Annotated in this window: 108 protein-coding genes, 1 tRNA gene and 1 pseudogene (1 of these 110 only partly in view); 46 read left to right on the forward strand and 64 right to left on the reverse strand. The window is 59.4% G+C overall.

Annotated elements, in window-relative coordinates; genetic code table 11:
• Together DM807_RS27600 and htpX are read left to right on the forward strand one after the other, a co-directional pair.
• Nucleotides 1-391: hypothetical protein (locus tag DM807_RS27600; protein WP_218648048.1), on the forward strand; the 391-nt coding region annotated here is incomplete at its 5' end.
• An 82-nt stretch (nucleotides 392-473) separates the two neighbouring features.
• Nucleotides 474-1361 carry a protease HtpX gene (htpX, locus tag DM807_RS25040; protein ID WP_012271122.1) on the forward strand — a complete coding sequence of 296 codons (888 nt, stop codon included), beginning with the start codon at nucleotides 474-476 and terminating at the stop codon, nucleotides 1359-1361.
• A gap of 54 nt (nucleotides 1362-1415) precedes the next feature.
• Here htpX and DM807_RS25045 read toward each other — a convergent pair whose 3' ends face one another.
• Nucleotides 1416-2066 (reverse strand): thiopurine S-methyltransferase, encoded by a 651-nt coding sequence (locus DM807_RS25045; protein WP_060494489.1) that lies wholly within the window; start codon nucleotides 2064-2066, stop codon nucleotides 1416-1418.
• 101 nt (nucleotides 2067-2167) lie between these two features.
• On the opposite strand from DM807_RS25045, the gene DM807_RS25050 reads away from it, so the two are divergent.
• A complete protein-coding gene (locus tag DM807_RS25050) occupies nucleotides 2168-2935 on the forward strand; it encodes a DODA-type extradiol aromatic ring-opening family dioxygenase (RefSeq protein ID WP_179028103.1) in 768 nt (255 codons plus the stop codon).
• Nucleotides 2936-3021: 86 nt separating this feature from the next.
• On the opposite strand, the gene DM807_RS25055 is transcribed toward DM807_RS25050, so the two are convergent.
• Nucleotides 3022-4704 (reverse strand): DEAD/DEAH box helicase, encoded by a 1683-nt coding sequence (locus DM807_RS25055; protein ID WP_012271119.1) that lies wholly within the window; start codon nucleotides 4702-4704, stop codon nucleotides 3022-3024.
• A 464-nt stretch (nucleotides 4705-5168) separates the two neighbouring features.
• Nucleotides 5169-5924: a spermidine synthase gene (locus DM807_RS25060; protein WP_012271118.1), complete on the reverse strand. Its 756-nt coding sequence runs from the start codon at nucleotides 5922-5924 to the stop codon at nucleotides 5169-5171.
• A 116-nt stretch (nucleotides 5925-6040) separates the two neighbouring features.
• Between DM807_RS25060 and DM807_RS25065 the strand changes: the two genes are divergently transcribed.
• Nucleotides 6041-7387, forward strand: coding sequence for a class II 3-deoxy-7-phosphoheptulonate synthase (locus tag DM807_RS25065; protein WP_179028104.1), 1347 nt, complete (start codon nucleotides 6041-6043; stop codon nucleotides 7385-7387).
• Here DM807_RS25065 and DM807_RS25070 read toward each other — a convergent pair.
• Together DM807_RS25070 and DM807_RS25075 are read right to left on the reverse strand one after the other, a co-directional pair.
• A complete protein-coding gene (locus DM807_RS25070; protein ID WP_179028105.1) occupies nucleotides 7368-8585 on the reverse strand; it encodes a winged helix-turn-helix domain-containing protein in 1218 nt (405 codons plus the stop codon). The genes DM807_RS25065 and DM807_RS25070 overlap by 20 nt on opposite strands.
• An 83-nt stretch (nucleotides 8586-8668) precedes the next feature.
• Nucleotides 8669-8887: a DUF1127 domain-containing protein gene (locus DM807_RS25075; RefSeq protein WP_179028106.1), complete on the reverse strand. Its 219-nt coding sequence runs from the start codon at nucleotides 8885-8887 to the stop codon at nucleotides 8669-8671.
• Between the two features lie 97 nt (nucleotides 8888-8984).
• Here DM807_RS25075 and DM807_RS25080 point away from each other — a divergent pair, with 97 nt between their 5' ends.
• On the forward strand, nucleotides 8985-9836 hold the full coding sequence (locus tag DM807_RS25080) for a LysR substrate-binding domain-containing protein (protein WP_012271114.1): 852 nt from the start codon (nucleotides 8985-8987) through the stop codon (nucleotides 9834-9836).
• A 31-nt stretch (nucleotides 9837-9867) separates the two neighbouring features.
• Here DM807_RS25080 and DM807_RS25085 read toward each other — a convergent pair whose 3' ends face one another.
• Nucleotides 9868-10617: a sulfite exporter TauE/SafE family protein gene (locus DM807_RS25085; protein WP_041166652.1), complete on the reverse strand. Its 750-nt coding sequence runs from the start codon at nucleotides 10615-10617 to the stop codon at nucleotides 9868-9870.
• A gap of 113 nt (nucleotides 10618-10730) precedes the next feature.
• Here DM807_RS25085 and DM807_RS25090 point away from each other — a divergent pair, with 113 nt between their 5' ends.
• The 3 genes from DM807_RS25090 to DM807_RS25100 all read left to right on the forward strand — a co-directional run bounded on the left by DM807_RS25090 (nucleotide 10731) and on the right by DM807_RS25100 (nucleotide 12767).
• Nucleotides 10731-11684 carry a LysR family transcriptional regulator gene (locus DM807_RS25090; protein WP_012271112.1) on the forward strand — a complete coding sequence of 318 codons (954 nt, stop codon included), beginning with the start codon at nucleotides 10731-10733 and terminating at the stop codon, nucleotides 11682-11684.
• Nucleotides 11685-11742: 58 nt separating this feature from the next.
• The gene (locus DM807_RS25095; RefSeq protein WP_012271111.1) at nucleotides 11743-12198 is read left to right on the forward strand and encodes a MarR family winged helix-turn-helix transcriptional regulator; all 456 of its coding nucleotides are present in this window, start codon (nucleotides 11743-11745) and stop codon (nucleotides 12196-12198) included.
• A gap of 140 nt (nucleotides 12199-12338) precedes the next feature.
• Nucleotides 12339-12767 (forward strand): organic hydroperoxide resistance protein, encoded by a 429-nt coding sequence (locus DM807_RS25100; RefSeq protein WP_012271110.1) that lies wholly within the window; start codon nucleotides 12339-12341, stop codon nucleotides 12765-12767.
• A gap of 57 nt (nucleotides 12768-12824) precedes the next feature.
• Here the strand turns inward: DM807_RS25100 and efp are convergent, their stop codons facing one another.
• Nucleotides 12825-13394, reverse strand: coding sequence for an elongation factor P (gene efp / locus DM807_RS25105; protein WP_012271109.1), 570 nt, complete (start codon nucleotides 13392-13394; stop codon nucleotides 12825-12827).
• 48 nt (nucleotides 13395-13442) lie between these two features.
• Complete coding sequence (gene earP, locus DM807_RS25110; RefSeq protein ID WP_012271108.1) at nucleotides 13443-14576, reverse strand: elongation factor P maturation arginine rhamnosyltransferase EarP; 1134 nt, start codon at nucleotides 14574-14576, stop codon at nucleotides 13443-13445.
• A gap of 129 nt (nucleotides 14577-14705) precedes the next feature.
• Between earP and DM807_RS25115 the strand changes: the two genes are divergently transcribed.
• Nucleotides 14706-15104 carry a hypothetical protein gene (locus DM807_RS25115; RefSeq protein WP_179028107.1) on the forward strand — a complete coding sequence of 133 codons (399 nt, stop codon included), beginning with the start codon at nucleotides 14706-14708 and terminating at the stop codon, nucleotides 15102-15104.
• Between the two features lie 2 nt (nucleotides 15105-15106).
• Entirely contained in the window at nucleotides 15107-15577 is a 471-nt protein-coding gene (locus DM807_RS25120; RefSeq protein ID WP_012271106.1) for a GreA/GreB family elongation factor, read from the forward strand.
• A 71-nt stretch (nucleotides 15578-15648) separates the two neighbouring features.
• Here DM807_RS25120 and DM807_RS25125 read toward each other — a convergent pair whose 3' ends face one another.
• Nucleotides 15649-16587, reverse strand: coding sequence for a LysR family transcriptional regulator (locus DM807_RS25125; RefSeq protein WP_069942113.1), 939 nt, complete (start codon nucleotides 16585-16587; stop codon nucleotides 15649-15651).
• Between the two features lie 118 nt (nucleotides 16588-16705).
• On the opposite strand from DM807_RS25125, the gene DM807_RS25130 reads away from it, so the two are divergent.
• Nucleotides 16706-17455: a 3-oxoacyl-ACP reductase family protein gene (locus DM807_RS25130; RefSeq protein ID WP_179028108.1), complete on the forward strand. Its 750-nt coding sequence runs from the start codon at nucleotides 16706-16708 to the stop codon at nucleotides 17453-17455.
• A 40-nt stretch (nucleotides 17456-17495) separates the two neighbouring features.
• Here DM807_RS25130 and DM807_RS25135 read toward each other — a convergent pair whose 3' ends face one another.
• Nucleotides 17496-18380 (reverse strand): LysR family transcriptional regulator, encoded by an 885-nt coding sequence (locus DM807_RS25135; RefSeq protein ID WP_060494346.1) that lies wholly within the window; start codon nucleotides 18378-18380, stop codon nucleotides 17496-17498.
• Nucleotides 18381-18485: 105 nt separating this feature from the next.
• Between DM807_RS25135 and DM807_RS25140 the strand changes: the two genes are divergently transcribed.
• The 3 genes from DM807_RS25140 to DM807_RS25150 all read left to right on the forward strand — a co-directional run bounded on the left by DM807_RS25140 (nucleotide 18486) and on the right by DM807_RS25150 (nucleotide 22387).
• Nucleotides 18486-19673, forward strand: a complete 1188-nt coding sequence (locus tag DM807_RS25140) for an MFS transporter (protein WP_012271102.1) — start codon at nucleotides 18486-18488, stop codon at nucleotides 19671-19673.
• A 124-nt stretch (nucleotides 19674-19797) separates the two neighbouring features.
• Nucleotides 19798-20178 (forward strand): hypothetical protein, encoded by a 381-nt coding sequence (locus tag DM807_RS25145; RefSeq protein WP_012271101.1) that lies wholly within the window; start codon nucleotides 19798-19800, stop codon nucleotides 20176-20178.
• A gap of 76 nt (nucleotides 20179-20254) precedes the next feature.
• Nucleotides 20255-22387, forward strand: a complete 2133-nt coding sequence (locus tag DM807_RS25150) for a TonB-dependent siderophore receptor (RefSeq protein ID WP_179028109.1) — start codon at nucleotides 20255-20257, stop codon at nucleotides 22385-22387.
• A 148-nt stretch (nucleotides 22388-22535) separates the two neighbouring features.
• Here DM807_RS25150 and DM807_RS25155 read toward each other — a convergent pair.
• Nucleotides 22536-22625 (reverse strand) — tRNA-Ser (locus DM807_RS25155).
• Between the two features lie 198 nt (nucleotides 22626-22823).
• Here DM807_RS25155 and DM807_RS25160 point away from each other — a divergent pair.
• The 3 genes from DM807_RS25160 (at nucleotide 22824) to DM807_RS25170 (ending at nucleotide 25378) form a co-directional block, all read left to right on the forward strand.
• Entirely contained in the window at nucleotides 22824-23513 is a 690-nt protein-coding gene (locus DM807_RS25160; protein ID WP_012271099.1) for a crotonase/enoyl-CoA hydratase family protein, read from the forward strand.
• 111 nt (nucleotides 23514-23624) lie between these two features.
• Nucleotides 23625-24338 carry a lysophospholipid acyltransferase family protein gene (locus DM807_RS25165; protein WP_012271098.1) on the forward strand — a complete coding sequence of 238 codons (714 nt, stop codon included), beginning with the start codon at nucleotides 23625-23627 and terminating at the stop codon, nucleotides 24336-24338.
• A gap of 68 nt (nucleotides 24339-24406) precedes the next feature.
• Nucleotides 24407-25378 carry a magnesium and cobalt transport protein CorA gene (locus DM807_RS25170; protein WP_012271097.1) on the forward strand — a complete coding sequence of 324 codons (972 nt, stop codon included), beginning with the start codon at nucleotides 24407-24409 and terminating at the stop codon, nucleotides 25376-25378.
• A 33-nt stretch (nucleotides 25379-25411) separates the two neighbouring features.
• Here the strand turns inward: DM807_RS25170 and DM807_RS25175 are convergent, their stop codons facing one another.
• Nucleotides 25412-26143 (reverse strand): amidotransferase, encoded by a 732-nt coding sequence (locus tag DM807_RS25175; protein ID WP_179028110.1) that lies wholly within the window; start codon nucleotides 26141-26143, stop codon nucleotides 25412-25414.
• Between the two features lie 528 nt (nucleotides 26144-26671).
• Between DM807_RS25175 and DM807_RS25180 the strand changes: the two genes are divergently transcribed.
• Complete coding sequence (locus tag DM807_RS25180) at nucleotides 26672-27472, forward strand: cytochrome c (protein WP_069942117.1); 801 nt, start codon at nucleotides 26672-26674, stop codon at nucleotides 27470-27472.
• A 54-nt stretch (nucleotides 27473-27526) separates the two neighbouring features.
• Here DM807_RS25180 and DM807_RS25185 read toward each other — a convergent pair whose 3' ends face one another.
• The 4 genes from DM807_RS25185 to DM807_RS25200 all read right to left on the reverse strand — a co-directional run bounded on the left by DM807_RS25185 (nucleotide 27527) and on the right by DM807_RS25200 (nucleotide 30811).
• Nucleotides 27527-27859, reverse strand: a complete 333-nt coding sequence (locus DM807_RS25185) for a ribonuclease E inhibitor RraB (RefSeq protein WP_012271094.1) — start codon at nucleotides 27857-27859, stop codon at nucleotides 27527-27529.
• A 176-nt stretch (nucleotides 27860-28035) separates the two neighbouring features.
• A complete protein-coding gene (locus DM807_RS25190; protein WP_060494576.1) occupies nucleotides 28036-28272 on the reverse strand; it encodes a hypothetical protein in 237 nt (78 codons plus the stop codon).
• 124 nt (nucleotides 28273-28396) lie between these two features.
• On the reverse strand, nucleotides 28397-30454 hold the full coding sequence (locus DM807_RS25195; protein ID WP_012271092.1) for an LTA synthase family protein: 2058 nt from the start codon (nucleotides 30452-30454) through the stop codon (nucleotides 28397-28399).
• A gap of 165 nt (nucleotides 30455-30619) precedes the next feature.
• Complete coding sequence (locus DM807_RS25200) at nucleotides 30620-30811, reverse strand: PLDc N-terminal domain-containing protein (protein ID WP_012271091.1); 192 nt, start codon at nucleotides 30809-30811, stop codon at nucleotides 30620-30622.
• A gap of 126 nt (nucleotides 30812-30937) precedes the next feature.
• Here DM807_RS25200 and DM807_RS25205 point away from each other — a divergent pair, with 126 nt between their 5' ends.
• Complete coding sequence (locus DM807_RS25205; protein ID WP_012271090.1) at nucleotides 30938-31876, forward strand: ZIP family metal transporter; 939 nt, start codon at nucleotides 30938-30940, stop codon at nucleotides 31874-31876.
• 149 nt (nucleotides 31877-32025) lie between these two features.
• Here DM807_RS25205 and DM807_RS25210 read toward each other — a convergent pair whose 3' ends face one another.
• Together DM807_RS25210 and DM807_RS25215 are read right to left on the reverse strand one after the other, a co-directional pair.
• Nucleotides 32026-32556 (reverse strand): hypothetical protein, encoded by a 531-nt coding sequence (locus DM807_RS25210; protein ID WP_012271089.1) that lies wholly within the window; start codon nucleotides 32554-32556, stop codon nucleotides 32026-32028.
• 60 nt (nucleotides 32557-32616) lie between these two features.
• Nucleotides 32617-33141, reverse strand: coding sequence for an ankyrin repeat domain-containing protein (locus DM807_RS25215; RefSeq protein WP_012271088.1), 525 nt, complete (start codon nucleotides 33139-33141; stop codon nucleotides 32617-32619).
• 266 nt (nucleotides 33142-33407) lie between these two features.
• On the opposite strand from DM807_RS25215, the gene DM807_RS25220 reads away from it, so the two are divergent.
• Nucleotides 33408-33680 (forward strand): DUF3509 domain-containing protein, encoded by a 273-nt coding sequence (locus DM807_RS25220; RefSeq protein ID WP_012271087.1) that lies wholly within the window; start codon nucleotides 33408-33410, stop codon nucleotides 33678-33680.
• Between the two features lie 61 nt (nucleotides 33681-33741).
• Here DM807_RS25220 and DM807_RS25225 read toward each other — a convergent pair whose 3' ends face one another.
• The 3 genes from DM807_RS25225 to aroC form a co-directional block, all read right to left on the reverse strand.
• A complete protein-coding gene (locus DM807_RS25225) occupies nucleotides 33742-34278 on the reverse strand; it encodes an oxidase (protein ID WP_012271086.1) in 537 nt (178 codons plus the stop codon).
• Nucleotides 34278-35432: an MFS transporter gene (locus DM807_RS25230; RefSeq protein ID WP_060494578.1), complete on the reverse strand. Its 1155-nt coding sequence runs from the start codon at nucleotides 35430-35432 to the stop codon at nucleotides 34278-34280. The genes DM807_RS25225 and DM807_RS25230 overlap by 1 nt, the downstream gene beginning before the upstream one ends.
• A gap of 74 nt (nucleotides 35433-35506) precedes the next feature.
• Complete coding sequence (gene aroC / locus DM807_RS25235; protein ID WP_012271084.1) at nucleotides 35507-36598, reverse strand: chorismate synthase; 1092 nt, start codon at nucleotides 36596-36598, stop codon at nucleotides 35507-35509.
• Nucleotides 36599-36728: 130 nt separating this feature from the next.
• On the opposite strand from aroC, the gene DM807_RS25240 reads away from it, so the two are divergent.
• The gene (locus tag DM807_RS25240; protein ID WP_060494580.1) at nucleotides 36729-37691 is read left to right on the forward strand and encodes an alpha/beta hydrolase; all 963 of its coding nucleotides are present in this window, start codon (nucleotides 36729-36731) and stop codon (nucleotides 37689-37691) included.
• A gap of 65 nt (nucleotides 37692-37756) precedes the next feature.
• Nucleotides 37757-38539 (forward strand): hypothetical protein, encoded by a 783-nt coding sequence (locus DM807_RS25245; protein ID WP_012271082.1) that lies wholly within the window; start codon nucleotides 37757-37759, stop codon nucleotides 38537-38539.
• Between the two features lie 150 nt (nucleotides 38540-38689).
• Here the strand turns inward: DM807_RS25245 and prmB are convergent, their stop codons facing one another.
• Nucleotides 38690-39598 (reverse strand): 50S ribosomal protein L3 N(5)-glutamine methyltransferase, encoded by a 909-nt coding sequence (gene prmB / locus DM807_RS25250; protein ID WP_060494582.1) that lies wholly within the window; start codon nucleotides 39596-39598, stop codon nucleotides 38690-38692.
• Between the two features lie 179 nt (nucleotides 39599-39777).
• Between prmB and DM807_RS25255 the strand changes: the two genes are divergently transcribed.
• From DM807_RS25255 to DM807_RS25275, 5 genes are all read left to right on the forward strand, one after another.
• A complete protein-coding gene (locus tag DM807_RS25255; protein WP_012271080.1) occupies nucleotides 39778-40368 on the forward strand; it encodes a cysteine hydrolase family protein in 591 nt (196 codons plus the stop codon).
• Nucleotides 40369-40453: 85 nt separating this feature from the next.
• Nucleotides 40454-40774 (forward strand): hypothetical protein, encoded by a 321-nt coding sequence (locus tag DM807_RS25260; protein ID WP_012271079.1) that lies wholly within the window; start codon nucleotides 40454-40456, stop codon nucleotides 40772-40774.
• A gap of 105 nt (nucleotides 40775-40879) precedes the next feature.
• The gene (locus DM807_RS25265) at nucleotides 40880-41440 is read left to right on the forward strand and encodes a Smr/MutS family protein (RefSeq protein WP_012271078.1); all 561 of its coding nucleotides are present in this window, start codon (nucleotides 40880-40882) and stop codon (nucleotides 41438-41440) included.
• A gap of 70 nt (nucleotides 41441-41510) precedes the next feature.
• The gene (folE, locus tag DM807_RS25270; RefSeq protein ID WP_012271077.1) at nucleotides 41511-42056 is read left to right on the forward strand and encodes a GTP cyclohydrolase I FolE; all 546 of its coding nucleotides are present in this window, start codon (nucleotides 41511-41513) and stop codon (nucleotides 42054-42056) included.
• A gap of 59 nt (nucleotides 42057-42115) precedes the next feature.
• The gene (locus DM807_RS25275; protein ID WP_179028111.1) at nucleotides 42116-42487 is read left to right on the forward strand and encodes a glutaredoxin family protein; all 372 of its coding nucleotides are present in this window, start codon (nucleotides 42116-42118) and stop codon (nucleotides 42485-42487) included.
• A gap of 69 nt (nucleotides 42488-42556) precedes the next feature.
• Here DM807_RS25275 and DM807_RS25280 read toward each other — a convergent pair whose 3' ends face one another.
• Nucleotides 42557-43159: a glutathione S-transferase family protein gene (locus DM807_RS25280; protein ID WP_179028112.1), complete on the reverse strand. Its 603-nt coding sequence runs from the start codon at nucleotides 43157-43159 to the stop codon at nucleotides 42557-42559.
• Between the two features lie 145 nt (nucleotides 43160-43304).
• Between DM807_RS25280 and DM807_RS25285 the strand changes: the two genes are divergently transcribed.
• On the forward strand, nucleotides 43305-44495 hold the full coding sequence (locus DM807_RS25285) for a benzoate/H(+) symporter BenE family transporter (protein WP_012271074.1): 1191 nt from the start codon (nucleotides 43305-43307) through the stop codon (nucleotides 44493-44495).
• Nucleotides 44496-44601: 106 nt separating this feature from the next.
• Here the strand turns inward: DM807_RS25285 and DM807_RS28210 are convergent, their stop codons facing one another.
• From DM807_RS28210 to DM807_RS25295, 3 genes and pseudogenes are all read right to left on the reverse strand, one after another.
• Complete coding sequence (locus tag DM807_RS28210; RefSeq protein WP_370739278.1) at nucleotides 44602-45483, reverse strand: methyl-accepting chemotaxis protein; 882 nt, start codon at nucleotides 45481-45483, stop codon at nucleotides 44602-44604.
• Nucleotides 45484-45510: 27 nt separating this feature from the next.
• Nucleotides 45511-46542: pseudogene (locus DM807_RS28215) on the reverse strand (methyl-accepting chemotaxis protein); the annotation flags it as partial.
• A gap of 161 nt (nucleotides 46543-46703) precedes the next feature.
• Nucleotides 46704-47465, reverse strand: a complete 762-nt coding sequence (locus DM807_RS25295) for an SDR family oxidoreductase (protein ID WP_012271072.1) — start codon at nucleotides 47463-47465, stop codon at nucleotides 46704-46706.
• 177 nt (nucleotides 47466-47642) lie between these two features.
• Between DM807_RS25295 and DM807_RS25300 the strand changes: the two genes are divergently transcribed.
• Nucleotides 47643-48644, forward strand: a complete 1002-nt coding sequence (locus tag DM807_RS25300; RefSeq protein ID WP_060492563.1) for an NADP-dependent oxidoreductase — start codon at nucleotides 47643-47645, stop codon at nucleotides 48642-48644.
• 164 nt (nucleotides 48645-48808) lie between these two features.
• Nucleotides 48809-49834: an acyltransferase gene (locus tag DM807_RS25305; RefSeq protein WP_060514313.1), complete on the forward strand. Its 1026-nt coding sequence runs from the start codon at nucleotides 48809-48811 to the stop codon at nucleotides 49832-49834.
• A 100-nt stretch (nucleotides 49835-49934) separates the two neighbouring features.
• Here the strand turns inward: DM807_RS25305 and pyrF are convergent, their stop codons facing one another.
• Nucleotides 49935-50636, reverse strand: coding sequence for an orotidine-5'-phosphate decarboxylase (pyrF, locus tag DM807_RS25310; RefSeq protein ID WP_060492565.1), 702 nt, complete (start codon nucleotides 50634-50636; stop codon nucleotides 49935-49937).
• Nucleotides 50637-50817: 181 nt separating this feature from the next.
• Between pyrF and DM807_RS25315 the strand changes: the two genes are divergently transcribed.
• Nucleotides 50818-50985 carry a DUF2897 family protein gene (locus DM807_RS25315; RefSeq protein WP_012271069.1) on the forward strand — a complete coding sequence of 56 codons (168 nt, stop codon included), beginning with the start codon at nucleotides 50818-50820 and terminating at the stop codon, nucleotides 50983-50985.
• Nucleotides 50986-51234: 249 nt separating this feature from the next.
• Here the strand turns inward: DM807_RS25315 and DM807_RS25320 are convergent, their stop codons facing one another.
• The gene (locus DM807_RS25320; RefSeq protein ID WP_012271068.1) at nucleotides 51235-51570 is read right to left on the reverse strand and encodes a ComEA family DNA-binding protein; all 336 of its coding nucleotides are present in this window, start codon (nucleotides 51568-51570) and stop codon (nucleotides 51235-51237) included.
• A gap of 685 nt (nucleotides 51571-52255) precedes the next feature.
• Between DM807_RS25320 and wecB the strand changes: the two genes are divergently transcribed.
• The 9 genes from wecB (at nucleotide 52256) to DM807_RS25365 (ending at nucleotide 64843) form a co-directional block, all read left to right on the forward strand.
• Nucleotides 52256-53398 carry a non-hydrolyzing UDP-N-acetylglucosamine 2-epimerase gene (wecB, locus tag DM807_RS25325; RefSeq protein ID WP_069942122.1) on the forward strand — a complete coding sequence of 381 codons (1143 nt, stop codon included), beginning with the start codon at nucleotides 52256-52258 and terminating at the stop codon, nucleotides 53396-53398.
• Nucleotides 53395-54657: a UDP-N-acetyl-D-mannosamine dehydrogenase gene (wecC, locus tag DM807_RS25330; RefSeq protein ID WP_069942123.1), complete on the forward strand. Its 1263-nt coding sequence runs from the start codon at nucleotides 53395-53397 to the stop codon at nucleotides 54655-54657. Before wecB ends, wecC begins: the two co-directional genes overlap by 4 nt.
• A 168-nt stretch (nucleotides 54658-54825) precedes the next feature.
• A complete protein-coding gene (locus DM807_RS25335) occupies nucleotides 54826-56061 on the forward strand; it encodes a glycosyltransferase family 4 protein (protein WP_179028113.1) in 1236 nt (411 codons plus the stop codon).
• A complete protein-coding gene (locus DM807_RS25340; RefSeq protein ID WP_179028114.1) occupies nucleotides 56058-57248 on the forward strand; it encodes a glycosyltransferase family 4 protein in 1191 nt (396 codons plus the stop codon). Before DM807_RS25335 ends, DM807_RS25340 begins: the two co-directional genes overlap by 4 nt.
• Before the next feature lie 181 nt (nucleotides 57249-57429).
• A complete protein-coding gene (locus DM807_RS25345; protein WP_179028115.1) occupies nucleotides 57430-59520 on the forward strand; it encodes a CgeB family protein in 2091 nt (696 codons plus the stop codon).
• A gap of 1 nt (nucleotide 59521) precedes the next feature.
• Complete coding sequence (locus DM807_RS25350; RefSeq protein ID WP_179028116.1) at nucleotides 59522-61780, forward strand: glycosyltransferase; 2259 nt, start codon at nucleotides 59522-59524, stop codon at nucleotides 61778-61780.
• 82 nt (nucleotides 61781-61862) lie between these two features.
• Complete coding sequence (locus DM807_RS25355; RefSeq protein ID WP_179028117.1) at nucleotides 61863-62582, forward strand: alpha/beta fold hydrolase; 720 nt, start codon at nucleotides 61863-61865, stop codon at nucleotides 62580-62582.
• Nucleotides 62583-62585: 3 nt separating this feature from the next.
• The gene (locus DM807_RS25360; RefSeq protein WP_179028118.1) at nucleotides 62586-63032 is read left to right on the forward strand and encodes a hypothetical protein; all 447 of its coding nucleotides are present in this window, start codon (nucleotides 62586-62588) and stop codon (nucleotides 63030-63032) included.
• Between the two features lie 71 nt (nucleotides 63033-63103).
• The gene (locus DM807_RS25365) at nucleotides 63104-64843 is read left to right on the forward strand and encodes a hypothetical protein (RefSeq protein ID WP_179028119.1); all 1740 of its coding nucleotides are present in this window, start codon (nucleotides 63104-63106) and stop codon (nucleotides 64841-64843) included.
• A 57-nt stretch (nucleotides 64844-64900) separates the two neighbouring features.
• Here DM807_RS25365 and DM807_RS25370 read toward each other — a convergent pair whose 3' ends face one another.
• Nucleotides 64901-66004: an acyltransferase family protein gene (locus DM807_RS25370; RefSeq protein ID WP_179028120.1), complete on the reverse strand. Its 1104-nt coding sequence runs from the start codon at nucleotides 66002-66004 to the stop codon at nucleotides 64901-64903.
• A gap of 59 nt (nucleotides 66005-66063) precedes the next feature.
• On the opposite strand from DM807_RS25370, the gene DM807_RS25375 reads away from it, so the two are divergent.
• Entirely contained in the window at nucleotides 66064-66357 is a 294-nt protein-coding gene (locus DM807_RS25375) for a hypothetical protein (RefSeq protein ID WP_179028121.1), read from the forward strand.
• On the opposite strand, the gene DM807_RS28220 is transcribed toward DM807_RS25375, so the two are convergent.
• Nucleotides 66302-66568 (reverse strand): SGNH hydrolase domain-containing protein, encoded by a 267-nt coding sequence (locus DM807_RS28220; RefSeq protein ID WP_425326934.1) that lies wholly within the window; start codon nucleotides 66566-66568, stop codon nucleotides 66302-66304. The genes DM807_RS25375 and DM807_RS28220 overlap by 56 nt on opposite strands.
• Nucleotides 66569-67374: 806 nt before the next feature.
• Between DM807_RS28220 and DM807_RS25380 the strand changes: the two genes are divergently transcribed.
• Nucleotides 67375-68466: a hypothetical protein gene (locus DM807_RS25380; protein WP_179028122.1), complete on the forward strand. Its 1092-nt coding sequence runs from the start codon at nucleotides 67375-67377 to the stop codon at nucleotides 68464-68466.
• Nucleotides 68467-68586: 120 nt separating this feature from the next.
• Here DM807_RS25380 and rfbA read toward each other — a convergent pair whose 3' ends face one another.
• The 22 genes from rfbA to ihfB form a co-directional block, all read right to left on the reverse strand.
• Nucleotides 68587-69468, reverse strand: a complete 882-nt coding sequence (gene rfbA, locus DM807_RS25385) for a glucose-1-phosphate thymidylyltransferase RfbA (protein WP_179028151.1) — start codon at nucleotides 69466-69468, stop codon at nucleotides 68587-68589.
• Between the two features lie 5 nt (nucleotides 69469-69473).
• Complete coding sequence (rfbD, locus tag DM807_RS25390; protein ID WP_179028123.1) at nucleotides 69474-70370, reverse strand: dTDP-4-dehydrorhamnose reductase; 897 nt, start codon at nucleotides 70368-70370, stop codon at nucleotides 69474-69476.
• Complete coding sequence (rfbB, locus tag DM807_RS25395) at nucleotides 70367-71437, reverse strand: dTDP-glucose 4,6-dehydratase (RefSeq protein WP_179028124.1); 1071 nt, start codon at nucleotides 71435-71437, stop codon at nucleotides 70367-70369. The genes rfbD and rfbB overlap by 4 nt, the downstream gene beginning before the upstream one ends.
• Before the next feature lie 102 nt (nucleotides 71438-71539).
• Nucleotides 71540-73537, reverse strand: a complete 1998-nt coding sequence (locus DM807_RS25400) for a polysaccharide biosynthesis protein (protein ID WP_069942131.1) — start codon at nucleotides 73535-73537, stop codon at nucleotides 71540-71542.
• A gap of 58 nt (nucleotides 73538-73595) precedes the next feature.
• Entirely contained in the window at nucleotides 73596-74609 is a 1014-nt protein-coding gene (locus tag DM807_RS25405; RefSeq protein WP_069942132.1) for an MraY family glycosyltransferase, read from the reverse strand.
• On the reverse strand, nucleotides 74606-75571 hold the full coding sequence (locus DM807_RS25410; protein WP_069942133.1) for a UDP-glucose 4-epimerase family protein: 966 nt from the start codon (nucleotides 75569-75571) through the stop codon (nucleotides 74606-74608). The genes DM807_RS25405 and DM807_RS25410 overlap by 4 nt, the downstream gene beginning before the upstream one ends.
• Before the next feature lie 101 nt (nucleotides 75572-75672).
• Nucleotides 75673-76299, reverse strand: coding sequence for an acetyltransferase (locus DM807_RS25415; RefSeq protein WP_069942134.1), 627 nt, complete (start codon nucleotides 76297-76299; stop codon nucleotides 75673-75675).
• The gene (locus DM807_RS25420) at nucleotides 76296-76892 is read right to left on the reverse strand and encodes a sugar transferase (protein WP_069942135.1); all 597 of its coding nucleotides are present in this window, start codon (nucleotides 76890-76892) and stop codon (nucleotides 76296-76298) included. The genes DM807_RS25415 and DM807_RS25420 overlap by 4 nt, the downstream gene beginning before the upstream one ends.
• A 23-nt stretch (nucleotides 76893-76915) precedes the next feature.
• The gene (rfbC, locus tag DM807_RS25425; protein ID WP_081336898.1) at nucleotides 76916-77461 is read right to left on the reverse strand and encodes a dTDP-4-dehydrorhamnose 3,5-epimerase; all 546 of its coding nucleotides are present in this window, start codon (nucleotides 77459-77461) and stop codon (nucleotides 76916-76918) included.
• A gap of 91 nt (nucleotides 77462-77552) precedes the next feature.
• Nucleotides 77553-78728, reverse strand: coding sequence for a DegT/DnrJ/EryC1/StrS family aminotransferase (locus tag DM807_RS25430; protein WP_069942246.1), 1176 nt, complete (start codon nucleotides 78726-78728; stop codon nucleotides 77553-77555).
• Between the two features lie 138 nt (nucleotides 78729-78866).
• A complete protein-coding gene (locus DM807_RS25435) occupies nucleotides 78867-80027 on the reverse strand; it encodes a glycosyltransferase family 4 protein (protein ID WP_244965091.1) in 1161 nt (386 codons plus the stop codon).
• Entirely contained in the window at nucleotides 80014-81966 is a 1953-nt protein-coding gene (gene asnB, locus DM807_RS25440) for an asparagine synthase (glutamine-hydrolyzing) (protein ID WP_069942138.1), read from the reverse strand. The genes DM807_RS25435 and asnB overlap by 14 nt, the downstream gene beginning before the upstream one ends.
• Before the next feature lie 33 nt (nucleotides 81967-81999).
• Nucleotides 82000-83109, reverse strand: a complete 1110-nt coding sequence (locus tag DM807_RS25445) for a glycosyltransferase family 4 protein (protein ID WP_244965092.1) — start codon at nucleotides 83107-83109, stop codon at nucleotides 82000-82002.
• The gene (locus DM807_RS25450; RefSeq protein ID WP_069942139.1) at nucleotides 83106-84023 is read right to left on the reverse strand and encodes a glycosyltransferase family 2 protein; all 918 of its coding nucleotides are present in this window, start codon (nucleotides 84021-84023) and stop codon (nucleotides 83106-83108) included. The genes DM807_RS25445 and DM807_RS25450 overlap by 4 nt, the downstream gene beginning before the upstream one ends.
• Complete coding sequence (locus DM807_RS25455) at nucleotides 84013-85245, reverse strand: O-antigen ligase family protein (RefSeq protein ID WP_179028125.1); 1233 nt, start codon at nucleotides 85243-85245, stop codon at nucleotides 84013-84015. Before DM807_RS25455 ends, DM807_RS25450 begins: the two co-directional genes overlap by 11 nt.
• Entirely contained in the window at nucleotides 85232-86518 is a 1287-nt protein-coding gene (locus tag DM807_RS25460) for an oligosaccharide flippase family protein (RefSeq protein WP_081336899.1), read from the reverse strand. The genes DM807_RS25455 and DM807_RS25460 overlap by 14 nt, the downstream gene beginning before the upstream one ends.
• Nucleotides 86519-86616: 98 nt before the next feature.
• Nucleotides 86617-87642: an NAD-dependent epimerase/dehydratase family protein gene (locus tag DM807_RS25465; RefSeq protein WP_069942141.1), complete on the reverse strand. Its 1026-nt coding sequence runs from the start codon at nucleotides 87640-87642 to the stop codon at nucleotides 86617-86619.
• Nucleotides 87643-87689: 47 nt separating this feature from the next.
• The gene (gene tviB, locus DM807_RS25470) at nucleotides 87690-88967 is read right to left on the reverse strand and encodes a Vi polysaccharide biosynthesis UDP-N-acetylglucosamine C-6 dehydrogenase TviB (protein ID WP_069942142.1); all 1278 of its coding nucleotides are present in this window, start codon (nucleotides 88965-88967) and stop codon (nucleotides 87690-87692) included.
• Between the two features lie 110 nt (nucleotides 88968-89077).
• Nucleotides 89078-90136, reverse strand: coding sequence for an LPS O-antigen chain length determinant protein WzzB (locus DM807_RS25475; RefSeq protein WP_179028126.1), 1059 nt, complete (start codon nucleotides 90134-90136; stop codon nucleotides 89078-89080).
• A 235-nt stretch (nucleotides 90137-90371) separates the two neighbouring features.
• Complete coding sequence (locus DM807_RS25480) at nucleotides 90372-91811, reverse strand: MBL fold metallo-hydrolase (protein ID WP_069942249.1); 1440 nt, start codon at nucleotides 91809-91811, stop codon at nucleotides 90372-90374.
• 102 nt (nucleotides 91812-91913) lie between these two features.
• The gene (locus DM807_RS25485) at nucleotides 91914-92177 is read right to left on the reverse strand and encodes a lipopolysaccharide assembly protein LapA domain-containing protein (RefSeq protein WP_012271042.1); all 264 of its coding nucleotides are present in this window, start codon (nucleotides 92175-92177) and stop codon (nucleotides 91914-91916) included.
• A gap of 19 nt (nucleotides 92178-92196) precedes the next feature.
• A complete protein-coding gene (gene ihfB, locus DM807_RS25490) occupies nucleotides 92197-92493 on the reverse strand; it encodes an integration host factor subunit beta (RefSeq protein ID WP_003252675.1) in 297 nt (98 codons plus the stop codon).
• A 517-nt stretch (nucleotides 92494-93010) separates the two neighbouring features.
• Here ihfB and DM807_RS25495 point away from each other — a divergent pair.
• Nucleotides 93011-93463: an REP-associated tyrosine transposase gene (locus tag DM807_RS25495; protein ID WP_012271041.1), complete on the forward strand. Its 453-nt coding sequence runs from the start codon at nucleotides 93011-93013 to the stop codon at nucleotides 93461-93463.
• A 168-nt stretch (nucleotides 93464-93631) separates the two neighbouring features.
• On the opposite strand, the gene rpsA is transcribed toward DM807_RS25495, so the two are convergent.
• From rpsA to mtnA, 7 genes are all read right to left on the reverse strand, one after another.
• Nucleotides 93632-95308: a 30S ribosomal protein S1 gene (gene rpsA / locus DM807_RS25500; protein ID WP_003252673.1), complete on the reverse strand. Its 1677-nt coding sequence runs from the start codon at nucleotides 95306-95308 to the stop codon at nucleotides 93632-93634.
• 124 nt (nucleotides 95309-95432) lie between these two features.
• Entirely contained in the window at nucleotides 95433-96119 is a 687-nt protein-coding gene (cmk, locus tag DM807_RS25505) for a (d)CMP kinase (RefSeq protein WP_012271040.1), read from the reverse strand.
• Nucleotides 96116-98323 (reverse strand): bifunctional prephenate dehydrogenase/3-phosphoshikimate 1-carboxyvinyltransferase, encoded by a 2208-nt coding sequence (locus tag DM807_RS25510; RefSeq protein ID WP_060492614.1) that lies wholly within the window; start codon nucleotides 98321-98323, stop codon nucleotides 96116-96118. The genes cmk and DM807_RS25510 overlap by 4 nt, the downstream gene beginning before the upstream one ends.
• Nucleotides 98324-98516: 193 nt before the next feature.
• Entirely contained in the window at nucleotides 98517-99611 is a 1095-nt protein-coding gene (gene pheA, locus DM807_RS25515) for a prephenate dehydratase (RefSeq protein ID WP_012271038.1), read from the reverse strand.
• Complete coding sequence (gene serC, locus DM807_RS25520) at nucleotides 99611-100696, reverse strand: 3-phosphoserine/phosphohydroxythreonine transaminase (protein WP_069942250.1); 1086 nt, start codon at nucleotides 100694-100696, stop codon at nucleotides 99611-99613. Before serC ends, pheA begins: the two co-directional genes overlap by 1 nt.
• Before the next feature lie 98 nt (nucleotides 100697-100794).
• Complete coding sequence (gyrA, locus tag DM807_RS25525) at nucleotides 100795-103560, reverse strand: DNA gyrase subunit A (RefSeq protein WP_012271036.1); 2766 nt, start codon at nucleotides 103558-103560, stop codon at nucleotides 100795-100797.
• Nucleotides 103561-103846: 286 nt separating this feature from the next.
• Nucleotides 103847-104923 carry an S-methyl-5-thioribose-1-phosphate isomerase gene (gene mtnA / locus DM807_RS25530; protein ID WP_012271035.1) on the reverse strand — a complete coding sequence of 359 codons (1077 nt, stop codon included), beginning with the start codon at nucleotides 104921-104923 and terminating at the stop codon, nucleotides 103847-103849.
• Between the two features lie 110 nt (nucleotides 104924-105033).
• Between mtnA and ubiG the strand changes: the two genes are divergently transcribed.
• Genes ubiG through DM807_RS25545 form a run of 3 tightly spaced genes read left to right on the forward strand, consistent with a single transcriptional unit; the run spans nucleotide 105034 to nucleotide 107168 of the window.
• A complete protein-coding gene (gene ubiG, locus DM807_RS25535; RefSeq protein WP_012271034.1) occupies nucleotides 105034-105732 on the forward strand; it encodes a bifunctional 2-polyprenyl-6-hydroxyphenol methylase/3-demethylubiquinol 3-O-methyltransferase UbiG in 699 nt (232 codons plus the stop codon).
• Nucleotides 105733-105734: 2 nt separating this feature from the next.
• Entirely contained in the window at nucleotides 105735-106406 is a 672-nt protein-coding gene (gene mupP / locus DM807_RS25540; protein WP_179028127.1) for an N-acetylmuramic acid 6-phosphate phosphatase MupP, read from the forward strand.
• 21 nt (nucleotides 106407-106427) lie between these two features.
• Entirely contained in the window at nucleotides 106428-107168 is a 741-nt protein-coding gene (locus DM807_RS25545; protein WP_012271032.1) for a YciK family oxidoreductase, read from the forward strand.
• A gap of 122 nt (nucleotides 107169-107290) precedes the next feature.
• Here the strand turns inward: DM807_RS25545 and DM807_RS25550 are convergent, their stop codons facing one another.
• From DM807_RS25550 to trhO, 5 genes are all read right to left on the reverse strand, one after another.
• Nucleotides 107291-108076: an iron-containing redox enzyme family protein gene (locus DM807_RS25550; RefSeq protein ID WP_012271031.1), complete on the reverse strand. Its 786-nt coding sequence runs from the start codon at nucleotides 108074-108076 to the stop codon at nucleotides 107291-107293.
• A 30-nt stretch (nucleotides 108077-108106) separates the two neighbouring features.
• On the reverse strand, nucleotides 108107-110563 hold the full coding sequence (locus DM807_RS25555) for an EAL domain-containing protein (protein ID WP_060492589.1): 2457 nt from the start codon (nucleotides 110561-110563) through the stop codon (nucleotides 108107-108109).
• Nucleotides 110564-110687: 124 nt separating this feature from the next.
• Nucleotides 110688-112520: an ATP-binding cassette domain-containing protein gene (locus tag DM807_RS25560; protein ID WP_179028128.1), complete on the reverse strand. Its 1833-nt coding sequence runs from the start codon at nucleotides 112518-112520 to the stop codon at nucleotides 110688-110690.
• Nucleotides 112513-113145 carry a DsbA family protein gene (locus tag DM807_RS25565; RefSeq protein ID WP_012271028.1) on the reverse strand — a complete coding sequence of 211 codons (633 nt, stop codon included), beginning with the start codon at nucleotides 113143-113145 and terminating at the stop codon, nucleotides 112513-112515. Before DM807_RS25565 ends, DM807_RS25560 begins: the two co-directional genes overlap by 8 nt.
• A 3-nt stretch (nucleotides 113146-113148) precedes the next feature.
• On the reverse strand, nucleotides 113149-114021 hold the 3' portion of the coding sequence (gene trhO / locus DM807_RS25570) for an oxygen-dependent tRNA uridine(34) hydroxylase TrhO (RefSeq protein ID WP_012271027.1). The gene runs 60 nt beyond the window's last position; the window shows 873 of its 933 coding nt (coding positions 61-933); the start codon falls outside the window, past its right edge; the stop codon is at nucleotides 113149-113151.

Consider the following 114021-nt stretch of genomic DNA (forward strand, 5'->3'; position numbering starts at 1 on the left):
TGTTTCGGGCCAATTATGCCTGTGGGATTTGCGCGCGAACGCCTTGGCGCATGGCACGATATCGCGTGGTTCAAACAAGGCGGTCGCGCGCGCCTGTCACAGGCGATGTTTCGGGCCAATTATGCCTGTGGGATTTGCGCGCGAACGCCTTGGCGCATGGCGCGATATCGCGTCGTACAAACAAGGCGGTCGCGCGCGCCTGTCACAGGCGTTACTGGCCAAAAACAAACGTAGGAGCGAGCGCAGCTCGCGATGCGCCGCGCGGGCGGCGCTCGATCTCACAAGCGCCACAAACCTCAAGGCATACCTCGCTTCTTACATCCTGCAACGCTCTATCCCACAGCCCCCGCGCCATCCTCTGCCATACTCCGCCGTACACAGTTTGAAATAGTCGCCCGATTGAATCGGCACGGCAGGCCCCTTATATACCCCGCAGTAAGCGACAACTCATCCGTCAGGAGAACGTAACAACCATGATGCGCATTCTGTTGTTTGTAGCCACCAACCTTGCGGTGGTGCTGGTTGCAAGCATTACCCTGAGCCTGTTCGGTTTCAACGGGTTCATGGCCGCCAACGGGGTCGACCTGAACCTCAGCAGCCTGCTGGTGTTCTGCGCCGTGTTCGGCTTTGCCGGCTCCCTCGTCTCGCTGTTCATCTCCAAGTGGATGGCGAAGATGAGCACCGGCACCCAGATCATCAGCCAACCGCGCACCCGTCACGAACAGTGGCTGCTGCAAACGGTCGAAGAGCTGTCCCGTGAGGCGGGCATCAAAATGCCCGAAGTGGGTATTTTCCCGGCCTACGAGGCCAACGCCTTCGCCACCGGCTGGAACCGCAACGACGCGCTGGTAGCCGTGTCCCAGGGCCTGCTGGAGCGCTTCTCGCCCGATGAAGTGCGTGCGGTACTGGCCCACGAAATCGGCCACGTCGCCAACGGCGACATGGTCACCCTGGCGCTGGTGCAGGGTGTGGTGAACACCTTCGTGATGTTCTTTGCACGCATCATCGGCAACTTCGTCGACAAGGTCATCTTCAAGAACGAAGAGGGCCAGGGCATTGCCTACTATGTGGCGACCATCGTTGCCGAGCTGATCCTGGGCATCCTGGCCAGCATGATCGTGATGTGGTTCTCGCGCCGCCGCGAATACCGCGCCGACGAAGCCGGTGCGCAGCTGGCCGGCACCTCGGCCATGATCGGTGCCTTGCAGCGCCTGCGCGTGGAACAAGGCCTGCCCGTGCACATGCCCGACACCATGAAGGCCTTCGGCATCAATGGCGGCCTCAAGCACGGCCTGGCCGGGCTGCTGATGAGCCACCCGCCGCTGGAAGACCGTATCGAGGCCCTGCGCCGTCGCGGTTGATCCACCTGGCAATGCAAAAAGGGCGACTTCGGTCGCCCTTTTTGCATGCGCCGGTCAGCGCTTGACCCGGTACACCCGCTCCAACAGGCTGCAAGCCCCGGCCTGCAAAAACTTCGGGCTCTCCTGAATAAGCTCCACCACCTCCAGCTCATCCATCTGCCACCCCGCAAACCCCTGCAGCACTTCTTTATCCCCTACTGAAAACGGCGGGCCGCCCAGCAGCGACTGGTCATAATCCAGGGTCACCAGCAACCCCCTGCAGCCCGCAGGCAGCCACGCCGACAGCAACCGCATGTACGCCGCGCGCATCTGCGGCGGCAATGCGATTAGCGCCGCCCGATCATAAAGGCCCACGCAGTCGGCGATATCCTCCGCCTGCAGCGTAAAGAAATCGCCACACCACAGCTCGATTTCGCCACTGCGCCAAACCTCGAAAGCCCCATGCTGCAAAACGTCGGCATCAAGCCCATGTTCACGGAAGAAGCCCTCCACCGCCTGCCGAGACAGCTCCACACCAAGCACGCGGTACCCCTGCCCAGCCAACCAGGCCAGGTCCAGGCTCTTGCCGCACAGCGGCACCAGCACACGACTGGCCGGCGCCAGCTGCAACTGTGGCCAATACTTCTGCAGGTAGGGGTTCACCTGCGCCTGATGAAAGCCAATCTGGTTATCGGCCCACCGCTTTTGCCAGAACGCTGGCTCCATGATCACTCCCGATTTTTAGATGGTTTTCCGGTAAAACTTGGTTTGGATTTCGATGTTTATTTGATCGAAGATGATTGCATCTTAACCTTCAGGACCTTGCCATGCTGCCCAGCCTGTTCATTTCCCATGGTTCCCCCATGCTCGCGCTGCAACCCGGCGCCAGCGGGCCGGCGCTAGCCGGGTTGGCCAATGTGCTGCCACGGCCAAAAGCGGTCGTGGTGGTGTCGGCGCACTGGGAAAGCCGCGAGCTGCTGGTTACTGGCAGCGCACAACCAGAAACCTGGCATGACTTCTACGGCTTCCCACCGGCCTTGTATGCGGTGCAATACCCGGCGCCGGGCGAACCTGCCCTTGCCGGCCAGGTCAGTGAGTTGTTGAAAGCGGCGGGTCTACCCGCGCGGCTGGACGCGCAGCGGCCGTTCGACCACGGCGCCTGGGTACCGTTGTCACTGATGTACCCTGATGCGAGCATTCCAGTGGTGCAGGTTTCACTGCCCAGCCAGATGGGCCCGGCGTTGCAGGTCAAGGTGGGGCAGGCGTTGGCGGGTTTGCGCGACGAGGGCATTTTGCTGATGGGGTCGGGCAGTATCACCCATAACCTTGGGGAACTGGACTGGCATGCCGGGCCGGACGTGATCGAGCCCTGGGCGCTGGCATTCAGGGATTGGGTGGTGGACAGACTGCTGGAAGATGACCAGACATCTTTGCTGGATTACCGCAAGCAGGCGCCCTATGCGGTGCGCAACCATCCCAGTGATGAGCATTTCCTGCCGCTGTTCTTTGCCCTCGGGGCTGGGGGCAAGTTTGGGGTGGTACACCAAGGGTTTACCCTGGGGGCGCTGGGGATGGACATTTATCGGTTCGACTGAAGAGCGCAGGGCGCGCTTTGCGCCGTAAAATCCCACAGGCAAAAAAAATCCCCAGCCTAGGCCGGGGATTTTTCATTGCGCAAGGATCAATCCTCGCGGTAGCGACGCAGCTTCAGCTGCTTGCCAGCCACGCGGGTGTCCTTGAGCTTGGACAGCAGCTTCTCCAGGCCGTCTTCCGGCAGCTCGACCAGGCTGAAGCTGTCGCGTACCTGGATACGGCCAATGGCGTCACGCGCCAGGCCACCCTCGTTGAGGATCGCGCCCAACAGGTTCTTGGCAGCGATACCGTCACGGGCACCCAGGGCGGTACGGCAACGTACACGGCCTTCGGCCAGCGGCAGCGGCGCGCGGCGCTCGCGGTCACCACGGTCAGGGCGCTCGCCACGGTCAGGACGCTCGCTACGCTCGCCACGCGGGGCACCAACGCCCGGCACCAGCGGCTGCTCACGCTCTACCGCAGCCAGGTCCAGCGCCTGGCCATTGGTGGCTTTGCGCAGCAAGGCCGAAGCCAGGGCACGCGCACTGCAACCCAGGTCGCTGGTCAGGCGGTCGAACAGCTCGCCGTGGGTGGCTTCAGCTTCGGCCACCAGCGGCGCCAGGCTCGACGTCAGCTTCTTGATGCGGGCATCGAGCACGGCCTGAGCGTTCGGCAGGCGCGCTTCGGCAACCTTCTGCCCGGTTACACGCTCGATCACCTGCAGCATGCGGCGCTCACGCGGGGTGACCAGCAGCAGTGCGCGGCCATCGCGACCGGCACGGCCGGTACGGCCGATACGGTGAACGTAGGACTCCGGGTCGTACGGCATATCAACGTTGAACACGTGAGTGATGCGCGGTACGTCCAGACCACGGGCAGCGACGTCGGTAGCGACGACGATGTCCAAGCGGCCATCCTTGAGCGAGTCGATCACGCGCTCACGCTGGTTCTGGGCGATGTCGCCGTTCAGCGCGGCAGCCTTGTAGCCCTTGGCTTCCAGCGCGGCGGCCAGGTCCAGGGTGGCTTGCTTGGTGCGCACGAAGGCGATCAGTGCGTCGAACTCTTCCACTTCCAGCAGACGCAGCACAGCCGGGATCTTCTGGTCGGCGTGGACCATCAGGTGGGCCTGCTCGATCGCGGTAACGGTCTGGGTCTTGGTCTGGATCTTGACGTGCTTGGGTTCGCGCAGGTGACGCTCGGCGATCGAACGGATCGACGACGGCAGGGTAGCGGAGAACAGGACGGTCTGACGGGTAGCCGGGATTGCGTCGAAGATCACTTCGAGGTCATCCATGAAGCCCAGCTTCAGCATCTCGTCGGCTTCGTCCAGTACCAGGTACTGTACGGTCGACAGGACTTTTTCGTCACGACGCAGGTGGTCGCACAGACGGCCCGGGGTGGCCACGACGATTTGCGCGCCATTACGGATTGCGCGCAGCTGTGGGCCCATCGGGGCACCACCGTAGACGGCGACAACGTTAACGCCCGGCATCTGCTTGGCGTAGGTTTCGAAAGCGGTAGCAACTTGCAGCGCCAACTCACGGGTTGGCGCCAGGATCAGGGCTTGCGGTTCGCGCTTGCTCACATCGATCTTGTTGAGGATCGGCAGGGCGAAGGCAGCGGTTTTGCCGGTGCCAGTCTGCGCCTGGCCGATCATGTCGTGACCGGCGAGGATGATCGGGATCGATTGTTGCTGAATGGCGGACGGCTCTTCGTAGCCGGTAGCCACAACGGCAGCAACAATGTTCGGATTAAGATCGAGAGCGGCGAAGCCGCCGGTTTCCTGGGTCATGGGTCTGCCTCTAGGTGCATCCGCAAAGACCCATGCTCCAAAGCTGCACATGCCTTGAAAGACCGTCAGGTCACCCAGGCAGCTTTGGCGGCGGGGATTTGCGAAAACGATTGAAAAAGAAAACTTGGGAAGGTCCGCCTAGCGGACGTGCAGCCGAAGCTGGACTCGGAGGATTTGCACCACCTGATTTTGAGGTCCGCTAAAAGACCGGCGCGTACTATACCCGAAATAGTGGGGGACGTGAGGAATTTTTTCAGGGTGCAGGGCCACTGTCGGGCCATCAATTACTCCTCGCTGAATCGATAATGCCCTGCCCCCTGACGCGGTCAGTGTAGGAGCGGCCTTGCGTCGCGATAGGGCCGCAAAGCGGCCCCTGCAATGTACGCGGCGAAGCTGAGATCCTGGGGGCGCTTCGCACCCCTTTCGCGACGCAAGGCCGCTCCTACACTGGCCGCGTCAGGCATTCAAGTAGCTGGCCGAATCTCGCGAATCAACCCCTCCAGGCTATAACCCAGTCGCGGCGCCAGCGCCTCGGCCCGGGCCCGCAACCCCTCCAGGTCCAGCGCCTGCTCCAGGTCCGCCGGCACCAGCAAGATCACGTTGCCCTCCTTCACCGGCAACTCCCAGTAGTGCCGGTGGTACAACCCACGCAGCAACGCCGCGCCCAGCGGCTTGCCGTCGTCGGTGGCCCACTGGTTGATCACCAGCCAACCGCCCGGGTTCAGCTGCTGCTGGCAGTTCTCCAGGAAATTCCACGCCAGGTGCCCCACCCCCGGCCCATGGTCGGTGTACAAGTCGACGAACAACAGGTCGGCTTTCTCCGCCGTGGGCAGCAACTCGATGGCATCACCGATGCGCACATACAAGCGAGGGTCGTCATCCAGCCCCATGTACTCCATGGCCAGGCGCGGCACATCTGCGCGCAACTCGATGGCCTCGATGTCGTCAAGCGGCAGAAACTTCATGCACGCCTGGGTCAGCGTGCCAGCACCCAGGCCGAGAAACAACGCGCTCTCCGGCTGCTCATGGCACAGCGCGCCCACCAGCATGGCACGGGTGTAGTCGTACTCCAGCCAGCTGGGGTCGGCCGTGAACACGCAGCTTTGCTCGATGGCATCGCCGAATTCCAGAAAGCGGTAGTCGTCCACTTCGTACACGCTGATGACGCCAAAGGCATCCTCCACCCGTGCCAGCAGCCGCTCTTGCCGTTCCGCCGTCATGCTCACCACCCACCCGCGCAAAAACGCGCATTGTCCGCCAACACCCTTGATGCAACAAGCGCAGCGCCAACTGTTACCATGGCCTGAAGCCTACAACCGACAAGACCGAGCCCGAGATGAACCAACCGTGGAGCCCTGACAGCTGGCGCGCCCTGCCGATCCAGCAGCAACCGACCTACCCCGATGCCACGCACCTGCTGAAGGTTGAACAGACCTTGGCCAGCTACCCGCCGCTGGTGTTCGCGGGCGAGGCACGCGAGCTGCGCAGGCAGTTTGCCGAGGTGACCGAAGGCCGTGCGTTCCTGCTGCAGGGTGGCGATTGCGCCGAGAGCTTCGCCGAGTTCTCGGCGGCGAAAATCCGCGACACCTTCAAGGTGCTGCTGCAAATGGCCATTGTCATGACCTTTGCCGCTGGCTGCCCGGTGGTCAAGGTGGGGCGTATGGCCGGGCAGTTTGCCAAACCGCGCTCATCGGGCGATGAAACCATCGGCGACATCACCCTACCCGCCTACCGAGGCGATATCGTCAATGGCATCGGCTTTGACGCCAAAAGCCGCATCCCCGACCCGGAGCGCCTGCTGCAGGCCTATCACCAGGCCACCGCCAGCCTCAACCTGCTGCGCGCTTTCGCCCAGGGCGGGTTTGCCGACCTGCACCAGGTGCACAAGTGGAACCTCGACTTCATCGCCAACTCGGCGCTGGCCGACAAGTACCACCAGCTGGCCAACCGCATCGATGAAACCCTGGCTTTCATGCGCGCCTGTGGCCTGGACAGTGCGTCGCAGCTGCGCGAAACCAGCTTCTTCACGGCCCACGAAGCATTGTTGCTGAACTATGAAGAAGCCTTCGTGCGTCAGGACAGCCTGACGGGTGACTACTACGACTGCTCGGCGCACATGTTGTGGATCGGCGACCGCACTCGCCAGCTCGACGGCGCCCATGTGGAATTTCTGCGCGGCGTGCACAACCCGATCGGGGTCAAGGTTGGCCCAAGCATGAACCCAGAAGAGCTGATCCGCCTGATCGACACGCTCAACCCAGCCAACGACCCTGGGCGCCTGAACCTGATCGTGCGCATGGGCGCGAACAAGGTCGGCGACCACCTGCCGGGGCTGATCCGCACTGTCGAGCGCGAGGGGCGCAAGGTGTTGTGGAGCTCGGACCCGATGCACGGCAACACCATCAAGGCCAGCAGCGGCTACAAGACCCGCGATTTTGCGCAAATTCTGGATGAGGTGAAGCAGTTCTTCCAGGTGCATCAGGCCGAGGGCAGCCATGCCGGCGGCATCCATATCGAGATGACCGGGCAGAACGTCACTGAATGCATCGGCGGTGCACGGCCGATCACCGAGGACGCGTTGTCTGATCGGTACCACACCCATTGCGACCCGCGGATGAATGCCGATCAGTCGCTGGAGTTGGCGTTTTTGATTGCCGAAACGCTCAAACAGGTGCGGCGCTAAGCGCCCGGCGCAGCTGGCTGCCCTCTATGCGCGGGCAGTTCAGTTGCACCCTCTCCAGACCCAACCAGTTGGCCAGTCGCAACAAATGGCCCGCCAGCGCGTCATACCTCTCCTCGTCTAGCCCAGGTGTTTCTGCATGCACGGCGTGCACTGCCAGTTGCCCTTGGGTGCGTTCGGCACGCAGGTCTACCCGCGCGACGATCCGTTCGCGGTACAGAAACGGCAGCACGTAGTAGCCATACACCCGTTTGTGCGCCGGGGTGTAGATTTCCAGGCGGTAGCGGAAGTCGAACAAGCGCTCGGTACGGTTGCGCTCCCAGACCAGCGAATCGAACGGCGACAGTAGCGCGCTGGCTTCGATGCGCCGGGGAATGCGCGGCATACCAGCGCAATAGCCGGGTTGCTTCCACCCCTGCACCGCGACCGCTTGCAAGCGACCGTCGGCCAGCAGCTCGGCCAGCGCCGCCTTGCCCTGCGCCGGCTCCAGGCGAAAGTAGTCGCGCAGGTCACGTTCAGTGCCAACACCCAGGGCAGCGGCGGCGTGAAGCATCAAGCCCTGATGCGCCTCGGCCTCGCGGGGTAGTGTCTGGTCGAGGATCGCCTTGGGCAAAACCTTTTCCGGTACATCGTAAAGCCGCTCAAAACCACGGCGGCCCGCCACAGTCACTTCGCCTGCGGCGAACAGCCACTCCAACGCGTGCTTTTCCTCGCTCCAGTCCCACCAGGGTCCGGCGCGTTCCTCGCGGGTGGACAGGCTGCCCGCGCCCAGTGCGCCCTGTTCACGAACAGCAGCCAGTACCCGGGCGATCACGTCCTGGCGCTCGCGGCCAAACTGCGCGAGCTGGCGGTAGATACCGCGACCATCGGCAGCATGGGCCATGCGCCAGCGCAGCAGCGGGTACAGGCTCAATGGCAGCAGCGAGGCTTCGTGCCCCCAGTATTCGAACAACTGGCGCTGGCGGCCCCGGCCCCAGGCAAGCTGGTCGAGGGTGGCAGGCGAATAGTCGCCCAGCCGGGAGAAAAGCGGCAGGTAGTGGGAGCGAACCAGAGCGTTGACCGAGTCGATCTGCAGCACGCCCAGGCGTTGCAGCATGCGCTTCACTGCGGGCAGGGTTGGCGGTGCTTCCGGGTGTTTGCCGAAGCCTTGGGCAGACAGTGCCAGGCGGCGGGCCTGGTTGATGGACAGCTTGAGGGACAAGCCTGGTCTCCTTGTATTGCCTGCTCTGGCCTCTTCGCGGGTAAACCCGCGAAGAGGCCGGTAAGCCCAACGACAAACTTAGCCTATTTACGCAGCGGATCATCCCAGAAATGCCGCTCGGCCTCTTGCTGGATATCCGCCCAGCTCAACCCCAGGTCATGCAAGGTTGCATCACTGAGGCGGGCCAGTTCCTGCCGCTGGCGGTACAGCTGCAGCCAGCGCGCCGGGCGCTGCAGGGCCGCATGCCACAGGTGGTTCAGGGAAAAGGCAGGTTGCTGGATGCTGCTGACATGACCTTTCATCGTGAAGCCCTCCGTGTTGGATGGCCTCAGTTTCACGCCGGGCTTAAGATCAATCCAACGAATGTTTCTGATGCGATGCATCTCGGAGATTGATGCAATGTCCCAGTACCAGAGCCTCGATGCGGACGTGCTGCGCACCTTCGTCGCCATCGCCGAGCAAGGCGGCTTCACCCGCGCCGGTGAGGTGGTCAACCGCACCCAGTCGGCGGTAAGCATGCAGATGAAACGCCTGGAAGAAGACATCCTGCAGCGCCAACTGTTCGAGCGCGATGGCCGCCAGGTAAGGCTGACCGCCGAAGGCCAGGTGCTACTGGGCTATGCCCGGCGCATCCTCAAGCTGCACGGCGAAGTGTTCAACACCTTGCGCATGCCGCACATGGTCGGGCTGGTGCGCATCGGCACACCAGACGACTACGCCATGCGTTTCCTGCCGACCATTCTTTCGAGCTTTGCCCAGGCCTACCCGCTGGTGCAGGTGGAGGTGCACTGCGACTCCTCCAAGCAGCTGATGCTGCGCCAGGACCTGGACCTGACCATCGTCACCCGCGAGCCGGGCAACGAGGTTGGCCAACTGCTGCGTCAGGAACGCCTGGTGTGGGCTGCCGCCGAAGGCTTTTGCCCACAGGAACAGCGGCCGATGCCGGTGGCGCTGTTCAACACCGACTGTTTCTGCCGGGCCTGGACCTGCAATGCCCTGGAAGCCCAGGGCATTGATTACCGCATTGCCTACACAAGCCCCAGCTTGGCGGCGATCTTTGCCATAGTCACGGCCGGCTTGGCCGTGACGGCGCAGTTGCAAAGCCTGATTGGCGGAAACATTCGCATACTGGGTGAACAGGATGGGCTACCGCAGCTGCCAGTGGCCAATGTAATGCTGGTGCGCGGTACTCAGCACCCTTCGCCTATTACCGATTGCATGGCGGACTACATCGTCGAAGGGTTCAAGTAATTTGGGGCTGCTGCGAATGGGCCGCAAAATCTCAAAGCTCAAACCCCAGCATCACCGCACACACAACCAGAAACACACAGAACATCGCCCGCAATACCTTCTCCGGCAGCGCATGGGCCAACTTCACCCCCCAACTGATACTGAGCAAGCCACCCACCGCCAACGGGATCCCCACTCCCCAGTCAACGCTGTGGTGCACGCCATAGGTCACCAAAGTCACCAAGGTACTCGGCGCGGCAAGTGCTAGCGACAGCCCTTGCGCCACCACCTGGGTGGTACCGAACACACTGGTCAGGATCGGCGTGGCCACTACCGCCCCGCCCACGCCGAACAAGCCGCCCATGGTGCCGGCAAAGCTGCCCAGCACGCCCAGCCATGGCCAGGCATAACGCAGTTCGGCACTCGGCGGCGACACCTTCATGAACATCCGCGCCACGTTCCACACCGCCAGCGCCACCAGAAAGCCGACAAAGCCCAGGCGCATGGAATGCGCATCCAGCCCAACCGCCCAGATCGACCCCAGCCACGCGAACAAGAAGCTGCACGCCGACAGCGGCACGGCATGGCGCAACTCGATGCGGTTGCGCTGGTGATAACGCCACAGCGCCAGCAGCACGTTCGGCACCACCATCACCAGCGCCGTCCCCTGTGCCAGCTGCTGGTCCAGGCCAAACAGCACGCCAAGTGCCGGAATCGCAATCAGCCCGCCACCAATGCCGAACAAGCCACCCATGGTGCCCAGGGCTGCACCCAGCACGATATACAACAACCACTCGATCATCAGGGCCTCGCCCGCCAGTGCCAATAATGCCAGCATGCTAACGACTGCGCGCTGGCAGGGAAACGCACAGCAGCGCACAATGGCTGTGCGCTTTTCGCAAAAGCAAGGCAGCCATGAGCCCCGATACCCTGACCGACCAACTGAGCCTGTTCCTCGATGTGCTGGAAACCGGCAGCTTTTCTGCCGCCGCTCGTCGCCACCCGCTGACGCCTTCTGCGGTAGCCCGGCGCATCGACAACCTTGAAAGTGCCGTCGGCAGCCGCCTGTTCACTCGTAGCACCCACGCCGTGAGGGCCACTCCTGCCGGCAATGCATTTGCCGAGCGGGCCAGGCGCATCATCGAGGAACTGCGCCTGGCCCGAGCCGAAGCGGTGTCGCTGAGCAACGCCCCCGAAGGGCTGATCCGCATTGACGCCCCCGCCGCGTTCGGCCGCCGCCACCTGGCCCCGGCGATTGCCGACTTCCTGGTGGCCTACCCAGGCCTGGACGTGCAACTGCGCCTGATCGACAGCTTCGTCGATCTGCATGGCAGCCACCTGGGCGAGGTCGACCTGGTACTGCGCGCCGGCCCCTTGGCCGACACCCGCCTGGTCGCCACGCCGCTGGCCTACATGGTGCGTATCGCCTGTGCCAGCCCCGCCTACCTGGCCAGCCGCGGCATACCCACCTGCCCCAGCGAACTGCCAGGGCATGACGGGCTGGACTGGGACGGCCTGGCGCCGCCGTTTGCCTGGCGCTTCAGCGTGGCCGGGCAAACCCGCCTGTACCGCCCCGCACGCATGCGCATGGCCGCCAACAACGCCGAAACCCTGTTGTTCGGCGCCCTCGCCGGCTTAGGCATAGCCCACCTGCCCACCTGGCTCATCAGCGAATACCTGCTGCGCGGCGAGTTGATCCCGTTGTTTTGCGAGGGCGGCCTGCCGGAAGCCGAGAGCAGTGGTATTTACGCGCTACGCCTGGAACACGAAACGAACTCTCGCAGCCGTTTGCTGCTCGAATTCCTCAAGAGCCGCTTCAGCCCGATTCCACCCTGGGACCTGGCTTTACGCAGTGAACTGCGCGAGTAATGCGCGCACTAATGATCAGCGTGCCAGAATTTCCCATTGATTACCTTGAAGGACCTGCATGAACGCCGACACCCACGCATCCTGTGACGAGCTGCTGCTGGACAACCAGGTCTGCTTCGCCCTGCACTCCACCTCGTTGCTGATGACCAAGGTCTACAAACCGCTGCTGCAGGCGCTGGGCCTGACCTACCCGCAATACCTGGCCATGCTCGTGTTGTGGGAGCGTGACGGCCTGACCGTGGGCGAAATCAGCCAGCATCTGCTGACCGACCCAGGGTCGCTGACCCCGCTGCTCAAGCGCCTGGAAAGCGAAGGCCTGTTGCAGCGCAATCGCAGCCGCGAGGATGAACGGGTGGTGATGGTGCATCTGACCGACAAGGGCCGCGCCCTGCAACAGCAGGCCAAACAGGTCCCGCAGTGCATCCTCAAGGCCAGCGGGCGCAGCCTGGAGCAATTGCAGCAACTGCAGGCGGACCTGCTGGACCTGCGTGAGAGCCTGCAGAAAAACCTCTGAGGACTATGCTGTGCTGTGGCCGTTCGGATGAGCGGTGACGATTTATCTTGCGCACTAACTAATTGCGCGCTAACTTAAATCCCACACCAACCCGCGCCCTCCTGCAAACGGGAGCGCACAGCACATTAGCGAGGCTCAAGATGCAAAAGGTCACTCCGCTGTACATCGCAGAAGCTACCTCCACCGGTGGGCGCGACGGCAAATCCAAGTCCAGCGACGGCAAGCTGGTCGTCAGCCTGAGCACCCCCAAGGAACTGGGCGGCGCTGGCGGTGACGGCACCAACCCTGAACAGATGTTCGCCGCCGGATATTCGGCATGCTTCATCGGCGCCCTGAAATTCGTGGCCGGGCAAGAGAAGAAAGCCCTGCCGGCAGATGCCTCGATCACCGCCAAGGTGGGTATCGGGCAGATCCCGGGCGGTTTCGGCCTGGACATCGACCTGCACATCAACCTGCCGGGCCTGGCCCAGGCGGATGCCGAAGGGCTGGTGGAGAAAGCGCACAAGGTCTGCCCGTACTCCAATGCCACCCGCGGTAATGTGGATGTACGCCTGCATGTGACGGTGTAAGGCCCAGGCATAAAAAAACCCGGCCAAGGCCGGGTTTTTTGCGTCTCGCAAGAAGAATTACTTCTTGGAACGGCCTTTGAAGCTGTTGTCGCGAGTGTCGATGTCGATCCACTCGTCGATCTGGATGAAGTCGGCAACCTGGATCTCGGTGCCGTTCTTCAGTTTGGCAGGCTTCATGACCTTGCCCGAGGTGTCGCCGCGAGCAGCGTTCTCGGTGTAGACAACCTGACGGCTGATGGTGGTCGGCAGTTCAACCGATACCAGGCGGCCTTCGAAGAACACGGCTTCGCAGATGTCTTCCATGCCTTCTTCGATGTACGGCAGAACGGCGTCGATGTCTTCGGCGTTCAGTTCGTACATGGTGTAGTCGGTGGTGTCCATGAAGGTGTACGAGTCACCGCTGATGAACGACAGGGTCGCTTCTTTGCGATCCAGGATCACGTCGTCCAGCTTGTCGTCCGCACCGTATACGGTTTCGGTCTTGTAGCCGGTCAGCAGGTTCTTCAGCTTGGTCTTCATGATCGCGCTGTTACGGCCCGACTTGGTGAACTCAGCTTTTTGAACCAGCCACGGGTCGTTGTCGATCCGCAGGACGGTACCGGGTTTCAGTTCTTTACCAGTTTTCATTACGAAGTATCCGAATCTGGATGGATTTATAAAAATCGAGGCCGCGTATCATAGCGAATTTCGGTAAAAGTGTACTAGCGCTGTGGCAAGGTCCGGCTGAGCGGCCTGTCTCACCACCCAACGCCGGGCATGTTGCTGCAGTTCTGGCCAATGCTGGCGGGCCGCCTGCCAGGCCTGGCCCATGTCGAAATCCATGTTCCAGGCGCGCCACAGGCCAAGCAAGGCGGCATCGGCATCGCCTGACAAGCCACGGCGATAATGCGCCAGAAACGCTTCGAGCTTTTCCCAATGGGCATTCTCGTCCTGCACATAGATGTGCCACAGCATCGGCTGCCCCGCCCACTGCGCACGCACGAACGAATCCTCACCGCGCACAGCGTTGAAGTCGCAACTCCACAACAGCCTGTCGAAGTCGTCCTGGCTGACGAAAGGCAGCACCTGTACGGTCAGCGCCCCACGCGTGCGCACATCGCCCACCTGCAGTTGCGCCTCGCCAAGCCACTGGCTGAGCCCTGCGACGATGCGCCCTTGCGGCACCAGCAGGTGACACGGTTGCGCACCTGTAGCCAGGGCATCGAGCCAGCTGGCCAACTGTGGGTTTTCGTAGGCGAACAGCGAGACCAGCAACGCCCCCGGCACAGGGTTTACGCCAAGCCCTTGCAGGAAGGTTTGGCGCGCATCGGCGGACTGCTGGAACGCGTCACGCCGCGCCAGCAGCGAGCCCTCGCGCAGCAAGCCACCGGTTCTTTCGGTAAACCCCGGGAAGAAAAACACCTTGCGCAGGCCGTTGGCCTGCGGTGAAGGCAAGCCATGGCAACCCTCCACCCAATCCTCGGCGCTAAGGTACTCAAGGTTCAGCCACAGCGGCGGCAGCGGGCGGGCACGCATGGCTTCGACATAAGCCGCCGGTAGCTGGCAGGCGAACGCGCCGATCACCACATCGGCCGGCACCACCGGCAACCACTGCGCCGGCCAGTGGCGTACATCCACACCGTGCTGCCACTGCTGCGCAGCGGTGGCATCGGCACCGGGGCACATGGGCGCGAAGGCGTTGAGGTCATCCACCCACAGGCGCACGGCCATGCCATGCTCGGCCACCAACTGCCGGGCCAGGCGCCAGGTCACGCCGATGTCGCCGTAGTTGTCGACGACGCTGCAGAAGATGTCCCAGGTGGCGTTCATGCGCCCCTCCCGTGCTGATGCAAAAACCGCGAATTCTGCGCATAAATTGTCGACGACAAAAGCACCTGCGCGGAAAAATGCCCATGCGCATGCGACAATGCACCCCGACCACCTTGCCAGGAGGCTGCCATGCCCCGCCACCGTGAACTGAAAATCACCCTCAAGCCGTTGCAGTTGATCCTGTGCGTTGGCTTGGGCCTGTGGCTGGGCGCCGTGGCCATTGCCGTGAGCCTGTGGCTGGCCCAGCAATGGTGGCCACAGCAGGTACAACCCCTGGCCCAGGCTGCAGCACCCAACGCGTACCGCCCCGCCGCACCACCTGCGCCGGCTGCGGCCCAGGATACCCAGGCCGAAATGTTCGAGCGCTACAAGGACATCCTGCACAAGCAGGAACTGCAACAGGCCGCCGACGCCGCCCAGGGCAACCCGCGCAACCTGAACAGCCCCAAGTGCCAGTTCTGGCTGCAGCAGAACCGTACCGCGCCCACCGACAAAAGCCAGGCCAACGTGCTGGAGTTCTGTTACTGACCATGAACAAGCCCCACCTGCTGGCGCTGATCGTCGCCACCCTCGAGCATGACCTGGATGTGCTGACCCGCGCAGCGCAAACCGCCTACGAGGCCGCCACCGCCGAAGAGAACATTGCCGAGAACAAGTACGACACCCTGGGCCTGGAGGCCTCGTACCTGGCCACCGGCCAGGCCCGCCGCAGCGGGGAAATCCGCCAGGCGCTGTTGATTTACCAGCAACTGCTACTGCGTGACTACGACCCGGCGCGCGGGGTGCAGGTGAGCAACCTGGTGACGCTGGAGGATGAGCTTGGTGGGCAACGCCGGCTATTGCTCGGGCCAGAAGCCGCTGGGTTGAAAATTGGCGAGGGGGATGGGCTGGTGACAGTCATTACCCCACGCTCGCCGTTGGGGCAGCAGTTGATGGGCAAGAAGATCGATGACGAGGTGAATCTGGGCCAGCAGTTATTGTTCATTGTTGATGTTGCCTGACCCGGCCCCTTCGCGCCTGGCCTAACGCGGTCATTGCAGGAGCGCATCAACCCAGGAAAAGTGCTGCAACGTCAAAGGGCCTGCAAAGCATCGAACCGCCCCGCCAACCCCTGCTCGGCAAACTGCTCCACGACAAAATCGATGAACGCCCGGGTCTTGCCCGGCATCAGCTTGTGCTCGGCGAAATACAGGCTGATATGCCCATCATCCACGTACCAGTCCGGCAACACCCGCCGCAGCCGGCCTGCCTGAAGGTAAGGCACGGCAAACGGCAAGCTCACCAGGGCAATACCCAGCCCCTGCTCGGCCACCGCGCAAGCCGCGTCCGAATCGCTCATGGTCATCGCCTGGCGCAATTGCAGTGGCTGCTGCGCCTGCCAGCGACTGGTCAGCGGCCATGAGCGCACCCGCCCGGTCTGCGGTGAACGAATCAGAATGCCCTCATGGCGGTGCAGCACCTGCGGGTCGTCGATTGGCGCGTGCTGCTGCAGATAGGCCGGTGCCGCCACCAGCACCCGGTGCGCCGGGGTCAGCTTGCGCGCCACCACGCCTGGCGGCAGTTCGAAACCACCGCCAATCGCGGCATCGAAGCCTTGGCCAATCAGGTCGACCTGGCGGTTGTCGAAATGCCAATCCGGGGTAATCGCCGGGTAGCGGCGCAAGAATTCGCTCAGCAACGGCAGCACGTACAAACGCCCGAACACCGTGCCCATGCTCACCCGCAGCAACCCGGCCGGCTGGCCTTCGGCGCTGGCCAGGTTGGCCACGGCGTACTGGATAGTGCGGAAGCTGTCGCTGACCTCGCCAAGAAAACGCTGCCCTGCTTCAGTCAAGGTCAGCTTGCGGGTACTACGCTGGAACAACCGCACACCCAGACGCGCTTCCAGTTGGGCAACATGCTTGCCCACAGCAGCCGGGGTAATGCTCAGGCGCCTGGCCGCCTCGGCAAAACTGCCGACTTCGGCACTGCGGATGAAGCATTCCAACGCGTTGAACGATTCCACGGCCATGATTAGCAACCCAAGGTTTACTCTGCTGATAGTGATTGCCATCTTATCAGCAGGTAATCAAGCGCCGATACTTTGCCCATCCAAGGCATTTCGGCCTGGCTTCCAGCAGGAGATCAGCATGTCCAAGCAACTTTCACTCGAAGGCAAAGTGGCCCTGGTTCAGGGCGGTTCCCGCGGTATTGGTGCGGCCATCGTACGGCGCCTGGCCCGCGAAGGCGCGTACGTGGCCTTCACCTATGTCAGCTCTGCCGGCCCGGCAGAAGAACTGGCCCGCGAAATCAGCGAAAACGGTGGCAAAGCCCTGGCCCTGCGGGCCGACAGCGCCGATGCAGCGGCCGTGCAACTGGCAGTGGATGACGCCGTGAAGGCCTTCGGCAGGCTGGATATCCTGGTCAACAACGCCGGCGTGCTGGCGGTGGCCCCGCTGGCCGAATTCGACCTGGCCGACTTCGACCGCATGCTGGCGGTGAACGTACGCAGTGTGTTCGTCGCCAGCCAGGCCGCCGCACGCTACATGGGCCAGGGTGGGCGCATCATCAACATTGGCAGCACCAATGCCGAGCGCATGCCGTTTGCCGGCGGTGCGCCGTACGCCATGAGCAAGTCTGCGCTGGTTGGCCTGACCCGCGGCATGGCGCGTGACCTCGGGCCGCAGGGCATTACCGTGAACAACGTACAACCGGGGCCAGTGGACACCGACATGAACCCGGCCAGTGGCGAGTTTGCCGAGAGCCTGATCCCGTTGATGGCGATCGGCCGGTATGGCGAGCCAGAGGAAATTGCCAGCTTCGTGGCTTACCTGGCGGGGCCTGAAGCCGGGTACATCACCGGGGCCAGCCTGACGGTGGACGGTGGGTTTGCAGCCTGATTGAAGGTTTGCCTGTTCCGGCGAGAACACCGGAACAGGTTCAACCATTCCCAGCACCCAGACGCTGTTCCATCACCTCCAGAAAAGCCCGAGCAGCAGGCGTCGGGCTGCAGGACCACACGGCATACAGGTGCCGCACCGGCGCATCCACCACCCGCGCCAGCGCCACACCTTCAAAGCCCTGGGCCACGCGCTCCGGCACCAAACCCACCGCCATGCCCCGCTGCACGAACTTCTCCACCAGGCGCACATGACCGATCTCGAACTGCACCCGACGCTGCAACCCCGCCGCCTGAAACGCCTCATCGGTCTGCCGTCGCGCTCCGGTGCCTTCAGGGAAGTCCACCAGCACTTCGCCCGCCAGGTCAGCCAGCGCCAGCTGCCCCCTGCCCGCCAGCCGATGCCGCAACGGCAACAACGCCACCAGTTCCTCCCTGGCCAGCAAACGGTGCTGCACGCCCTGCACTACCTCGCCCTGCCACAGGCCTATGAAGCCCACGTCCAGGCGCCGCTCGAGCACATCGGCGATCAGCAATTCACTCTTGGCCGTCAGCCAGCGTACATCCACGTCCGGGTAACGGTCGTGGAACACCGCCAACAGGTCGACCAGGTCCAGCGCGGTGAGCGAGCTGATTTCGCCAATCGCCAACCGCCCGCGTACCTGGCCGCAGGCCGCCGCCACGTCATCGGCAATGCGCCCAGCCGCTTCCACCGCCGGTCGGGCACTGAGCACAAAGGCCTCACCCGCCGGCGTCAGGCGCACCCGTCGCGAACTACGCTCGAACAGGCTCACGCCCAGCTGTGCCTCCAGCCGCGCCACCTGATGGCTGAGGGCCGACTGCACCACATGGCAACGCTCGGCCGCGCGGGTAAAACTGCCTGTGTCGGCCACGGCAAGGGCGTATTCGAGCTGCTTGAGGTTCATCGATCTATCTGCTTTCAAGATTGATAAGTTGAAAACTATACATTGGTGTCATGACACACACTTCCTGATAATCATCCCAACACTACCGCCCGCCACGAGAACCGCATGCACACCCCCACTCTCAGCCGCGCCCTGATCCTGCTGATGGCTACTGCCACCGGCCTGGCCGTGGCCAGCAACTACTACGCCCAACCGCTGCTGCACAGCATCGCCCAGCAGTTTGGCTTGAGCACCGCCAGCGCCGGCAGCATCGTGATTGCCGCGCAGCTCAGCTATGGCGCCGGCCTGTTGCTGCTGGCACCGCTGGGCGACCTGTTCGAGCAGCGCCGGCTGATCACCGTGATGACCGTTATTTCCACCCTGGGCCTGGTCATCAGCGCCTGTGCGCCAAGCCTGCCCTGGCTGATCCTTGGCACAGCGCTGACCGGGCTGTTCTCGGTGGTGGCGCAGATCCTCGTGCCGATGGCCGCGACCCTGAGCGAGCCGCATCAGCGAGGGCGCGCGGTCGGCACGCTGATGAGCGGCCTGCTGCTGGGCATTCTGCTGGCGCGTACCGCTGCCGGCTTCATGGCCGAGTTGGGCGGCTGGCGCAGCATCTACGTGCTGGCCGCCGTGCTGATGGCGATCACCGCCGTGGCGCTGTACCGCAGCCTGCCGCAACACCACAGCCATGCCGGGCTGAAGTACCCGGCGCTGATCGGCTCGGTGTTCCGCCTGTTTCTTGAAGAGCCGGTACTGCGCCTGCGCTCGTTGCTCGGCCTGCTGTCGTTCAGCCTGTTCGCGCTGTTCTGGACACCGCTGGCATTTTTGCTGGCTAAAGGCCCCTACCATTATTCGGATGCGGTTATCGGCCTGTTCGGCCTGGCCGGCGCAGCGGGTGCGTTGTCGGCCAATTGGGCCGGGCGCCTGGCCGACCGTGGCAAGGGCTCGCTGGGCACCACCGTCGGCCTGGTGGTGTTGCTGCTGGCGTGGCTGCCGCTGGGCTTCGCCGAGCAGTCGTTGCTGGCCTTGCTGCTGGGCGTGCTGATGCTCGACCTGGCGGTGCAACTGGTGCACGTGAGCAACCAGAATGCGGTGATCGCCCTGCGGCCCGAAGCGCGCACGCGGCTCAATGCCGGGTACATCACCTGCTACTTCATTGGCGGGGCACTGGGGTCGTTGCTGGGTACACAGTTGTTCCAGCGCCAAGGCTGGATGGGCATTGTGGTCGCAGGGTTGGTCATTGGCGGGCTGGCGTTGTTGGCGTGGGGGCTGGCCGAGCGCAAGCGCAAGAAAACCCTGCCACTGGCATGAAACGTTTCAATCAGCCATGGCGACAAAGCACCGCACGACCCTCCGTCGCATGGCCGTTGACTTGCCTGCCTGGGCAGCGCTCAGTAGGCGCTGGAAAATGCCCTTTCCCTGACAGGACGACTTTATGACAAGACTCACGGTGCAATCCGGCGATTTCTTGCAAGGTGAAGGCGAGTATCGCAACGGATCGCTCACACTCAAGACGCCGCGCAGCCCCTCCCCCGGCGAGCGGATTTCCCTGGCCCGCATCAGCGACTTGCGGCTGGCCAGCCTGGAACCGAGCCGCAGCCTGGGCAGCGCCTTGGGCTGGGGCGTGGCCGGCGCCCTGGTGGCAGGGCCAGTGGGGCTGCTGGCCGGGCTGTGGCTGGGTGGCAAGGAAGAGGAAGCGACCTTCCTGGCCACCTTCAAGGATGGGCGAAAGCTCTTGGCCATCACCGATGGCAAGACCTGGTCGAAAATCGATGACAACTGGCGGCAGCACAAGCGGCCGACCGGTACAGGTTGAATTTCGCGGGGCCCCGATCGTTCTCTGTTGAAGGCGGCTGTTAAGATGCCGCCTTTTTCATGGTCGGAGCCCCCGCATGCCCTCGCGTCACCCCCGCCTGCCCCTGAGCCTGCTCAGCCTGGGCCTGGCCCTGCAGTGCCAAAATGTGCTTGCCGAAGACAGCGTGGTGCTGGCCCCACTGCAGGTCTCCGACACCTACGCCAATGACGGCTACCAGGCACGCCAGGCCGCTGTGAGCGGCTTCCAGCCTGCGCCGTTGCTCGATACACCGGCCTCTGTCAGCGTGTTCAGCCAGCCACTGCTGGAAGACCGCCAGGTGCGCATGCTCAGCGAGGTGCTGCAAAGCGACGCCTCGGTCGGCGAAAGCTATGCGCCCATCGGCTACTACGAGAACTTCAATGTACGCGGCTTCGAACTGAATGCCGCCAGCAGCTATCGCATCAATGGCCAGACCATCGCTGGCGAGCAGAACGTGGCCCTGGAGAACAAGCAACAGGTGGAGCTGCTCAAGGGCCTGTCCGGGCTGCAGAGCGGCGTTTCAGAACCGGGCGGCCTGATCAACTATGTGACCAAGCGCGCCGAAGAGGTACGCAGCCTTACGGTGTCGACCAACGAACAAGGCGAACGCTACCTGGCCACCGACCTGGGCGGTTGGTTCGGCAGCGAAAAGCAGTTCGGCCTGCGCGCCAACCTGGCCCACGAAGATATCCGCTCCTACGTCGACCACGCCGACGGCAAGCGCGACTTCGCTTCGTTGGCATTCGACTGGCAGATCAACCCAGATGCCACCCTGCAGCTGGATGCCGAGTACCAGCACCGCGAACAACGCTCGGTGCCGGGTTACCAACTGCTCGGCGGCACGCAAGTGCCCCATGGCATCGACCCGGATGATCGCCTGGCCTACCAGCACTGGGCAAAGCCTGTGCAAAGCGACTCGCTGAACCTTGGCGGGCGCTTCGAGTACCGTTTCGACGAGGCCTGGACCGGCACCTTGAGCGCCTCGCGCAGCAGGGTGGTGATCGACGACTACAGCGCGTTTGCCTGGGGCTCGAGCGAAGGCGCGTTTTTCGGCAGTAATGGTGACTATGACATCTACGACTTCCGCAGCCCCGACGACACCCGCCGCACCGACGAGGCGCAGGCCATGCTCAACGGGCGGTTCGATGCGCTGGGTGTGGGGCATGAGTTGACCATGGGTGCCAGCGCGCAGCGGCGCACACTGGATCAGCGGCCCAGCTATATGGAATGGGTAGGCACAGGCAACATCCATATCGGTGCGCCCGCCTTTGACCCCTCCGACAATCCCATCAAGTCTAGCGAGCGCCGCCTCGATAGCCGCCAGTACGGCCTGTTCATCAGCGACCGGATCAGCTTCAACGAACAATGGCAGACCGTGCTGGGCGCCCGAGAAGTGCGCCTGGATGAAAAGACCTGGGACGAAAACGGCCTTGCCGGGCGCCACACCCGTCAATACGAGCTGCTGCCCAACGCCGCGATCATCTTCAAACCGCAGCCCAATACCACGGTATATGCCAGCTACGCCAAAGGCCTGTCAGCGGGCGGTACTGCCCCCTGGTTCGCCGAGAACACGTTCGAGATCCTTGCGCCGACAACCTCCCACCAGCTGGAACTGGGCCTCAAGCACGACTGGCAGGGCCTGAGTTTCAGTGCCGCGCTGTTCCAGATCCGCCAGGCTTACCAGTACGCGCGCCCTGACGGTGCCGGCCACTTCACTTACGTGCAGCAAGGCCAGCAAAAAAACACCGGCCTGGAACTGGGCGCCAGCGGCTGGGTGACCTCGAACTTGCAGCTGCAGGCCAGCGCAGCCGCCATTCGCGCACGGGTGCAGAACAGCGGTACCGAGGCTTATGAAGGGCACCAGGCGATCAACGTGCCAAAATTCCGAGCAGCGATGCACGCGGAATATTCGCTGCCGGTTCCGGGGCTGGCGCTGTTGGGCGGGGCGCGGTACAGCGCCAGCAAGTACGCGAGCCAGGCGGGGAATGTGGAGGTTGGCGGGTATACCGTGTTCGATCTCGGCAGCCGCTACCGTACCCGCATTGGTGGGTATGACACGGTGCTGCGATTGACCGTGGATAACGTGTTCGACAAGCGCTATTGGCGCGATGTGGGGGATTATCTGGGGGATAACTACCTGTTCCAGGGCGCGCCACGTACCGCCCGGCTTTCGGCTTCGGTCAGTTTCTAAGCTTTTGGGGCTGCTTTGCGGCCCACTCTGAAATTGACGCGATCCCTGTGGGAGCGGCCTTGTGTCGCGATGGGCTGCGCAGCAGCCCTAATGGCCCTGAAAACAAAAAGCCCCCGAGCTTTTCAGCGCGGGGGCTCTTCGTAGAATGTGGCGGTGAAGAAGGGATTTGAACCCTTGATACGATTTCTCGTATACACACTTTCCAGGCGTGCTCCTTCGACCACTCGGACACTTCACCGTTTCTCTTCAAGCCGTGCGGCCCGTCGAGGTGCGCTAATTTAGTGAAAGACATTCCCTTTGGCAAGCACTTTTTTCAAATTTTTCATGTATTTGCATTTGAGGCGCGGTGAACGCTGACCGACCAGTCAGCCTTGCTGCTTTACCTGGCCTCTGGCGCTGGGTAACGTCGTCGCCACGCCAACAAAAGGACTCTGCCATGAGCGAGCTGATTACCTACCACGCCGAAGACGGCATCGCCACCCTGACCCTGAACAACGGCAAGGTCAACGCCATCTCGCCGGACGTCATCACTGCCTTCAACGCAGCGCTGGACCGCGCCACCGAAGAGCGTGCGGTGGTGATCATCACCGGGCAGCCGGGCATTCTGTCAGGCGGTTACGACCTCAAGGTGATGACCAGCGGGCCGAAAGAGGCCATCGGCCTGGTCACTGCCGGCTCCACCCTGGCCCGCCGCTTGCTGTCGCACCCGTTCCCAGTCGTGGTCGCCTGCCCAGGCAATGCCGTGGCCAAAGGTGCCTTCCTGCTGCTGTCAGCCGACTACCGCATTGGCGTGGAAGGCCCCTACAAGGTGTGCCTGAACGAAGTGCAGATCGGCATGACCATGCACCATGCTGGCATTGAACTGGCTCGCGACCGCCTGCGCCGCTCGGCCTTCCACCGCTCGGTGATCAATGCCGAAGTGTTTGACCCACAGGGTGCGGTGGATGCCGGCTTCCTCGACAAGGTCGTGCCGGCCGAGCAGTTGCAGGACGCGGCGTTGGCCGCCGCGCGGGAACTGAAGAAGCTGAACATGCTGGCGCACAAGAACACCAAGCTGAAAGTGCGCAAAGGGCTGCTGGAGGCGCTGGACAAGGCAATCGAGCTGGACCAGCACCATATGGGCTGACCGCACCGGCCCCTTTCGCGGGTAAACCCGCGAAAGGGGCCTACGCCAAGGTTTGCCCCAGCCAGTGCACATCCGTACACTCCCCGGCGACTGTCTGGTGTGAGCCGTACCATGCTTTATTCATTGCGCATGCTTTTGCTGGCGCTGCATTTTCTTGCCGTTGGCGCCGTGGGCCTGCTCATTGGCCTGTGCCGCCCGTTCAACCCCGACAACAGCCGCCTGTTCGCCCACCTCTACAGCTTGCCGGCCACCTGGCTGATGCGCATCAAGGTCAAGGCTGAGGTCGGCCCGCTGTGGGACCAACCGCCCGGCTGTGTGATCGTTGCCAACCACCAGTCCAACTTCGACCTGTTCGTACTGGGCCAGGTGGTGCCGCAACGCACCGTGGCCATCGGCAAGAAAAGCCTGGGCTGGATCCCGCTGTTCGGCCAGCTGTTCTGGCTGGGCGGCAACGTGCTGATAGACCGCAAGAATGCCTACCAGGCACGCAAGGCCATGCAGAAAACCACCCGTGTACTGCAGAACGACACCTCGATCTGGATTTTCCCCGAAGGCACCCGCAATGCCGGTGAGCGTTTGCTGGCGTTCAAGAAAGGCGCGTTTCACATGGCCATCGAGGCCGGTGTGCCGATCGTGCCGGTATGCGTCAGCCGCTATGCCGGGCGCCTGAGCCTGAACAGCTGGCACCCACGCACGGTGATCGTGCGCTCGCTGCCACCGATTGCCACGGCGGGCATGACCCTGCAGGACCTGCCGCAACTGATCGAGCAGTGTCGGGGGCAGATGCAGCAGTGCATTGACCGCATGGAAAACGAGCTGGCCTGATCCGGGTTGCTCTTGAGCCGGGTACAGACCAAGCTGTACCCGTGTTCAACCGGAATAAGCGGACAACCATGGGGCGAGTCGTGGCATCGGCGGTGTACAGCGCCGGCAGAAAGGTCACCAACATCAGCATCGACGAAGGCAGCGAGTGGGCCCGCAAGCCGGGGCATTTCGTGTGGATCGGCCTGGAAGAGCCCAACGCCGAGGAACTGGCCAACTTGCAGTGCCAGTTCAACCTGCACGAACTGGCCATCGAAGATGCCCTGGAAAAGCACAGCCGGCCCAAGCTTGAAACCTTCGGCGACGCGCTGTTCATCGTCACCTATTCGCCAGTGCGCCACGAGGGCAAGCTGGAGTTCATCGAAACCCATATCTTCGCTGGCAACGGCTATATCATCACCTGCCGCAACGGCCACTCCAAATCCTACGCCATGGTTCGCCAGCGCTGCGAGGCGCGGCCATTGCTGCTGGAGCATGGCGAAGACTTCGTGCTGTATGCCCTGCTCGACTTCGTGACCGAGAACTACCAGCCGGTCAGCGAGGCCATTCATGGCGAGATCGAAGAGCTGGAGCAAAGCGTGCTGGGTGGTTCGCTGCAAGAGGATGACATCCGTCGCCTGCACAGCCTGCGCCGCGATATCCTGCGCCTGCGCCGCTACGTGGCACCGATGGTGGAAGTGAGCGAAGAACTGCAGCGGCTGAACTTCCCATTCATCGACAAGAACATGCGCCCGTACTTCCGTGATGTGCAGATCCATGTGACGCGGCAGATGGAGGACCTGGCCGGCATCCGCGACATCGCCAGCCAGACCATCGAGATCGGCATGCTGCTGGAGTCGTCACGGCAGAGCATCGTGCAGCGCAAGTTCGCAGCCTGGGCGGCGATCCTGGCGTTCCCCACGGCCATTGCCGGGGTTTACGGAATGAACTTCCAGAATATGCCGGAGCTGAGCTGGCACTATGGGTACTTTGCGGTGCTAGGGGTGATAGCGGCGGGGTGCACAGGGTTGTATGCCAGTTTCAAGAAGTCGGGCTGGCTTTGAAATTGTCGGGGCCGCGTCGCGGCCCCTTTGCCATCATGCAGCGGTATCTTTGCTCGCCGGCTGCTGGATAAAGCGCAGCATCCACTCCCCCACCAGGTCGCCATGGTGCTCGGTGGCCAGGCTGGCCACAGCCTTGTGGTACACCTCGTCACCCAGGTAGTCCTGGCGCGCATCGAGCAGCGCGCGGGAGTAGTCATGCACGAACTCCGGGTGGCCCTGGAAGCACAGCACCTGGTCGCGAATGTGGTACGCCGCGTTCGGGCAGAAATCGCTGGAGGCAATCACCGTCGCGCCTTCCGGCAGCTCGGTCACCTGGTCCTGGTGGCTGATCAGCAAGGTCAGCTCCGACACCTCCGGGTCCATCCACGGCGCATGCGCCGCCAGCGAGTAGCGATGGATGCCCACGCCCCAGCCTTTCTCGGCCCGCTCGGCCTTGCCACCCAGGGTCAAGGCCAGCAATTGATGGCCAAAACACACACCCAGCAGCTTCTCACCGCGCTCGTACAACTTGAGCAGGTAGGCCTTGAGGGTTTGGATCCACGGGTCGGTTCCGAACGAATCGGCTTTGCTGCCCGTCACAAGGTAGGCATCGAACACTTCGTTGTCGGCGGGGTAGTCGCCGTTCATCACGTTATACACACGGAATTCGGCGGCGATCGGCTGACGCGAGAAGAGCTGCTCGAACATCCTGCCGTAGCCCTGATACTGCGCGGTCAACTCCGGTCGCAGGACATCGGTTTCAAGGATGCAGACGCGTAACGACATAGGGGTAGTCCTGAACGACATGGGTGGGAATCTGCTGTAGAGACTGACGCGAAAGGCACGTACAAGCAAGTAGGCTGCACTGACGAACGGTCACATTTCGTCGGTGCGCCGCTGGCACTTGCGCCACCGTCTAGCCAGAGCATGCCAGCCAGCTGGCACATGGCCTCATAGCAAAACGAAATCATTGAATCTGGCCATTAGAACAAAGGGTTCTCAAACATGGATGACGCACACCCTACTGTTGGTTGTATATCCACGTTCAAGAGGCAAGCAGTTCAGGCGCCACACTACGCTACTGCGATCGACCCGAAACGCGACAAGGAAGCCAACGGGTATTCAGGAATAACAACAAGAAGGCGGTCCGCCATGTTCAGACAATCGAAACTTCGCCAAGCTGGGCTTATTCTCTTCGCCACGACTTTGCTGCTGATCCTGCCGAACCTCACACGTTTGTTCGGCTGAGTGCAGCGGTGGCGGCAATGGCCAGCGCACAGGTAACCTGCTGACCTCGATGGTCGGAGATTACCCATGCGCCACTGCCTTGCCCTGTTAGCGTTGCTCCTGAGCCTGCCACTGTCGGCGGCGCAACTGCACCTTGAACTGGGCGTCACTACGCGCCAGTGGAGCAGCGCCGAACTGCTTGACCACCCGCAAGCCCGGGATATCAGTATCGAGCAGGACGTTTCCTACAAACGCCCCATGCGCTACCGGGCAGTGCCGCTGGCCACACTGTTGGAGGGCGTGAACGCCAGCGATCACCTGCAGGCCGTGGCGCTGGATGGGTTTGCCGCCGAGATGCCCGCCGCACCACTGCTGCAGCAAGGGCCGGCACAGGCCTGGCTGGCCGTGGAAGACCCCGGCAAGCCGTGGCCGCCACTGGGCCAGGGCAAGCCAAGCGCGGGGCCGTTCTACCTGGTGTGGACTGCACCAGAGGCCAGCGGCATCCGGCCGGAACAGTGGCCGTTTCAGGTGTTCACTCTGCGCAAACTGGCCCCGGTGGAACAGCGTTTTCCCGCATTGCTGCCCGACCCGAAGCTGCCAGCCGACAACCCTGTGCGTCAGGGCTTTGCGTTGTTTCAGCAGAACTGCCTGGCATGCCACCGGCTGAACGGCGCGGGGGACGCGCAGGTGGGGCCGGATTTGAATGTGCCGCACAACCCGACCGAGTATTTTCAACCCGCCTATCTACGCAAGTTGATACGTGACCCGCAGAGCCTGCGACGGTGGCCGCAGGCGAAAATGCCTGGGTTTGCCGAAAGTGTTTTGAGCGAGCAGGAGTTGGATGCGCTGTTGGCCTATTTGGGGCATATGGCTGGGCGCAGGCCCTGAAGGCGGTGCGTGCTTCTTCGCAGGCAAGCCCGCGAAGAAGGCAACACAATACGTTCAGGCAATGGGCCGCTCTTGCTTGACGCCCCAACCTTCCACCTCTCCCCCATAAGGTGTCACCAGCTGCTCGAATGCCTCTTCGAAGTCACCGATCCCACCATGGGTGGCGTACATGACCTTGCTCAGTTCCAGGTGCCAGGCACCGTCACCCAGTTCCTTCACCTGGGCATTGAGCGATTCCCCGCGAAACTGCCCAGCCGCACGGCGGGCCCCTGTTTCATCCGGGAAAACGGCGTAGAACTCGATGGGGTGGACCTGGGTGAAGTCGAAACCGCCTGCTTTCATCTGGCGCAGGACGTTGCTGCTGATATCGTCGTTCTGGCTGCTCATGAATCGTCCTCCTGAATAAAGCAATGGATAGACTTTCCGTGCACTACGCACCTGCCGGCAGCGGCCGGGCAGTTCGAGCTGATGCAAGACGCGAATTGATGCAGTGCCCACCCACAGATCAGGCAAGCACCTTCCACCAGCGTAGTGCCTGCAAGAGCACCACGCAAACGTGTGGCTCAGAGCGCTTCGTGGATGCTGGTGATGGTCACGCCGCTATGCTCCTTGAGCCAGCGGGCGGTCGGGGAAATGGTGCGGTCCTGGAAGTCGTTGAGGTCCAGCTCGTCCATCACCGGAAACAGGTGCGAACGAATGGCCCGCGCGGCGTCCTCTTCGCTGGGACAGTGCTCGGCCCGCAGCGTCATGGTGGACGGTTCGCCTTTCTGATCGGCAAAGATGACTTCCCACTCTTTCATTGAACGAGCCCTCTCAATTCAAGAACACCAGTTGGGTGATGCCTGAATAAGTGACCTTGGGGCTGAAGGAATGTTCAGTCCGCTTTAGCCGCGAATGGGCCGCATAGCGGCCCGGTTTACGGCCTTACTTAGGTGTGCCGTGCACGACACCGGCGGTGTTATCCAGCAGGCTCTTGGTCGCGGTCTGGATATACGCTTCCAGCTTCTTGAGCATTTCCGGCTGGTCTGGGCTTTCGATCAACTCGGCCTTGAACTCGCTGCCCAGCTGGTAGCGGTACATGCGCGGGGACATGTCCTTGGACTCGATCAGGATGCGGTCGCCCTGCACCAGGCCGACGATCTGTTCGCTGCCCGACGGTTTGATCATGCCAACGCCCTGGTCGCCCTCAGGCAGGTTGAGCAGGTCACGGCCCCAGCACTGATGACGGGTCTGGCCGCCCAGGCGGCCCATGATGGTCGGCACAATGTCGACCTGGGTACCCACCGTGTGGTTGACCGCACCAAACTTCTCCTGAATGCCCGGGGCAATCAGCAGCAGCGGCACGTTGAACCGGCCAAGGTCCAGCTCGGTGACCTGCTGGTGGTTGCCAAAGCCATGGTCGCCGACGATGACGAACAGGGTGTCCTTGAAGTAAGGCTCTTTACGCGCCTTCTCGAAGAACTGGCCCAGCGCCCAGTCCGAATAGCGCATGGCGGTCAAGTGCTCGTCCAGGCGGCCCTGGCCAGTCACCTTCTCTACCGGCAGGTCTTTGGGCAGCGCATAGGGCGTGTGGTTGGACAGCGTCTGCAGCAGCGCGTAGATCGGCTTCTTGCCGTCGTGCTTGGCCAGCTCCTCGTTGCCGCGGTCGAACATGTCCTGGTCAGACACACCCCAGGTCGGGTCGGAGAACACCGGGTTCACGAAGTCGTTACGGCCGATGAAGGTGGTCATGCCCTGGTTACCGAAGAAACCGGACTGGTTGTCCCAGGCAAAGTCGCCGTTGTAGACGTACACGTCGTCGTAATCACGGGCGCTGAGCAAGGCCGGCAGGCCAGACAGCTTGTGGCCGCCTTCCGGGGTCTGCATCAGGTATTCGAAACCTGGCAGGTTGGGGAAGCAGGCCATGGTGGCGAACATGCCCTGGTGGGTATGGGTGCCATTGGAGAAGAAGCGGTCGAACAGCAGGCCCTCTTTGGCCAGCTTGTCGAAGTACGGGGTAATGTTGTTGGGGCTGCCCAGCGCGCCTACCGAGTGGCCGGCGAAGCTTTCCATCAGGATCACCACCACATTCTTGATCGGCAGGGTGCGCTCAGCCGGCGGCACGAAGTCGCGGCGGATGGCTGCCTCGTCGGCATCGACCAAGGTGTCGTTGGCGGTCAGCAGTTGCTCGCGCACGCTTTGCGTGGCCACGTTCTGCTCCAGCACCGGCTTCCAGATATTGGCGCGGTCCTCGCCGAAGCGGCTCTTGGCAGCGTCGATCAGGGTCAGGGTGCCGTTCAGGCCCAGCTGGTTGACGAAGTTGGAGTCGGTGGTGAAGGCATCCCCCCAGCGCATCGGTGGGCCCTGGCGCAGGGTGCCACGGGCAGCGACCACGGCCACCAGCAAAATCACCATGAACACCGCCACGCGCTTGTACCACGGCGCCACGCGCTGCAGGCCATCGCCACGGGTCGCGCGGTCGATACCTTTGAACAGCAGGCTCAGCAGCCAAGTGCCGAAGGCCCAGGCCAGCAGGTAGCGCACCACCGGGAAACCGTACCAGAGCATGCTCATGACGGTTTTCGGGTCTTCCTTGATGTACTGGAACACCAGGCCGTTCAGGCGCTGGTGGAACTCGCGGTAGAAGTCCATTTCCATCAGGCCGAGGAACATCACCACGCTCGAGGCGAGGGTCAGCCAGAAACGGAACACGCCGCGCCGCGCCATGGCCCAAGGGCTGAGGATGGCCAGCAGCAGCGGAATGCTGATGTACACCACCACCCGCAGGTCGAAGCGCAAGCCGTTGACGAAGCCTTCGGCGACGGTCGAATAAGGGGTCTCGCCGATCATGTCGCTGTTGTAGACCAGCAGCGCCAGGCGCACGAGGCTGAGCATCAGCATGATCACCAGGCCGCTGAGCAGCGTGTAGGCCAGGTGGGATTTCAGGGTCGGCGAAAGCGACGTTCGCGCGCCCTGTTGCTTCAAGGCGTCCGTGTTAGCCATGAATGGGAAGGTCCTAGGATTGCGGTTTGCGAAGAGGCGGTGGCGCTAGACCAACGCAGCATTGTGCGGGTGCGGATTCTGTTTAAACCAATGTGAAAATTTTGTCACGGCCCCATTACCGCTTATGTCTGTTTCACCGCACCCGCAGCGAGCAACTCACATGGCTCAGATCCGCACATTCCCCCGCGGCCCGGCAATCGCCCAGATCACCAGCCCTACCACCGGCAGCAGGGCAATGAGCAGTATCCACAACACCTTGATGCCCACCTCGCTGCCACTCTTGATCACATTGAGGATGGCCCAGATGTCCAGCGCCAGAATGATCAGCCCGACCAGGCTGTTGAATGTAGACCCCATGCCTAAACTCCTGTCCAGAGGCTTTGCTGCACAGCATAGTCAGCTATCGCGCCAATAGAAGGGAATCCTTGGCGATTGGCGCAGGTCCCTGAGTAGACTGCCAGTATTCATTGATTCGAGGTTCGCATGCCCCCCGCCCATAGCCAAAGCGCCGCTCCCTCCTCACTGCTGCACGCCTGGCGCCAGCAGGTTACCAGTACCCCTTGGCTCAGCGCCGGCCTGGGGCTGAGCCTGCTGGCCGTGTGCGTGCTGCTGGCCGCCAGCTTCTGGAACGCAGTGAACGGCGACCATGCCGACAACCTGCACCTGGCCGTACTGGGCGGGCTGTCCGGTTTTGGCGCCACCGCGCTGGGCGCGGTGCTGGCGGTGGTGCTGCGCGATGTCAGCGCGCGTACCCAGGACGTGATGCTGGGCTTTGCCGCCGGCATGATGCTGGCCGCCAGCTCGTTTTCGTTGATTCTGCCGGGCCTGGACGCTGCCCGCGAGATCACCGGCAACGGCCCGGCTGCGGCGTTTACCGTCGTGTTGGGCATGGGCCTGGGGGTGCTGCTGATGCTGGGCCTGGACCGTTTCACCCCACATGAACACGAAAGCACCGGCCCGTGCGGCCCCGAAGCCGAGCGCATCAGCCGAGTCTGGTTGTTCGTGCTGGCGATTACCCTGCATAACCTGCCTGAAGGCATGGCGATTGGCGTGAGCTTTGCCAACGGCGATATGAACATCGGCCTGCCGCTGACCAGCGCCATTGCCATCCAGGACATCCCCGAGGGGCTGGCCGTGGCGTTGGCCTTGCGTGCCACGGGCCTGTCGAACCTGAAGGCCGCGCTGGTGGCGATAGGGTCGGGGCTGATGGAGCCGCTGGGGGCGGTGATCGGGCTGGGGATCTCGACCGGCTTTGCCCTCGCCTACCCCATCAGCATGGGGCTGGCGGCGGGGGCCATGATCTTTGTGGTAAGCCACGAGGTGATTCCCGAAACCCACCGCAACGGGCACCAGACAGCAGCGACCCTGGGGTTGATGGGTGGGTTTGCGGTGATGATGTTCCTGGATACCGCATTAGGCTGAGGCTAAACACCGGCCTGTAGGAGCGGCCTTGCGTCGCGATGGGGCGCGAAGCGGCCCCAGCATTTTCAGCTTCGCCGCATAAAATGCCGGGGCCGCTTCGCGGCCCTTTCGCGACACAAGGCCGCTCCTACAAGGAACCGCGCCAGGCTTTAGATGTGTACGGCGACTTTCAGGGCTTCCAAGGCCGGCTCGACCTTGATGCCCAGCTCTGCTCCCAGCTCCAGCACCCGCGCCAGGTCGTTCTGCCCCACCATCACCATCTGCAGTTCGTCGTCCAGCAGTTGGCTGAAGTTCAGCAGCACATAACCACCGGCCTCCTTGTTCAGCGCGCCCATCTGCACCTGGATGCGATTGAGCGCGGTCAGTGGCTCGGTACGGGCCAGCTGCTTGGGCTTGAGGGTAAACGGCACGCTGTTGTCGAACGAATCGCTGATCTGCTGGAACAGGTCCTGATAGCTGTCGGCCTGGAACACCACGGTGTCCGGCAGGCTGCCCAGCACCACCCATTCGCCCAGCGGGATCGGGAAGCTGTCGTCGTAATTGATATCAGGGTTGGCGGCCAGGAAGGCGACAGGGTCGGCGTAGGCCTCGGCGGCCTCGGCGGCGATGCGCTCGATGTCTGCCTCGCGCATGCAGCCGGCGCCAATGAGGCTGATGAATTCGAGCAACTGAGTTTTCATGAAAGGGGGCCTGCGACGGGTGAAAAGTCGCCAAGGATAGCCGCAAATGCCCCCAGGCGGTTAGCCGGCCAGCGCTTGCAGGCGTGCGGCGGCGTCCACCGCGCCCATGGTCTGGGCCGCCATCAGCGCCGTGGCGCCGCGTGCATCCTGGCGCGCCGGGTCGGCGCCCTGGGCCAACAAGTAGTCGATGATTTCGCTGCGGTTGAACATGGCTGCCAACATCAGCGCGGTACGCCCATCCTGCGCGGCGGCATCCACTGGCACACCGTGCTCAAGCAACAGGCGAATCATCGCCAGATCCCCCTTGAACGCTGCACCGGCAATAGGCAGTTGGCCGTTGTCGTTGGCAATCAATGGGTCGGCACCTTGCGCCAGCAACACGCGCACCGCGTCATGCTGGCCATGGTAACTGGCCAGCATCAGCAGGGTGTCGCCCTTGTGGTTACGCAGGTTGGGCGGCAGGCCACTGGCAAGCAGGCGCCCGAGCATGTCGGCGTCGCCCTGACGGGCACGTTCGAACACCTGCTCGGCGAATGCAGCGGCTTCGTCATCGTTCATGGTGGCGGGTGCGGTTTGGCTGGACATCGGGAACCTCCTGGCATATTTGATTGCCCAAGTTTTCGTCAGGCATGCCATTGCGGTCAAAGGTTCAGATTCTATAGGGCCGATAGGCAAATCCCGACCCGTGCAAAATGCACTGTGCAAAATGCACGACCATGCAGCCTGCACGATGCCGCTTCCGTAAATAACCCGTAAGAGCCTGTATTTACTGGGCTTTTCGCTAATCAGCGTTCTGGCACGGTCACTGCAACCATCAACTCACGTCTGCCCTACAACAGCCAGGAGTTGATATGGACCTCATCCAGCAAAAGTTCGTTTCGGTATTTTCGGCCTATCAGGTGAATACCCAAGCCCGCCCCGATGGCGGTGTGCTGCTTACCCTGCGCGCGGCGGATGGCAAGGTTACCCGCCGGGTGCTGACCTATGGGCAACTGCACAGTGCCGAACAGCTGTCCTGGGCGATCAGTGCCATCCGTCGCGACTTGGCCGAGCAGGCCAGTGAGTTGCCGGTGATTACCATGCTGCAGAGCCAACAGCGGTTTGCCTTGCCGACCTACCGTTGAATTTGAAACTGCCTGACATGGCCTCTTCGCGGGCTTGCCCGCAAAGAGGTCGGTAGGGCCACTACAGTTCGTCAATCCCCAAAAACGCCCGTGCAGCCACATCCCCGGTGAACCGCGCCTGCACGCCCTGCTCGCTGCCGTACAAGCGCAACGCCAGGCAAAACGGCGTGTCGCCCAGCTCAACCCAGCGGCGCGTCCCCGCCGGTATCACAAGCTGGTCACCTTTCTCGCACAGCACCGAATACACCCAGCCGCCCAACCGCAGGCCCACCTGCGCACGCCCTCCGACCACGGCAAACACCTCGTCGGCGTCATGCACATGCTCATCGCGCACATCGACCTGTACCGGGTCCTCACCGTCACGGTTCAACAGCACGAACGCCTTGCTGCCATGCCCCGTCATCAACTGGTCCAGGTATACACGGCAAGCGCCCAGCACCTCATCCTGGGCCGTACCGGGGCGCACCCGCAGGCCATGCTCGGCATGGGCAAAGCGCACTCCGTGCTCGGCCAATGTGGCAGCGATGTCATCGTGGTGAGTCAGCACCTTGTTCGGCAGTGCCGGGCTGTCGGGGTGGAAAACGCTGAGAATACTCATCAGGGGCGGGTCCTGGTCGATTGCGAACGAAGGGCAATGATAACGGCTGCGGCCAAGGCTGCGGCACTGGCCATACCAAAGGTGAAGGTGGGGCCCAACAGCTTCCAGCTGTAGCCTGAGTACAACGCCCCCAGCGCACCGCCGGTACCCGACAGCGCCGCGTACAGCGCCTGGCCCTGGCCCTGCTGACGGGCGCCGAAGCTGGCCTGCACAAAGGCAATGCTGGCGGCATGGAAGCAGCCGAAAGTGGCCGCATGCAGCAACTGGGCGAATATCAGCACGGCCGGCTCACCTGCCAGATTGCCCAGCAACAACCAGCGTATGGCCGCCAGCAGGAAGCTGGCCAGCAACACCCGCTGCACGCTGAAACGGGCGAACAGGCGGCTCATGACCATGAACATCAGCACCTCGGCCACTACCCCCAGCGCCCACAACAGGCCAATGGCACCGCGCGTGTAGCCCAGGTGCTCCAGGTGCAGGGTAAGGAACGTGTAATACGGCCCGTGGCTGAGCTGCATCAACGCCACGCAGGCGTAGAACGCCAGCACCCCCGGGGCACGCAACTGCTGCAGGAAGCCACCCGCGCCGCTGCGCTCGCCCTGCTCCAGCGGCTGGGCATTGGGTACCCACAGGCTGGCGGCGACGATGCCAGCCATGATCGTGACCAGCGCCACCGGGTAGATATCCAGGCTCAGCCATTCGAACAAGCGGCCCAGGCCAACTACCGTGAGAATGAAGCCAATCGAGCCCCACAGGCGCACCTGGCTGTAGCGCGACGTTTGCCCGTGCAGGTGGGCCAGGGTGATGACTTCGAACTGCGGCAGCACCGCATGCCAGAAGAACGCGTGCAGGGCCATCACCAGTGCCAGCCAGGCGTAGCTTTTGCCGAAGAAGATCAGGGCGAAGGTGGCCAGTGTCGACAACGCGCCCAACCGCACGATCAACAACCGCTGGCCGGTACGGTCGCCCAGCCAGCCCCACAGGTTGGGGGCGATGCAGCGCATCAGCATGGGGATGGCCACCAGCTCGCCGATGCGTGCCGGGGAAAAACCCAGGTGGTCGAAGTACAGCGCCAGGAAGGGGGCGGTGGAGCCTAGCAGGGCGAAGTAGAACAGGTAGAAGCTGGACAAGCGCCAGTAGGGGATGGGCTGCATGAGATAGCCTTGTGGCGACCTGCATCGGCCTCTTCGCGGCGGTTAGACGCCGCGAGGAGGCCGGCACGGGTGGATCAGAGCTGGCCCAGCACCGGGGTATTCACCTTCACATCGGCATTTTGCGCGCGGTGGCGCAGCAGGTGGTCCATCAGCGCGATGGCCATCATCGCCTCGGCGATCGGCGTGGCACGGATGCCCACGCACGGGTCGTGGCGGCCTTTGGTGATGACGTCCACCGGGTTGCCGTCGATATCGATCGAGCGGCCTGGGGTGGTGATGCTGGAAGTGGGTTTCAACGCCAGGTGGGCAACGATCGGCTGGCCCGAGGAGATGCCACCCAGGATGCCGCCAGCGTTGTTGCTGAGGAAGCCTTGCGGGGTCAGCTCGTCACGGTGTTCGGTGCCGCGCTGGGCAACGCTGGCGAAACCGGCGCCGATTTCCACACCTTTGACCGCGTTGATGCTCATCAGTGCATGGGCCAGTTCCGCGTCCAGGCGGTCGAAGATCGGCTCACCCAGGCCAGGCATGACACCTTCGGCGACCACGGTGATCTTGGCGCCCACCGAGTCCTGGTCACGGCGCAACTGGTCCATGTAGGCCTCAAGCTCTGGCACTTTGTCCGGGTCGGGGCTGAAGAAGGCGTTCTGCTCCACCGATTCCCAGGTTTTGAACGGGATTTCGATCGGGCCCAGCTGGCTCATGTAGCCGCGCACGGTGATGCCCTGGCTGGCCAGGTACTTCTTGGCGATAGCACCGGCCGCCACGCGCATGGCGGTTTCACGGGCCGAGCTGCGGCCACCGCCACGGTAGTCGCGAACGCCGTACTTGTGATGGTAGGTGTAGTCGGCGTGGGCCGGGCGGAACAGGTCCTTGATGGCCGAGTAGTCCTTGGACTTCTGGTCGGTGTTGCGGATCAGCAGGCCGATCGAGCAGCCGGTGGTGCGGCCTTCGAACACGCCGGAGAGGATTTCCACCTCGTCGGCTTCCTGGCGCTGGGTGGTGTGACGGCTGGTGCCGGGCTTGCGCCGGTCGAGGTCGTGCTGCAGGTCGGCGAGGGAAATTTCCAGGCCCGGTGGGCATCCATCGACAATGGCGACCAACGCCGGACCATGGCTCTCGCCAGCGGTGGTGACAGTGAACAGCTTGCCGTAGGTATTGCCGGACATGGACGCTCCGCGAGATCTGCCTGAAATGGACGAAAAGCAGGCAGTATACAGATGGATGGGTTGTCTGTGCTGGCCTTCGAACCTTCCCGCAAACATTGGGTCAAAGCACCATCTCCCCATGTAGTACCGCATGATGCCGCGCCTCGTCGCTTTCCTCTTCCTGCTGTGCACCGGCCTGGCCCAGGCCGCCGCACCCACCGTACTGCAACGCCCGATCGACCTGGACACCGGCCAAGGCGTGTTGCACGGCAGCCTGCTGCTGCCACAACAGGCCACGCCGCCGCCGGTGGTACTGATCATTGCCGGCTCCGGCCCCACCGACCGTGACGGCAACAACCCGGCCTCGGGCAGGGTCGACAACCTCAAGCGCCTGGCCCTGCTGTTGGCCAACGAGCACATCGCCAGCGTGCGCTACGACAAGCGCGGCGTGGCCGCCAGCCAGCCGGCCACACCTGACGAGCGTGACCTCAGCGTGGAGCGCTATGTAGCCGATGTGGTCGCCTGGAGCCACAAGCTCAAAGCCGACCCGCGCTTCGGCCCGCTGATCCTCATCGGCCACAGCGAAGGGGCACTGATCGCCAGCCTGGCCGCCGAACAGGCCGGTGCCAGCGCGGTGATCACCCTGGCCGGCAGCGGCCGGCCTATGGCCGACGTATTGCGCGAGCAACTGGCCCTGCGCCTGCCCCCGGCGCAACTGGCCGGTGGCAGCGCCCTGCTCGACCGCTTGCAGGCCGGGCAAACCAGCCTCGAAGTGCCGGCCCCCTTGCGCCAGGTGTTTCGCCCCAGCGTGCAGCCGTACCTGATCTCGCTGTTCCAGCAAAACCCGGCAGCCGCCTTTGCCCGCCTGCCCATGCCCGCGCTGATCGTGCAGGGGCGCAACGATGTGCAGGTGGACGTGGCAGACGCCCAACGGCTGAAGGCGGCCAAGCCGGACGCGCAGCTGGTGCTGATCGACGGCATGAACCACATGCTGCGCATCAGCCCCAAAAGCATGAGCCAGCAGCGCGACAGCTACCTCAACCCCGAACTGCCGCTGGCGCGCGAGCTGGGTGAGCGAATTGTGACGTTCATCCAGCATTTGCCTTCGGCGTGAGGCAATGGGGCTCAGGTCTCGGGCAAGCCTGCCGATACAGCAGGCATAGCCGAGGACAAGCCCTGATGACCATCGCCCCCGCCGCCGTAGAGCCGGCCGAAGCCCCCCAGGAAAGCCCCGCCCTGCCCTGGGCCGAGCTTGCCGCCGAACACTTCCAGCTGCTGCGCCTGGCCGCACTGCCCACCGACCGCAGCACCGGCGCCCGGCCGCTGCGCTTTGTGCAGTTCGGCTATGCCGAGCGCCATGACAAGGCGCACAGCCTGCTGCGCATGGAAATCCAACTGCCCGGCCAGAAGGTGCACAAAGAGCAGAACCGCCTGGACATCCGTGTCGACCATGCCGAGCGCCTGGTGCGCATTGGCAATGAGCATGGCCTGCAACTGGAACCCGTGAACCGTGGCATCGGCCGCTTCATGCTGGCCCAGGCGGCGCAGTGGCTGCAGCGCAAATGGTCGCACTACCAGGTAGTGGGCATGGCGTTGCCGAGCAAGGATGCGCTGAACGAAGACTCCCGCCTGCGCCGTGACAACTGCCTGCGCGGGGTAGGTATCGAGGTGGAATACGAGGACAGCCAGCACCTGAAGGGCCGTACCGTGGACATGACCGTCGGCCAGCTGAAGGCCGCCTGGAGCAACGAGCGCCTGCAGCGGGTTGACATTCTGGATGCTGCCAACCTGTTGCAGCAGGCGGACCAGCAGTTGCAGGAAAAAGAAGCGCAACTGCGCGAGCGCGATGAGCGGGTGGCCAAGTACCACCGCGAAGACAGCGGTTTGCGCTTCACCATTACCTGCCTGGTGGCGTTTGCGGTGTTTCAGGCAGGGTTGTTGATCTGGATTGCCACCCGCTGAGGCCGCTTCAGCCGGTGGGGATTGGGGCCGCTTTGCGGCCCATCGCGACACAAGGCCGCTCCTACAGGGGCAGCGTAACCTTGGGGGAAACGCGTCTGCCTGTAGGAGCGGCCTTGTGTCGCGATGGGCTGCAAAGCAGCCCCAAATGGGTCAGACCCGGGCCTTGAACAATTCCTGATGCTGGCGGCACTGCTCGGCAGTCAGCATGAATACCCCATGCCCACCGTGCTCGAACTCCAGCCAGGCAAAGTCCACCTCGGGGTACAACGCCTCGACATGCACCTGGCTGTTGCCCACTTCGACAATCAGCAAACCTTTGTCGGTCAGGTGGTCGGCCGCTTCGGCCAGCATCCGCCGTACCAGGTCCAGGCCGTCGTTGCCGCAGGCCAGGCCCAGCTCGGGCTCGTGGTGGTACTCGGCCGGCATGTCGTCGAAGTCTTCGGCATCGACATACGGCGGGTTGGACAGGATCAGGTCGAAACGCTGCCCCGGCAAACCGCCAAAGCCATCGCCCTGCACGGTATACACGCGGGTGTCCAGGCCATGGCGCTCGATATTCTGGTTGGCCACTTCAAGGGCCTGGAACGACAAGTCGGCCAGCACCACCTCGGCCTCGGGGAACACCTCCGCGGCGACGATGCCGATGCAGCCCGAGCCCGTGCACAGGTCGAGAATGCGTGCCGGCTCGCTGGCCAGCCACGGCTCGAAACGTTTTTCGATCAGCTCGCCAATCGGCGAACGCGGCACCAGCACCCGCTCGTCGACGATGAACGACATGCCGCAGAACCAGGCCTCGCCCAGCAGGTAGGCGGCCGGCACGCGTTCTTCGATACGGCGTTTGAGCAGGTGCTGCAGGCGTACCCGCTCGTCGTCCTCGAGCATGCAATCCAGGTAGCTGTCGGCCACCTCCCATGGCAGGTGCACCGCACCGAGCACCAGCAGGCGGGCCTCGTCCCAGGCGTTGTCGGCACCGTGGCCGAAGAACAGGTCGTGCTCGTGGAAGCGGCTCACCGCCCAGCGGATGTAGTCGCGCAACGTGCGCAGACGGGATGTGATCACGGGGTACTCCTATTTCAGACCGGACAAAAGTCTAACAGTCCCACCCGCACATTTGTTCGTTTGCCTTGCCCAAAGGCTAGCCACAGGCCAGTAACCATGCCGCTTGCGTTGTCAACCATTCCCATTGGCGTCAAGGCAGGGGACAATAGGTATACAAAAGCCCTTCCAAGGAGCCCTTGATGTCCGTTCCAACCACGATGTTCCGCCTCACTGGCCGCGACTACCCGCCGGCCAAGCTGAGCCACGCCAGCCTGATCATCATCGATGCGCAAAAGGAGTACCTCAGCGGTCCCCTGCAGCTGTCGGGCATGGACGAGGCCGTGGCCAACATCGCCAGGTTGCTCGACGCCGCGCGTAAAAGCGGCCGTCCGATCATCCATGTTCGCCACCTGGGCACTGTCGGTGGCCGCTTCGATCCACAGGGGCCGGCCGGCCAGTTCATTCCGGGGCTCGAGCCACTGGAAGGCGAAATCGTCATCGAAAAACGCATGCCCAACGCATTCAAGAACACCCAACTGCACGAAACGCTGCAGGCGCTGGGCCACCTGGACCTGATCGTCTGTGGTTTCATGAGCCACTCCAGCGTCAGCACTACCGTTCGCCGCGCCAAGGACTATGGTTACCGGTGCACCCTGGTGGAAGACGCCTCGGCCACCCGCGACCTGGCCTTCAAGGACGGGGTGATCCCGGCCGCACAGATTCACCAGTGCGAAATGGCCGTGATGGCCGACAACTTCGCTTGCGTGGCACCCACCGCCAGCCTGATCTGAACCACTGGCAAGACCGCCCGGCAGCCGGGCGGAACCCGATGGGCGGCAGCAGGTCGAATTCCGGATATCCACAGAGGAGAGCGGAATGAAGCTTAAAGGCAGTTTCGACGCCAAGCGCCTGCGCACGCGCGAGCCGCGTAACTGGGGCGCCCGCCTGGCGGCCGGCCTGTCGGCGCTGCTGGCGACCCTGGGCGTGCTGCTGGCCATGGCCGGCTTTGCCGGCCTGCTGGGCAACTACCCCGCCCTGCAGGAACTCAATGCCAACAAACCGCTGTCCAGCATCCTTACCGGGGCTGGGTTGCTGCTGCTATGGCTGGGCGTGCGCTTCTGGCGGCGCAGCCGTATCCGTTTGCGCCGCGGGCGGGAATTGAACCTGTCGCCGCACCTGATGAAAAAACACGACTGACAGCTACGCTGCGGTCGCGCCCCTTGTGGGAGCGGCCAATCAGACCCGACATGGCTGCACAGGGCCCCACAGTCGCGTAAACTACGCCGCCTACGTGGAGGCATCATGCAAGACGACGATTTTTCCCTGTTCAAGGCCGAAGTGCGTGGCGTAAAGCAAATCCGCCACGACCGCGCCGAAGTCGGCAAGCCCAAGGCCGACCGCCAGAAACTGGCTGGCCTGCGCCAGGCGGCGACCGTGCGCAGTGACAAGGCCCTGGTCATCGACGGCATGTCCGACCTGTTCGTCATCGACGTAGGCGCCGAAGACGAACTGATGTGGCGCCGCGACGGCGTGCAGGAAGGCCAGCTGCGCAAGCTCAAGCTGGGGCAGATCCCGTTCGAGGGCAGCCTCGACCTGCACGGCATGACCGTGGAAAAGGCCCGCGAAACCCTGTGGGACTTCATCGCCGAAGCCACCAAACTGGAAGTGCGCTGCGTGCGGGTGACCCACGGCAAGGCCGCACGCCTGGATGGCAAGCGCCCGATGATCAAGAGCCACGTCAACACCTGGCTGCGCCAGCACCCGCAGGTGCTCGGTTTTGCCTCCTGCAGCGCCCGCCATGGCGGCACTGGCGCGGTGTATGTGATGCTCAAGCGAACCATGCTCGAAGGCCGCGACGAGTAACGCCGCGCTTGCAGCGCCGCCCTCACCGCCGTACCCTTCGTTTTTGCGATTTTTTCCCACAGGTAGATCCATGTCCCTGGAACAGAACTACACCGAGATCCTCAGCCAGATTGGCGAGGACGTCTCCCGTGAGGGCCTGCTCGACACGCCCAAGCGGGCTGCAAAGGCGATGAAGTACCTTTGCCGCGGTTATGAGCAAACACTGGAAGAGGTCACCAACAACGCGCTGTTCAGCTCTGATAACAGCGAAATGGTGCTGGTCCGGGACATCGAGCTGTATTCGATGTGCGAACACCACATGCTGCCGTTCATCGGCAAGGCACACGTGGCCTACCTGCCCAAGGGCAAGGTCCTTGGCCTGTCGAAGGTGGCGCGCATCGTCGACATGTACGCCCGCCGCCTGCAGATCCAGGAAAACCTCAGCCGCCAGATCGCCGAAGCCGTGCAGCAGGTTACCGGTGCCGCCGGTGTGGCCGTCGTGGTCGAAGCCAAGCACATGTGCATGATGATGCGCGGTGTCGAGAAGCAGAATTCGACCATGATCACCTCGGTGATGCTGGGTGAATTCCGCGAAAACGCCGCCACCCGCAGCGAGTTCCTCAGCCTGATCAAGTGATTGGCTGCTGACCCCGAGCCGACCCCTGCGGGTCGGCTTTTGCATTTCAGGAGTTGCCCATGATCGTCAAAGCCCTGCGGGTTGGCCTCGGCCAGCTTATCGTCTTCGGTGACTGGATCAGCCGCCCGGCCAAGCGCAAGCGTGACGCCGCCGCCCAGGCCCGCGTCGAGCAAGCGGCCAAGGGCCTGGCGCTGTACCAGTTCCATGCCTGCCCGTTCTGCGTCAAGACCCGCCGTACCCTGCATCGCCTGAACGTGCCGGTGGCGCTGCGCGATGCCAAGAACGACCCGGCGCACCGCCAGGCCCTGCAGGAAGGTGGCGGCCGGGTGAAAGTGCCGTGCCTGCGCATTGAAGAAGCCGGCAAGGTGACCTGGATGTACGAGTCCAAGGCCATCATTGCCTACCTGGATGAGCGGTTTGCTTCGGTCTGACAGGTCGTAGCTTTCTTGTATCGGCCTCTTCGCGGGCAAACCCGCGAAGAGGCCGATACAAGCTGAAGATCATCCCACCATCGGCACATGCCGTGGGTGGCTGCTGACCCGCTCCAGCCAGGCCCTTACCGCCGGGTAATCGGCCAGGTCGAAACCGCCCTGCTGCGCCACATGGGTGTAGGCATACAACGCCACATCGGCAATCGAGTATTGCTCACCCACCAGGTACGGCGTCATCTGCAGCTGCCGCTCCATCACCTTCAGCGCCTTGTAGCCGCCCTTGTGCAGCTTGCGGTACTCCTCCAGGCGCTCGTTGGGCAGCCCCAGGTAAAACTGGATGAACCGCGCCACGGCGATGTACGGCTCATGGCTGTACTGCTCGAAGAACTGCCACTGCAACACCTGCGTGCGCAGGCGCGGCTCGCTGGGCAGGAACTCGCTGCCATCGGCCAGGAAGTTGAGAATGGCGTTGGACTCCCACAGGTAGCTGCCGTCCTCCAGCTCCAGTACCGGCACCTTGCCGTTGGGGTTCATCGCCAAAAACTCGGGCGTTTCGGTCTCGCCCTTGAGGATGTCCACCGGGTGCCATTCATACGGCCGACCCAGCAAGCTCAACATCAGCTTGACCTTGTAGCAGTTGCCCGACTGGTAGTCGCCATAGACCTTGTACATCGCCCCTCCACTGCCAAGCAGTTTTGCAATTGCGCCCAATAGTTGGTGACTGTACGGCTAAATGCAATGGCCGCTGTATGGCAAGGATCAACCTTGCGCGCTGTAGTCTGAAAAAACTGCTTACACCTTTACAAGGATTTTGTTCATGACCGATGCCACCTCCGCACGCCTGCGGCCCCTGGCAGACACCTCTCCGTCGGCTGTGGTTGCAGGCTTCATTGCCATGCTCACCGGCTACACCAGTTCGCTGGTACTGATGTTCCAGGCCGGCCAGGCGGCCGGGCTGACCACTGCGCAGATTTCGTCATGGATCTGGGCGCTGTCCATCGGCATGGCGGTGTGCAGCATCGGCCTATCGCTGCGCTATCGCACCCCCGTCACCGTGGCCTGGTCCACCCCGGGCGCTGCCTTGCTGATCACCAGCCTGGGCGGGGTCAGCTATGGCGAAGCCATTGGCGCCTATATCACCTGTGCCGTACTGGTCCTCATCTGTGGCCTGACCGGCAGCTTCGAGCGCCTGGTCAAACGCATTCCGGCCTCGCTGGCCTCGGCACTGCTGGCGGGCATCCTGTTCAAGATCGGCAGCGAAATCTTCGTCGCCGCCCAGCACCGCACGTTGCTGGTGCTGGGCATGTTCTTCAGCTACCTGCTGGTCAAGCGCCTGTCGCCACGCTACTGCGTACTGGCCGCGCTGTTGGTGGGCACGGCATTGTCCGGCGCGCTGGGCCTGCTGGACTTCAGCGGCTTCCACTTGGAAGTGGCCAAACCAGTATGGACCACACCCAGCTTCTCGCTGGCGGCAACCATCAGTATCGGCATTCCACTGTTCGTAGTGGCCATGACCTCGCAGAACATGCCCGGCGTGGCCGTGCTGCGTGCCGACGGCTACCAGGTGCCCGCCTCGCCGCTGATTTCGGCCACCGGCTTTGCCTCGCTGCTGCTGGCGCCATTCGGCTCGCATGGGGTCAACCTGGCGGCGATCAGCGCAGCGATCTGCACCGGGCCGCATGCCCATGAAGACCCGAGCAAACGCTACACCGCGGCGGTGTGGTGCGGGATTTTCTACGGCATTGCCGGGGTGTTCGGGGCGACCTTGGCGGCATTGTTTGCGGCATTGCCTAAGGAGCTGGTGCTGTCGATTGCCGCACTGGCGCTGTTTGGTTCGATCATGAACGGGCTGACCGTGGCCATGAGCGAGGCGCGCGAGCGTGAGGCGGCGGTGATTACCTTCATGGTCACGGCTTCGGGGTTGACCCTGTTCTCGATAGGCTCGGCGTTCTGGGGGATTGTGGCGGGGGTGCTGACCTTGATGATCCTGAATCCGCGCAGGGGATGACGGTAGAGAGGCGCTGGGGTTGAGATCGAGCGCCGCCCGCGCGGCGCTCGATCTCAAAACCCACAAAGCACTTTGAACCTGGCACCTGGCACCTGGCACCTGGCACCTAAAGCCTGAAATGCCCCACCATCCCTTTCAAATCAGCCCCCAACTGCGCCAGCTCCACACTCGACCGGGCATTGTCCCGCATCGCCAACGCCGCCTGATCCGCACTGCCGCGAATCTGCGTGACGCTACGGCTTATCTCCTCCGCCACCGAGCTCTGCTGCTCGGCCGCCGCGGCGATCTGCTGGTTCATCTGCTGAATCAATGACACCGCCGCGGCAATGCTGCCCAGCGCACTTTCCGTCTGCAGCGCATCGGCCACCGCCAGGCGCACCAGCTCGGCACTGCCACGGATCTGCGCCACCGATTGCTGGGCATTACCGCGCAGGCTGGCGACCAGTGTCTCGATCTGCTCGGTGGATTGCCGGGTACGCCGCGCCAACGCGCGCACCTCATCGGCCACCACGGCGAAACCACGCCCTTGCTCACCGGCGCGAGCTGCCTCGATGGCGGCATTGAGCGCCAACAGGTTGGTTTGCTCGGCCACGCTCTTGATCACTTCCAGCACGTCGCCGATGGTGTGAATTTCGGCACTGAGGCTGTCGATGCCAGCGCTGGCGGTTTCCGCCGCCGCCGCCAACTGCTCGATGCGCTGCATGCTCTGGCGCACCACCTGCTGGCCGGTGTCGACTTTCTCGTCCGCTGCCTGGGCCGCTTGCGCCGCCTCTTCGGCATTGCGTGCCACATCGTGCACGGTGGCGGTCATCTGCTGCATGGCGGTGGCGACCTGCTCGGTTTCTTCCTTCTGGCTGCCCACCTCGCGATTGGTCTGCTCGGTCACCGCCGACAACGCCTGGGCGTTGCCAGCCAATTGTTCGATGCCCTGCTGCAGGCCGCTGACAATACCCGAAAGCCCCGCCGCCATCTGCTGCATGGCCTGCATCAGTTGCCCCACCTCGTCCCGGCGCGGCGCCTGGGCGTCCAAGCCCAGCTCACCCGCAGCGATACGCTGGGCGCGGGCGATGACATGCTGGAGAGGGCCGACGACCGCACGGGTAATCATCCAGGCCGCCAATACACCGACGATCAAGGCCAGCACCGTGGCCAGGCCGATGGCAACGGCATTACGCTGCAGCTCGCCCTGCAGAGCCTGCTCCTGCCCCAGATAGGCCTGGTCGACTTGCCCGGTCACTTGCTCGGCACTGGTTTGCAACTGCGCCTTTAGCCCCTGCTCGCGGGCCAACTGGTCGGTGTATTCGTTGAGTTTTTCCGAGAAGCTGCCAATGTGCCCGGCCACTTCGCCAAGCACACTCTGGTAACCGGCATCGCCAACCGCACCCTGTAGTTGGCTGACCAGGCTGGCGGCCTCCACCGTCTGGGCAATTCGCTCCTGGCTCACGCCCTCTTCGCCCTTACGGCTTTTTTCCAGGCGCACCCGCGCTTCGTCCATGGCCTGCAGCATCAGCCGCGACACCTGTGCCACTTGCCCAGCTTGCTCAAGGAACTCGCCACCCTGCTGGCCCTGGGACTGCTTGAGCGTGTACACACCGTCATCGGCCAGGCCGGCCTGCAGCACATCGAGGTTGTTGGCCACGCTGGACACCGACCAGCTGGCCATGTCCAGGGCCAGCTCCTTGGCCTGCACCGCCTCGACAAAGGCCTCGAATGCCTGGCCATAGGCGGCAAGATCGGTTTGCGCCGCCGCCAGCGCCGGCAGGCCCCGGGCGCGCTCGGCCAGGCCCTGCAGGCCGCTGCGCAAGGCCTCGGCCTGCTGCATGTCGGAGCGCAGGGCAAACGCCTGCTCGTGCTGGCGCAAGCGCAACAGGTCGGTATTGAACTGGGCCAGCTGGCGCAAGCTGTCGAAACGCTGGCCGACGCTGTGCAACGCAGCGACGCCGATGGCTGCCACCGCCAGTGTCAACAGCAGCACCAGGGCAAAGCCCAGGCCGAGTTTGCGGGCCATGCCCAGGTTGGCCAGCACACCGTGCTTGCTCGCGCCCATCGCCGACTCCCCTTCTGCTTGCGAGGTTATCCGAAGGCCAAGGGTGGCAACGTTGCCAGCCTGTGAACAAGGGCCTGGCGTCAGAATAGTGTCAAATAGCTATGTGCGTGTCGTTATCAGCTTGGCCGAGGTCGCCCCTGCGTGCGGGAGGAGTGCCTGGCTCAGATCGCCGTAGCCCCACCATCGACCGTCAGGCAATGCCCGGTGGTAAACGCCGCACCGTCGCTACACAGGTACAGCACCGCGCTGGCGATTTCCTCAACCTTGCCAATGCGCCCCACCGGGTGCATGGCGGCGGCGAACTCGGCCTTGCGCGGGTCGGCCTCGTAGGCACGGCGGAACATGTCGGTGTCGATCACCGCCGGGCACACAGCGTTCACGCGGACGCCCTTCTTGGCGTACTCGATGGCCGCCGACTTGGTCAAACCGATCACCGCATGCTTGCTGGCGCTGTAGATGCTCATCTTCGGCGCCGCCCCCAGCCCCGCCACCGAAGCGGTGTTGACGATCACCCCACCGCCCTGGGCCAACAGCAAGGGCAGTTGGTACTTCATGCACAACCACACACCCTTCACGTTCACGCCCATGATGGCATCGAACTCCGCCTCGCTGCCTTCGGCCAGCCGGTGTTGCTCGATTTCGATCCCGGCATTGTTGTAGGCATAGTCCAGCCGACCATAGGCGGCTATCAGGCGCTCGTGCAACTGGCGCACCTCGCTGTCGCGGGTAACGTCGCAGGCAATGAACAGCGCCTCGCCGCCCACCGCGTGGATCAGCGCCACAGTGGCTTCGCCGCCGACCGGGTCAAGGTCGGCCACCACCACCTTCAGGCCCTCGCGGGCGAAAGCCAGGGCGGTTGCCCGGCCAATACCGGCGGCAGCGCCAGTCACCAGGGCTACCTGGCCAGAAAAGGTCATGCTCATCGCGTGCTCCTGTGGGGGGTTAGGTGGGGTTCAGAGCATAGCCAGCCACCGCTCGGCCGGGCAGCATCATCACACCAACGGTTGGGCTACCATGCCTGTCAGTGATGTTAACGACCTGCCTAAATCAACAAGGTAGATTGAACACCTCACTCCCTCCACTGCCCACAAGGACCCGCCATGACCCAGACCAACCGCCGCTTCCTGCTTGCCAAACGCCCGGTCGGCGCCGTGCGCCGTGACGACTTCAGCTTCGAGACCGTGCCCGTCGAACAACCCGGCGAAGGCCAGGTGCTGGTGCGTAACCTGTACCTGTCGCTGGACCCCGCCATGCGCGGCTGGATGAACGAAGGCAAGTCCTACATCCCGCCCGTGGCCCTGGGCCAGGTAATGCGTGCGCTGGGTGTGGGCGAAGTGGTCGCCTCCAACCACTCGGCATTCAAACCAGGCGACCACGTCAGCGGCGCGCTTGGGGTGCAGGACTATTTCACCGGCGAGCCCCAGGGCCTGCACAAGATCGACCCCAACCTGGCCCCCCTGCCCCGCTACCTGTCGGCGCTGGGCATGACCGGCATGACGGCCTACTTCGCCCTGCTGGATGTTGGCCAGCCCAAGGCCGGCGATACCGTGGTCATCTCCGGCGCGGCCGGTGCGGTGGGCAGCATTGTCGGGCAAATTGCCAAGGTCAAAGGGTGCCGCGTGGTCGGCATTGCCGGCGGCGCCGAGAAGTGCCGGTACCTGCTGGACGAGCTGGGCTTTGACGGGGTGATCGACTACAAAGCCGAAGACGTACTGGCTGGCCTGAAGCGCGAATGCCCCAAAGGCGTGGACGTGTACTTCGACAACGTCGGCGGCGAGATCCTCGATGCCGTGCTGACGCGCATCAACTTCAAGGCCCGCATCGTGATTTGCGGCGCGATCAGCCAGTACAACAACAAGGAAGCGGTGAAGGGGCCAGCCAACTACCTGGCGCTACTGGTGAACCGTGCGCGTATGGAAGGGTTTGTGGTGATGGACTACAGCAAGGACTACGGCAAGGCCGCGCTGGAGATTGCCGGGTGGCTGGCCAGTGGGCAGGTGAAGAGCAAGGAAGATGTGGTGGAGGGGTTGGAGACCTTCCCCGAGACGTTGCTGAAGCTGTTCAGTGGGGAGAACTTTGGCAAGTTGGTGCTGAAAGTCTAACCCTCAAAAGCCTGCGCCGCCCCTCCTTTAGAAGCGGCGCCCCATTGAAGTCGGGCCTCAGCCGGTGTTGTGGCACTTTCACCGCTTGCAGTTTCCCCCTTCCACCGTACATTCAGGCATCTACAAGAACCCATTGCGCAAGGTAGCGACAAGGTGGGCAACCAATGCAGCAACGCTTGAATGCCGGACTCGACCTTTGCAGGATCGCCGCCTGCTTCATGGTGATAATCCTTCACATCGCATCAGCCGGGGCACTGCAACTGGATGACAACTGGATGTCCTCCAACATCTACAACTCCTTGGTCAGGTCTTGCGTCCCCCTGTTCCTGATGCTGTCTGGCGCCCTGCTGTTGAACCGAACAGAGGGTGCAATCACGTTCTACCAGAAGCGCTTTGTGCGCATACTGCCGCCGCTGCTGTTCTGGTCGGTGTTCTATGCGCTGTGGCGCACGACCCTGGGCACCGGGCACGGCAGCTTGTGGCAAGCGGCAGTGGCCATGCTCCACGGCCCTGTCTACTACCACCTCTGGTACCTGTACGCGATCATCGGCATTTATTTGTTCATGCCCTACATGGCCAAGGTCTACCAGCATTGCGGGGCACAGGAGAAGCGAGTGTTCCTGGGCCTGTGGCTAGTGATCAGTTGCCTGCTGCCCACCGCCGCACAGTTCAACCCTACATTGGCCAACGTGGTCCATACCTATGAGCTGTTTACGTTCATGGGGTTTGCCGGCTATGCATTCTTGGGCGCCTATGTTTACGAACAAATTCGGCTGCACGGCCCGGGCAACGCCTGGGTAAACCTTGCCGGCTTCGCCACCAGCGGCGCCCTGACCGCCGCCGCCACGCATGCCGTGTCCATGCAGCACGGCGAGCCCAACCAGGTTTTCTATTCCTACGTATCTCCGTTGGTGGTGCTGGCCGCCATCTGCGCCTTTCGCCTGCTGCTTGCGCTGGGCGGGCACCTTGTACAGCACAGCAAGCTGCTGGCCGAGCTGTCGGGTTGTACGTTGGGGCTGTACTGCTTGCACGTGTTCATCATGAACAGGGCCAGCATCTTCTATGGCCCGCTGATCGAGGGGCATTCGCTGGCGTGGTTGATACCGTTGCTGGCAGTGGCTGTTTTCGTGCTGACTTTGGTACCGATCTACTTGCTCAGGCTGTTCAAGCCGGTGCGCGCAGTGATCTGATTCCAGCTACCGAAGATGGGTGAAATACCTGCACACACAGCCTGCAGAAACAAAAAAGCCAGCACGCTCGTGCTGGCCTTCTTCCACAATCGCAGGCTACTTACGCGCGAATCTCAGCCACCACTGCCGCCAGCGCTTGCGCTGGGTCGGCTGCCTGGCTGATCGGCCGGCCGATCACCAGGTAATCCGAACCCGCATCCAGTGCCTGGCGCGGAGTGAGGATACGGCGCTGGTCATCCTGCGCGCTACCCGCCGGGCGAATGCCCGGGGTCACCAGTTGCAGCGACGGGTGCGCCGCCTTCAGCGCGGGGGCCTCAAGCGCCGAGCACACCAAACCGTCCATGCCGGCCTTTTGCGCCAGTGCCGCCAGGCGCAGCACCTGCTCCTGCGGATCGACATCCAGGCCAATGCCAGCCAGGTCTTCGCGTTCCATGCTGGTCAGCACGGTCACGCCAATCAGCAACGGCTGCGGGCCGCTGCGCTTGGCCAGCTCTTCGCGGCAGGCAGCCATCATGCGCAGGCCACCGGAGCAATGCACGTTGACCATCCACACACCCATCTCGGCGGCGGCCTTTACCGCCATGGCGGTGGTGTTGGGGATGTCGTGGAACTTCAGGTCGAGGAACACTTCGAAGCCCTTGTCGCACAGGGTTTCGACAATGCCCGAAGCGCTGCTGGTAAACAGCTCCTTGCCAACCTTTACCCGGCACAGCGCAGGGTCAAGCTGGTCAGCCAGCTTCAGGGCGGCCTCACGGGTAGGGAAATCCAGGGCGACGATCAGGGGCGTCTGGCAGGCGGACATGGCAGGGTCTCTTGGCAAGTCGAAAACGGCGCGCATTGTAAACGAAGTGACGCAAGCTTTGGGGCCCGCGGGTCACGGAATTGGCCCGGCAGTGGCTGGCTTCTATAATTGAACCAATGGAACGGGCAAATGCTCAAAATTCGTACAAGCGCTGCCCACTAGCCGCTATAGGAGAACGACAATGCCCTGGTATGCCTGGCTGATCCTCATCATAGCCCTCGGCTCCATCGTCGGTGGGTTGATGATGCTGCGCGACACGGCAAAAAAATTGCCACTGACCGAAGACCAACTGCGCAAGGTGCATGAGCGCAATGCCGAGGCAGATGCCAAGGACGCGCAGGACCGTTAAAAGGGTTAAACAATGGGTTTGAGACGCCGTGGCTTCAGGCAACTTTTTGACGCTCGGCAAAACACTTAATTAACCTATTGTATTGTCTCGTTTTTTATTTTTATAAACGCCCCCCCCTTTTCCAAACAAAGCCGCACCCACAAGCGATTGCATCTCTCTTGTGGGCGCGGCCTCGCGCCGCGATGGGCTGCAAACCAGCCCCAAAAAAGCAATTAGCAGCCCCAAGCCAGCTGGCTGCCTGCCCGTCCCTTACTCCACCATCACCTTGTCACGATTCCGCTCCAGCAGGGCATTGCCTATCCCCTTGATCTCCAGCAGTTCATCCACCGAAGCAAACGGCCCATGGGCCTCGCGGTAGGCCACGATGGCTTCGGCCTTGGCCTTTCCTATCCCGTTCAACTCCTTCTGCAAAGTCAGCGCATCGGCCTTGTTCAGGTCCAGCCGAGGCGCTTGCTGGGCCTGCGCCTGAGCCACCACGGGTACCGCTTCGGGCGCCGACGGGGCGCTGGCCGGGGCTGCGCTAAGGGAGAACGACAGGCTGGCGAACAGTGGCAGCAGCAGGTACGACAGAACGTTGTTACGCATGGAAGAACACTCCTTGGGTTGGTCGATTTTCAGCAGCCGCTTTCCTTCGGCTGCGCAACTAACCCTAGCGGCCCTGCCATTTTGCGAACAACAACTAGGCCCGTTTAATCGTTACGGGATCAGACATTGAAAAAACCAACTTCGGCCATCCAAAAATGATGGCGTTACGCCATGTTTCAAGTTAACTTCATGAAAAAGAGGCAATGGCAAAACGCCGCCAGGTAAATTCCCGTTTAACCTCGGCTTCATTCAGACCAAACGCCGTTGCTTTTCCTACAAGCCTTGCCGGACAAGGCCCCCGCCCGTTCGTCGTATACGTTAGTGATATTGACTTTGTTGGCATGATGTCTGAATAACATCAAACAATCGTTTTTATTGATGACTTATACGCAAATAGGATCCAATCCATCGATAATCCATAGGAAAATTCCTCGGATCACGGAAAAATACGTGCCAGATGGGATGTCATAATGATGACGAAATGATAAATTTGCGGACTTAGGACAACCGCTTCGCTTGAAGGATCCGAGCAGAATGAATTTTTTTTCACCTCCCCCACTGACCTTGCCCGATTTCCATCGTGCGGCGTCAGCAGGCCACCCCCGGCCGACCTGAGCAACACCCCAGATCCTTGCCCGTAGCACCTGTTCCATCCGCCTTTACTCACACACAGAAGACCGTCGCCGTGTCCCTCAAGACCCTCATCGTATTTGGCACCCGCCCAGAAGCCATCAAAATGGCACCGCTGGCCCTCAACCTTGCCCAGGACGACCGTTTCGAGTCGCGCGTCTGCGTCACCGGCCAACACCGCCAGATGCTTGACCAGGTACTGGAGCTGTTCGAGATCAAGCCCGACTACGACTTGAACATCATGAAGCCCGGCCAGGACCTGACCGACGTGACCACTGCCATCCTGCAGGGTCTGAAACCTGTGCTGGCCGAGTTCAAGCCCGATGTGGTGCTGGTGCACGGCGACACCGCTACAACCCTGGCCACCAGCCTGGCCGCTTACTATCAGCAGATTCCGATCGCCCACGTGGAAGCGGGCCTGCGCACCGGCAACCTGTATTCGCCATGGCCGGAAGAAGGCAATCGCCGCCTGACCGGTGCCTTGGCCGCGCTGCATTTCGCGCCCACCTCCACCTCGCAGGACAACCTGCTGCGTGAAGGCACCGATGCCGCGACCATCTACACCACCGGCAACACAGTGATCGATGCACTGCTGGAAGTCGTTCGCAAGCTGGAAAGCCCAGCACTGAAAAACCAGTTCGAAGCCCAGTTCAGCTTCCTGAACCCAGAACGCCGCATGGTGCTGGTCACCGGCCACCGCCGCGAGAACTTCGGTGATGGCTTCGAACGCATCTGCCAGGCGCTGGTGCAAACCGCGCGTCAATTCCCTGACGTGGACATCGTCTACCCCGTGCACCTCAACCCGAACGTGCGCGAACCGGTGAACCGCCTGCTGGCCGACGTCAACAACATCCACCTGATCGAGCCGCTGGACTATCTGCCGTTCGTTTATCTGATGACCCGCTCGTACCTGATCCTCACCGACTCCGGCGGTATCCAGGAAGAAGCCCCAGCGCTGGGCAAGCCGGTACTGGTCATGCGTGACACCACCGAGCGCCCAGAAGCCGTGGCCGCCGGCACCGTCAAGCTGGTGGGGACCGACGTGGAATCGATTACCGAAAATCTGGCGAAACTGCTCACCGACGACGCGACCTATCGCGAGATGAGCATCGCCCACAACCCTTACGGCGATGGAAAAGCGTGCGCGCGAATCCTCGACGCACTCTCCGCATTCTCTAACTCCAAGGACGCAGCATGAGCTTCAACAAGATTTCCGTCGTAGGCCTGGGCTATATCGGCCTGCCAACCGCCGCCGTTTTCGCCGCCCGCAAGAAGCACGTTATCGGTATCGATGTTAACCAGCACGCAGTCGACACCATCAACCGTGGCGAAATCCACATCGTCGAGCCCGAGCTGGACATGGTGGTACACGCTGCCGTGACCGAAGGTTACCTGCGCGCCTCCACTGTTCCAGAAGCCGCCGACGCCTTCCTGATCGCCGTACCGACCCCGTTCATGGACGATCACCAGCCGGACCTGAGCTACATCGAGTCCGCCAGCAAGGCCATCGCGCCTGTGCTGAAAAAGGGTGACCTGGTGATCCTGGAGTCCACCTCCCCGGTCGGCGCCACCGAACAGATGGCCTTCTGGCTGGCCCAGGCCCGCCCAGACTTGAGCTTCCCGCAAACCCACGGTGAAGACTCCGACGTGCGCATCGCCCACTGCCCCGAGCGCGTACTGCCAGGCCACGTGCTGCGCGAGTTGGTAGAAAACGACCGCATCATCGGCGGTATGACCAAGAAATGCTCCGAAGCGGCTGTACGCCTGTACCGCACCTTCGTCGAAGGCGAATGCATCGTCACCAACGCCCGCACTGCCGAAATGTGCAAGCTGACCGAAAACAGCTTCCGTGACGTGAACATTGCCTTCGCCAACGAACTGTCGATCATCTGCGACAAGCTGAACATCGACGTGTGGGAGCTGATTCGCCTGGCCAACCACCACCCACGCGTAAACATTCTGCAGCCTGGCCCAGGTGTTGGCGGCCACTGCATCGCCGTGGACCCATGGTTCATCGTCAGCCAGACCCCTGAGCAGGCTCGCCTGATCCGCACCGCCCGCGTGGTCAACGACAGCAAGCCTGAGTGGGTGATCGACAAGGTCAAGATGGCCCTGGCCAACTTCCTGATCAAGAACCCGGGCAAGTCGGCCCATCAAGTGAAAATCGCCTGCTACGGCCTGGCCTTCAAGGCCGACATCGATGACCTGCGCGAAAGCCCAGCCCTGAGCATTGCCGAGCGCCTGGGCAACGAGCTGGAAGCCACACTGCAACTGGTCGAGCCGAACATCGAAGCCCTGCCGCAGCGCCTTTCGCGCCACGAGCACGTTGATTTCGTTTACGCCCAGGACAGTGCAGATATTCACGTTCTGCTGGTCAAGCATCGTGAGTTCAAAGAAACCTTCAACGTTCGTGACGCTGCATTCGTAATCGATGCTGCCGGCGTTACTCAAAACTGAAGTCTTTGCTCCGATGGAACATTTTGATCCCGCCCTCACGCTTTACCGGTTAACCCGGCGAGCCGTGGTGGCTGGTCAAAATGTTCAAGCATCTGTGTTTACGCAATGTGGCAGATCCCGTTCCTCATTGCGGATTGTTTCTGCCACATCGATGCAGGTGTCGCGATCATGAAAAAAATAGCCATGATCGTATGGAATGAGTTTCTGAATGATGCCCGTGTGCTCAAAGAGGCTCAGACCCTTCAAAAAGCAGGTTACCAGGTTCGGGTGTTCGCACTGCACAAACCTGGTGTTACCCAGCCATATGAAACCTTGGTTGACGGTATTCAAGTACTGCGCGTAAGACCTGACCTGCTCTCGATCTGGCCGGCAAGAAAGCAGCGCCCGCTGGAGACAGCTGCCAAGGCGGGTCCGCAACGAGAATCTCGCACTTCTGCACTCATGTTGTTGCTCCGCGCTTGCGCACGAGGCTGGGCGCATCTGAAGTTCTTCGCCTATGTCGTTAAGTATCGGCCTGACGCGGTACATGCTCACGATGTGAATACGCTGCCCACGGGTTGGCTAGCAGCCATTGCAAGCCGTTCAGCGCTGGTTTATGACGCCCATGAAATAAGCACCAGCCGAGAAGGCTACAAAGGCATCCGGCGGGTAGTTGGCGTTATCGAGAAGCATCTGATGCCCCGTGCAGCGGGAGTCATCACAACCACTGAAGCTCGCTCCAAGTTCTTCGCCAGAGCGTATGGTGTTCCACGCCCTACGATTCTTCAGAACCGACCACGTTACCTGTCGAGTTCCCGCACTAACCGAATTCGTGATGAATTGGGCCTGGAAAAGCAATGGCCCATCGTCCTCTATCAAGGTGGCCTACAGCAAGGCCGCGGCTTACACAAGCTTGTGCATGCTGCAGCCCTTGTTCCTAACGCCTACTTCGTCTTCGTCGGCGGCGGCCGCTTGACACAATCGCTGATCAACCTAAGCCAGTCGCTGGGTGTGAGTGATCGTGTGCATTTCATTCCAACTGTCAAATTGGCTGAGCTGCCTGAATACACTGCTTCCGCAGACATTGGTGTTCAGCCCATTGAAAACACTTGCTTCAACCACTTCACTACAGACTCAAACAAGCTGTTTGAGTATTTGATAGCCGGCCTTCCCATTGTCGCGACCAACTTACCTGAGATTAGAAAGGTTGTTGAGAAACATGAGGTCGGTTTGCTTCTGAACGGAAAGGATATCCAAGCACTCGCAACCGCAGTGAAAACCTTGGTTGATAACCCAGACATGCGAAAAGTCATGGCGGGCAACTCGGTTCGTGCGGCATTGGAACTTAACTGGGAAGAACAGGAAAATAAATTGGTTGAACTGTACAACCAGTTACTTCGTAGAAGCGTTGGGGTCCGCTCATGAGCCCTAGAATCCTGATTCTCAGTTTCTATTACACGCCTGACCTCTCCGCAGGAGCATTTCGTGCAGAAGCACTGGTGAAGTCGCTTCAATTTGAGCTAGGGAACAACGCACAGATTGATGTGATCACGACACGTCCTAATCGATATCATAATTATGTGAAAGACGCGCCAGAGCTTGAGCAAGCCGGCTCCATCAGCATTCGAAGAATAGGTCTGCCTTGCCATAAAAGCGGCATCATTGATCAAGCACTTGCCTTTATGGCATATGCAAGAGCAGTTTATGCAACGGTCAAAGGGGAGCGCTATGATTTAGTAATAGCGACCTCATCTAGATTAATGACCGCTTCTCTTGGAGCACTGATTGCCAAGCGAGTACGGGCGCGCTTGTACCTGGACATCCGCGATATTTTTGTTGATACGCTTCCCGAGCTGTTTCCTTATAGGCTTGGTAAGTTTGCGGCTACCATTTTTTCTCCCGTTGAGCGGTGGACCATCCGCCAGGCAAACCGCGTGAATCTTATTTCACCCGGTTTCCTCCCCTACTTTTCTAAGCGCTACCCTGACTTGGTATTTGCGCAGTACACAAACGGCGTTGACGAGCTTTTTCTCAGCATGAAGCCAACTCAACCTCGTATTACTGAAGATGATGAAAAAAAGCGATTACGCGTCGTATATGCAGGCAACCTTGGTATCGGACAGGGTTTGCATCTCATCATCCCTAAGCTGGCTAAGCGTCTCGAAAACAGAGTCGAATTTCACTTGATCGGAGCAGGCGGGGCATCTGAGCGTCTCTTCCGCGAATTACAGTTACATGGCGTTTCCAATGTCTTGATCAACCCACCCATGAAGCGAGACAAGTTGCTCAAAGCCTATGAGGCAGCCGATATTTTATTCCTCCACCTAAATGACCTAAAGGCATTCAGAAAGGTATTGCCATCTAAACTTTTTGAATATGCGGCAACAGGAAAGCCAATCTGGGCGGGGCTTTCAGGTTACGCACAACGCTTCGCCAGCCACAGAATAAATAATATAGCCATCTTCTCGCCAGGCAATATTGAAAGTGCAATCGAAGCGCTAGAACAGTTAGCACTTGAGCATGTATGCAGGAAAAAATTTGTAGCCGAATACTCAAGATCATACATTAAGCAACAGATGGCCCAAGACATATTCGAAACATTGCCAAAATAGAGCCTCGATGGCCGAACAGCAACTTGTCATTCAAATCACTCACCTTAAATGAAAGCACAAATCATGGACGAACACACAGCAAAGCATAAGCTTAAGAACCACCAGTAAGAAACTGACAAGAATACCAGTCAGAACGAATTTACCAATATTATCAGCTTTGTAGTTTCACGGGGATGAGCACATGAAAAAATGGGGGCGTCGATGGTTGAAAAAAATGGCGCAAAGCTTGGGCGTTTACGAGTCTCTGGTTAAGAACAGGAAAGTTGCTGTTCGCATCGGACTCGAAAAAAATGAGCCTCTTCCTACTGTTGAGGTGGTTAAGAGCACCCGCATCACTCTAACTGCATCCCCGCAGTGGAACAACGCCGCAGTTAAACCAGGCGATACTGTTTCTATTCGGATAGCCTCAACTTATGAGAACAGTTCCGACCTAAAAAGAAAGGCATTATTACTGGTTAAGCTATCTGACTTCGATGGAAATGAACTTACTGACGTCGGTGAGAAGATGGCTCGCTCGCAAAAACTGAAGTCACAGTATAAATATTTGCCTTGCACTCTTGGCAAACTCGTAACCTTGCATGAATTTAAAGTTCCTGAAAGCGGAGCCAATCTAGAAATTGGCTTTTGTACCTTCAATGCTGCAGCGAATGACGCTGTACACATTGATCAGGTCGAAATCATCTCCCGCAAACAGAAAGACGAATTAATACAACTCGTACCACCCTCCCCTGAGGTTCAGGCCATCAGCATCCTGGGATGGCCAGAGTATCCGGAAAATGGCAAGCCCTATGTAATGGGCGTAATGGATGAGTTCACCACTGGCTGTTTCGAGCAAGAAGTCAACCTCATTCAGCCAAGGCCGGATAACTGGTATGCGCTTGCAGAGAAATACAAGCCTGCCGCTTTCTTCATTGAAAGTGCTTGGAAAGGTAATCAAGGAAGTTGGCAATTCAGGGTAGCTGAATACTCTAACAAGCCAGGTCCCGAGGTCGCCCTCATGTCCCAGTATGCAAGGGAACGGGGTATCCCAATGCTCTTCTGGAACAAAGAAGACCCGGTGCACCACGACAAATTTATGTGCAGTGCCAGGCTGGCAGACCACATCTTTACCACTGACGAAAATACAAAAGAGTCTTATCGCAAAAAAACAGGAAACTCTAACGTTCACGCCCTTCCTTTCGCCGCGCAGCCTAAACTGCACAAGCCAGCCCCATTGGAAGGACGTATACAACGTGCCTGTTTTGCTGGCAGCTGGTATGGCAACCGTCATGCAAAACGCGGCCGTGCCATGCGTTGGTTGCTTCAAGCTGGCAACCGCCACGGCCTGGACATCTATGACCGCAACCATGGAACAGGTCTCTTCCAATTCCCAGAAGAGTATCACGCGGGTATCAAAGGTAGCCTTCCGTACAAAGACCTGTGCGCCGAGTACAGCCGTTATAGAGTGTTTCTTAACGTAAACTCTGTAACTGACTCACCGACTATGTTCTCACGCCGAGTTTTCGAGCTTATGGCCTGCGGAACTCCGGTAGTCAGCACATATGCAAAGGGTATCGAAGATCTATTTGAGTCTGATGCTGTGTGGATGGTAAGCAGCGAACAAGAAGCTGAGGAAGCAATTCACACACTGCTGACTGATGACAAAGAATGGCGCCGCCGTAGCCTGCTTGGTATCAGAGAGGTTTTCACAAATCATACTTATGCTCACCGCATCAACAAGATCTTCAATTGTGTTGGTCTACCTGAGGTAAGCAGCGTCAACCCTGACATTCTACTAGTTGCAAAAGCAAATGACGAACTTGACATCCATAGCTTGATCAAACTTTGCGACCAACAGATTTATCGCAAGTTCGAGATGATCATTGAATGCTATGGTGCATCTGACTTGATCAGTTTAGCGGTACCTAAAAGTGTCAAGCTGGTTCCAGCAGGTTACCTAACGAGCCCTGCTTTTGAAGTGAAAGCACTTGAGTACGACGCAATAGGCTGGCTCAACCCGTTTGCAGGCTACGGTCGCTATTACTTGCGTGACCTGGCAAATGCTATGACCTATCAGCCAGAAGCGAAAGGTTGGGCGAAAGCACTGAATGGCGACAAATTCGACTTCAACAAGAGCGCCCAACTGGATGGCGCTCTATGGGAGCCAAAAGAGTTTTTGAAAAGCTGGCGCTTCGTTAATCCAGATATGCTGATCTCTTCTCCGCAACTCTATTGCGCCGACAGCAAAGAGTACTATAAAGCGATGTGCAATCAGAAAGTGGCAGGACTTTAACATGGCCAATAACAAGCGGGTTCTCATCTGCGCTGCGCCCGACCTGAATTATATTGACGGGTCATCTATCTGGGCACAGACGATTACATTGGCGCTTGCTGGCACTCAATCAGCGGCTGTTGACTACATAGCAAAGAGCAAACCCGATCGGCAGGAGTTGTTCCAACCTTTGCACGATCACCCGCACGTTAACGTGATAGATGGCACTGAGAAGCGCTTCTGGAAAGGGCTACCAAAACGACGGCTTGACTTCGCACAGATGGTGGAGCTCGCCACTAAGCTGCACGATGAAAATAAGTACGATGTGTGTTTGATTCGTGGCTTTGAGATTGCGACTCGACTCCTTGATCACCCGAATCTGCTCAATCGTACCTGGGTTTACCTTACCGATATTCCACAGAGTGTCGAAGAGTACAACCAAGAGCAGCGAGACGTAATTAGAAAAATAGCGACCGGCTGCAGCAGGGTACTCTGCCAAACTCAAGGTTTTGCTGACCTTTGGAAAGCACTTTCGCCGGACTTGAGCAACGAGAAGATCTCGATTTATACGCCGGTCATCAATGACTTTGATACCCGGTCAACACCAATTTCACGACGCCCGAAAGCCGCGATCTATGCTGGCAAATTTAAAACCCAGTGGAAAACACTGGAGATGGCACAAAGCTGGCCAAAGGTGCATCGTAAAGTGGCGGGTAGCCGTCTTGTAGTCATTGGGGACAAAATCCACAACGACGCTAACCAGAAAGACTACAGCCTACGAATGAAAGACGCGCTTGAAAAAACACCTGCGCTTTCTTGGCTTGGTGCGAAGAGTCGTGAAGACGTTTTTAAAGAGATGCAAAAAGCTCGGGTCGGATTATCGTGGCGCTGTGAAAGCATGGATGATACCGTTGAGTATTCAACTAAAATCCTTGAGTATGGTGCTGCAGGTTGTGCGGCAATCCTGAATCGCAACCCACTTCATGAGAAACTTTTGGGTTCTGATTACCCGCTCTTTGCCAACACCCAAGCAGAGTTCGAATTGCAGCTTAAGATCGCATTAAAAAATGATCAGAAAGCACAGCTCGCTGCAAGCCGCCTTCAAAAACTGGCGTCTGCTCATACCTTTTCTGCACGTGTTGAAGTGGTTCGCGAGTGGCTTGCACTGCAGCCTGCACTTGCACCCGAACCGGATGCCTCATTGCCGGCCAAAGCTGCCGCAAAGACTGCGGCGTCAACAGCACCTGCCATCCGGCAACTGAGCCAAAAAATCAAAGTGTTGGTCGCTGGTCATGATCTGAAATTTTTCACATCTCTTCAGAAAATGCTGAAAGACACGGGCGATTTTGAGTTTCTTGTTGATAAGTGGCGCGGCCACGACGTGCACAATGAAAAGGCTAGTCGACACTTACTTGAGCAAGCAGACGTCATTTTCTGCGAGTGGTGCTTGGGTAACTTGAAATGGTTCTCCAAACATAAACTTCCTCACCAAAAACTGATTGCAAGATTCCATGCCCAGGAAGCTAAGCTGCCCTATTTGGCAGAGTCGAAATGGGAAAACATTGATCAGATAGTATTTGTCAGCGAGCACACCCGCCGGCTAGCCCTGACAGTATTCAATGGCTTCCCCATTGAGAAAACCAGTATTATCTACAACCTCCTTGACGACAATAAGTTCTCAAGCAAAAAGAAAACCGGTGACGCTCAATTCACACTAGGCATGATCGGCGTAGCACCGATGAGTAAACGCCTGGATAGAGCAATCGACCTGTTGGAAAATTTGCTGAAAGTTGATAAAAGGTATTGCTTGCGGATTAAGGGAAAGCACCCTCTTGACTACCCATGGCTGCTAAAGCGTAAAGAAGAGCTTTCCTTCTACAAAGGAATTTTCGAAAGAATCAATAGCCAAGACGAGCTTCGTCACAAGGTCATTTTCGACCCGCCTGGCGATGACGTTAACGACTGGATGTCAATGGTTGGTTACATACTGTCACCATCTGATGCTGAGTCGTTCCACATGGCTGTTGGTGAAGGGATCTTGACAGGGGCCACCCCCATTGTGTGGAACTGGGAAGGCGCAGATGAAATATGGCCGCCTAATTGCATAGTAAAGGATGCAGCAGAAGCAGCAGAACTTGTGCGCAAGCAACTTCCTGACTCAACCTTTAAGCCATTTGTTCTTGAAAAGTTTAGCTCTGCGAAGACCATCAACAACTGGCTGGATTTGTTTAGCAACTTTTTTGAAAATGAGAGGTCGAAAAAAGGCGAACAACAAATCTGAGAATAGCTAAGTTCGCCTTCAGCGATAACCATTACTACCTGAAGGCGATAAAGCGTTGAACTAATTATAGCGAAGCGGACACATGAACAAGCTTACTACAAGTGAATATAAATTTTTCCCCTGCAAAAACAGCAAGCAGGCGATAGTGTTCTTACCATCCGCTAACACTAAAAGTATTTACCCATATTTCCCAAGGATTTCTTGGCAAGCTGACCTGGCTAAAGTCGCAAACATCATTTATCTGACTGATCCATTTCAGCATTTAGAGCCCTATAAAACTCCTATGGCGAGCTGGTATGTATCGCCAGAAGGGCGGTCTTTGATTCCAGAGGTTGTGGCTGAGCTTAGAGTCTTCCTGACACACCATGGTATTGAAGAGGTACTTTTTTACGGTTCCTCTATGGGTGGCTACGCAGCTATTATTTTTTCGTCGCTTTTCCCTGGCTCCAAAGCCATTGCAGAATGCCCACAAATCTACATGGCTAAGCATCCTGGAAGCAAATATGTGAGCGAGCACATACTTTCCAAGGAAATTGCGGTCAATACTATTGAACCGTTGCACTACTTGCTGAGTTCTGAAGCAGCCGAAGTAACAGTCATCACTTCGCTGTATGACTCTCACTACCTCTCGCATATTGTACCCCTGTGCGAGCAGATCAATGCTTTGAAGGAACCGCTGAAACCAAAGATTGAGTTTATTAATTATAGCGAAAGCATAAATAAGCGCGGCCACATTGCGCTTTCCAAAGAAAACGCCATACCTTTAATCGTAAAAGCACTTACTCACAATAGGGAAGTTTGAAAAATGAAGAAAGCCATTACGTTTGCATTGCTTGCACTGGCACTGACTGGCTGCGGGGAAGATAAACCAACCGCAAATACAAACAGCGCAACCAGTATCAATCAGCAAGAAATTGCAGCGGAGCTGGCCAAAGGGAACATTAAAGTCTCCGACGGCACTGTTCTCAGTTTTCCTGACAGCACCATCACTTCCAAGATTACTCAAAACTCGCTTGGTAAGTTCCAGCGGTACAGCATCACTACCGCGCAGGATATCATGAAGATCGAAGGCGAAGTATTCGCTACTTTGGCCAAGGCCGGCTACACCAGATCGGTGAAAAAAGAAGAAGCTGGTCTGTATTCGGTACAGTATGCCAAGAAAGGTTACCCAGCAATGGGGGCCAATTACAACACGCTGAGCAACGGCATTAATAGCGAAGTAACTATGCACTGGAAAATCGAGTCAATTTAAAATTGGCTTCATGCCCATGCAGACGACCAGTCGCATGGGCAACCCCTAAACCTTCCGAATTATCCATACTAATGAAATCGACCATAGCTAATCTCTATTCGACCATGACTTGGTTACGATCAATAGGAAATAAGATAACCCAAATTGTACCTGGCTTCACTGCTGCAATCATCATCGCCACCCTTACTTCACAAGCATCGCTATTACTTGCTTACTTTCTACCTTTAAAAGTAATAATTCTTTTTGGCTCGACTGGAATCCCAAGCTATTTCCCCAGCCAATTACAGGCAGTAGACAAAAACCATTTAATAATTTCACTAACCTTAGCAACAGCTTTTTTTTACTTGCTTAACATGTTGTGCGAACAAGTAATTTCGCGCTGCGCTGATCTTGGAGGACGCAAGATCCTTCAACAAAGTAGAAAAATCACATTATTTATCAATCAAGATGAAATTGTTGCGCTAGCCTATCAACGCTACGCACGAAGTTTGGCAAGCACGATTTTTTTACTTTTCACATGCACAGCGCTAGGCTATGTCTACCCAAGACTTTTATCAGTTCTTGTGGGTTATTTTTTGATTGCGTTTTTCGCGATTTCATTGATCGAAAGCAAGTCAATCTCCAAATCAAACAAAGCCACCACATTAAACTCTAAACTCATCGGCACCATTAGCGCAATCGCATTTTTATCAGCATTTATATTCATAGTAATAGATTTTATGCTTGGTAGCGCACCGACCGCGATGATTGAAATTATCTCGCTAATTTTAGTGCGGCAGATTACCCAACGAGCTGCCTCTTTAACTTTGGACGTGAGCACGCTTAGCACACAACGTCTTCAAATTAATGCCTTGTTCTTCCATGGCCATCTTTTACTGGAAGGTACAAGCAAACATGAAGTAAATTTCTTAGCTTGCTTGGAAGAACCCCAGCGTACCCTCCTCCTCAGACAGGTCCTGACCGAGACACTGAAAAACCCAGTAAAGGAGCTTGAGTCTTCTTGGCATCAGACAGCCACTGGAGATATCGTTGCCTTTGAGGTAACGCTCCCAGACTTGGATGCGAGCCATACTTTTCTTGTCAAGATTTTTAATACTAACCGCCGAGATCAAGCTCTGCAGGAAGCTACACTCCTCACAGAGTGCAGTAATACTAACCTACCCGCTTTCGAAATTCTCGGCGTAAGCGTAGTTGATGATTTACAATGCCACGTCTTCAAATTCAACTCTCCCAAAAAAATCCCCTTCCGTGAGTTAAGAGCAAAATCACAGGAAGCCATGGCTTGCTTGTTAGAAGTCGAACCTCCACGAGAACTCGTAGCTCGTTATGAACGTTCGCGACCCTATATTTGGAAAAGAATAAATACCTCAGCGATCAACCGACTAAGGCTGGCTGCGACAACGGCAGAACAGCAAGAACAGTTAAACCAACTCTCCCGTGCTTTTGGATACATCCTCGGAGTCATCCAGACACTGCCACCGCAGATCATTAACCCCGAGCTAACCTCAGATACTATCTATGTAACTGAAGAAGACGAGTTGATACTAAGTCAGTGGGGGCGCTGGAGCATAGAACCCGTGGGCTTTGGCTGGGGCACAGGTCCGGCGGAACTGGCGACATTAGAAGCTGCATTGCAGGTAGCGGCCATTGCCCGCCCAAAACTAGCCGACCTAGATCTTCAGCACGTAAAACTATCAGCACTGATCAGTGCGTTTGAGCGAACTCTTCAACGTCAACAATTCATGCTAGCGCTAAATATGTTGCCCATGATTATCAGCCTTGTTGACACTGCAGAAGCAGCCACAACTTGAGAGCGAGACTGTCTGACTATAACGCCGCACGCAGTGCGGCGTCACTAAGATGATAAATCAGGCAGCACTTACTAGAGCTGACTCTCGCTGCTTTGCGCGCTCAAGCACTCTTTTCCCTATCGATATAAATGGCTTTTCGACGAAATAATGAATGACGGATGCCACAGCAATCGTAATAAATACCGCGAACAGGAACCTAGAAAAACCGGATGTACTTCCCCAAAGAAGCGGGCTGTGTTTTTGCAAAAGCTTCAAAATGAGATAATGCGAAATATACATCGAGTAAGAAATATCTCCAAGGTAGGAAGCGATCGAATTATATCCTATCTCTACCTTTGCCTTTTCGAGTACTATCACCCCAGAGACTAGGATGATCGCCCAGACACCATAACCCTGTGGACCGAAACCGGGATTGTAATTCGACGTAAACATAACCAGAAAAATAGCCAAACAGGCAAGAAAAAAGCCCATCCCAGCATGTTTTTGTATAATTATTCGCTTATCAAGATAAAAGTGGGCGAGCCCCATTCCCACTATAAATTCCAGCAAATATGACGACGAAATCATCCTTAGAACCCCAGCCCACTGGGAGGTCGACTCAATCATCAGCGGCGTATTTGCCGACAACTCCACCGAACCATTGAAAACCAAGTTAATAATAGTCACAGACAAAATCATCATTAACGATGCGATCAACGCCCTGTACTTATGACTCAACGAAAGTGCCAGACAAAACACAAGATAGAACAGTATTTCGTAAGTTAGTGTCCATGGCGGCCCCATCAAGTTGAAGCCAAATGTTGGAGGAGGTAGATTGTAGTCCCTATTAACTGGAATAACTGACTTGAGTAACTCAAATAGAGGCTGATTGGAATAGACCGTAAAGCAACCCACAAGCCAGCACAGTACTAAAGCTGGATAGATACGAAACACTCTACGCAACAAGAACGCTGATGGTGTATTAGATTTCGCATTCTGCGTTGCGATAACAATGATAAAACCACTAATCATGAAGAAAATATCTACCCCCGATGCACCAGCCTGGAGTAGATTTTTTCCAAGGTTTGGATCTGAATAAACATTATTAAGTATTCCACGAAAGTGGAACAGCACAACGATTAACGCTGCTATTCCTCGCAAATAATGAATTCCAAGTAGCACTTTTATCGTCCTTGGCTGATTGAACAAAGCAACGCTCAGCGCATTTTTGAATGCATAGCATGAGCAGAACATATATTACATCTACAGCAGTCAAAAACTCTAATATTGTTTCTCTAGCATCCGAGATACAAACCGAGATCATTGATTTTACAGAAATCGGCATGATTATGGCAATTCAACCTTCGGATTTCTGTTTAAGAATCAAGCTTCTGTTCGAGTCGAAGCTAAACATCGCTGAGCAGCATACAACGCCTTCCGGGCTCAGACCTGTCTGCTGCCATATCGAAGGCACGCTGCCTAAATACTGCCCCTTTGGCCTGCAAGGATATTGGGTATCTTCTCGTAAAGCTTGACCGAGCCAAGAGTACTCAGGTGACCGTTGTCTCGATAGATCGGAATACCATCCACTATCGTTTTACACGCTTTTATCGCACAAGTAATCAGATAGTTAATTACTTTTGCCCCTAGAGAGAGTTCTGCATATTTTATTAAATCTATAACATTCCTATGATTTTTCTCGAGCACCTGCCTAGCTAGCAAACACTTACCAGCCGCATTTACCATTCGGAGTTAGCAACTTCATTCTGGATACACATAAAAAATTGCTTTATCCAAAGGTAGAGGCGGCGCAATGATCACGATTTGTCTACCGAGAGACTTGAGCTTTTCGACCACAGCATACATATCCCTCTTTGCCCGCTCAGGAGATGACTTTGAAACATGCATCGCTCCCCGGCACAGCCAGATGCTCAAGAACTACGAATGCTACCGCAAGCCCCCGAATAACTTGGATATCAACCCTGATTGTAGACAATGCAAACCCGATCTTCTTTTTTGACAGCCACAAATTATATATCCAAACCGTGCAGGAACCAAGCTCACAAAAAGGTGGCTTGCAGTGAAATCTACAGCTGCGACAGACCTGTTCCAAGCTCCGATCAGGTAAGATACACCGGAGAAAGAGGGAGCCATCACGTTGCAATTGGTTTTCAAGCCACCGGCACGCAACGCGGCGTAATGAGAGCGCCGAACGGGCTCACAGCGGGTGCACGAAGAACCGAGCGCATCTGCTCGCAATCCGGGATTCTGTTGATCAGCATTTGTCTATAAACCCTTATTCAACACGGCCGAGGGTACTGCTGTATTCACACAGCCCCATTGTGGAGGCCACCTTCTACCTAACGATCGTCTGATAGTTAATATTGTGTATGGGTATTTTCCTCGTACTCAACTTCGCGAGATCTCCTCCCTCAGCTAGCACAGCCCCCTCTGAGCCCATCGTTTCAATCATGGTTCGCAGTAGCGTACAGAGCTTGACCAATGCGGCAAGTCACTCCACCATCGGCTTTTTTCGATAGTGTGGCGAGCGAATGGAAAACGGTACTCCAACGAGAAGATCGTTCTTGGCGGTTTTAGGGGCAAGCGCGGGAGCGGCGGCATGTGTGGTTTTGTCCCCCCAAGCAGCGGCACGAAAGCATGATTCTATTGAAATCGGCGGGCCAGGGCTCTCCTTCATCGTAGATAAAGAAGGTCGAGTTAACATTTCCTGGGCTGAGGATGGCGTTCGTCGGGGCTTTGTTTTTGGTAAGGCAGGAGCAAATAATCTTCCTAACTTCTATCAAACGACTTTGAATGGCGCCCCAATAGGGACGTACTCAACTGACTGGATACCACCCATCGTCTTTGAGGCGTTACAGGACGGAGACGGCAGAGCGGGCCTGGCTTTCACAGGTGGTAATCATTTAGTAGATGGCAAACAAAGTGCTGAGAACCTTTCATTCGAAATAGAAGCGGATGGCATCGTCGTCAAGCCAGGTACCGAAGGCCAAGCGCAGCGGATCACTTGCAGAGTCTTGAATAGACTTCAAGCGAGCAATACCGTATCAAAAAATAGGTACGCACTCCTTCAAAGCATTCAGGTTGATTTCGCTCCGGGTTGCGCCAATGTTCACGCAGAGGTATTAGCACTCGAGAACATCAGTATCTTTATCGACTACGGACCTCAAATGGTTGCAACGGGTGTAAATGAAACCGTATTTTATCTAGGCGGAAATAACACGTCACCCACAAAATTCAATGGAAAGCTTAACTCCGGCAACTACCTAGACTCCCCTACAGCATGGGCATCATTGTGCTCGAGTAATAAAGGACAGCTTGCCGCCTGGATAGATCGTACCTACGGTATCGCCGATGGCACAAGAATTCATGAAAGCTTCGGTATGATCATTGGCGGCGGACCCGGTTCAACCAAACAATACACAACAGCCATTCATCGCCTACTAAAGCGCGAAAAAGCCAACTACTACTCCCTTCTGGCAGGTGAGCGCTACCAATGGAGAGGTGGCTATAGTTGGTCATCTCAAACAGCCAAACCAGGGTTTGTTGCATCCATGAAATACCTGGATAACGGTCGCGTCCGCCGAGTCGATGCCCTGAGTGGCCTAAACTACATAAACCCCTGAACACTTAACCTAGAATCCCGCGCACCAGGCGGGATTCTATCAGCCCCAAGATGCATTTTTCACCCAAACTAAAAATACACTCAGACACTAGGCCCTCTAAGATGAGTGCTCAAGATCCACTCAATAAATCCGATCCTCCACCAACCGCTTCAAATACTGCCCATACCCATTCTTGGCCAACGGCTCAGCCAGCTTCAACAGCTGCTCCGCCCCAATCCACCCCTGCCGGTACGAAACCTCCTCCGGACAAGCCACCTTCAACCCCTGCCGCCGCTCAATCGTGGCGATGTACCCGCTAGCCTCCAGCAGCGAGTCATGCGTCCCGGTATCCAGCCAGGCATACCCGCGCCCCATGATCTCCACGGACAGCCGGTTCTGCTCCAGGTACACCCGGTTCAGGTCGGTAATCTCCAGCTCGCCTCGAGGAGAAGGCTTGATGCCCTTGGCGATTTCGACCACGTCCTTGTCGTAGAAGTACAAGCCGGTTACGGCATAGCTGGACTTCGGCTTGGCGGGCTTTTCTTCCAGGCTGATTGCCTTGCCCTTGTCATCGAACTCGACCACACCGTAACGCTCGGGGTCGTGCACGTGGTAGGCGAACACGCTGGCGCCTTCGCCGCGGTCCATGGCGTTGCGCAGCAACTGCTGGAAGTCATGGCCGTAATAGATGTTGTCGCCCAGCACCAGCGCCGACAAATCGTTGCCAATGAAGTCTTCACCAATCAGAAACGCTTGCGCCAGGCCGTCTGGCGAGGCTTGCACGGCGTAGCTGATGTTGATACCCCACTGGTGGCCGTCGCCCAGCAGTTGCTCGAAGCGAGGTGTGTCTTGTGGGGTGGAGATGATCAGGATGTCCTGAATGCCCGCCAGCATCAACGTGGTCAGCGGGTAGTAGATCATCGGTTTGTCGTACACCGGCAGCAGTTGCTTGGAAATTGCCAGGGTCGCAGGGTGCAGGCGGGTACCCGACCCGCCCGCCAGAATGATGCCTTTACGGTTCATGGTGGTCATTTCTCGTGTATTTCCGTGAGCATGCGGGCCACTCCCTGGCGCCAGTCTGGCAGGGTCAGGGCAAAAGCCTTCTGCAGTTTGTGGGTATCAAGACGTGAGTTGGACGGCCGCTTGGCAGGCGTCGGGTAGGCGTCGGTGGTCAATGGGTTGACCTGTTCGGCCTGGGCTTTCAACGCTACCCCTTGTGCCGCCGCCTGCTCGAGCACGAAGCGGGCGTAGCCGCACCAGGTGGTTTCGCCGGCGGCTGCCAGGTGGTACAGGCCGGCCAAGGCCGGGTTGCGGCGGGTGGCGGTGATGGCGTGGGCGGTGATGTCGGCGATCAGTTCGGCACCGGTCGGGGCGCCGTGCTGGTCGTCGATCACGCCCAGGCTATCGCGCTCTCCGGCCAGGCGCAGCATGGTCTTGGCAAAGTTGTTGCCGCGGGCGGCATACACCCAGCAGGTGCGGAAAATCAGGTGCTGGCAGCCGGCAGCCTGGATGGCTTGTTCGCCAGCCAGCTTGCTTTCGCCGTAGGTGTTCAGTGGGCCGACACTGTCATCTTCGCGCCAGGCCTGGGTGCCCTGCCCCGGGAACACGTAATCGGTGGAGTAATGCACCAGCAGTGCGCCACAGTCGGCGGCGGCGCGGGCCAGCACGCCAACGGCTTCGGCGTTTACCCTGAAGGCCTGCTCGCGGTCGCTTTCGGCCTTGTCGACGGCGGTATAGGCGGCGGCGTTGACGATGACATCTGGGGCGTAGGCGCGCACGGTTTCGGCCAGGCCTGGCAGGTTGGCCAGGTCGCCGCAGTGCGCCTGGCTGCGGCTGTTCAGCGCCAGCACCTGGCCCAGCGGGGCCAGGCTGCGTTGCAGCTCCCAACCTACCTGGCCGTCCTTGCCCAGTAGCAGAAGTTTCATGCCGAGCGCCCTGCGTAGTTCTTCTCTACCCAGTCGCGGTAGCTGCCGGACTGTACGTTCTGCACCCACTCCTGGTTGTCGAGGTACCAGGCCACGGTCTTGCGAATGCCGGTTTCGAAGGTTTCAGCGGGTTTCCAGCCCAGCTCGCGCTGCAGCTTGCGGGCATCGATGGCGTAGCGGCGGTCATGGCCGGGGCGGTCGGTCACGTAGGTAATCTGTTCGGCGTAGGGCTTGCCGTCGTCGCGTGGGCGCAGTTCGTCCAGCAGTGCGCATACGCGGTTGACGATTTCCAGGTTGGGCTTTTCGTTCCAGCCGCCAACGTTGTACACCTCACCGGTGGTACCGGCTTCCAGTACGCGGCGAATGGCGCTGCAGTGGTCTTTGACGTACAGCCAGTCGCGAATCTGCTGACCGTCGCCATACACCGGCAGTGGCTTGCCGGCCAGGGCGTTGACGATCATCAGCGGAATGAGTTTTTCCGGGAAGTGGTACGGGCCGTAGTTGTTCGAGCAGTTGGTGGTCAGTACCGGCAGGCCGTAGGTGTGGTGATACGAGCGCACCAGGTGGTCGCTGGCGGCCTTGCTGGCGGAATACGGGCTGTTTGGCTGGTACTGGTGGGTCTCGGTGAAGGCCGGTTCGTCGGCGGCCAGCGAGCCGTACACTTCGTCGGTGGATACATGCAGGAAGCGGAACGCCTGGCGTGCCTGGTCATTCAAGCCACCCCAATGGGCGCGGACGGCTTCCAGCAGGCGGAAGGTACCAACGATGTTGGTTTCGATGAAGTCTTCGGGGCCGTGGATAGAGCGGTCGACGTGGGACTCGGCAGCAAAGTTGACGATCGCGCGCGGCTGGTGCTCTTGCAGCAGGCGGGCTACCAGCTCGGAGTCGCCGATGTCGCCGTGCACGAAGATATGGCGCTTGTCACCCTGCAGGCTGCTCAGGGTTTGCAGGTTGCCTGCGTAGGTGAGTTTGTCGAGGTTGACCACAGGCTCATCGCTACCCGCCAGCCAGTCGAGCACGAAGTTCGCGCCAATGAAACCCGCACCACCAGTTACCAGAATAGTCATCGTTCAGTTCTTCCCAATTCCCGCTGTCAAACTTCACTGCGTTTGAAGTTCATATGGGCGTTGCTTTGCAGGCAACACCTGTTCTGTTTGTTTGTGCCGTGCTCAGGGCTCCAGACGCCGACGCTGGTACAGCCAATCGACAATTTCCCCGCCGGGCACATAGCCGCTCACGGTGTCGCGCAACAGCTGGCGCACGGTGGCGAAGTCATCGACCGAAGAGGCGGCCCGCAGCGCCTCCAGGCGCTGCTTCAGCACATCCCAGGGCAGGTAGTCTTCGTTGGCGCTCATGATCATGGGGTGGCGCGTGGCAATCACGTTGTCGCCGATCAGCAACTCTTCGTAAAGCTTCTCACCCGGGCGCAAGCCCGTGAAGTTGATGGCGATATCGCCCAGCGGGTTGCGCTCGGAGCGAATGCTGAAGCCGGACAGGTGAATCATTTTTTCCGCCAGTTCCACAATCTTTACCGGCTCGCCCATGTCCAGCACGAACACATCCCCACCCTGCCCCATGGAGCCAGCCTGAATCACCAGTTGCGCGGCCTCGGGAATGGTCATGAAGTAGCGGGTGATTTTTGGATGGGTCACGGTCAGCGGCCCGCCAGCCTTGATCTGCTTGTGGAAGAGCGGGATGACCGAGCCCGACGAGCCCAGTACGTTGCCGAAACGCACCATCGTGAAGCGGGTTTTGTTCACCTGCGACACGTTGCCGGTATCGCCCATCAACACGGGTGCCAGCTCGCGGCTAAGGGCCTGCAAAACCATTTCGGCCAGGCGCTTGGTGCTGCCCATCACATTGGTGGGGCGCACGGCCTTGTCGGTGGAAATCAACACGAAGTTGGCAACACCGGCCTGCAGCGCGGCCTGGGCGGTGTACAGGGTGCCGAACACGTTGTTCGACAGGCCTTCGGCAATGTTGTGCTCGACAATGGGCACATGCTTGTAGGCGGCGGCGTGGTAGACAGTGTCTACCTGCCAGGCGCGCATCACGTCGAGCATCTTAGACTGGTCACGAACCGAGCCCAGTATCGGGATCAACTGCACGGCCAGGCCTCCTCGCAGGATACGCTGTTCCAGCTCTCCTGCGATGGTGTACAGGTTGAACTCGCTGTGCTCGAACAACAGTAGAATACGCGGCGTTTGCCCCAAGATCTGGCGGCACAGCTCGGCGCCGATCGAGCCCCCAGCACCAGTCACCATCACGGTCTGGTCAATGATGCAGTGCTGCAGCAAGTCACCTTGGGCCGGCACCGCGTCGCGGCCCAGCAGGTCGGCGATGTCCACTTCCTGGATGTCATCCACCTTGACCCGGCCACTGGCCAGGTCCATGAAACCAGGCACACTGCGTACGTGCAGCGGATAGCCTTCGAGCAGATTGAGGATTTCGCGACGGCGGCTGCGGCTAACCGAAGGCAGCGCCAGCAGGATTTCTTCAGCGCCGGTGTCGTCGATCATGCGTTGCAGATGGTCTGGTTGGTACACCTGAAGGCCGGCGATTACTCGATCAGTGATGCTGGCATCGTCGTCAATGAACGCTACCGGGCGCATGGCCTTGCCCATGCGCAGGGCAGCCACTAGTTGGTTACCGGCCGAACCGGCACCGTACACGGCGACTCGTGGCAGGCCGTCGTCGCGGTTGGCGAATGGCACGTGCTGCACGGCCGTAGCAAACCAGTCACCCAAGAAGTACTGGCGCATCGCCAAGCGCAGGCCGCCGACCATGATCAGGCTCAGCCACCAGTAGTTGAAGGTGATCGAGCGCGGCACCACGTTCTGGTGGTTGCCGGCCCAGTAGATGATGAAGCCCAGGATCAGCGCGGAAAGCGTGACGGCCTTGATGATCGCTATCAACGCGTCATTGCCGAAATAGCGCATCACTGCTCGGTAAAGCCCGAACCGAATGAACAACGGGATCGAAATGGCCGGCGCGATGACGAACAACCAAGTGTGGTCCAGGACGGGGTTGGCCAGATCATCGATGCCCAGACGCACAACAAACGCTAGCCAAAGCGCGAACCAGACCAAAATGACATCAGTCGCTACCTGGATCAGCCGTTTCTGGCGTCGAGGCAGTCCGAGCAGTCTTGAGCGCAGCTTATCCATAGAACCTCTGAAAGTTTTCCGAAGTGACATTACTACAACCTTCTTCCTATCACTTTAGCTAGTGTTCGAGTTCACCGGCGCGCCAGCGCACAGCCAGAAACACCAATGGCAGGTAGGCGATGACAACACCCCACACTCCGTCCAAGCCCAGCAACACCACGCACAATGCCACCGGCAGCAACCAGAACAGGTTAAGCGCAGCCGTGGCCAGGGTCACCGGTAGATGCTTGCCGTAGTGGCGGGTAGCAAACTGGTAGGCGTGGCTACGATGTGCCTCGTAAGCTTTTTCGCCACGCAGAAGGCGGCGGATGAGGGTGACGGTGGCGTCCACCACGAAGACCCCCAACAGGATCAGCCAGCACCAGAACAACTGTTGAGAGGTCCAGGCAGCCTGCAGCGACAGGCCCGCCAGTACGATGCCGAGGAAGCCGCTGCCAGCATCGCCCATGAAGATCTTTGCCGTGGGGAAGTTCCAGAACAAAAAACCCAGGGTGGCCGCAGCCAGCAACAAGGGCAATGGCACCAATTGCGGCGCATCGGCCAGGGTCGACAGCAGTACCATGCCCAAGCAAACAGAGACCGCTTCGACGCTGGCAATGCCGTCAATGCCGTCCATGAAGTTATACAGATTGAGCATCCACACGCAGTAAAAAGCCGCCAATATGCAACCAAACCACTGCAGCTCGAGATTGAAGCCGAACACTTGAAGCGGCGCCAGGCCGCCTAGCCAGTAAAGCATCCAGGCTGCAGCAGCGAAGTGGCTGCACAAACGCCAACGGGCAGCAATGTGGTAGTGGTCGTCCATGAAGCCGACCACTGCAACCAGCGTCCCTGCCCCGCCGATAGCAACCAGTACCGACAGCGGGACAGTATCTGCCAGGCCCAGCACCGGCAGGCATGCCAGAAAGCTAAGCACGATGGCCATACCGCCGCCCCGTGGGGTAGCCACCATATGGGAACTGCGTGAGTTGGGAACGTCAATCATGCTGGATGCCAACGCATAGCAACGCATGCCAGCCGTCATCAGTAGCGATAACACTAGTATCGCCGGGAAAAACCACAAAAACATCATTGCTTGTTATAGCCCTGATAGTGCCTGGCAACAGCCTGAAGCGCGTGCTCGATAGCTACCGGTGGACGCCAACCCAGCATGTCACGGGTTTTGTTGATATCGACCTGTAAAGAACCACACAAACGCTGCGACAAGCCGGCTTTACCCAATACAACTGCACCGGCGCTCAGCAAGCTTGCAGGTACCGGCAGCAAACGCGCGGGCTTGCCAAGCGCCTGGCCCATGCGACGCAACAATTGGGTAGTAGACAAATCCTCACCATCACTTACCAGGAAAACCTGGTTCGCCGCTGCCGGGTGATCGACGCAAGTGGCAATCAAATCGACGAGATTGTCCAAGGCCACAAGGCTTCTTCGATTATCAATGGCGCCAAATGGCAAAGGAATGCCGCGATCAAGCCAGCGCATCATGCTGAGAAAGTTCGCTTTTACACCTGGGCCATATACCAATACAGGGCGCACGATCACTACCTCAAGACCTGACTCGCGCGCCAGTGCCTGCAGCGCAGTCTCTGCCTCCAGCTTTGAGAGCCCGTAGGGGTCTTGCGGTTGTGGAAGGTCATCGGCGAAGTACAGCTTTGAGGGAAGTGTGCCTTCGCCATTTACCTTAATCGAACTGATGAACACAAACCGTTTAACCCCGGCAGCAACGGCCTGGCGAGCCAATGCCAGTGTCCCTTCCACATTGACCCGCCGAAAGGCAGCCAATGGGTCGCGCTCAGTATCGCTCATTACATGGACGCGCGCGGCAGCGTGCACAACAACATTGCACTCGCCAAGAAGGCCACCCCAGTCGTTATCGTGCTCGAACGACTCAAACGCAATACTGCGTACGGACGGCGGTAACGACGCACTCCCATTTCGCATAGCGGCAACCACCGGCACCCCGTCAGCCACTAGACGGCGCAGCACCCCTCCCCCTACGAAACCGCTGGCTCCAGTGAGAAAAACCTTGTAATTCATCGTCTTGATCTTCTCAATAAAGGCGGCACCAGCAGTCCTGCTCTTAGCTTATCCATAAACCCTCAGGTGTCTCTCCAAGACAAGATGATGTAGGCGATACTTCATGGCTGAGCAACAGGCCGCGCCGGCACACCGATCACAGTTGCGTTATCAGGTACGTCGCAAACCACGGCAGCACCTGCGCCAACCATCGCCCTGCAGCCAATTCTGAGCATCTGTCTAACCACGGCGCCAATGCCGATCCAGCTGCACTCACCCACTGCAACACCACCCGCCAGACGCGCCCCGGGGCTGATGTGCACATGATCACCAATACAGCAGTCATGATCGACGCTGCATCCCGTATTGATGATGGCGCCTTCGCCCACAATGGCGAACGCATTGACCACTGCACCAGCAAATACCACTGTACCGCTGCCAAGCGATGCATGGCGGCTAACCACTGCGCCCGGGTGCACCAATACAGGCACTGTCGCTCCGTGCTGTTTCAACGCTTGCAGCTTTTGGGCACGCACCACATTGTTACCGATGGCAACCATCACACCTTGGTAGTGATCCAGCCTCTCGTGCAGCTGAGCACTGCTTCCAACTACAGGCCAAGCGCCATTTCGTTGCAGGCCAGGCCAAGCGTCGTCAAAAAATTCGATTTTCTGCCAACCGCACAGCTCAGCCAAGTCAGCCACTACCTTGCCGTGGCCGCTTGCCCCAAGGATTGCCAAAGAAGTCATTTAGGCGAACCGGTGAATTTCGACATGGTAACCTGCCCTTCAGCCGAGATACCGTCACGCACCAAGACCTTTTTGACAGTCAACAGCAGTATTTTGAAATCAAGCACTATAGAGCGATTATCCACGTACCACACATCAAGCCTGAACTTATCTTCCCACGACAGCGCATTGCGGCCATTGATCTGCGCCCAGCCTGTCACTCCAGGGCGAACATCGTGACGGCGATACTGCTCTTGGTTGTACAGCGGCAGATACTCCATCAGCAAGGGTCTTGGCCCCACCAGGCTCATGTCACCCTTGAGCACATTCCACAACTCAGGGAGTTCATCCAAGCTCGAAGCGCGCAAGAAGCTGCCAAACGGCGTCATACGTTTGTCGTCAGGCAAAGGCACCCCGTGCGCATCCACCGCGTCAAGCATGGTCCGAAATTTAATCATTTCGAACGGTTTACCATTCATCCCCGGGCGAACTTGGCGAAACAGCACCGGCGCCCCCAATTTGCGCCGAATGCACAGCGCGAGTACGAGAATTACCGGGCTTAGAAGTACGAGACCGAACAACGATGCGAATATATCGACTGCGCGCTTGACCATAACCGTGTTGCACTCCCGCGCTATTAATCGAAACACTCTGCTGCATGCAAAGGGCTTCCTGATTTGTCTTTTTCCGAAAGCTCAGGCTGGCCGTCAATCGGCCACTCGATGCCGATATCCGGATCATTCCAGGCAAGGCACCGTTCGGATGCTGGAGAATAGTAATCGGTAGTCTTGTACAAGAAATCTGCGCGCTCGGACAGGACCACGAATCCATGAGCAAAGCCCTCTGGTATCCAGAGCTGATGTTTGTTCTGCTCAGTCAGCAAAGCGCCCACCCATCGGCCAAAAGTCGGCGACGAGCGTCGAAGGTCCACGGCGACATCGAAAACTTCACCGAACACTACCCGCACCAGTTTTCCTTGTGGTTGGCTCAGCTGGTAATGCAACCCACGCAGTACATGCCGAGCCGATTTCGAATGGTTGTCCTGGACAAAGCTGACTGCCCTGCCGACCGCTTGTTCGAATACCTTTTGATTGAAACTTTCGAGGAAAAAACCTCGTGCATCGCCAAAAACTTTTGGCTCAAACAGAATCACTTCCGGTATTGCCAGAGATGTAGCCTTCATCCAATCGCCCTATTTATTAAATCTTACTGCCGTACTGCAACTGCGTCGGCTTGCGAGCGCTGACTGCACACGTTGGCTGTCACACGCAGTCTCACACGGTCGCCTGCCCCATGACGTCCCGCAGCACCTCACACGTTCTGCGCATTTCAGAATCGGTGAGCGTTGGGTGCACAAGAAACATCAGGCTGGTTTCGCCAAGTTCTTGGGCGATCGCCAGGCGATGCTCCGGGCGCCAACCTGTGCCGTCGAAGGCTTTCTCCAAGTAGACCTCAGAACACGAACCGGAAAATGCCGGCACACCGCGCTGGGAAATTTCCTGCAAGATTCGGTCACGATCCCAGCCCGGTGCAAGCTTTTGCGGTTCGACAAAAACATAGCATTTGTAAGCAGCGTGCTCGCAATCTGCAGGCACGGCCGGCACCCTCAATCCTGGCAGTTCAGCAGCGCATGCCCAAATCTGGCAAGCGTTGTGCTGGCGGCTTGAATGCCATGCAGGCATGAGCCCCAACTGGATCGCACCGATAACGGCCTGCACTTCCATCATCCGCCAGTTGGTACCAAAACTCTCATGCAACCAGCGAAACCCCGGCGCGTGCTGACGCTCGTACACAGCATCCCAGCTTTTGCCGTGATCCTTGTACGCCCACATGGTTTTCCAAAGCTCGGAGTCATTGGTAGTAACCATTCCACCCTCACCGCCCGTGGACATGATCTTGTCCTGGCAGAAGGACCAAGCGCCTATATGGCCTATGGAACCCACTGAGCGGCCTTTATAACGTGCGCCGTGCGCCTGCGCGCAATCTTCGATCACCTTCAGGTCATGAGATGCGGCAAGCGCCATGATCGGGTCCATGTCACATGGCCAACCAGCCAGATGCACGCAGATCACCGCACGGGTACGAGGGCTCAGCACTTTGCTGATGGTGCCTGCCGTAATATTTTGCGAGTCACGATCCACATCCGCAAAAACAGGGGTCGCTCCGGCATTGACGATGCTGGAGACCGATGCCAGAAAGGTACGTGGGGTCACTACCACCTCATCACCCGGGCCGATACCCAAGGCATTGAGGGCCAAGTCGAGCGCTACAGTGCCATTAGTGACTGCAACAGCGTGCGCGCACTCCGCATATGCTGCAAAGGCTTGCTCGAATTTTCGCCCGATCTCCCCGGTCCAATAGTTGACGCGGTTGGATAACAGGACATCCCGCACCGCATCAGCTTCGAGTGCCGAGAATGAGGGCCAAGGCGAGAAAGGAGTATTCAACACAATATGCACCTGTTTACCGGACAGTAAAATGGCCATCCCACCTGGAGGTGGCTGACCAGCAGAATAAAGAAATACTTGATGCAGGCTTCAGTTCGCACGCAATCGTCCAGCTAGTGAATTGTGCGCAGGAGGCCTTGCTCAGCAGACGTTTATTGAGGCCACGATACCCATTTCAGCAAGCATGACTGCATTCACTGAGTGTACGTCATATCGCTGCGCAGCAATCTCCCTTGAGCGTCGCCCCATGCGCGATGCCAGCTCGGGCTCTACCACGAACCGCGTCATCGCCTCAACTAACTGATCAACGCTTTTCACCGGGACCAATATGCCGTTTTCTTCCGGCACCACCGTTTCGCGACAACCGGGTGCATCCGTGGTTATGATGGGGCGCCCCATGGCCATCGCCTCGAGCACCGTCCGCGGAGTACCTTCGCGATACGAAGGCAAGACGTAGATGCTGCAGTCCTCGATTGCAGGGCGGACGTCGCTCAATCGCCCTAAATACTGTACGGAACCTTCAGCGATCCAGCGATCCAGTTCATGCTGTGAAATGGCATCCGGGTTATCGTCGATCCAACCAACCAGCGCAAAGCTTGCTTGCGGATACAACTGACGCAGTTTCTGCGCAGCAGCGGCGTACTCACGTACACCTTTGTCACCCAACAGCCTGGCGATTAGCAGAAAGCGCGGCGTCTGCGGCAACGGGGCCACCGCGAACGACGCTACGTCCACGCCAGAGCCATTGACCACGCACGATGGCACGTACTCCGGCAGAAGACTCAACGACCGAAACAATGCTTCGTCATCCGGGTTCTGAAAGAACACTTTATGCGTACAGCGCAAAGCTACCGCGTAGAGGGACTGCACTACCCTGCGCACAATACCCCGCTTGCCTTCCTGCTCGGGCTGCTGAAACGCGTAGCCCAGCCCAGTGATCAACGCAAAGCGACGTGGAACCCTCGCAAACCAGCTCGCCATCGCTCCGTAGACCACTGGTTTGACGGTGTAGCCCATCGCATAGGATGGACGAATCTGGCGCATCAATCGCCACAGTTGCATCAGCGAGCGAAGGTCCGCCAAAGGGTTCAAGCCCACACGCTGCAGTCCGATGTCATGAACGATCACGCCTTTCGCCTCTAGCGCTGCTCGCACCTTGCTGTCGGCATCCAGGTCCGGTGCTGCCACATGCACTTGCAGGCCACTGGCCTGCAACGCTTCAAGTAGCGGCCCACGAAAATTCAACAGTGATTCTGGGTGACTCGCAATCAATAGGAACTTCTGCATTTTAATGCTCTGCATACCAAGCCTGGAACATGAGGACATTCCACAGGTGATGCTGCCAGTTACGGCGACCACTCAAGTGCTCGTTCCACATCTGAATAATCGGTTCGGGGTGGAAAATACCTTCTTGCCTCAAGCGAGAGGGATCAAGTTGCGCTGCAGCCCAATCGCGCAAGGGACCTCTCAGCCACGAATCGAGAGGCAGACCGAAGCCTTGTTTGGGCCGCTCAATCAGCTCGCGTGGCACATGCCGGTAAAGTACTTCGCGCAGCACTCGCTTGCCCTGACCTTCATGAATCTTGAACTCAAGTGGCAACGTCCACGCCAGCTCAACCACCCGTGGATCAAGCATCGGAACTCGGCTTTCAAGGCTCACCGCCATAGCGGCTCGATCGACTTTGACCAGGATGTCATCGGTCATGTACGTCTGAGCATCCATTGCCATCATCGTATGTGCAAAATGATCGGTGGCCGGCCACTGCGCGCTGGCACTAAGCAACGTTTCGGGTTCTGTAGCGCCGATGATCAGGTTGGAAGGGTCCTGCCAATGGCTGGTCAAGGTGCGGAAGAACTCGCGCTGATCCGCCAAACCGAGCAATCCCGCCAATTTGTGCGCTTTGTCGCCCGGGGTAGCAATATGTAGACGCGCAGGAATAGCGGGTTTGAGTACCCCGTAAACCTGGTCCCACCGTGCTGGCGACAACGAACGTAAAGCCAGCGAAGCGCCTTTACGAGCAATCGTTGGCAGCCGCGACAACCTGCTCCAGACCTTGTTACCCATCAGGTAGCGATTGTAACCACCAAACAGTTCGTCGCCGCCATCACCGCTCAAGGCTACCCTGACATGGGTACTGGCCAATTGGCTGACTAAAAAAGTCGGAATTTGCGAACTATCGCTGAACGGTTCGCAGTAGATGGAGGCAAGCCGCGGAATCACTGCCTGGGCATCACTTGGCGTTACATACAGTTCGGTATGATCAGTACCTAGATGACGCGCGACTTCCTTGGCATAACCGGCCTCGTTGTAGGCGGCTTCACCAAACCCGATTGTGAATGTACGCACCGGCTGGCGACTCTGCGCCTGCATCAGCGCGACGATCGTGCTGCTGTCTACTCCACCGCTCAGGAACGCCCCCAAAGGCACATCAGACAACATTTGCTCCCCAACCGTCGCTGACAACTGTCGCTCAAGCAGGTCGGTGGCTTCGTCAAACGAACCTTGGAACGGATTACTCAGGCCCTGTTCAACCACCTCGTTGAGCGACCAATACGCGGTGGGCTGGGCATGTCGAGCCGTGGCGGGCAGGCCAAGTGGAAACTTGACGCAGTAACCCGCACGCAGCTTATAGATGCCCTTGTAGATGCTATAGGGCGCGGGAATGCAGTTGTGCCGTAAAAGCAATGTCAACGCATCCCGGTCAATCTCCCTGGTCGCCGCCGGATGGTGTTTCAAGGCTTTCAGCTCGGAACCAAACAGCAGGCTGCTGCCCTGCCATCCGTAATACAACGGTTTTTCGCCAAAGCGGTCACGCGCCAGGCTCAGCGTTTGCTCCAGTCGGTCCCATAGCGCGATCGCAAACATGCCAACCGACTGCTGCAGAGTCTTCTCGAGTCCCCACGCAGCAATACCAGCTAGCAGCGTTTCAGTGTCAGAGTGACCTCGCCATGCAGGCGCACATCCCTGCGCTTCAAGCTTGGAACGTAGATCCAGGTGGTTATAGATTTCGCCGTTATACACCATGATGAAACGGGAGCAGGCGGATGCCATGGGCTGGTGGCCGGCTGGCGACAAATCGAGAATTGCCAGACGCCGATGCCCAAGAGCAAGGCCGACCGACTCGTCCATCCAGTGGCCGGCATCATCAGGCCCCCGATGGGTAATTTCAGTTGTCATTCGCCCAATGAGCGCCGATGCATCCAGCAATCCAGGGCTAAAAAATCCAGCAATTCCACACATTGACGCGCACCTTGTGAATTCAGCGTTGCAAGCTCATGAGACAGTCAGGCTTTTCAAGAGTTTTTCGAGAACCGGCGCCTGCGCCTGTAGCGAATACCTGGACTCGACTGCATGCCTGCCAGCCAAGCCTAGACGGGTACGCTCTTCCCGATCAGATAGCAACCTGGACAACGCGGCCAGCCACTCTGCTGACTCACTGGCAAGCAAACCACATTGATTGTCGGCTACGATCTCGACATTGACCCCAACCGGCGAAGCGACTACGGGCACACCTGAAGCCATGTACTGGATAAGCTTGTATCCACATTTGCCTTTTTCCCACGGGCCATCAATCAGCGGCATGATGCCGATGTCCATCAGCTCAATCAGACTAGCCTCACTATCCTCAGTCCATGGAAACGTTTCAACTTCTATACCGGGCAACTGAGCGACTATATTCGGCGTTGCCCCGACCAACATGAGCTTGGCACTGTATCGAGTACAGGCCTCCAGCAATGCCGCGTGAATGCTGACGACGTACTTCTGGGTAGAAGGCGAGCCGATCCACCCGATCACCAGTTGCTGCCCCTCATCTCGGCTGATTACTCTATAGCGATGATGGTCGACCACAGTCGGAATGATCGCAACGCACTTGGCTCCAGCGCGCCTTGCTCGATCCGCCAAATACTCATTGCCGGCTACGACGATCCTAGAGGCACGCATGACCTGGTCGATCTTACTACCCAGCAATCGACGCACCCAGGAGTTCGCAGAGAGGTCATAGTTATGAAACACGGCGTCGTCGTAATCGACTATATAGCGACTGCCCGCGGCACTTAGCCAGCGCTCGAACACCGCAGGAACGAACGGGAACAGTTCCTTTTCAATCCACACCGCATCGTATCTGCGTGCACGAAGTAACACGGCCATGCGCTTCAGATAATAACGCAACAGTTTCAAGGGCGAGCGCTTGGATGAGGCATAAAGATCGTTTAAGTAATCCTCGCCAAAGAAAGCGCTAACCTCCAATTCAAGCCCGCTGCTTTGCAGCGCAGGGAAGTACTGCAGGATCCTCAAGCGGCTGCTAGCGCCCATTCGCGTATATTTGCTGAGGATAAGAATTTTTTTCATGGCTTTGCCCGAATAATTATTCAAGCCATTCATCGCGTCTTACCCGTAGTGAACCAATCACCCAGCCAGGCGAGTAATAGACGATAGGCCTGAAGCGTCTCACCTACTCCCCTGCGCTTAAGCATCGCAAGGCCGATTCGCAAAAATGGTTCAGGCACAATTGTCGCCAATAGCACCAAGGTGCCGGACGCCCGCCCGAGGTGCTTGAACGCATAGAGAATCCGGCTTCTCAATGAGTAAAAAAGCCTGCGAGCCTTGACCTGATCCGATGTACCTCCACCTTTGTGGAAAGCCTTTACCTTGGTCAGAAACTCGATGCTATATCCTTCATCCTTGACCCGCTTCGACAAATCCAAGTCTTCAAGGTAAACAAAGAAGCGCTCATCAAAGCCGGCGAGCCTGTCAAAAAGTTCGCGGCGAATAAGGTAAAACGCGCCGATCACATGATCTACGGAACGATCAGTATCATGCGCCCACTCAGCCATGAAAAAACCCAGACGCGGCACAAAACGGTCCAGGCCCAGTGCATGTGCGAGAAAACTGCGTGTTGTCGGCAAACGGGTACAGCTGCGCGCGATGTGCCCGCTCTCTTCTTCCAGCTGCACCCCGCACACGCCGACAGACGCGTTGCGTGGGTCACGCATGAAAGACAACACGTAATCCAGAGTGCTTGGATACACCGCCGCGTCAGGGTTGAGGAACAGAACAAAAGGAGAGCGTCCTTGGGCCGCACCCAAATTGCAAGCCCGTGCAAAACCAAGATTAGCGCCTGTCCGCAAAACACTGATCCCATCCTGCTCCAAACCTAAATCAGAGCCATCGGTGGAGCCATTGTCGACGACGATCACCTGCAGCTGGGCCTTGGCAATGCTAGCCTGCAGCGAGTTGATACAGTCACGAATCTGCATGCCCGAGTTCCAGTTAACAATAACTACATCAATATCCATGTGCAAAGTCCCTGTTGAAGCGTTCTATCAATCGATAATTCAACAAAGCAACAGGCACGAACAAAACCCACATATAATCGAATTTAGCCAAATAGGGGTTGGTTGCCGTAGCCAACAAAAACGAAATCAGCCCGCAAAGATAATAGAACTCGAAGCTTTCACGCCCTTTGCGACGGACCTCCCGAGCCAGGAAAGCCATGAGGAAGAGCACCCCCGCTGCATAGATTGAAAAACCCAAAAGTCCATATTGAAAAATAAGCGATATATAAAAAAGCTCGTACGCCCACGGCATTTCTTCGGAGCGGATATAGCTGGCTACAGCGCCAGCCCCTGCCCCCCAGAACGGGTGAGCAAGAATCCCGTCCATTAATGATGCAAACTGAGTCGCGCGCTCCGAATTGCTTGCGTCACCACCAAAATCAAAAATTGACGAAACCCGCTCATAGATGTAGTCGGGCCAAAGTGAGTATACAAACACTGCAAGCGCTATGGTTCCTCCGGCGAACAGGCTGACTTTTAGTACCGCCAGCCCGCGCCCTTCGGGAGCACCCCAGGTTATACAATATGCAATGATTGGCCCTAGTACTGCCGTGACCAAAATGACACGTCGCCCGGAAAGCAGGACAACCAGCACCAGTCCGACAAATGTAACCAGCCCTACAAGGCTGAAGCGCTGGCAAATGACCCTGCACAGCATGAACGACAGCAGAAAAATAACACTGGAAACATTGGGCAGGGTGAACTTCAAATAGCCGACGCCATAATCGACGACAGCCTCATCAGCGTATAGAGCCCGCAACCCCGCCCCTAACGGGTTGCCGGGCAAGGCGATTTCACTTGCAACGAACCCCAAGTCGATAAGCCCGATCAACAACCCCGCAACAACCATCAAGCGATCCAGCCCATTACTGTCTCCCTGATAGAGCATCGCGAGAATCGTGAACAGTGCGGGGTATATCACCATCACAGTGAGCACACGTAGCGCGCCAGGGTTGCCTAGGTAAGTGCCGTAAACGGACCAGCCAAGCCCGATGAACGAGAACACCAATGCAACCCAAAACAAACGTGAGTCAACCTTTCCTACCACCCCACCGCCCAGCAGCAGGCAGCCAAGTGGTAGCAATAGCGCCACTGTCTTGAATGCAGTGAAGCTCGTAGGAAATACCAAGGACAGAAGCAGAATCAGGCCAGCCACTCGCTGGGCGAAGTCATTCAACTGCATTGACCAGATTCCTATTGCCTCTCGCACGCGACACGGCCCAACCCAGTAGCAGCGTGTCCAGCAGCATGCGTAGCAACCAGGCTATCGCAGCACCAACCACACCCAGATCCTGGATGAACCAGTACAGAGCACCCACGAACAACGGCAATTCAATCAAGTGGAAAATGGCTGTGATTCTGGAATGCCCCTGAGCGTGCAAAAAAGCATAAAACATGGCGCCAAGGCCGTTCAGGAATACGCCCGCACACAGAATACGCCCCACTGCCACCGACTCGGCTGTCACGTATTCGCCTACCCAGAGGTTGAGGACGACCGGCATCAGCAGCGCCATGGCACTCATGGTTACCAGCATCATCAGAGCCACCCGGATCGTCCAAGTACGGAACAACGCACACGCTTTATCCATGCCCTGCTGCATCAAGGCTGCAATCGCAGGAAACGCGACAGTGGTAACAGCTCCAACCAAAATCATCGCTTGCACGGTAATTTCGTAGGGGATCACGTAGGCCGTCACCGCAGCGGCAGATAAAAGGACGCCGACAAAAAAACGGTCTGCTTGCACCAGAAACGGGCTAACTACACTGCTGACCGTAACCCATCCGCCGAATTGCAACAGTCGGATAGCCTGCTCTTTTGCATATCGACCGGGCTGCTGCCCCTGTAGGCATCCTTTTGCGCTGTACCGGTAAATCAGCAGCGCAACCGCACGCGAAACTACCAAGGTCGACACCAACCACGGCAGTTCATGAGTGAACTGAGCTACAAGGTACGGCCCACCAAAGTTTGCTACCCCCAAACCTATTCGCAACAGGCTGATACCCTTGAAATTGAGGTACGCCTCATTCACGCCCCGGTACGTTGCGCTCACCGCCTGCATAGGCAGCGCAAAGGCCAGAAGCAGCAGGGACAACGTGATTTCTGTACCGGGAATACTCTGCCGTGGAATGAACTGCTGCACCCCCGCGGCCGAGCCCAGCGCGATTGCCACCAACCCTACGACGCCGACCACCGAAGTCAAGGTAACTGCCGTTGCGACAACATCTGCAATCACGGCGGCCTGCGGGCCGTCTCGCAGGGATGCGATCCGTTGGGTCAACGCACGACCTATTCCTAGGTCGAGTGCACCGGCGTACCCGATCAAACCCCAAGCGAGCGCAAGAAGACCAAAACGCTCAGTACCTACTATTGCAATCAAACCCGGAACTGTAAGTGCAGCGATAATGAGCGGCAGCCCCAGGCCAAGCAGATTCCAAACGATATTTTTGTAATGCACCGAATCCTCTCACACTGATGGCAGACCAAGCTGGGGCTGCCGCGCAGCACCAGCGGGCTCAAGCCAATGTAATCTCAAGCAGTCGCACAAGTTGTCTTTCAGGCCAGGAACTGAATGTACCAAGGCATAGCCTTGGAAATACCGCGGGTGACATCATAAGCGGGCGCGTAACCCAACAGCGACTGCGCCTTGGAAATGTCCGCTTGTGAATGCCTGACATCGCCGGGGCGAAATTCTCGATACACCGGGCCCTTGCTGTAGACAACACCGTTCTCCTGCAGGCCTTTACGCAATGCCTCGAACAACTGGTTCAGAGTGGTGCGACCACTGACCGCTACGTTGTAAATCTGGTTAACCGCCGCCGGGTCGGAACTGGTCGCAGCCAACAGATTCATCTGCACAACGTTTTCAATGAAGCAGAAATCACGACTGGTTTCGCCATCGCCATTGATAAACAGTTCATCACCACCAACCATGGAAGCGAGCCATTTGGGAATGACCGCCGCGTAGGCGCCTTGCGGATCCTGGCGACGACCGAACACATTGAAATAGCGCAAGCCGACGCTGTTGAACCCATAGGATTTGAAGAACACGTCAGCATACAGCTCGTTCACATACTTTGTTACCGCATACGGCGATAATGGCTTGCCGATTACGTCTTCAACTTTCGGCAAGGCGGGATGATCGCCATAAGTCGAACTGCTTGCCGCATAGGTGAAACTCTTTACCGCCGAATCACGTGCCGCAACCAGCATGTTCAGGAAGCCATCAATGTTAGTGGCATTCGTAGTGATAGGGTCGTTAAGCGAACGCGGCACCGATCCCAATGCCGCCTGATGCAAAACATAGTCCACATCGCGACAGGCCGTATGACAATCGCCCAGGTTGCGGATGTCACCCTCCAAGAAGCTGAAACGGCTCCACTGCTGAGCGCTGACGTTAGACTTTACCTCGTCCAGGTTACGCTGATGCCCCGTGGCGAAGTTATCCAACCCCACCACCGTCTGGTCGAGCAAAAGTAAGTGCTCGAGAAGGTTGGAGCCGATAAAACCTGCCACCCCGGTGATCAGCCATTTCTTAGGGGCTTGGGGAAGCGATTTTTGAAGAACTTCGTATGCCGTCATTTTTCATCCCAGCCTGCAATAATTGACAATTCTGACACCCCTACCAACTAAAGGCGTATATCGGAACTGGCAGCATCCAATAGATACTTCAAGTCGTAGAGAACGTGGTCAGGCTTGCCGTAAGCACGAATGGCTGTTTCGCCAAGCGCTTTGAACTCTTGATGAGCAACAGCTATTACGATGCCGTCATAAGTACCAGCGGCAGGTGTAGCTACCGGCGTTATGCCATACTCATGTTGTGATTCGGTGACATCAACCCAAGGATCAAACACATCGACAGCAATGCCGTACTCGCTCAATTCAGCAATCACGTCGACAATGCGTGTATTCCGCAGGTCGGGGCAATTTTCCTTGAACGTCAAGCCCATAACCAGCACACGTGCACCTTCGACTTGTAGACGGCGCTTGAGCATTGCCTTTACCAATTGCGAAGCGACGTAACGGCCCATGGAGTCATTCAAACGCCGGCCAGCGAGGATAATCTCTGGGTGATAACCAATGGCCTGCGCTTTGTGCGTGAGATAATACGGGTCCACACCGATACAGTGCCCACCAACAAGCCCAGGACGGAACGGCAAAAAGTTCCACTTGGTACCTGCCGCCTCAAGAACCGCTTCAGTATCGATACCCATTCGATTGAAAATAATTGCCAACTCGTTGATCAATGCGATATTCAAATCACGCTGAGTATTTTCAATAACCTTTGCAGCCTCAGCAATTTTTATGCTCGCTGCCTTGTGCGTGCCCGCCGTGATAATTTCTCGATAAAGCGAATCAACCACTTCAGCGACAACATCGTTGGAGCCCGAAGTGACTTTTTTTATCGTCGTGACACGATGCTGCTTATCTCCTGGATTGATACGTTCTGGGCTGTAGCCTGCGAAGAAGCCCTGATTAAAGGTGAGCCCGGAAACACGCTCAAGCACTGGAACGCAGACTTCTTCGGTCGCTCCCGGATAAACCGTTGATTCATAAATCACGATATCGCCGGCCTTTAGCACTCCACCGATGGTTTCCGAGGCTTTGACCAGCGGTGTCAGGTCAGGCTGCTTATATTTGTCGATGGGCGTTGGGACGGTAACAACGAACACATTGCACGCGCGCAGATCTTCAGTGTCTGCGGTGTAGCTCAACAGATGGGCACTCGCCAAATCTTCGGCACAGACCTCTTGAGTCGCATCGTGACCCGCTTTTAATGCATCGATACGCGCTTGATTGATGTCGAACCCAACCACGTCACGATGTTTGCCAAACTCGACTGCCAGTGGCAGCCCCACATACCCTAAACCAATAACTGCCAGTTTAATATTCATAAGGAATTTCATCTGTAGAGTTAAGCCCGGTTAATACGAGCGGGTGGGCCCGCCGCGCCGATCCGTAGCATACTGATAGTTGTGGCCAATGTTCCGCACTAGCCCAAGCGGCGTCTTAATTACTACCTGACACCAGCTGCGAACCTACGAACGACGAAAAATGCTCGGTAAAGGGCAATCAAAACACCCAGCAGCACGCCCAAGAACGCGCTCAGCACCACAATAATAGCCTTTTGCGGTTTGACTGGTTTATCAGGTGCATACAGCCCTCCGTCCTGTCGATAGACCTCGATGACGGACGGGTCTATCTCAAGTGTTTCGTAGAAAGCTATCGTTTCTTGATCGCGGCGCAGGTGATCTACAAAAGGGTCGTCAGAGGTCCGGGCCTTCAAGTTTTTGAGCTCCGCTTCAATTGCACGACTACCCCTCATGTATACCAGCGAGCCCTCCATATCCGCCGACAGCTCTGAATTACCATTACCGGAAATAATGGGCGGCTTTTCCAAGCCAATCGACTGTGCGACAATCAGCGCCTCGGACAACCGAGCAATACGGTCTTCACGTTCTTTACGTGCACCTTCTCTAGCAGAGCGAACTCGCTCTTTAAGATTGTTTGCCTTGACCAGCGCATCAGCCCGCACGTCGGCAATGACCTCTTTCTTGGCGCGATCACCGGCAAGTTGTACATACGCTACTATCCAGTCAGCCGCCTGCTGAGGATCCGTCGAACTGGCAACAATCTGGAAGCGCTCAGGAGAATCCTTAGTGGCGGCTGGAATTGACACGGCTTTACTGAATTTCGCATAAAGGTCATCTTGGGCACCACGCCGGTCAGCCTCGGGCAGAGATTTCAAATAGACCTCACGGTAAAAATCCCGACGCACTGCCTCCGACTGAACATAGCGCACATAGCTTTCATAGACAGCCTTGACAGACAGAATTGGCAACCCGCTATCGCCGCCTCTCCCATAGTTGAGTTGTGCGATGTCCTTTTGAGAAGGTGGCTGAACGAAAACCTTAGCTTCGTAGATCGGGGTAGCCAGCAATGCATAAGCGACGCCTATCAGCGTGACGACCACAGCTGTTAACGCCACCACCCACTTTTGCTTCCAGAGTTCCTCGATCAACTCAACTAAATCTACTACAGACTTGCCTTCTAGGCGCTCACGGTCATTGCGCATTTATTCTAAATTTTCCTTAGCTCACGCTGCTTTCGGACATCATCAAGGCACCGACCAGCTAGCCGAATGCCAAGATGCTTTACGCTGTCACGCTAGGTAGGGTTGACTCCACCAGCGGAGAGTAAGGTCAATTAACACCCTACTCAATGTTTTTTAGCGTAGCGCATGATGATAGCTGAAAAAATTTGAGCCAGAAAAAGCAGAAACGTTCCACCTGACGATGGCCTTTGATCAGTTATCCCTCCCCAGCAACGGTAATTTTCACCCTTAGCCCCCGCTCATCGAAGGCTTTACCCAGAGCCGTCGCTAGCGCACTCTTTGCCTTAGCCTCACCATGAACTAGCACTATCTGGGATGCAGGCACATGCGCCTTGAGCGCAAAACTCACAAGCCCCGCCTGATCCGCATGCCCTGCAAAACCGCCCAAGGTCAACACCTTGAGCCGTACCTCATACATCCGCCCATCCAGATCAACCTGCACAAACCTTTCCGCCCCTTCGCTAGCCTGTATCACCGCCCCCGGCGTACCCTTGGCCTGATAGCCCACAAACATCACCTCATGCCGCGGATCTGCCAGCATGGCCTTGAGGTAATTGACGATACGCCCACCCGAGCACATGCCATTGCCGGCAATCACAATCGCCGGGCGACCGGTACTCTTGAGGTAGTTGACCACCTGCTGGTGGCGAGCATGGGTATCCACGCTGATCAGCTGACTGAAGCCGAGCGGATCACGCCCTTCAGCAACACGCGCCCTGGCCTCGTCATTCCAGTATTCGTGCAGCTCCCGGTAAACGCTGGTGATGCGCTGAGCCAGAGGCGAGTCGAGGATGATGGGCAACTGGGACCAGTCGATCGGCTCACCATCAGGGGCTGGACCGGCTGTGCCCAGTAGTGCCTTGCGGTGCAGGATATCTTCCAGCTCAAACAGCACTTCTTGAGTGCGACCAAGACTGAATGCAGGGATCAGAATAGTGCCCTTGTCGGCGAGGGCGCGATCAATGGCATCTTCCAGCCGCCGCCTACGGTCGTCGACATGCGAATGCAGGCGGTCGCCATAGGTACTTTCCAGTACGAGCACATCAGCACGCTCTGGTGGCTGAACCGGACGCAGCAAGGGGTTACCACACGCACCCAGGTCGCCGGAGAACACATAACGGCTGTTGGATTGCCCATGCTGCATGTCGCACTCGACATAAGCCGAGCCCAACAGATGGCCTGCGCGCTGCAAGCGAATGCGGCAGCCAAGGCCGGGATGCTCAACCAACGTGTGCCACTGCTCGAACGGCAGCGGCACAATAAGGTCACGAATGAATTCGAGGTACCGGGCCACCTGAGCGGGCTCACTGCTGATACTCAGCTTGTAGGCATCCTCCAACACCAGCGGCAGCAGCCGCGCGGAAGGCTCGCTGCACACGATAGGACCGCGATAGCCGGCAGCCAGCAGCGCCGGGATACGGCCAACATGATCGAGATGAACGTGAGTGATAACCAGAGCCCGGATACCCTGAATGTCGAAGCCGAGCGCCGCGCTTTCCGCACCCGGCGCCGCTTCGCTTCCCTGCTCCAGGCCGCAGTCGATCAACAGGCTGGTTGACGGATCGACGTGCAACTGGTGGCAAGACCCGGTGACGCCGCGGGTACCACCGTGATGGGAAAGGCTGGGATATTCCATGCTGCGCACACTCGCCTGGGCCGAAAATGAAGTGCGCTATTACTCCATGTCAACCGATGTATGCATAGGTGAAACTTTCCTAAGCAGGTGTAGGAAATTTCCTTAATTTCCGCTTAGTGCCGCCTGTCGCGCAGAGGCCCTGATTTTGCGCTTGCTGCGCTGCACACCATAAGCCCCCAGCAATGGCCCTACCGCCAGACCAATGACCAAAGCTGCCAGTACCAGTACGGCAACCGGCATGGCCGGCGCGGCCCAACCGAACAGAACCAACGACACGGCCTGCTGGTTCTCCAGCACGAAAAACAGCACCACAGCCGCCAACAGCAGCACGAATACCGCCGCCAGGGCGCGCTTGAGGTTACGCATCAGATTCCTCCTTGGTTGATCAGGCTTCAGCCTCGTCTTCTTCATTGACCCGATCACGCAGCTCTTTGCCGGGCTTGAAGTGCGGCACGAATTTACCTTCGAGGCTGACCGACTGGCCGGTTTTTGGGTTGCGACCCACACGAGGTGCGCGATAGTGCAGCGAGAAGCTGCCAAAACCGCGAATTTCGATGCGATCGCCAGTGGCCAGGCATTGTGACATCTGCTCAAGCATGGTCTTGATGGCCAGCTCCACGTCCTTGGACGAGAGCAGCCCCTGATGGGTGACAATACGTTCGATCAGCTCCGACTTCGTCATATTTTTCCCTTCGTTATCAAGCAGCTAGATCATTGCTTAACCAGTTTGTAGCACGCCGGGAAGGTTTTGAACAGGGTGGTTCTTGACTTAATAAAAAAATTCAAGATTGAAGTTTTACAAGAATGGTCTAGTCGGCGGGGGCATGTAGGTGTCCGGCAATGGATTTGCGGTGGCGCGGCAATCGAGCGCCGCCCGCGCGGCGCATCGCGAGCTGCGCTCGCTCCTACGTTTGTTTCGGGCCAATTTTTCCTGATGGATTTGCGCGTGGACGCCTTGGTACATGGCGCGATATCGCGTCGTTTAAACAAGGCAGTCGCGCGCGCCTGTCACAATCGATACTGGCCCGAAACAAACGTAGGAGCGAGCGCAGCTCGCGATGCGCCGCGCGGGCGGCGCTCGATCTGCGCAACACCGCAAATCCCACGCCATCCATTTACACGCTGAAACCCTTGTTAGCGCCAGCCCCGTCCACCGCAACTACGCTGCCTTGGCACACACATACTCAAGGATGAACGCAATGCCCCTCCACGGCCATAGACTCCGCCATGCCCGATGCTCGGTGCCAGGCAGGCTTTACATGCTGACAACTGTAACCCACCTGCGTCAGCCCCTGTTCCACAACCTTCACCATGCCCGCTTGACAATCCACAACCTACGCCATGCAGATCAGCAGCAGCACTGCCGCTCGCTCGCCTGGGTACTGATGCCAGACCATTTGCACTGGTTGATCGAATTGAAAGACACGACGCTTAGTAAACTGATGCAACGCTTCAAGTGCCAATCCAGCAATGCATTGCGCCAAGCCGGGGTGAAGATGTTGCCGATATGGCAGGCCGGATATTACGACCGCGCATTGCGCCGAGACGAAGATATTCTCAAGGCTGCAAGGTATATCGTGGCAAACCCGATCAGGGCGGGGTTAGTTAGCAGAGCTGGTGATTACCCGCATTGGGATGCGGTGTGGCTTTGAGGGTATGGCGGTAGAGTGCCTGCGCCCGGGAGATCAAGCGCCGCGCGGGCGGCGCTCGATCTATCGAACACCACAAACCTCACGACGAACACGACTAAACCCAACCCAAAATCCACGCCAAAAAAAAGGGCGACCCGAGGGTCGCCCTTTTTACCGATCAAACAGAACTCAGTTCTGCTTGGCCATTGCTTCGCGCAGCAGCGCAGCCATGGTGGTGTCGGCAGCCGCTTCCGGAGCGTTTTTCAGGCTCTGGATGGCTTCACGCTCTTCAGCGTCGTCTTTCGATTTGATCGACAGGCTGATAACGCGGGACTTGCGGTCAACGCTGATGATCTTGGCTTCGATCTCTTCGCCTTCCTTCAGAACGTTACGCGCGTCTTCAACGCGGTCACGGCTGATTTCGGAAGCTTTCAGAGTAGCTTCGATGTCGTCGGCCAGGGTGACGATGGCGCCTTTGGCGTCAACTTCTTTCACGATGCCCTTGACGATAGCGCCCTTGTCATTGACAGCAACGAAGTTGGAGAACGGATCGTCTTCCAGCTGCTTGATGCCCAGGGAGATGCGCTCGCGCTCTGGGTCGACCGACAGGATGACGGTTTCCAGCTCGTCGCCCTTCTTGAAACGACGTACGGCTTCTTCGCCGGTTTCGTTCCAGGAGATGTCGGACAGGTGAACCAGACCGTCGATGCCGCCGTCCAGACCGATGAAGATACCGAAGTCGGTGATCGACTTGATGGTACCGGTGATCTTGTCACCCTTGTTGAACTGGCCGGAGAAGTCTTCCCATGGGTTGGACTTGCACTGCTTGATGCCCAGGGAGATACGACGACGCTCTTCGTCGATGTCCAGAACCATGACTTCCACTTCGTCGCCAACCTGAACGACTTTCGACGGGTGGATGTTCTTGTTGGTCCAGTCCATTTCGGAAACGTGTACCAGACCTTCAACGCCTTCTTCCAGCTCAGCGAAGCAGCCGTAGTCGGTCAGGTTGGTAACGCGAGCTTGTACGCGAGTACCTTCTGGGTAACGGGCAGTGATAGCTACCCACGGATCTTCGCCCATCTGCTTCAGACCCAGCGATACGCGGTTGCGCTCGCGGTCGAACTTCAGAACGCGTACGTCGACTTCGTCGCCAACGTTAACGATTTCCGATGGGTGCTTGATGCGCTTCCAAGCCATGTCGGTGATGTGCAGCAGGCCGTCGATACCGCCCAGGTCCACGAATGCGCCGTAGTCGGTGAGGTTCTTGACGATACCCTTGACTTGCTGGCCTTCCTGCAGGGTTTCCAGCAGGGCTTCGCGCTCGGCGCTGTTCTCGGCTTCCAGCACGCTGCGACGCGAAACAACAACGTTGTTGCGCTTCTGGTCCAGCTTGATGACCTTGAATTCCAGCTCTTTGCCTTCCAGGTGGGTGGTGTCGCGCACTGGGCGGACATCAACCAGGGAGCCCGGCAGGAACGCACGGATGCCGTTAACGTCGACAGTGAAGCCGCCTTTAACCTTACCGTTGATAACGCCCTTGACCACTTCTTCGGCGGCGAAAGCTGCTTCCAGAACAATCCAGCACTCGGCGCGCTTGGCTTTTTCACGGGACAGTTTGGTTTCGCCAAAGCCGTCTTCGACCGCGTCCAGCGCAACGTGCACTTCGTCACCGACCTTGATGGTCAGCTCGCCAGCTTCGTTGTAGAACTGCTCGAGCGGGATGACGCCCTCGGACTTCAGGCCAGCGTGTACGGTAACCCAGTCGCCGTCGATGTCGACAACGATACCGGTGATGATCGCACCCGGCTGAAGATTGAGGGTTTTCAGGCTTTCTTCAAAGAGTTCTGCAAAGCTTTCGCTCATTTTAATTCCTGTAGATTCGGGCGAAACAAACGCCCATAACCACATTCCAGACAATGTGGGTTCGTTTTAAGTAAAGGAAAGCCGGCAGGACGTTGACTGGTGCCCCTGCCTGCTTTCCTGGCTATCAGGCGAGATCGCGCTGGGCGATTTCACTTCTGATACGTTGCAACACCTGCTCGATGGACAACTCGGTAGAGTCCAACTGAATGGCATCGGCCGCTGGCTTCAGCGGGGCCACTGCACGTTGGGTGTCGCGCTCATCACGCGCACGAATCTCATCCAGCAGACTCGACAGACTAACATCTTCACCCTTGCCCTTCAACTGCAGGTAACGGCGACGTGCGCGCTCCTCCGCACTGGCGGTGAGGAAGACCTTCAATGGCGCGTCCGGGAACACCACGGTACCCATGTCGCGGCCGTCGGCGATAAGCCCCGGCACGTCGCGGAATTCACGCTGGCGCACCAACAGTGCATCACGCACGGCCGGCAGCGAGGCCACCATCGACGCACCCGCGCCGACGGTTTCGGTACGGATGACGTTGCTGACGTCCTCACCCTCGAGGATGATTTGTTGCAGCTTACCGGGCTCGGCGGCGATGAACTGCACATCCAGATGGGCGGCAAGCTTGGTCAGCAACTCTTCGTTGGTCAGGTCGACGCCGTGGTTGCTGGCATTGAATGCCAGCAACCGGTAAAGCGCGCCAGAATCCAGCAGCTTCCAGCCCAGCTCGCGGGCCAGCAGGCCGGCGACCGTGCCCTTGCCCGAGCCGCTCGGCCCGTCGATGGTGATGACCGGTGCCAGCGAATTCACGACTTGCCCTCTTCCGCCACGCGGATGCCCACTTCGGCGCACAGTGCCAGGAAGTTGGGGAACGAGGTGGCGACGTTGGCGCAGTCGTGGATGCGGATCGGCGCACTGGCGCGCAGCGAGGCCACGCTGAAGGCCATGGCGATGCGGTGGTCACCATGCCCGTGTACTTCGCCGCCGCCCAACTGGCCGCCGTCGATGATGATGCCGTCCGGGGTCGGCTCGCACTTGATTCCCAGCGTGATCAGGCCGTCAGCCATGACCTGGATGCGGTCGGACTCCTTCACCCGCAGCTCTTCGGCGCCACGTAGCACTGTGCGCCCTTCAGCGCATGCAGCCGCGACGAACAGCACCGGGAATTCGTCGATGGCCAGCGGCACCAACGCTTCTGGAATATCGATACCTTTGAGCTTGGCACCGCGCACACGCAGGTCGGCCACTGGCTCGCCGCCGACTTCACGCTGGTTTTCCAGGGTGATGTCGCCACCCATCAGGCGCAGAATGTCGATTACGCCGGTACGGGTCGGGTTGATGCCAACGTGCTCCAGCACCAACTCGGAGCCTTCGGCGATAGAAGCTGCCACCAGGAAGAACGCCGCCGAGGAAATGTCGGCCGGCACTTCGATGCGGGTAGCGGTCAGTTTGCCGCCGGACTGCAGCGAAGCGACCGGGCCGTTGCTTTCGACCGAATAGCCGAAACCACGCAGCATGCGCTCGGTGTGGTCACGGGTAGGCGCAGGCTCGGTGACAGTGGTCTTGCCTTCGGCGTACAGGCCAGCCAGCAGCAGGCAGGATTTTACCTGGGCGCTGGCCATCGGCAGCGTGTAGGTCAGCCCCTTGAGCTTGTGGCCACCACGGATGGTCAGCGGCGGGCGGCCTTCCGGGCCGGTCTCGACCACGGCACCCATTTCGCGCAGCGGGTTGGCCACACGGTTCATCGGGCGCTTGGACAGCGAGGCGTCGCCCGTCATGGTCACGTCGAACGACTGACCGGCCAACAGGCCCGACAGCAGGCGCATCGAAGTACCGGAGTTACCCACATACAGCGGGCCAGGCGGCGGCTTGAGGCCATGCAGGCCGACACCATGAATGGTCACTCGACCATGGTTGGGGCCTTCGATGACCACACCCATGTCACGGAATGCCTGCAGGGTCGCCAGCGCGTCTTCACCCTCGAGGAAGCCTTCGACCTCGGTAGTGCCTTCGGCCAGCGAGCCGAGCATGATCGAGCGGTGGGAAATCGACTTGTCGCCCGGTACGCGAATCCGCCCGTTCAGGCGGCCACCCGGTTGGGCCAGGAAAATCAGATCGTTGGCGTTCATAGCGTCCACATAGGCCCGGCGGGCCAGGATTTTACTGAAATGCTCGCGGGCAACCCGAGCGCGGGTGAATACACCCAGCAGTTGGTGCCCGTCCCCTTCAGCGATCGCGTCGCGCAAGGCGTCGAGATCGCTGCGATATGTATCAAGCGTGCGCAGGACAGCGTCGCGGTTGGCGAGGAAGATGTCGTGCCACATGGTCGGGTCGCTGCCGGCGATTCTTGTGAAATCGCGGAAGCCTCCCGCAGCGTACCGGAAGATCTCGAGGTTTTCATTGCGCTTGGCCAGCGAATCGACCAAGCCAAAGGCCAGCAGGTGCGGCAGATGACTGGTGGCGGCCAGCACTTCATCATGGCGCTCGACCGACATGTGCTCCACGTCGGCATCCAGCGCACGCCACAGGCGGTCGACCAAGGCCAGCGCCGCCGGGTCGGTTTCGACCAGCGGCGTGAGAATCACCTTGTGCCGACGGAACAGGGTGGCGTTTGAGGCCTCTACCCCGCTTTGCTCGGAGCCGGCGATGGGATGGCCTGGAACGAAGCGTGGCAGGCGCTGCCCGAAAACGGCGCGCGCCTCACGAACGACGTTGCCCTTGGCACTGCCGACGTCGGTGATGATCGCATCACCCAGGTCGAGCTGGGCCAAGCGGGCCAGGACTTTCTCCATGGCCAGGATTGGCACGGCCAGCTGGATGACATCGGCACCGACACAGGCAGCAGCCAGGTCTTCTTCGCAGCGGTCGACCACGCCCAGGGCCACGGCCTGCTTGCGCGAAGGGGCATCCAGGTCGACCCCGACCACTTCCCGGCACAGGCCGCTTTCACGCAGGCCCTTGGCGAACGAGCCACCGATCAGGCCAAGGCCGACCACGACCAAGCGGTTGATGATTGGTGCGGGTTTGGTTTTTGCTGCATTTACCACTGATGCGAACCCTGTTCTGAAATCTGGACAGCCTGTGAGACCGCAGGGGGCTGCTTTGCAGCCCATCGCGACACAAGGCCGCTCCTACAAGGGACTGCGTACTCCTGTAGGAGCGGCCTCGTGTCGCGAAGGGCCGCGCAGCGGCCCCGGCAACCTTGAATCAAAGCACCGCCTTTGGATAAGAGCCCAGCACTTTCAGCGCCACAGCTTCCTGGCTGATCTGCTCGAGCACCGCCTTGATCAGCGGGTCGCGGTGGTGGCCAACGAAGTCGATGAAGAACACGTAGGTCCACTTGCCGCTGCGCGACGGGCGGGTCTCGATACGGGTCAGGTCGATGCCGTTCTGGTGGAACGGCACCAGCAACTCGTGCAGGGCACCTGGCTTGTTGCTCATCGACACGATGATCGAGGTCTTGTCGTCACCGGTCGGTGGCACTTCCTGGCTACCGATCATCAAAAAGCGCGTGGAGTTGTCCGGGCGGTCTTCGATTTTCTCGGCCAGGCGGGTCAAACCGTACAGGTTGGCCGCCATGTCGCCGGCGATCGCCGCCGAGTTCCACTCGCCCTTGACCCGTTTGGCCGCTTCGGCGTTGCTCGACACGGCCACGCGCTCAACGTTCGGGTAATGCGCGTCCAGCCACTTGCGGCACTGGGCCAGCGACTGGGCGTGGGAGTAGATGCGGGTGATGCTGTCGGTCTTGGTGTTCTCGCCCACCAGCAGGTGGTGGTGGATACGCAGCTCGACTTCGCCGCAAATCACCATGTCGTGCTCGAGGAAGCTGTCCAGGGTGTGGCTGACCGCACCTTCGGTGGAGTTTTCCACCGGCACCACGCCGAAGTTGACGGCACCGGCCGCCACTTCACGGAACACTTCGTCGATGGCCGCCATTGGCCGGCTGACCACCGCGTGGCCGAAGTGTTTCATGGCCGCGGCTTGGGTGAACGTACCCTCGGGGCCGAGGTAGGCGACTTTCAGCGGCTCTTCCAGGGCCAGGCACGACGACATGATTTCGCGGAACAGCCGCGCCATCTCTTCGTTGCCCAGCGGGCCCTTGTTGCGCTCCATCACGCGCTTGAGCACCGCAGCCTCACGCTCGGGACGGTAGAACACCGGCTTCTCGCCTTCTTTCAGCGAGGCGGTCTTGACCCGGGCCACTTCTTCAGCGCAACGGGCGCGGTCGCTGATCAGCTCGAGGATTTTCTCGTCGAGGCTGTCGATGCGTACGCGCAGCGCCTTGAGCTCCTGTTCGGACATCAGCCGTGCTCCTTCTCGAATTCAGCCATGTAGCCCACCAGCGCGTCCACCGCCTCCAGGCCCAGGGCGTTGTAGATGGAGGCACGCATGCCGCCAACCGAACGGTGGCCCTTGAGATTGAGCAGGCCACGGGCGTCGGCGCCGGCGAGGAAGGCCTTGTCCAGGCGCTCATCAGCCAGGCGGAACGGCACGTTCATCCACGAACGAGCATTGACGCTGATCGGGTTGGTGTAGAAATCGCTGTTGTCGATGAAGCCGTACAGACGCTCTTTCTTGGCGCGGTTGCGCTGCTCCATGGCGTCGACGCCACCCTGCTCTTTCAACCACTCGAAGACCAGGCCCGAGAGGTACCAGGAGTAGGTGGCCGGGGTGTTGTACATCGAACCGTTGTCGGCCGACACCTTGTAGTCGAGCATGGTCGGGCAGCTGCTGCGGGCGCGGCCCAGCAGGTCTTCACGGACGATCACCACCACCAGGCCGCTTGGGCCGATGTTCTTCTGCGCGCCGGCGTAGATCAGGCCGTACTGCGACACATCGATCGGACGCGAGAGGATGTCGGACGACATGTCGACGACCAGCGGCACGTCACCGGTTTCCGGCACCCAGTCAAACTGCAGGCCGCCAATGGTCTCGTTGGACGCATAGTGCACGTAGGCCGCGCTCTTGGTCAGGCTCCACTCGTTCTGACCTGGGATGGCCAGGTAATCGTATGGCTTGGCGCTGGCGGCGACATTGACGTTGCCAAAGCGGCGCGCTTCCTCGATGGCCTTTTTCGACCAGATACCGGTTTCGATGTAGTCGGCGGTACCGTTTTCCGGCAGCAGGTTCAGCGGGATTTCAGCGAACTGCTGGCTGGCACCACCCTGCAGGAACAACACCTTGTAGTTGGAGGGGACGGACAGCAGGTCACGCAGGTCCTGCTCGGCCTTTTCGGCGATGGCCACGTAATCGTCGCTGCGATGGCTCATTTCCATCACCGACAAGCCCTTGCCACGCCAGTCCAGCATCTCGGCCTGGGCGCGCTGCAGGACAGCGTCAGGAAGCGCGGCAGGGCCTGCGCAGAAGTTAAAGGCTCGTTTGCTCACATCCACTCTCGCTCTGCCAAATAGAACAAATTCGTTGTTGCCTGCTGCAATCAGTCAAACGGGGCGACCTTGGTCGCCCCGCTCGGGTTTACGCTTGCTTACTCTTGCGGGGCCTCTTCGGCGCCAGCAGCTTCTTCGTTGTCTGGCGCTTCAGCCTCGACACCCTCCTCGTCCGCCTCGACCACATCATCGAGTTCGTCCTCGGACGGCTCCTGGATACGCTCCAGGCCCACCAGCGTCTCATCAGCCGCCAGCTTGATCAGCGTAACGCCCTGGGTGTTACGGCTCAGGCTGGATACCTCGCCAACCCGGGTGCGCACCAGCGTACCCTGGTCGGAGATCAACATGATCTCCTCGCCTTCCTGCACCTGGATAGCACCGATCAGCAGACCGTTGCGCCCCTTGGTACCCATGGCGATCACACCCTGGCCACCACGGCCGCGACGCGGGAACTTGGACAGCGGGGTGCGCTTGCCGAAGCCACGCTCGGACGCGGTGAGGATCTGCGAGCCCGACTCGGGGATCAGCATGGAAATGATGCGCTGACCTTTACCCAGTTTCATGCCGCGCACACCACGCGCGTTACGGCCCATTTCACGCACTACGCTCTCAGCGAAGCGGATGACCTTGCCGGCGTCGGAGAACATCATGACTTCTTTGGCGCCGTCGGTGATGGCCGCTGCAATCAAGGTATCGCCTTCCTTCAGCTTCAAGGCGATCAGGCCGTTGGAGCGCGGACGGGCGAACTGCACCAGCGGGGTCTTCTTGACGGTGCCGGAGGCGGTAGCCATGAAGATGTACGCGCCGGTCGGCTCCGCCACCCACTCCGGAGTGTCGCCGTCTTCTTCGTCGACTTCCTCGGCCTCTACCAGCTCACCTTCGAGCACGGTGTCATCCGCTTCTTCCAGCTCTTCGTCGAGGTCGGCGTTCTGCTGCAGCGCTTCGAGGTCGATCTGCAGCATGGCGGTGATGCGCTCACCCTCCTCCAGCGGCAGCAGGTTGACCAGCGGGCGACCACGGGCAGCACGGGACGCTTCGGGGATTTCGTAGGTCTTCTTCCAGTACACCTTGCCCTTGCTGGAGAACAGCAACAGGGTGGCGTGGCTGTTGGCGACCAGCAGGTGCTCGATGTAGTCCTCGTCCTTCACGCCAGTCGCCGACTTGCCTTTGCCGCCACGGCGCTGGGCCTGGTAAGCGGACAATGGCTGGGTCTTGGCATAACCACCGTGAGAGATAGTGACCACGCGCTCTTCTTCCGGGATCATGTCGCCGTAGTTGAGGTCGTGGCTGGCATTGAGGATTTCGGTACGACGGGCATCGCCGTATTCGGCGCGAATGGCTTCCAGCTCTTCGCGGATCACTTCCATCAGGCGCTCGGCGCTGCTGAGGATGCGGATCAGTTCGCCGATCTGCTCGAGGATTTCCTGGTACTCGGCCAGCAGCTTCTCGTGCTCCAGGCCGGTCAGGCGGTGCAGGCGCAGGTCGAGAATGGCCTGAGCCTGCTCAGGCGACAGGAAGTACTTGCCATCATGCAGCCCGTACTGTTCCGGCAGGTCCTCTGGGCGGCAGGAGTCGGCGCCAGCGCGCTCGACCATGACCTGCACGGCGCTGGATTCCCACGGCGTGGAAACCAGGGCTTCCTTGGCTTCGGACGGGGTCGGCGAGGCCTTGATCAGGGCAATGACCGGGTCGATGTTGGACAGCGCGACCGCCTGGCCTTCAAGGATGTGGCCACGTTCACGGGCCTTGCGCAGCTCGAACACGGTACGGCGGGTCACCACTTCACGGCGGTGACGGACGAACGCTTCGAGCAGGTCCTTGAGGTTGAGCAGGCGCGGACGGCCATCGACCAATGCCACCACGTTGATGCCGAACACGCTCTGCAGCTGGGTTTGCTGATAGAGGTTGTTGAGCACCACCTCCGGCACCTCGCCGCGACGCAGCTCGATGACGATGCGCATGCCGTCCTTGTCGGACTCGTCGCGCAGCTCGGTAATGCCTTCGATCTTCTTCTCTTTGACCAGCTCGGCGATCTTTTCGATCAGGCGTGCCTTGTTCAGCTGGTACGGCAGCTCGGTGATGACGATCTGCTGGCGGCCGCCTACCTTGTCGATGTCTTCGATCTCGGAGCGGGCACGCATGTAGATGCGGCCCCGGCCGGTGCGATAGGCCTCGATGATGCCCTGGCGACCGTTGATGATGCCGGCAGTCGGGAAGTCTGGCCCAGGAATGAACTGCATCAGTTCATCAATGGTGACGTCCGGGTTGTCGATCAGCGCCAGGCAGCCGTCGATGACCTCGCCAAGGTTGTGCGGCGGAATGTTGGTCGCCATGCCCACGGCGATACCGCTGGAGCCGTTGACCAGCAGGTTGGGAATACGGGTCGGCATGACCGCCGGAATCTGCTCGGTGCCGTCGTAGTTGGGCACCCAGTCGACGGTTTCCTTGTGCAGGTCGGCCAGCAGCTCGTGGGCCAGCTTGGTCATGCGCACTTCGGTGTATCGCATGGCCGCGGCGTTGTCGCCGTCCACCGAACCGAAGTTGCCCTGACCGTCGACCAGCAGGTAGCGCAGCGAGAACGGCTGGGCCATACGCACGATGGTGTCGTAGACCGCGGTGTCGCCGTGCGGGTGGTACTTACCGATCACGTCACCGACCACACGGGCGGATTTCTTGTACGGCTTGTTCCAGTCGTTGCCCAGTTCGCTCATCGCATAGAGAACGCGACGATGCACGGGCTTCAAGCCGTCACGCGCATCGGGCAGCGCTCGCCCGACAATCACGCTCATCGCGTAGTCGAGGTAAGACTGTCTCAGTTCGTCTTCGATATTGACCGGGAGGATTTCTTTGGCCAGTTCGCCCATGAGAAGCCTGATTCCTTTTTCTGGTGAAACTTCGCAGCTCCATCAAGGGCCGAACGAAGCTCGCCGCCGCAGCGCATATGGGTGCGACGACTTACGACAAATCAATGAGTTGTGCCATGGATCTGCGCAATGAAGGCCGCCGTGATGGGCGGTCCTGGAAACTGCCGGATGTTATCACAAAGGCGGGGGCGGTGGGGAGATGTGGCAGGTGGTCTCAGGTGGGTTTGAATCTTGAATTTTCATTGCCTGTACCGGCCTTTTCGCGGCGGTACAGGCAATACAGGCATCAGTGCAACCGCTTGCGGCAAATCAGCTGGGCCAGCTTGGCAGTATCCGGGCGCTCGACGATGCCGCGCTCGGTCACGATCACATCGATCAGGTCGGCCGGGGTCACGTCGAATACCGGGTTGAACACCTCGACATCCGGCACCGCCGGGGCACCGCCAAAGTCCAGCCACTCGTCGGCGTCACGCTCCTCCAACGGGATATCCTCGCCCGTGGCCAGGTTCAGGTCGATGCTGGTGCTCGGCGCTACCACCATGAACCGCACACCATGATGCATGGCGCTGACCGCCAGCTGATAGGTGCCGATCTTGCTGGCCACGTCGCCGTTGGCGGCAATGCAGTCCGCCCCCACCACCACCCAGGTGATGCCTTTGGTCTTCATCAGGTGGGCCAGCGCCGAATCGGCGCACAGGGTCACCGGGATGCCTTCGTTGGCCAGCTCCCAGGCGGTCAGGCGCGAGCCTTGCAACCAGGGACGGGTCTCGCCGGCATAGACCCGCTCGACCATGCCCTCCAGGTAACCGGCGCGAATAACCCCCAGTGCGGTACCAAAGCCGCCGCTGGCCAGGGCGCCGGCGTTGCCGTAGGTGAGCAAGGCCTGGGCATTGCCCTGATGGCGACGGATCAGCTCGATACCTTGCTGGGACATGGTCAGGTTGGCTTCACGGTCGCTTTCATGGATAGCCACGGCTTCGGCTTCCAGCGCGGCGAGCACGTCTTCGTCCGCTCGCAGGCGCAGCAGGCGCTCGCGCATGCGGTTCAGCGCCCAGAACAGGTTGGCAGCAGTGGGGCGCGCTTCGGCCAGGGTGAGAAAGTCTTCTTCCAGGTCCATCTCCCAATCGCCACCCTGGGCCAGCCGCTCTTCAAGGGCCAGCACCAGGCCGTAGGCGGCGGCAATGCCGATGGCCGAAGCCCCGCGCACCACCATGTCGCGGATCGCCGCAGCCACCTGCGCAACATTGTCGCAGGCCAGCCAGCGCTCTTGCGACGGCAGCAGACGCTGGTCGAGCAGGTGCAAGGCGCCGCCCTGCCAGCGGATCGCGGTCACCTTCTCCGCCGCCAAAAGTCGCTCGCGCATCACCTCTCCCTGTCGTTCGGATATCAAAAGCCGGCGATTATAGCGACCCTTGGGGCTGAGCGCTCGGGTATACTCCGGCGCAATTTTGCGAAGTTTCAGAGGACTGTTCAATGAGCAACGTCGACCGCGCCGAAATCGCCAAGTTCGAAGCGCTGGCCCACCGCTGGTGGGACCGCGAAAGCGAGTTCAAGCCGCTGCACGAAATCAACCCGCTGCGCGTCAACTGGATCGACGAGCGGGCCAGCCTGGCCGGCAAGAAAGTGCTGGACGTAGGCTGCGGCGGTGGCATCCTCAGCGAAGCCATGGCCCTGCGCGGCGCCACGGTCACCGGTATCGACATGGGCGAGGCACCGCTGGCAGTGGCCCAACTGCATCAGCTGGAGTCGGGCGTGCAGGTGGAATACCGGCAGATCACCGCTGAAGCGCTGGCCGAGGAAATGCCTGAACAGTTCGACGTGGTCACCTGCCTTGAAATGCTCGAGCACGTGCCCGACCCGTCTTCGGTGATTCGCGCCTGCTACCGCATGGTCAAGCCTGGCGGCCAGGTGTTCTTCTCCACCATCAACCGCAACCCCAAGGCCTACCTGCTGGCCATCGTCGGCGCCGAATACATTCTGAAAATGCTGCCGCGCGGCACCCATGACTTCAAGAAGTTCATCCGCCCGTCCGAGCTGGGTGCCTGGAGCCGCGATGCCGGCCTGCAGGTAAAGGACATCATCGGCCTCACCTACAACCCGCTGACCAAGCACTACAAGCTCAACAGCGACGTCGACGTCAACTACATGATCCAGACCCTGCGCGAGGAATAAGCATGCGTTTGCGAGCAGTACTCTTCGACATGGACGGCACCTTGCTCGACACGGCGCCGGACTTCATCGCCATTTGCCAGGCCATGCTCGCCGAGCGCGGCCTGCCGGCCGTTGACGACAACCTGATCCGCGGCGTGATCTCTGGCGGCGCGCGCGCCATGGTTGCCGCCACGTTTGCCATGGACCCGGAAACCGAAGGCTTCGAGGCCCTGCGCCTGGAGTTCCTCGAGCGCTACCAACGCGACTGCGCGGTACACAGCAAACTGTTCGATGGCATGGCCGAGCTGCTGGCCGACATCGAAAAAGGCAACCTGCTGTGGGGCGTGGTCACCAACAAGCCGGTACGCTTCGCCGAGCCGATCATGCAGCAACTGGGCCTGGCCGAACGCTCGGCACTGCTGATCTGCCCGGACCACGTGAAAAACAGCAAACCCGACCCCGAACCGCTGATCCTGGCCTGCAAAACCTTGAACCTGGACCCGGCCAGCGTGCTGTTCGTCGGCGACGACCTGCGCGACATCGAGTCTGGCCGCGACGCTGGCACCCGCACGGCGGCGGTGCGCTACGGCTATATTCATCCAGAGGACAACCCGAACAACTGGGGCGCCGACGTGGTGGTGGACCACCCGCTGGATCTGCGCAAAGTGATCGACAGCGCGCTGTGCGGCTGCTGAACTAGAGACAGGGAATACACAATGTTCGACTACACCGCCCGCCCCGACCTGCTGCAAGGCCGGGTCATTCTGGTGACCGGCGCCGGCCGTGGCATTGGTGCTGCTGCTGCCAAGGCCTATGCCGCACTGGGTGCCACCGTGCTGCTGCTGGGCAAGACCGAGGCCAACCTGAACGAGGTCTACGACCAGATCGAAGCCGCCGGGCACCCACAGCCGGTGGTCATCCCGTTCAACCTGGAAACCGCCCTGCCCCACCAGTACGACGAGCTGGCGGTCATGATCGAAGACCAGTTCGGCCGCCTCGACGGCCTGCTGAACAATGCCTCGATCATCGGCCCGCGCACGCCGCTGGAGCAGCTGTCGGGCGACAACTTCATGCGTGTGATGCACATCAACGTCGATGCCACCTTCATGCTCACCAGCACCTTGCTGCCACTGCTGAAGCTGTCGGAAGACGCCTCGGTGGTGTTCACCAGCAGCAGCGTCGGGCGCAAGGGCCGGGCTTACTGGGGCGCCTACGGCGTGTCGAAGTTCGCCACCGAGGGCCTGATGCAGACCCTGGCCGACGAACTGGAAGGCGTGGCGCCGGTGCGCTCCAACAGCATCAACCCGGGCGCCACGCGTACGGCGATGCGGGCTCAAGCCTATCCCAGCGAGAACCCGCAGAACAACCCGCTGCCGGAAGAGATCATGCCGGTGTATCTGTACCTGATGGGGCCGGACAGCAAAGCAGTCAACGGGCAAGCGCTCAACGCCCAGTAAGGCTTGAGATTGCCGGGGCTGCTGTGCAGCCCATCGCGACGCAAGGCCGCTCCTACAAGGGTACGCGATCTCTTGTAGGAGCGGCCTTGCGTCGCGATGGGCTGCGCAGCGGCCCCAAGGCCCTAACCCGCCGCCAACGCCGGGCGCATACGCCCCTGCTGGCGCCCTTCCAGCTGCATGCACCGTTCCAGGAACAGGTACATGCAGTCGTAACTCTTGCAAATCGCCCTGCGCAACTCGGTACGCAGCCCCAGCGTCGGGTTCTCACCGGCCAAGGTACAGATGATCTCCAGCGCCTCCCACGGGTGCGCATCGTCATACTGGGCGTGCATCTTCAGCCACTTCATCGCCCGCTTGCGCTGGTCTTCCGGGAAGCCTTGCGCGTAAGTATCGGTCGAGCACACCACCGCCGACCACTCGCCGGTCGCGCCTTCGATGGCATAGTTGGTCGCCGCCATGGAAATGGCCAGGTTCTCGGTGGCACACACCCGCCAGCACCAGTCGTTCAGGCCGTTCAGCTCGGGAGGCACTTCCTGCGCCTGCAATTCGTGCAGGTGCACGCCGTGCGCCTGGCACCAGTTCACCCAGTAGTCGGCATGGTTCAACTCGACGCGAATGTTGCGCATCAGCCAACGCCGGGCCATGTCCTCGCCCTGGTGCCGGCCGTAGCGGGTCTTGGTCAGGTTATGCGCCATGTACAGCGAAAACTGCTCCACCACCGGCCAGCCACCGATCAAGTACTGGCGGATGGTCGATTGTTTCAGCTGGCCATCGCGCAGACGCGCATAGAACTCATGCTCCACCACCCGACGCTTGCTCTCGCGGCAGTCTTCAATCAGTTGCTGGGCCCATTGGGGGTAACTGGCAGGGTCCATCAAAGGCCCGATACGTACGAATGCATCAATCACTTTCAGCTCCTTGATCCTTGTGATTTCTAGCTAGCGAAACGTGCCAGGTGCCCGCTGCAACAGAGGCCGGGCGGCGATCCGTTGGCGCTGCAGACTGTCACAGGTGAACACCTGGGGGCGTTCGATCAGGTAGCCCTGGGCGTAATCCACGCCAATTTCCTGCAAGGCCTGCTCGATCAAGGGTGTTTCGACGAACTCGGCAATGGTGCGCTTACCCATCACATGGCCGATATGGTTGATGACCTCGACCATGGCCCGGTTGACCGGGTCGTCGAGCATGTCCTTGACGAAACTGCCGTCAATCTTCAGGTAATCCACAGGCAAATGCTTGAGATAGGCGAACGAGGACATGCCAGCGCAGAAATCATCGAGCGAAAAGCGGCAACCCAGCCCCTTCAACTCGTTGATGAAACGGATGGCGCTGCCCAGGTTGGCGATGGCACTGGTTTCGGTAATTTCAAAGCAGATCATTCGCGGCGGGATGGCGTACTCGACGAACAACCGCTGCAGGTATTCGAGAAACTTGTCGTCGCCGATGCTCGACCCCGACAGGTTGATCGCACAGATCGACAACGGCCCTTCGCGCCCTTCGTCCAGGCACTGGCGTATGACCAGAAACACATTGCGCACCACCCAACGGTCAAGCGCGGTCATCAGGCCGTAGCGTTCGGCCGCCGGGATAAAGCTGCTGGGCAGGATGGTACGGCCGCTTTCGTCGTGCAGGCGCAGCAGAATCTCGATGTGCCCCGGGCCTTCGAAGCTTTTCAGCGGGGCGATTTCCTGGGCATACAGGCAGAAGCGGTTTTCTTCCAAAGCCACATGCAAGCGCTGGATCCAGGCCATTTCGCCGAAGCGCATGGACAGTTCGCTGTCATCGGCATGGTACACCTGCACACGGTTGCGCCCCTTCTCCTTGGCCATGTAGCACGCCATGTCGGCAGCGCGCAGCGAAGCCTCCAGCGTGCCCGGGGCCTGGGCCATGTGCACCAGCCCGATGCTGACCGTGGTGACGAACGGCCGCCCTTTCCACACGAAGTGCAGGCTCTGCACCATCTGGCGCAATTGCTCGGCGATGCGCTCGGCCTGATCGGGCGGGCAGTTTTCCAGCAACACGCCAAATTCGTCGCCACCCAGCCGCGCCAAGGTATCGCCTTCGCGCAGGCCGGACTGCAGTACGGCGCAAATGTGCCGCAACAGCTCATCGCCAGCGGCATGGCCGCAAGTGTCGTTGACCAGCTTGAACTGGTCGAGGTCGAGGAACATCAGCGAGTGCCGCCCGGCCTGGCGCGCCAGGCCGTTGAGCGCCTGCTCCAGGCGGTATTCGAACTCGCGGCGGTTGGCCAGCCCAGTCAGCGCATCGTGGGTGGCCTGCCAGGACAGGTTGGCGATGTACTGCCGCTCCTGGGTCATGTCGTGCAGCACCAGTACGATACCGCTGACCTGGCCGTCACTGACGATAGGCGAACCGACCAGGTTGATTGACACGGTGCTGCCGTCCAGCCGCTGAATCAACCTAGCGTGTTCCGCGCCGCCCTTGAGACTGCCACTGAGCACCTGCTCGACCAGGCTGCGACCCTCCTCCTCGGCCTGTTCGTCAACCAGGCTGAACATTGCCGACAGCGGCAGGCCCAGCGCCTGGCTGGCTTGCCAGTGAGTCAATTGCTCGGCGGCCGGGTTCATGTAGCCGATACTGCCCTCCACATCGGTGGTGATCACCGCATCACCGATGGCTTGCAACGTGATCTGCGCCCGCTCTTTTTCTTCCTGCAGGGCGCTGGCAAATGCCTGGCGCTGAGCCAGCAGCTTGCTGGATCGGCGCCAGGCAATGGTAATTAGCACCATTGCCGTCAGCAGGTTGGTGATCAGCAGCACCCGCAGCAACATGCGCGAGCCTTCGCCCAAGGCATCGCTGAACGCTTTGGCCGCAGGCGTGACCCCTTCGTTGATGGTGACGATACGCGCCTTCCAGTCGCTGACCGTGCCGGCATCAACCGGGCCACTGCTCAAGCGCTGGCGCATCTCGCCAGCCAGCACATCCAGCTTGGCCAGGTAATCGTCGCCGACATCCCAGTAGTCGATGGCCGTCTGCATGTAGCTGACGTTGCGGAAATTGCGGTAGAACCAGATGATCCGCTCGACATCGTCAGGGTGGTTGCCCCCTTGCAGCACTGCCTGGCGCGCGGCCTCCAGATCAGGGTTGGGGCGGTCGAGCACCTCGCGCAACTGATGGTCGCCCTGAGGTACGGTAATGGCCTGGCGATAACGCTGGTAGGTGCTGTCGTCGCGTGTTTCAGCGTACAGATTGAGGTAGTAGATGGCGTCTTTCTGCGCCTTGGACCACAGGCTTTCGCCCGCGACATACGCGCGCACGGCCGAGAGCGTATAAAGGCTGAGGCTGCCCAACGCCACCTGGAGGACCACAACGGCGATGAAGGGCCAGGTGATACCGAGCAACTTTGGCGCTTCTAGAGTGCGATGTCCCTTCATGGAGTCCCTGTCACAGAGCAGATAAGGCGCAAATCAACCCAGACAAGCACAGCGTAGGCCATTTGCCATCGTTGTGGAGGGGATTTTTATGACAGGGAATCGGGGGATTTGTACATCCTGAAATTCAGCTCTGCTGCAGGTGCCCATACAGCTTGGCATACAACCCGCCTTCGGCAATCAGCTGCTGGTGGTCGCCATCTTCAGCCACATGCCCACTATCGAACACCAGTACTCGATCAGCCTGCTTCACCGCCGAAAGCCGGTGGGCGATGATCAGCGTGGTGCGGCCGCTGAGGAAGCGCGCCAGGGCCTGATGCAGGTTGTACTCGGTGGCGGCATCCAGGGCCGATGTGGCCTCGTCGAGGATAACCACCTTGGGCTCGGCCAGCACCATGCGGGCAATCGCCAGGCGCTGCCGCTGGCCGCCAGACAAGCGCACCCCAGAACGCCCCAGCACACTGTCCAGGCCCTGGGGCAAGGCAGCGATGGTGGCATCCAGTTGAGCAATGTGCAGCGCCTGCCAGCAGGCATCGTCACTGCAATCACGGCCCATGGTCAGGTTGGCACGCACGCTGTCGTTGAACAGTGACGGGTGCTGCAACACCACCGCGACGTTCTCGCGCAGGGTTTCAAGGCCGATTTCCTGCAAGCTGGCCCCGCCGAAGCGGATGGTTCCGGCCTGGGCGCTGTAAAGGCCCAACAGCAGTTGCACCAGGGTGCTCTTGCCGCCGCCGCTGGCACCGACAATCGCCACCTTCTCACCCGGGGCAATCGACAGGTCGAGATGCTCCAGCACCGGCTCGTCGGCATAGGCAAAGCGCAGGTCGCGCACTTCGATACCCACGGTCTGGCGACCGGCGAACGGGTCGCTGGCGGCGGGGTACTGCGGCTCGTCGTCACGCGCCAGCAGCTCGTTGAGGCGGCTCAGCGCACCACCGGCGGCGTAATAGGCATATTGCAGGTTGAGCAGTTGCTCCACCGGGCCGATCATGAACCACAGGTAGCTGAACACCGCCAGCATCTGGCCGATCGACAAGTCTGAAAACAACACGGTAAGCATCGCCGCGGCGCGGAAGATGTCGATGCCGAACTGGAACAGCAGGCCACTGGCACGGCCACTGGCGTCGCTTTTCCATTGAGAGTCCACGGCGTAGTCGCGCACCTCACGGGCACGCAAGCCCAACCGGCCAAGGAAATAGCCCTGGCGGTTGCCCGCGCGGATTTCCTGGATGGCATCGAGGGTTTCCGCCAGTGCCTGGGTAAAGCGCGCGGTGCTGTCGTTTTCGAGCTTTTTCAGGTGTTTTACCCGCTTGCCCAACTGCACGGTGAAGTAGATCACCAGCGGGTTGAACAGCAAGATCAGCAAGGCCAGTTGCCAGTGCATCCAGATCAGGATGGCTGCCGTGCCGGTCAGGGTCAGCATGGCCACCAGGAAGCGGCTGAGGGTTTCGCCGACGAACTTGTCGAGGGTGTCCAGGTCGGTGACCAGGTGGGTGGTCACCGTGCCGCTGCCCAGGCTTTCGTATTCCTTCAGCGAAATACGCTTGAGCCGCTCGATCAGGCGAATGCGCAGGCGGTAGACGATATCCTTGGCCAAGCCGGCGAACAGCTTGGCCTGAATCACGTTGAACGCCAGCGCAGCCAGGCGCAGGCACAGGGTGAGTGCCAGCATCAGGCCAATGTAGCCGGCGGCCACCTGCGAGCTGGACGGCAGCAGGTGGTTCATCCACTTCAACGCGGCATCACCATGGCCGAGCAGCACCTCATCCACCAGCAACGGCAGCAGCAGCGGAATGGGCACACTGCAGCATGCCGCCAGCACAGCGATGAGGTTGGCAGACCAGAGGTTTTTCTTGTGATGCAGGGCCAGGCGGCGGATTTCCGCCCAGCTCAGTCGATCGGCCGCACTGTATGGCTTGCCCGGCACCGGGTCGGGTGACCCAGGCACGTCAAGCACAGGCAGCCTGCTGCAGCCAACGGCCGAGCAAGGGTTGCAGGCGCTCCAGCGGCTGATAGCCGTTGGTCAGCAAGGCCAGTTGGCCGTTGCGCTCGGCCAACAGGGTCGGGAAGCCGGCGATACCCAGGTCCTGCGCCCAGGCGAAGTCGGCCGCTGTGGCAGCACGGGTGTCGGCACGGGCGAAGGTTTCGGCGAACACGGCACGGTCGAAGCCGGCCTGTTCAGCCAGCTCGACCAGCTGTGGCGCGGTGGTCACATCCATGCCTTGCTCGTAGAACGCACGCTGGATCAGCGCCAGCAGCGGCCAGACGCGCTCGGCGTCCAGCTCACGGGCTGTGACCAGGGCACGGCAGGCCGGCTCGGTGTCGTAGACGAAGCCGTCGGGCATGGCACCCTCGAAGCGGAACGGCTGGCCGGTAGCCTCAGCCACCGCCTGCCAGTGTTCGAGGATGTACTTGCGGGTGGAGCTGTCCAAGGCGCTGCCGCCGGTACGCAGCCCACCCGGCACCAGACGGGTGGCAACGCCTGCCTCACGCGCCTGGGCGATCAGGGCCGCGGCCACTGGCGCGAAACCCCAGCACCAGGAGCACATCGGGTCCATCACATAGATCAGGCGTGCAGACATGCATCAGGCCTCGGCTTTGTAGTTGTAACCGATCGGGTGCGGCAGGTTGCGGGCCTTGGCCAGCTCGATCTGCTTCTGCCGGTCGATGGCACTGCGCCGGGTCTTTTCGCTCAGGGTGTCCCAGCAATGCGGGCAGCTGACACCTGGCGAATAGTGCTCGGACGCACGCTCCTGTGCATTGATCGGGTGGCGGCAGGCGTGGCACTGGTCGTACTCGCCTTCGCTCAGGTCATGGCGCACCGTGACGCGGTTGTCGAAGACGAAGCAGTCGCCGTCCCACAGGCTTTCTTCCTGAGGCACTTCCTCGAAGTATTTCAGGATGCCGCCCTTAAGATGATAGACCGCATCAAAGCCTTCACCGAGCATGTAGCTGGAGGCTTTTTCACAGCGGATGCCACCGGTGCAGAACATGGCCACTTTCTTGTGCTTGCTCGGGTCGAAGTTGGCCTTGATGTACTCCGGGAATTCACGGAAGGTTTCGGTCTTCGGGTCGATGGCGCCCTTGAAAGTACCGATGGCCACTTCGTAGTCGTTACGGGTGTCGATCAGCAGCACTTCCGGGTCGCTGATCAAGGCGTTCCAGTCCTTGGGCTCGACATAGGTGCCGACTGCCTGGTTGGGGTCTACGCCCGGCACGCCGAGGGTGACGATTTCTTTCTTGAGCTTGACCTTGGTGCGGTAGAAGGGCTGTTCGTCGCAGTACGACTCTTTATGGTCGACATCGACCAGGCGCGGATCGTTGCGCAGCCAGGCCAGCAGGCCGTCGATGCCTTCGCGGGTGGCCGACACGGTGCCGTTGATGCCCTCGTGGGCCAGCAGCAGGGTGCCTTTGACGTTGTTGTCGAGCATGGCTTGCAGCAGCGGCTCGCGCAGCTC

It is taken from the genome of Pseudomonas hunanensis, assembly GCF_013393325.1.
In the GTDB taxonomy this organism is placed as follows: domain Bacteria; phylum Pseudomonadota; class Gammaproteobacteria; order Pseudomonadales; family Pseudomonadaceae; genus Aquipseudomonas; species Aquipseudomonas putida_P.

Coding starts and splice junctions, on each gene's coding strand:
- DM807_RS25135 (WP_060494346.1), bottom strand. CDS start 18,380: ATGAACCTCAAGCAGCTCGAATACGCCCTTGCCGTGGCCGACACAGGC.
- wecC (WP_069942123.1), top strand. CDS start 53,395: ATGAGCTTCAACAAGATTTCCGTCGTAGGCCTGGGCTATATCGGCCTG.
- DM807_RS25205 (WP_012271090.1), top strand. CDS start 30,938: ATGCCCCCCGCCCATAGCCAAAGCGCCGCTCCCTCCTCACTGCTGCAC.
- DM807_RS25545 (WP_012271032.1), top strand. CDS start 106,428: ATGTTCGACTACACCGCCCGCCCCGACCTGCTGCAAGGCCGGGTCATT.
- DM807_RS25120 (WP_012271106.1), top strand. CDS start 15,107: ATGAACAAGCCCCACCTGCTGGCGCTGATCGTCGCCACCCTCGAGCAT.
- DM807_RS25050 (WP_179028103.1), top strand. CDS start 2,168: ATGCTGCCCAGCCTGTTCATTTCCCATGGTTCCCCCATGCTCGCGCTG.
- DM807_RS25185 (WP_012271094.1), bottom strand. CDS start 27,859: ATGAGCAGCCAGAACGACGATATCAGCAGCAACGTCCTGCGCCAGATG.
- DM807_RS25300 (WP_060492563.1), top strand. CDS start 47,643: ATGACCCAGACCAACCGCCGCTTCCTGCTTGCCAAACGCCCGGTCGGC.
- DM807_RS28220 (WP_425326934.1), bottom strand. CDS start 66,568: ATGGTAAATGCGGCTGGTAAGTGTTTGCTAGCTAGGCAGGTGCTCGAG.
- DM807_RS25355 (WP_179028117.1), top strand. CDS start 61,863: ATGAACAAGCTTACTACAAGTGAATATAAATTTTTCCCCTGCAAAAAC.
- rfbA (WP_179028151.1), bottom strand. CDS start 69,468: ATGAACCGTAAAGGCATCATTCTGGCGGGCGGGTCGGGTACCCGCCTG.
- DM807_RS25420 (WP_069942135.1), bottom strand. CDS start 76,892: ATGGTCAAGCGCGCAGTCGATATATTCGCATCGTTGTTCGGTCTCGTA.
- htpX (WP_012271122.1), top strand. CDS start 474: ATGATGCGCATTCTGTTGTTTGTAGCCACCAACCTTGCGGTGGTGCTG.
- DM807_RS25455 (WP_179028125.1), bottom strand. CDS start 85,245: ATGCAGTTGAATGACTTCGCCCAGCGAGTGGCTGGCCTGATTCTGCTT.
- DM807_RS25045 (WP_060494489.1), bottom strand. CDS start 2,066: ATGGAGCCAGCGTTCTGGCAAAAGCGGTGGGCCGATAACCAGATTGGC.
- DM807_RS25055 (WP_012271119.1), bottom strand. CDS start 4,704: ATGACCCAGGAAACCGGCGGCTTCGCCGCTCTCGATCTTAATCCGAAC.
- DM807_RS25130 (WP_179028108.1), top strand. CDS start 16,706: ATGTCCAAGCAACTTTCACTCGAAGGCAAAGTGGCCCTGGTTCAGGGC.
- DM807_RS25280 (WP_179028112.1), bottom strand. CDS start 43,159: ATGTACAAGGTCTATGGCGACTACCAGTCGGGCAACTGCTACAAGGTC.
- DM807_RS25360 (WP_179028118.1), top strand. CDS start 62,586: ATGAAGAAAGCCATTACGTTTGCATTGCTTGCACTGGCACTGACTGGC.
- ihfB (WP_003252675.1), bottom strand. CDS start 92,493: ATGACGAAGTCGGAGCTGATCGAACGTATTGTCACCCATCAGGGGCTG.
- DM807_RS25555 (WP_060492589.1), bottom strand. CDS start 110,563: ATGAAGGGACATCGCACTCTAGAAGCGCCAAAGTTGCTCGGTATCACC.
- DM807_RS25220 (WP_012271087.1), top strand. CDS start 33,408: ATGGACCTCATCCAGCAAAAGTTCGTTTCGGTATTTTCGGCCTATCAG.
- DM807_RS25380 (WP_179028122.1), top strand. CDS start 67,375: ATGGAAAACGGTACTCCAACGAGAAGATCGTTCTTGGCGGTTTTAGGG.
- pyrF (WP_060492565.1), bottom strand. CDS start 50,636: ATGTCCGCCTGCCAGACGCCCCTGATCGTCGCCCTGGATTTCCCTACC.
- DM807_RS25265 (WP_012271078.1), top strand. CDS start 40,880: ATGCAAGACGACGATTTTTCCCTGTTCAAGGCCGAAGTGCGTGGCGTA.
- DM807_RS25345 (WP_179028115.1), top strand. CDS start 57,430: ATGAAAAAATGGGGGCGTCGATGGTTGAAAAAAATGGCGCAAAGCTTG.
- DM807_RS25435 (WP_244965091.1), bottom strand. CDS start 80,027: ATGCAGAGCATTAAAATGCAGAAGTTCCTATTGATTGCGAGTCACCCA.
- folE (WP_012271077.1), top strand. CDS start 41,511: ATGTCCCTGGAACAGAACTACACCGAGATCCTCAGCCAGATTGGCGAG.
- DM807_RS25165 (WP_012271098.1), top strand. CDS start 23,625: ATGCTTTATTCATTGCGCATGCTTTTGCTGGCGCTGCATTTTCTTGCC.
- DM807_RS25375 (WP_179028121.1), top strand. CDS start 66,064: ATGAGCAGAACATATATTACATCTACAGCAGTCAAAAACTCTAATATT.
- DM807_RS25060 (WP_012271118.1), bottom strand. CDS start 5,924: ATGACGGCGGAACGGCAAGAGCGGCTGCTGGCACGGGTGGAGGATGCC.
- gyrA (WP_012271036.1), bottom strand. CDS start 103,560: ATGGGCGAACTGGCCAAAGAAATCCTCCCGGTCAATATCGAAGACGAA.
- DM807_RS25495 (WP_012271041.1), top strand. CDS start 93,011: ATGCCCCTCCACGGCCATAGACTCCGCCATGCCCGATGCTCGGTGCCA.
- DM807_RS25115 (WP_179028107.1), top strand. CDS start 14,706: ATGCCCCGCCACCGTGAACTGAAAATCACCCTCAAGCCGTTGCAGTTG.
- DM807_RS25090 (WP_012271112.1), top strand. CDS start 10,731: ATGAGCCCCGATACCCTGACCGACCAACTGAGCCTGTTCCTCGATGTG.
- DM807_RS25175 (WP_179028110.1), bottom strand. CDS start 26,143: ATGTCGTTACGCGTCTGCATCCTTGAAACCGATGTCCTGCGACCGGAG.
- DM807_RS25240 (WP_060494580.1), top strand. CDS start 36,729: ATGATGCCGCGCCTCGTCGCTTTCCTCTTCCTGCTGTGCACCGGCCTG.
- DM807_RS25230 (WP_060494578.1), bottom strand. CDS start 35,432: ATGCAGCCCATCCCCTACTGGCGCTTGTCCAGCTTCTACCTGTTCTAC.
- DM807_RS25125 (WP_069942113.1), bottom strand. CDS start 16,587: ATGGCCGTGGAATCGTTCAACGCGTTGGAATGCTTCATCCGCAGTGCC.
- DM807_RS25320 (WP_012271068.1), bottom strand. CDS start 51,570: ATGCGTAACAACGTTCTGTCGTACCTGCTGCTGCCACTGTTCGCCAGC.
- DM807_RS25565 (WP_012271028.1), bottom strand. CDS start 113,145: ATGTCTGCACGCCTGATCTATGTGATGGACCCGATGTGCTCCTGGTGC.
- ubiG (WP_012271034.1), top strand. CDS start 105,034: ATGAGCAACGTCGACCGCGCCGAAATCGCCAAGTTCGAAGCGCTGGCC.
- DM807_RS25305 (WP_060514313.1), top strand. CDS start 48,809: ATGCAGCAACGCTTGAATGCCGGACTCGACCTTTGCAGGATCGCCGCC.
- DM807_RS25405 (WP_069942132.1), bottom strand. CDS start 74,609: ATGATGTTTTTGTGGTTTTTCCCGGCGATACTAGTGTTATCGCTACTG.
- DM807_RS25245 (WP_012271082.1), top strand. CDS start 37,757: ATGACCATCGCCCCCGCCGCCGTAGAGCCGGCCGAAGCCCCCCAGGAA.
- DM807_RS25140 (WP_012271102.1), top strand. CDS start 18,486: ATGCACACCCCCACTCTCAGCCGCGCCCTGATCCTGCTGATGGCTACT.
- earP (WP_012271108.1), bottom strand. CDS start 14,576: ATGAACGCCACCTGGGACATCTTCTGCAGCGTCGTCGACAACTACGGC.
- pheA (WP_012271038.1), bottom strand. CDS start 99,611: ATGTCCGAACAGGAGCTCAAGGCGCTGCGCGTACGCATCGACAGCCTC.
- DM807_RS25180 (WP_069942117.1), top strand. CDS start 26,672: ATGCGCCACTGCCTTGCCCTGTTAGCGTTGCTCCTGAGCCTGCCACTG.
- DM807_RS25295 (WP_012271072.1), bottom strand. CDS start 47,465: ATGAGCATGACCTTTTCTGGCCAGGTAGCCCTGGTGACTGGCGCTGCC.
- DM807_RS25450 (WP_069942139.1), bottom strand. CDS start 84,023: ATGGATATTGATGTAGTTATTGTTAACTGGAACTCGGGCATGCAGATT.
- DM807_RS25350 (WP_179028116.1), top strand. CDS start 59,522: ATGGCCAATAACAAGCGGGTTCTCATCTGCGCTGCGCCCGACCTGAAT.
- DM807_RS25315 (WP_012271069.1), top strand. CDS start 50,818: ATGCCCTGGTATGCCTGGCTGATCCTCATCATAGCCCTCGGCTCCATC.
- DM807_RS25195 (WP_012271092.1), bottom strand. CDS start 30,454: ATGGCTAACACGGACGCCTTGAAGCAACAGGGCGCGCGAACGTCGCTT.
- DM807_RS25065 (WP_179028104.1), top strand. CDS start 6,041: ATGAACCAACCGTGGAGCCCTGACAGCTGGCGCGCCCTGCCGATCCAG.
- DM807_RS25080 (WP_012271114.1), top strand. CDS start 8,985: ATGTCCCAGTACCAGAGCCTCGATGCGGACGTGCTGCGCACCTTCGTC.
- DM807_RS25160 (WP_012271099.1), top strand. CDS start 22,824: ATGAGCGAGCTGATTACCTACCACGCCGAAGACGGCATCGCCACCCTG.
- DM807_RS25170 (WP_012271097.1), top strand. CDS start 24,407: ATGGGGCGAGTCGTGGCATCGGCGGTGTACAGCGCCGGCAGAAAGGTC.
- rfbD (WP_179028123.1), bottom strand. CDS start 70,370: ATGAAACTTCTGCTACTGGGCAAGGACGGCCAGGTAGGTTGGGAGCTG.
- rpsA (WP_003252673.1), bottom strand. CDS start 95,308: ATGAGCGAAAGCTTTGCAGAACTCTTTGAAGAAAGCCTGAAAACCCTC.
- efp (WP_012271109.1), bottom strand. CDS start 13,394: ATGAAAACTGGTAAAGAACTGAAACCCGGTACCGTCCTGCGGATCGAC.
- DM807_RS25085 (WP_041166652.1), bottom strand. CDS start 10,617: ATGATCGAGTGGTTGTTGTATATCGTGCTGGGTGCAGCCCTGGGCACC.
- DM807_RS28210 (WP_370739278.1), bottom strand. CDS start 45,483: ATGCAGGCCATGCAGCAGATGGCGGCGGGGCTTTCGGGTATTGTCAGC.
- rfbB (WP_179028124.1), bottom strand. CDS start 71,437: ATGACTATTCTGGTAACTGGTGGTGCGGGTTTCATTGGCGCGAACTTC.
- rfbC (WP_081336898.1), bottom strand. CDS start 77,461: ATGAAGGCTACATCTCTGGCAATACCGGAAGTGATTCTGTTTGAGCCA.
- DM807_RS25340 (WP_179028114.1), top strand. CDS start 56,058: ATGAGCCCTAGAATCCTGATTCTCAGTTTCTATTACACGCCTGACCTC.
- DM807_RS25475 (WP_179028126.1), bottom strand. CDS start 90,136: ATGCGCAATGACCGTGAGCGCCTAGAAGGCAAGTCTGTAGTAGATTTA.
- DM807_RS25365 (WP_179028119.1), top strand. CDS start 63,104: ATGAAATCGACCATAGCTAATCTCTATTCGACCATGACTTGGTTACGA.
- DM807_RS25480 (WP_069942249.1), bottom strand. CDS start 91,811: ATGGAATATCCCAGCCTTTCCCATCACGGTGGTACCCGCGGCGTCACC.
- DM807_RS25190 (WP_060494576.1), bottom strand. CDS start 28,272: ATGAAAGAGTGGGAAGTCATCTTTGCCGATCAGAAAGGCGAACCGTCC.
- DM807_RS25465 (WP_069942141.1), bottom strand. CDS start 87,642: ATGACGGCATACGAAGTTCTTCAAAAATCGCTTCCCCAAGCCCCTAAG.
- DM807_RS25400 (WP_069942131.1), bottom strand. CDS start 73,537: ATGGATAAGCTGCGCTCAAGACTGCTCGGACTGCCTCGACGCCAGAAA.
- DM807_RS25210 (WP_012271089.1), bottom strand. CDS start 32,556: ATGAAAACTCAGTTGCTCGAATTCATCAGCCTCATTGGCGCCGGCTGC.
- DM807_RS25410 (WP_069942133.1), bottom strand. CDS start 75,571: ATGAATTACAAGGTTTTTCTCACTGGAGCCAGCGGTTTCGTAGGGGGA.
- DM807_RS25485 (WP_012271042.1), bottom strand. CDS start 92,177: ATGCGTAACCTCAAGCGCGCCCTGGCGGCGGTATTCGTGCTGCTGTTG.
- aroC (WP_012271084.1), bottom strand. CDS start 36,598: ATGTCCGGCAATACCTACGGCAAGCTGTTCACTGTCACCACCGCTGGC.
- DM807_RS25260 (WP_012271079.1), top strand. CDS start 40,454: ATGAAGCTTAAAGGCAGTTTCGACGCCAAGCGCCTGCGCACGCGCGAG.
- DM807_RS25150 (WP_179028109.1), top strand. CDS start 20,255: ATGCCCTCGCGTCACCCCCGCCTGCCCCTGAGCCTGCTCAGCCTGGGC.
- DM807_RS25255 (WP_012271080.1), top strand. CDS start 39,778: ATGTCCGTTCCAACCACGATGTTCCGCCTCACTGGCCGCGACTACCCG.
- DM807_RS25445 (WP_244965092.1), bottom strand. CDS start 83,109: ATGAATGGCTTGAATAATTATTCGGGCAAAGCCATGAAAAAAATTCTT.
- DM807_RS25095 (WP_012271111.1), top strand. CDS start 11,743: ATGAACGCCGACACCCACGCATCCTGTGACGAGCTGCTGCTGGACAAC.
- asnB (WP_069942138.1), bottom strand. CDS start 81,966: ATGTGTGGAATTGCTGGATTTTTTAGCCCTGGATTGCTGGATGCATCG.
- DM807_RS25075 (WP_179028106.1), bottom strand. CDS start 8,887: ATGAAAGGTCATGTCAGCAGCATCCAGCAACCTGCCTTTTCCCTGAAC.
- DM807_RS25275 (WP_179028111.1), top strand. CDS start 42,116: ATGATCGTCAAAGCCCTGCGGGTTGGCCTCGGCCAGCTTATCGTCTTC.
- DM807_RS25225 (WP_012271086.1), bottom strand. CDS start 34,278: ATGAGTATTCTCAGCGTTTTCCACCCCGACAGCCCGGCACTGCCGAAC.
- mupP (WP_179028127.1), top strand. CDS start 105,735: ATGCGTTTGCGAGCAGTACTCTTCGACATGGACGGCACCTTGCTCGAC.
- DM807_RS25200 (WP_012271091.1), bottom strand. CDS start 30,811: ATGGGGTCTACATTCAACAGCCTGGTCGGGCTGATCATTCTGGCGCTG.
- DM807_RS25335 (WP_179028113.1), top strand. CDS start 54,826: ATGAAAAAAATAGCCATGATCGTATGGAATGAGTTTCTGAATGATGCC.
- DM807_RS25145 (WP_012271101.1), top strand. CDS start 19,798: ATGACAAGACTCACGGTGCAATCCGGCGATTTCTTGCAAGGTGAAGGC.
- DM807_RS25415 (WP_069942134.1), bottom strand. CDS start 76,299: ATGACTTCTTTGGCAATCCTTGGGGCAAGCGGCCACGGCAAGGTAGTG.
- mtnA (WP_012271035.1), bottom strand. CDS start 104,923: ATGCGCGAGCGACTTTTGGCGGCGGAGAAGGTGACCGCGATCCGCTGG.
- DM807_RS25285 (WP_012271074.1), top strand. CDS start 43,305: ATGACCGATGCCACCTCCGCACGCCTGCGGCCCCTGGCAGACACCTCT.
- tviB (WP_069942142.1), bottom strand. CDS start 88,967: ATGAAATTCCTTATGAATATTAAACTGGCAGTTATTGGTTTAGGGTAT.
- DM807_RS25100 (WP_012271110.1), top strand. CDS start 12,339: ATGCAAAAGGTCACTCCGCTGTACATCGCAGAAGCTACCTCCACCGGT.
- DM807_RS25215 (WP_012271088.1), bottom strand. CDS start 33,141: ATGTCCAGCCAAACCGCACCCGCCACCATGAACGATGACGAAGCCGCT.